General features: G+C 53.2%; 99 protein-coding genes, 3 tRNA genes, 4 pseudogenes and 1 riboswitch (1 of these 107 cut by a window edge). Of the genes and pseudogenes, 56 read left to right on the top strand and 50 right to left on the bottom strand.

Annotation, left to right across the window (positions count from 1 at the left end; genetic code table 11):
• Positions 1–163 precede the first annotated feature (163 nt).
• A complete protein-coding gene (gene ribB, locus EPYR_RS02305; protein WP_012666802.1) occupies positions 164–820 on the bottom strand; it encodes a 3,4-dihydroxy-2-butanone-4-phosphate synthase in 657 nt (218 codons plus the stop codon).
• 107 nt (positions 821–927) lie between these two features.
• Positions 928–1,076: riboswitch (FMN riboswitch) on the bottom strand.
• A gap of 148 nt (positions 1,077–1,224) precedes the next feature.
• On the opposite strand from ribB, the gene ubiK reads away from it, so the two are divergent.
• Positions 1,225–1,509 (top strand): ubiquinone biosynthesis accessory factor UbiK, encoded by a 285-nt coding sequence (gene ubiK, locus EPYR_RS02300; RefSeq protein ID WP_012666801.1) that lies wholly within the window; start codon positions 1,225–1,227, stop codon positions 1,507–1,509.
• Positions 1,510–1,553: 44 nt separating this feature from the next.
• Here the strand turns inward: ubiK and hldE are convergent, their stop codons facing one another.
• From hldE to EPYR_RS02285, 3 genes are all read right to left on the bottom strand, one after another.
• A complete protein-coding gene (hldE, locus tag EPYR_RS02295; protein WP_012666800.1) occupies positions 1,554–2,990 on the bottom strand; it encodes a bifunctional D-glycero-beta-D-manno-heptose-7-phosphate kinase/D-glycero-beta-D-manno-heptose 1-phosphate adenylyltransferase HldE in 1,437 nt (478 codons plus the stop codon).
• Between the two features lie 87 nt (positions 2,991–3,077).
• Positions 3,078–5,912: a bifunctional [glutamate--ammonia ligase]-adenylyl-L-tyrosine phosphorylase/[glutamate--ammonia-ligase] adenylyltransferase gene (glnE, locus tag EPYR_RS02290; protein ID WP_012666799.1), complete on the bottom strand. Its 2,835-nt coding sequence runs from the start codon at positions 5,910–5,912 to the stop codon at positions 3,078–3,080.
• Positions 5,913–5,954: 42 nt separating this feature from the next.
• Positions 5,955–7,259: a CYTH domain-containing protein gene (locus EPYR_RS02285; RefSeq protein WP_012666798.1), complete on the bottom strand. Its 1,305-nt coding sequence runs from the start codon at positions 7,257–7,259 to the stop codon at positions 5,955–5,957.
• Positions 7,260–7,508: 249 nt separating this feature from the next.
• On the opposite strand from EPYR_RS02285, the gene EPYR_RS02280 reads away from it, so the two are divergent.
• Together EPYR_RS02280 and EPYR_RS02275 are read left to right on the top strand one after the other, a co-directional pair.
• Positions 7,509–8,129 (top strand): TIGR04211 family SH3 domain-containing protein, encoded by a 621-nt coding sequence (locus EPYR_RS02280; RefSeq protein WP_012666797.1) that lies wholly within the window; start codon positions 7,509–7,511, stop codon positions 8,127–8,129.
• 137 nt (positions 8,130–8,266) lie between these two features.
• Positions 8,267–9,490 (top strand): multifunctional CCA addition/repair protein, encoded by a 1,224-nt coding sequence (locus EPYR_RS02275; protein WP_012666796.1) that lies wholly within the window; start codon positions 8,267–8,269, stop codon positions 9,488–9,490.
• Between the two features lie 70 nt (positions 9,491–9,560).
• Here the strand turns inward: EPYR_RS02275 and bacA are convergent, their stop codons facing one another.
• Both bacA and folB read right to left on the bottom strand, forming a co-directional pair.
• Positions 9,561–10,382 carry an undecaprenyl-diphosphate phosphatase gene (gene bacA, locus EPYR_RS02270; RefSeq protein ID WP_012666795.1) on the bottom strand — a complete coding sequence of 274 codons (822 nt, stop codon included), beginning with the start codon at positions 10,380–10,382 and terminating at the stop codon, positions 9,561–9,563.
• 137 nt (positions 10,383–10,519) lie between these two features.
• A complete protein-coding gene (gene folB / locus EPYR_RS02265) occupies positions 10,520–10,879 on the bottom strand; it encodes a bifunctional dihydroneopterin aldolase/7,8-dihydroneopterin epimerase (RefSeq protein ID WP_012666794.1) in 360 nt (119 codons plus the stop codon).
• Positions 10,880–10,986: 107 nt separating this feature from the next.
• Between folB and plsY the strand changes: the two genes are divergently transcribed.
• Entirely contained in the window at positions 10,987–11,601 is a 615-nt protein-coding gene (plsY, locus tag EPYR_RS02260) for a glycerol-3-phosphate 1-O-acyltransferase PlsY (protein ID WP_012666793.1), read from the top strand.
• Positions 11,602–11,610: 9 nt separating this feature from the next.
• Here plsY and tsaD read toward each other — a convergent pair whose 3' ends face one another.
• Positions 11,611–12,624, bottom strand: a complete 1,014-nt coding sequence (gene tsaD, locus EPYR_RS02255; RefSeq protein ID WP_012666792.1) for a tRNA (adenosine(37)-N6)-threonylcarbamoyltransferase complex transferase subunit TsaD — start codon at positions 12,622–12,624, stop codon at positions 11,611–11,613.
• A 303-nt stretch (positions 12,625–12,927) separates the two neighbouring features.
• Between tsaD and rpsU the strand changes: the two genes are divergently transcribed.
• The 3 genes from rpsU (at position 12,928) to rpoD (ending at position 17,347) form a co-directional block, all read left to right on the top strand.
• The gene (gene rpsU, locus EPYR_RS02250) at positions 12,928–13,143 is read left to right on the top strand and encodes a 30S ribosomal protein S21 (RefSeq protein WP_001144069.1); all 216 of its coding nucleotides are present in this window, start codon (positions 12,928–12,930) and stop codon (positions 13,141–13,143) included.
• Between the two features lie 293 nt (positions 13,144–13,436).
• Entirely contained in the window at positions 13,437–15,182 is a 1,746-nt protein-coding gene (dnaG, locus tag EPYR_RS02245; protein ID WP_012666791.1) for a DNA primase, read from the top strand.
• A gap of 323 nt (positions 15,183–15,505) precedes the next feature.
• The gene (rpoD, locus tag EPYR_RS02240) at positions 15,506–17,347 is read left to right on the top strand and encodes an RNA polymerase sigma factor RpoD (protein ID WP_012666790.1); all 1,842 of its coding nucleotides are present in this window, start codon (positions 15,506–15,508) and stop codon (positions 17,345–17,347) included.
• A 157-nt stretch (positions 17,348–17,504) separates the two neighbouring features.
• Here rpoD and EPYR_RS02235 read toward each other — a convergent pair whose 3' ends face one another.
• From EPYR_RS02235 to EPYR_RS02225, 3 genes are all read right to left on the bottom strand, one after another.
• Positions 17,505–19,151, bottom strand: a complete 1,647-nt coding sequence (locus EPYR_RS02235) for a methyl-accepting chemotaxis protein (RefSeq protein WP_012666789.1) — start codon at positions 19,149–19,151, stop codon at positions 17,505–17,507.
• Positions 19,152–19,325: 174 nt separating this feature from the next.
• Positions 19,326–19,832: a G/U mismatch-specific DNA glycosylase gene (gene mug, locus EPYR_RS02230; RefSeq protein WP_012666788.1), complete on the bottom strand. Its 507-nt coding sequence runs from the start codon at positions 19,830–19,832 to the stop codon at positions 19,326–19,328.
• A gap of 187 nt (positions 19,833–20,019) precedes the next feature.
• Complete coding sequence (locus EPYR_RS02225; protein WP_012666787.1) at positions 20,020–21,171, bottom strand: porin; 1,152 nt, start codon at positions 21,169–21,171, stop codon at positions 20,020–20,022.
• A gap of 572 nt (positions 21,172–21,743) precedes the next feature.
• Here EPYR_RS02225 and opgB point away from each other — a divergent pair.
• Together opgB and ampH are read left to right on the top strand one after the other, a co-directional pair.
• Positions 21,744–24,038 (top strand): phosphatidylglycerol--membrane-oligosaccharide glycerophosphotransferase, encoded by a 2,295-nt coding sequence (gene opgB, locus EPYR_RS02220; RefSeq protein ID WP_012666786.1) that lies wholly within the window; start codon positions 21,744–21,746, stop codon positions 24,036–24,038.
• A gap of 27 nt (positions 24,039–24,065) precedes the next feature.
• Positions 24,066–25,307 carry a D-alanyl-D-alanine-carboxypeptidase/endopeptidase AmpH gene (ampH, locus tag EPYR_RS02215; protein WP_014538485.1) on the top strand — a complete coding sequence of 414 codons (1,242 nt, stop codon included), beginning with the start codon at positions 24,066–24,068 and terminating at the stop codon, positions 25,305–25,307.
• A gap of 18 nt (positions 25,308–25,325) precedes the next feature.
• Here ampH and EPYR_RS02210 read toward each other — a convergent pair whose 3' ends face one another.
• Entirely contained in the window at positions 25,326–25,655 is a 330-nt protein-coding gene (locus EPYR_RS02210) for a helix-turn-helix domain-containing protein (protein ID WP_012666784.1), read from the bottom strand.
• A 130-nt stretch (positions 25,656–25,785) separates the two neighbouring features.
• Here EPYR_RS02210 and EPYR_RS02205 point away from each other — a divergent pair, with 130 nt between their 5' ends.
• Both EPYR_RS02205 and EPYR_RS02200 read left to right on the top strand, forming a co-directional pair.
• Entirely contained in the window at positions 25,786–26,043 is a 258-nt protein-coding gene (locus EPYR_RS02205) for a helix-turn-helix transcriptional regulator (RefSeq protein ID WP_012666783.1), read from the top strand.
• Positions 26,044–26,173: 130 nt separating this feature from the next.
• Positions 26,174–26,989 carry a MetQ/NlpA family lipoprotein gene (locus EPYR_RS02200; protein WP_012666782.1) on the top strand — a complete coding sequence of 272 codons (816 nt, stop codon included), beginning with the start codon at positions 26,174–26,176 and terminating at the stop codon, positions 26,987–26,989.
• A 49-nt stretch (positions 26,990–27,038) separates the two neighbouring features.
• Here the strand turns inward: EPYR_RS02200 and EPYR_RS02195 are convergent, their stop codons facing one another.
• Positions 27,039–27,596 carry a YecA/YgfB family protein gene (locus EPYR_RS02195; RefSeq protein ID WP_012666781.1) on the bottom strand — a complete coding sequence of 186 codons (558 nt, stop codon included), beginning with the start codon at positions 27,594–27,596 and terminating at the stop codon, positions 27,039–27,041.
• A 579-nt stretch (positions 27,597–28,175) separates the two neighbouring features.
• Between EPYR_RS02195 and EPYR_RS02185 the strand changes: the two genes are divergently transcribed.
• The 18 genes and pseudogenes from EPYR_RS02185 to EPYR_RS02100 all read left to right on the top strand — a co-directional run.
• Positions 28,176–31,514, top strand: coding sequence for a DEAD/DEAH box helicase (locus EPYR_RS02185; protein ID WP_012666779.1), 3,339 nt, complete (start codon positions 28,176–28,178; stop codon positions 31,512–31,514).
• A gap of 1,367 nt (positions 31,515–32,881) precedes the next feature.
• A complete protein-coding gene (locus tag EPYR_RS02180; RefSeq protein ID WP_012666777.1) occupies positions 32,882–34,210 on the top strand; it encodes a lysine N(6)-hydroxylase/L-ornithine N(5)-oxygenase family protein in 1,329 nt (442 codons plus the stop codon).
• On the top strand, positions 34,200–35,261 hold the full coding sequence (locus tag EPYR_RS02175; RefSeq protein ID WP_012666776.1) for an NAD(P)/FAD-dependent oxidoreductase: 1,062 nt from the start codon (positions 34,200–34,202) through the stop codon (positions 35,259–35,261). The genes EPYR_RS02180 and EPYR_RS02175 overlap by 11 nt, the downstream gene beginning before the upstream one ends.
• A 2-nt stretch (positions 35,262–35,263) precedes the next feature.
• On the top strand, positions 35,264–36,172 hold the full coding sequence (locus EPYR_RS02170; RefSeq protein WP_012666775.1) for a dihydrodipicolinate synthase family protein: 909 nt from the start codon (positions 35,264–35,266) through the stop codon (positions 36,170–36,172).
• A gap of 12 nt (positions 36,173–36,184) precedes the next feature.
• The gene (locus EPYR_RS02165) at positions 36,185–36,556 is read left to right on the top strand and encodes an L-rhamnose mutarotase (protein WP_012666774.1); all 372 of its coding nucleotides are present in this window, start codon (positions 36,185–36,187) and stop codon (positions 36,554–36,556) included.
• Positions 36,557–36,639: 83 nt separating this feature from the next.
• On the top strand, positions 36,640–37,644 hold the full coding sequence (locus EPYR_RS02160; protein ID WP_014538482.1) for a beta/alpha barrel domain-containing protein: 1,005 nt from the start codon (positions 36,640–36,642) through the stop codon (positions 37,642–37,644).
• Positions 37,634–38,305 (top strand): HAD family hydrolase, encoded by a 672-nt coding sequence (locus tag EPYR_RS02155; RefSeq protein ID WP_012666772.1) that lies wholly within the window; start codon positions 37,634–37,636, stop codon positions 38,303–38,305. The genes EPYR_RS02160 and EPYR_RS02155 overlap by 11 nt, the downstream gene beginning before the upstream one ends.
• The gene (locus EPYR_RS02150) at positions 38,302–40,278 is read left to right on the top strand and encodes a class I tRNA ligase family protein (RefSeq protein ID WP_012666771.1); all 1,977 of its coding nucleotides are present in this window, start codon (positions 38,302–38,304) and stop codon (positions 40,276–40,278) included. Before EPYR_RS02155 ends, EPYR_RS02150 begins: the two co-directional genes overlap by 4 nt.
• A 52-nt stretch (positions 40,279–40,330) precedes the next feature.
• A complete protein-coding gene (locus EPYR_RS02145; RefSeq protein ID WP_012666770.1) occupies positions 40,331–41,056 on the top strand; it encodes an SDR family oxidoreductase in 726 nt (241 codons plus the stop codon).
• Between the two features lie 57 nt (positions 41,057–41,113).
• Positions 41,114–42,952 carry an asparagine synthase (glutamine-hydrolyzing) gene (gene asnB, locus EPYR_RS02140; protein ID WP_012666769.1) on the top strand — a complete coding sequence of 613 codons (1,839 nt, stop codon included), beginning with the start codon at positions 41,114–41,116 and terminating at the stop codon, positions 42,950–42,952.
• A 36-nt stretch (positions 42,953–42,988) separates the two neighbouring features.
• Positions 42,989–43,570, top strand: coding sequence for a cupin domain-containing protein (locus tag EPYR_RS18645; protein ID WP_012666768.1), 582 nt, complete (start codon positions 42,989–42,991; stop codon positions 43,568–43,570).
• Complete coding sequence (locus EPYR_RS02130; protein WP_311202166.1) at positions 43,531–44,754, top strand: MFS transporter; 1,224 nt, start codon at positions 43,531–43,533, stop codon at positions 44,752–44,754. Before EPYR_RS18645 ends, EPYR_RS02130 begins: the two co-directional genes overlap by 40 nt.
• Positions 44,755–44,794: 40 nt before the next feature.
• A complete protein-coding gene (locus EPYR_RS02125) occupies positions 44,795–46,312 on the top strand; it encodes an FAD-binding oxidoreductase (RefSeq protein WP_014538481.1) in 1,518 nt (505 codons plus the stop codon).
• Between the two features lie 49 nt (positions 46,313–46,361).
• Complete coding sequence (locus EPYR_RS02120; RefSeq protein ID WP_012666765.1) at positions 46,362–47,162, top strand: type 1 periplasmic-binding domain-containing protein; 801 nt, start codon at positions 46,362–46,364, stop codon at positions 47,160–47,162.
• Positions 47,163–47,222: 60 nt separating this feature from the next.
• Positions 47,223–48,470, top strand: a complete 1,248-nt coding sequence (locus EPYR_RS02115; RefSeq protein ID WP_226060695.1) for an ATP-grasp domain-containing protein — start codon at positions 47,223–47,225, stop codon at positions 48,468–48,470.
• Positions 48,471–48,535: 65 nt separating this feature from the next.
• On the top strand, positions 48,536–49,843 hold the full coding sequence (locus tag EPYR_RS02110; protein WP_012666763.1) for an ATP-grasp domain-containing protein: 1,308 nt from the start codon (positions 48,536–48,538) through the stop codon (positions 49,841–49,843).
• Positions 49,844–50,002: 159 nt separating this feature from the next.
• A complete protein-coding gene (locus EPYR_RS02105; protein ID WP_012666762.1) occupies positions 50,003–50,443 on the top strand; it encodes a GNAT family N-acetyltransferase in 441 nt (146 codons plus the stop codon).
• A gap of 347 nt (positions 50,444–50,790) precedes the next feature.
• Positions 50,791–51,415, top strand: a pseudogene (locus EPYR_RS02100) (helix-turn-helix domain-containing protein); the annotation flags it as partial.
• A gap of 120 nt (positions 51,416–51,535) precedes the next feature.
• Here EPYR_RS02100 and EPYR_RS21480 read toward each other — a convergent pair.
• Both EPYR_RS21480 and EPYR_RS02095 read right to left on the bottom strand, forming a co-directional pair.
• A pseudogene (locus EPYR_RS21480) lies at positions 51,536–51,736 on the bottom strand (Arm DNA-binding domain-containing protein); the annotation flags it as partial.
• Between the two features lie 189 nt (positions 51,737–51,925).
• Positions 51,926–52,010: transfer RNA gene (locus EPYR_RS02095), tRNA-Leu, on the bottom strand.
• Between the two features lie 349 nt (positions 52,011–52,359).
• Here EPYR_RS02095 and EPYR_RS02090 point away from each other — a divergent pair.
• From EPYR_RS02090 to EPYR_RS02080, 3 genes are all read left to right on the top strand, one after another.
• Positions 52,360–52,869: a YjjA family protein gene (locus EPYR_RS02090; RefSeq protein ID WP_012666760.1), complete on the top strand. Its 510-nt coding sequence runs from the start codon at positions 52,360–52,362 to the stop codon at positions 52,867–52,869.
• Between the two features lie 172 nt (positions 52,870–53,041).
• Positions 53,042–54,541, top strand: coding sequence for a helicase HerA-like C-terminal domain-containing protein (locus EPYR_RS02085; protein ID WP_012666759.1), 1,500 nt, complete (start codon positions 53,042–53,044; stop codon positions 54,539–54,541).
• Position 54,542: 1 nt separating this feature from the next.
• Positions 54,543–55,820, top strand: a complete 1,278-nt coding sequence (locus tag EPYR_RS02080; RefSeq protein ID WP_012666758.1) for a DUF445 domain-containing protein — start codon at positions 54,543–54,545, stop codon at positions 55,818–55,820.
• Between the two features lie 385 nt (positions 55,821–56,205).
• Here the strand turns inward: EPYR_RS02080 and lptG are convergent, their stop codons facing one another.
• Positions 56,206–57,282, bottom strand: coding sequence for an LPS export ABC transporter permease LptG (gene lptG, locus EPYR_RS02075; RefSeq protein WP_012666757.1), 1,077 nt, complete (start codon positions 57,280–57,282; stop codon positions 56,206–56,208).
• Entirely contained in the window at positions 57,282–58,382 is a 1,101-nt protein-coding gene (gene lptF / locus EPYR_RS02070; protein WP_012666756.1) for an LPS export ABC transporter permease LptF, read from the bottom strand. Before lptF ends, lptG begins: the two co-directional genes overlap by 1 nt.
• Positions 58,383–58,636: 254 nt before the next feature.
• Between lptF and pepA the strand changes: the two genes are divergently transcribed.
• The 4 genes from pepA to EPYR_RS02050 all read left to right on the top strand — a co-directional run bounded on the left by pepA (position 58,637) and on the right by EPYR_RS02050 (position 64,305).
• Positions 58,637–60,148 (top strand): leucyl aminopeptidase, encoded by a 1,512-nt coding sequence (gene pepA / locus EPYR_RS02065; protein ID WP_012666755.1) that lies wholly within the window; start codon positions 58,637–58,639, stop codon positions 60,146–60,148.
• Between the two features lie 122 nt (positions 60,149–60,270).
• Positions 60,271–60,726: a DNA polymerase III subunit chi gene (locus tag EPYR_RS02060; protein WP_012666754.1), complete on the top strand. Its 456-nt coding sequence runs from the start codon at positions 60,271–60,273 to the stop codon at positions 60,724–60,726.
• Positions 60,727–60,731: 5 nt separating this feature from the next.
• Entirely contained in the window at positions 60,732–63,587 is a 2,856-nt protein-coding gene (locus EPYR_RS02055; protein ID WP_012666753.1) for a valine--tRNA ligase, read from the top strand.
• 214 nt (positions 63,588–63,801) lie between these two features.
• Positions 63,802–64,305 (top strand): GNAT family N-acetyltransferase, encoded by a 504-nt coding sequence (locus EPYR_RS02050; RefSeq protein ID WP_012666752.1) that lies wholly within the window; start codon positions 63,802–63,804, stop codon positions 64,303–64,305.
• A gap of 244 nt (positions 64,306–64,549) precedes the next feature.
• On the opposite strand, the gene rraB is transcribed toward EPYR_RS02050, so the two are convergent.
• Positions 64,550–64,972, bottom strand: a complete 423-nt coding sequence (gene rraB / locus EPYR_RS02045; RefSeq protein WP_012666751.1) for a ribonuclease E inhibitor RraB — start codon at positions 64,970–64,972, stop codon at positions 64,550–64,552.
• Positions 64,973–65,128: 156 nt separating this feature from the next.
• Between rraB and argF the strand changes: the two genes are divergently transcribed.
• From argF to ridA, 4 genes are all read left to right on the top strand, one after another.
• Positions 65,129–66,139 (top strand): ornithine carbamoyltransferase, encoded by a 1,011-nt coding sequence (argF, locus tag EPYR_RS02040; RefSeq protein ID WP_012666750.1) that lies wholly within the window; start codon positions 65,129–65,131, stop codon positions 66,137–66,139.
• A 294-nt stretch (positions 66,140–66,433) separates the two neighbouring features.
• Complete coding sequence (gene pyrB, locus EPYR_RS02035) at positions 66,434–67,369, top strand: aspartate carbamoyltransferase (RefSeq protein ID WP_012666749.1); 936 nt, start codon at positions 66,434–66,436, stop codon at positions 67,367–67,369.
• 12 nt (positions 67,370–67,381) lie between these two features.
• Complete coding sequence (gene pyrI, locus EPYR_RS02030) at positions 67,382–67,912, top strand: aspartate carbamoyltransferase regulatory subunit (protein ID WP_012666748.1); 531 nt, start codon at positions 67,382–67,384, stop codon at positions 67,910–67,912.
• Between the two features lie 74 nt (positions 67,913–67,986).
• A complete protein-coding gene (gene ridA / locus EPYR_RS02025; RefSeq protein ID WP_014538474.1) occupies positions 67,987–68,373 on the top strand; it encodes a 2-iminobutanoate/2-iminopropanoate deaminase in 387 nt (128 codons plus the stop codon).
• Between the two features lie 89 nt (positions 68,374–68,462).
• On the opposite strand, the gene EPYR_RS02020 is transcribed toward ridA, so the two are convergent.
• Both EPYR_RS02020 and EPYR_RS02015 read right to left on the bottom strand, forming a co-directional pair.
• On the bottom strand, positions 68,463–70,835 hold the full coding sequence (locus EPYR_RS02020; protein ID WP_012666746.1) for a beta-N-acetylhexosaminidase: 2,373 nt from the start codon (positions 70,833–70,835) through the stop codon (positions 68,463–68,465).
• Positions 70,836–70,928: 93 nt separating this feature from the next.
• Complete coding sequence (locus EPYR_RS02015; RefSeq protein WP_014538473.1) at positions 70,929–73,487, bottom strand: DEAD/DEAH box helicase; 2,559 nt, start codon at positions 73,485–73,487, stop codon at positions 70,929–70,931.
• 292 nt (positions 73,488–73,779) lie between these two features.
• Here EPYR_RS02015 and nrdD point away from each other — a divergent pair, with 292 nt between their 5' ends.
• Together nrdD and nrdG are read left to right on the top strand one after the other, a co-directional pair.
• Positions 73,780–75,918 carry an anaerobic ribonucleoside-triphosphate reductase gene (gene nrdD, locus EPYR_RS02010; RefSeq protein WP_012666744.1) on the top strand — a complete coding sequence of 713 codons (2,139 nt, stop codon included), beginning with the start codon at positions 73,780–73,782 and terminating at the stop codon, positions 75,916–75,918.
• A complete protein-coding gene (gene nrdG / locus EPYR_RS02005) occupies positions 75,915–76,379 on the top strand; it encodes an anaerobic ribonucleoside-triphosphate reductase-activating protein (RefSeq protein WP_012666743.1) in 465 nt (154 codons plus the stop codon). The genes nrdD and nrdG overlap by 4 nt, the downstream gene beginning before the upstream one ends.
• Positions 76,380–76,391: 12 nt before the next feature.
• Here nrdG and EPYR_RS02000 read toward each other — a convergent pair whose 3' ends face one another.
• Complete coding sequence (locus EPYR_RS02000) at positions 76,392–76,790, bottom strand: DUF350 domain-containing protein (RefSeq protein ID WP_012666742.1); 399 nt, start codon at positions 76,788–76,790, stop codon at positions 76,392–76,394.
• A 125-nt stretch (positions 76,791–76,915) separates the two neighbouring features.
• Between EPYR_RS02000 and EPYR_RS18775 the strand changes: the two genes are divergently transcribed.
• Positions 76,916–77,281 (top strand): GIY-YIG nuclease family protein, encoded by a 366-nt coding sequence (locus EPYR_RS18775; protein ID WP_012666741.1) that lies wholly within the window; start codon positions 76,916–76,918, stop codon positions 77,279–77,281.
• Here the strand turns inward: EPYR_RS18775 and EPYR_RS01990 are convergent.
• On the bottom strand, positions 77,206–77,709 hold the full coding sequence (locus EPYR_RS01990; protein ID WP_012666740.1) for a GNAT family N-acetyltransferase: 504 nt from the start codon (positions 77,707–77,709) through the stop codon (positions 77,206–77,208). The two genes, EPYR_RS18775 and EPYR_RS01990, sit on opposite strands and share 76 nt — an antisense overlap.
• A gap of 444 nt (positions 77,710–78,153) precedes the next feature.
• Here EPYR_RS01990 and EPYR_RS01985 point away from each other — a divergent pair, with 444 nt between their 5' ends.
• Positions 78,154–79,161, top strand: a complete 1,008-nt coding sequence (locus EPYR_RS01985; protein WP_012666739.1) for a luciferase-like monooxygenase — start codon at positions 78,154–78,156, stop codon at positions 79,159–79,161.
• Positions 79,162–79,237: 76 nt separating this feature from the next.
• On the opposite strand, the gene EPYR_RS01980 is transcribed toward EPYR_RS01985, so the two are convergent.
• The 17 genes from EPYR_RS01980 to rlmE all read right to left on the bottom strand — a co-directional run bounded on the left by EPYR_RS01980 (position 79,238) and on the right by rlmE (position 97,453).
• The gene (locus EPYR_RS01980) at positions 79,238–81,154 is read right to left on the bottom strand and encodes a DEAD/DEAH family ATP-dependent RNA helicase (RefSeq protein WP_012666738.1); all 1,917 of its coding nucleotides are present in this window, start codon (positions 81,152–81,154) and stop codon (positions 79,238–79,240) included.
• A complete protein-coding gene (gene yrbN, locus EPYR_RS21475) occupies positions 81,147–81,221 on the bottom strand; it encodes a protein YrbN (RefSeq protein ID WP_224750487.1) in 75 nt (24 codons plus the stop codon). Before yrbN ends, EPYR_RS01980 begins: the two co-directional genes overlap by 8 nt.
• 109 nt (positions 81,222–81,330) lie before the next feature.
• Positions 81,331–82,215, bottom strand: coding sequence for a lipoprotein NlpI (nlpI, locus tag EPYR_RS01975; protein ID WP_012666737.1), 885 nt, complete (start codon positions 82,213–82,215; stop codon positions 81,331–81,333).
• 128 nt (positions 82,216–82,343) lie between these two features.
• Complete coding sequence (gene pnp, locus EPYR_RS01970; protein WP_014543110.1) at positions 82,344–84,476, bottom strand: polyribonucleotide nucleotidyltransferase; 2,133 nt, start codon at positions 84,474–84,476, stop codon at positions 82,344–82,346.
• A 302-nt stretch (positions 84,477–84,778) separates the two neighbouring features.
• Entirely contained in the window at positions 84,779–85,048 is a 270-nt protein-coding gene (rpsO, locus tag EPYR_RS01965; RefSeq protein ID WP_004155132.1) for a 30S ribosomal protein S15, read from the bottom strand.
• A gap of 107 nt (positions 85,049–85,155) precedes the next feature.
• The gene (truB, locus tag EPYR_RS01960; protein WP_012666735.1) at positions 85,156–86,100 is read right to left on the bottom strand and encodes a tRNA pseudouridine(55) synthase TruB; all 945 of its coding nucleotides are present in this window, start codon (positions 86,098–86,100) and stop codon (positions 85,156–85,158) included.
• Positions 86,100–86,513, bottom strand: coding sequence for a 30S ribosome-binding factor RbfA (gene rbfA / locus EPYR_RS01955; protein ID WP_012666734.1), 414 nt, complete (start codon positions 86,511–86,513; stop codon positions 86,100–86,102). Before rbfA ends, truB begins: the two co-directional genes overlap by 1 nt.
• Positions 86,514–86,693: 180 nt before the next feature.
• Positions 86,694–89,384: a translation initiation factor IF-2 gene (infB, locus tag EPYR_RS01950; protein WP_012666733.1), complete on the bottom strand. Its 2,691-nt coding sequence runs from the start codon at positions 89,382–89,384 to the stop codon at positions 86,694–86,696.
• A 24-nt stretch (positions 89,385–89,408) separates the two neighbouring features.
• Positions 89,409–90,914, bottom strand: a complete 1,506-nt coding sequence (gene nusA / locus EPYR_RS01945; protein WP_012666732.1) for a transcription termination factor NusA — start codon at positions 90,912–90,914, stop codon at positions 89,409–89,411.
• Positions 90,915–90,938: 24 nt separating this feature from the next.
• A complete protein-coding gene (gene rimP, locus EPYR_RS01940; protein ID WP_004155126.1) occupies positions 90,939–91,391 on the bottom strand; it encodes a ribosome maturation factor RimP in 453 nt (150 codons plus the stop codon).
• Between the two features lie 211 nt (positions 91,392–91,602).
• Positions 91,603–91,679 (bottom strand) — tRNA-Met (locus EPYR_RS01935).
• Positions 91,680–91,727: 48 nt separating this feature from the next.
• Positions 91,728–91,814, bottom strand: a tRNA-Leu gene (locus tag EPYR_RS01930).
• 57 nt (positions 91,815–91,871) lie between these two features.
• On the bottom strand, positions 91,872–92,204 hold the full coding sequence (gene secG, locus EPYR_RS01925) for a preprotein translocase subunit SecG (protein ID WP_012666730.1): 333 nt from the start codon (positions 92,202–92,204) through the stop codon (positions 91,872–91,874).
• Between the two features lie 309 nt (positions 92,205–92,513).
• On the bottom strand, positions 92,514–93,848 hold the full coding sequence (gene glmM / locus EPYR_RS01920) for a phosphoglucosamine mutase (RefSeq protein ID WP_012666729.1): 1,335 nt from the start codon (positions 93,846–93,848) through the stop codon (positions 92,514–92,516).
• A 4-nt stretch (positions 93,849–93,852) separates the two neighbouring features.
• The gene (folP, locus tag EPYR_RS01915; RefSeq protein ID WP_012666728.1) at positions 93,853–94,689 is read right to left on the bottom strand and encodes a dihydropteroate synthase; all 837 of its coding nucleotides are present in this window, start codon (positions 94,687–94,689) and stop codon (positions 93,853–93,855) included.
• Positions 94,690–94,774: 85 nt separating this feature from the next.
• Positions 94,775–96,709 carry an ATP-dependent zinc metalloprotease FtsH gene (ftsH, locus tag EPYR_RS01910; protein WP_012666727.1) on the bottom strand — a complete coding sequence of 645 codons (1,935 nt, stop codon included), beginning with the start codon at positions 96,707–96,709 and terminating at the stop codon, positions 94,775–94,777.
• A gap of 114 nt (positions 96,710–96,823) precedes the next feature.
• Positions 96,824–97,453, bottom strand: a complete 630-nt coding sequence (gene rlmE, locus EPYR_RS01905; protein WP_012666726.1) for a 23S rRNA (uridine(2552)-2'-O)-methyltransferase RlmE — start codon at positions 97,451–97,453, stop codon at positions 96,824–96,826.
• A gap of 127 nt (positions 97,454–97,580) precedes the next feature.
• Between rlmE and yhbY the strand changes: the two genes are divergently transcribed.
• Positions 97,581–97,874: a ribosome assembly RNA-binding protein YhbY gene (gene yhbY / locus EPYR_RS01900; RefSeq protein WP_012666725.1), complete on the top strand. Its 294-nt coding sequence runs from the start codon at positions 97,581–97,583 to the stop codon at positions 97,872–97,874.
• 324 nt (positions 97,875–98,198) lie between these two features.
• Here yhbY and greA read toward each other — a convergent pair whose 3' ends face one another.
• A complete protein-coding gene (greA, locus tag EPYR_RS01895; RefSeq protein WP_012666724.1) occupies positions 98,199–98,681 on the bottom strand; it encodes a transcription elongation factor GreA in 483 nt (160 codons plus the stop codon).
• A gap of 249 nt (positions 98,682–98,930) precedes the next feature.
• Here greA and dacB point away from each other — a divergent pair, with 249 nt between their 5' ends.
• A complete protein-coding gene (gene dacB / locus EPYR_RS01890) occupies positions 98,931–100,364 on the top strand; it encodes a serine-type D-Ala-D-Ala carboxypeptidase (protein WP_012666723.1) in 1,434 nt (477 codons plus the stop codon).
• Between the two features lie 4 nt (positions 100,365–100,368).
• A pseudogene (gene pmrA / locus EPYR_RS01885) lies at positions 100,369–101,003 on the top strand (two-component system response regulator PmrA); the annotation flags it as partial.
• Positions 101,004–101,040: 37 nt separating this feature from the next.
• Here the strand turns inward: pmrA and cgtA are convergent.
• The 4 genes and pseudogenes from cgtA to rplU all read right to left on the bottom strand — a co-directional run bounded on the left by cgtA (position 101,041) and on the right by rplU (position 103,575).
• Positions 101,041–102,219: an Obg family GTPase CgtA gene (gene cgtA, locus EPYR_RS01880; RefSeq protein ID WP_012666720.1), complete on the bottom strand. Its 1,179-nt coding sequence runs from the start codon at positions 102,217–102,219 to the stop codon at positions 101,041–101,043.
• Positions 102,216–102,878 (bottom strand): annotated as a pseudogene (locus EPYR_RS20925) (DMT family transporter). The gene cgtA and the pseudogene EPYR_RS20925 overlap by 4 nt, the downstream one beginning before the upstream one ends.
• 112 nt (positions 102,879–102,990) lie before the next feature.
• Positions 102,991–103,248 carry a 50S ribosomal protein L27 gene (gene rpmA, locus EPYR_RS01875; RefSeq protein ID WP_012666719.1) on the bottom strand — a complete coding sequence of 86 codons (258 nt, stop codon included), beginning with the start codon at positions 103,246–103,248 and terminating at the stop codon, positions 102,991–102,993.
• Between the two features lie 15 nt (positions 103,249–103,263).
• Positions 103,264–103,575 (bottom strand): 50S ribosomal protein L21, encoded by a 312-nt coding sequence (gene rplU, locus EPYR_RS01870; RefSeq protein ID WP_004155106.1) that lies wholly within the window; start codon positions 103,573–103,575, stop codon positions 103,264–103,266.
• 257 nt (positions 103,576–103,832) lie between these two features.
• Here rplU and ispB point away from each other — a divergent pair, with 257 nt between their 5' ends.
• Positions 103,833–104,807: an octaprenyl diphosphate synthase gene (ispB, locus tag EPYR_RS01865; RefSeq protein WP_012666718.1), complete on the top strand. Its 975-nt coding sequence runs from the start codon at positions 103,833–103,835 to the stop codon at positions 104,805–104,807.
• Positions 104,808–105,117: 310 nt separating this feature from the next.
• Positions 105,118–105,378, top strand: coding sequence for a helix-turn-helix domain-containing protein (locus tag EPYR_RS01860; RefSeq protein ID WP_012666717.1), 261 nt, complete (start codon positions 105,118–105,120; stop codon positions 105,376–105,378).
• Between the two features lie 50 nt (positions 105,379–105,428).
• Here EPYR_RS01860 and murA read toward each other — a convergent pair whose 3' ends face one another.
• The 7 genes from murA to mlaF form a co-directional block, all read right to left on the bottom strand.
• Entirely contained in the window at positions 105,429–106,691 is a 1,263-nt protein-coding gene (gene murA / locus EPYR_RS01855) for a UDP-N-acetylglucosamine 1-carboxyvinyltransferase (protein ID WP_012666716.1), read from the bottom strand.
• Positions 106,692–106,767: 76 nt separating this feature from the next.
• Entirely contained in the window at positions 106,768–107,022 is a 255-nt protein-coding gene (gene ibaG / locus EPYR_RS01850; protein WP_012666715.1) for a BolA family iron metabolism protein IbaG, read from the bottom strand.
• Between the two features lie 226 nt (positions 107,023–107,248).
• The gene (gene mlaB, locus EPYR_RS01845) at positions 107,249–107,545 is read right to left on the bottom strand and encodes a lipid asymmetry maintenance protein MlaB (protein ID WP_012666714.1); all 297 of its coding nucleotides are present in this window, start codon (positions 107,543–107,545) and stop codon (positions 107,249–107,251) included.
• Positions 107,545–108,180 (bottom strand): phospholipid-binding protein MlaC, encoded by a 636-nt coding sequence (gene mlaC, locus EPYR_RS01840; RefSeq protein WP_012666713.1) that lies wholly within the window; start codon positions 108,178–108,180, stop codon positions 107,545–107,547. Before mlaC ends, mlaB begins: the two co-directional genes overlap by 1 nt.
• An 11-nt stretch (positions 108,181–108,191) precedes the next feature.
• The gene (gene mlaD, locus EPYR_RS01835) at positions 108,192–108,740 is read right to left on the bottom strand and encodes an outer membrane lipid asymmetry maintenance protein MlaD (RefSeq protein ID WP_012666712.1); all 549 of its coding nucleotides are present in this window, start codon (positions 108,738–108,740) and stop codon (positions 108,192–108,194) included.
• Positions 108,741–108,744: 4 nt separating this feature from the next.
• Positions 108,745–109,527: a lipid asymmetry maintenance ABC transporter permease subunit MlaE gene (gene mlaE, locus EPYR_RS01830; protein ID WP_012666711.1), complete on the bottom strand. Its 783-nt coding sequence runs from the start codon at positions 109,525–109,527 to the stop codon at positions 108,745–108,747.
• Between the two features lie 7 nt (positions 109,528–109,534).
• Positions 109,535–110,347, bottom strand: a complete 813-nt coding sequence (gene mlaF / locus EPYR_RS01825) for a phospholipid ABC transporter ATP-binding protein MlaF (protein ID WP_012666710.1) — start codon at positions 110,345–110,347, stop codon at positions 109,535–109,537.
• Positions 110,348–110,570: 223 nt separating this feature from the next.
• Between mlaF and EPYR_RS01820 the strand changes: the two genes are divergently transcribed.
• The 7 genes in view from EPYR_RS01820 to rpoN are tightly spaced (at most 48 nt apart) and all read left to right on the top strand, a layout consistent with a single transcriptional unit that may run on beyond the window.
• Positions 110,571–111,551: a calcium/sodium antiporter gene (locus EPYR_RS01820; RefSeq protein WP_012666709.1), complete on the top strand. Its 981-nt coding sequence runs from the start codon at positions 110,571–110,573 to the stop codon at positions 111,549–111,551.
• 15 nt (positions 111,552–111,566) lie between these two features.
• A complete protein-coding gene (kdsD, locus tag EPYR_RS01815) occupies positions 111,567–112,553 on the top strand; it encodes an arabinose-5-phosphate isomerase KdsD (RefSeq protein WP_012666708.1) in 987 nt (328 codons plus the stop codon).
• 16 nt (positions 112,554–112,569) lie between these two features.
• Entirely contained in the window at positions 112,570–113,136 is a 567-nt protein-coding gene (gene kdsC / locus EPYR_RS01810; RefSeq protein WP_012666707.1) for a 3-deoxy-manno-octulosonate-8-phosphatase KdsC, read from the top strand.
• The gene (gene lptC / locus EPYR_RS01805) at positions 113,133–113,702 is read left to right on the top strand and encodes an LPS export ABC transporter periplasmic protein LptC (RefSeq protein ID WP_012666706.1); all 570 of its coding nucleotides are present in this window, start codon (positions 113,133–113,135) and stop codon (positions 113,700–113,702) included. Before kdsC ends, lptC begins: the two co-directional genes overlap by 4 nt.
• Positions 113,680–114,231: a lipopolysaccharide ABC transporter substrate-binding protein LptA gene (lptA, locus tag EPYR_RS01800; protein ID WP_014538466.1), complete on the top strand. Its 552-nt coding sequence runs from the start codon at positions 113,680–113,682 to the stop codon at positions 114,229–114,231. The genes lptC and lptA overlap by 23 nt, the downstream gene beginning before the upstream one ends.
• 5 nt (positions 114,232–114,236) lie before the next feature.
• Positions 114,237–114,962, top strand: coding sequence for an LPS export ABC transporter ATP-binding protein (gene lptB, locus EPYR_RS01795; protein ID WP_012666704.1), 726 nt, complete (start codon positions 114,237–114,239; stop codon positions 114,960–114,962).
• Positions 114,963–115,010: 48 nt separating this feature from the next.
• Positions 115,011–115,343: the start of an RNA polymerase factor sigma-54 gene (gene rpoN / locus EPYR_RS01790; protein WP_014538465.1), read on the top strand. It continues 1,101 nt past the right edge of the window; the window shows 333 of its 1,434 coding nt (coding positions 1–333); the start codon lies at positions 115,011–115,013; the stop codon falls past the right edge of the window.

Here is a 115,343-nt window from a genome sequence, read left to right as displayed (position 1 = left end):
ACACCACATTACGCCCTTTCACTGTCGGAAGAACCTGGATAACCCTGAAGAAGACATTCAGTAAATTTGAATGCCAGAGCGGCATGCTGTGAAGTGCATCGGCCTGGTGCTGCCATGCCCCGGGCTGATACCAGCAAGCCGGAGAAACCGGCCCGCAGCAAGATTAACTGGCCTGTAGCGTTTCTTGACTGTGGCGCCAGGACACCAGATCTTCGATAGTGACGACCGGCATATTATGCTGACGTGCAAACACCATCACTTCCGGCGCATGGGCCATTGAACCATCATCGTTAGTCAGTTCACAAAGCACGCCCGCTGGCTTGAAACCGGCCAGGGTGACCAAATCGATAGTGGCTTCAGTATGGCCACCACGGGTCAACACGCCACCGGAACGGGCGCGCAGTGGAAATACGTGGCCAGGACGGTTCAAATCGCTGGGCTTGGCATCATCAGCAATAGCGGTACGGATGGTGGTCAGCCGGTCTGTCGCAGAAACGCCGGTAGTCACGCCCCGTGCCGCTTCGATAGTCACGGTAAAGCCGGTGCCATAAGCGCTGGTGTTGTTCTGCACCATCATGGGCAAATCAAGTTGTTCCAGACGTTCTTCGTTCAGACACAAACAGACAATACCGCTGCCGTGGCGGATGGTCAGCGCCATCTGCTCAACGGTCATGGTTTCGGCGGCGAAGATCATATCACCTTCGTTTTCACGATCTTCATCGTCCAGTACCATCACACCGCGACCGGATCGCAGCGCCTCAACGGCACGAGTGACACGCTGTTCAGGCGTGCCAAATTCGGAAAGTAGCGACTGATTCATGGTAAATAAACCTTAATAAATGTATGGGTTACCAGAACCAGGGCGTGCTTAGGAGTGTTATGCGGTGACAACAAATAACGCGAGGCGAGCATCAGCCCGTCAAGAATCGTTATTCTCTCCCATCCGGACTTTAACCGTCGGCCCCGGAATTACACCGGATCTGCTGACCTTCAGAATGGATCTGAAGCGCTCGCGGGCTTTCAGCGTCAGCTGATTTACCGCCGGTGGGGAATTTCGCCCCGCCCTGAGAATAAGCGAAATTATCATAGCGCTGAAAAAGTAACAGGGCAATGAACAAAAGCTGCTATTAGCTATCCATTTTTTCACTAAGACATTTTAAAGTTTGTTGCTGACAGCGAAGCGATTACACTAGAGCCAAACTCGCTGCTATCAGGAAACCTGCCATGATTGATGCAAAAAAAATCGAACAACTGGCCCGTCAAGTCCATGACGCCATGCCGAAAGGCATTCGTGATTTGGGTGATGATGTGGAAAAGAAAATCCGTCAGACTCTGCAATCACAGCTGACTCGACTGGATCTGGTTAACCGTGAAGAGTTTGACGTCCAGACTCAGGTGTTGCTGCGCACCCGCGAGAAGCTGGCCGCGCTGGAACAGCGTCTGGCCGAGCTGGAGAACCGTGCGGTACCACAACTGCCTGCGGAAGTCGCCGATAAACCGACTGAGTAAGCAATGCGGGATAACGGCTGCCCCGACCGGGTAGCCGTTATCCGTTAGTTTTGACCGGTTCCGCAGATGATCGTTTTGATGATATTACTGGTAGAAATGCCGTCTTCGAAATTGAGTACCCGCACGTCTCCGCCGTTTTCCCAAACCTCTTTGCTCCCGGCAATATCTTCCGGTTTATAGTCACCGCCTTTCACCAGAAGGTCCGGCAGTACTTCAGCGATTACCCGCTGCGGCGTGTCTTCCTCAAAACCGATCACCCAGTCCACTGCCTCAAGCGCCCCCAACACCATCATACGGTTAACCAGCGGATTAACCGGGCGTGTTTTACCTTTCAGACGCCGGGTGGAAGCATCGCTATTCACCGCCACGATCAGTCGGTCACCGAGCTTACGTGCATTGGCAAGATAGGAAACGTGGCCTGCATGCAAAATGTCGAACACGCCGTTAGTCATCACCACTTTTTCGCCGCGCTGGCGGGCTTTGGCCACTTCTGCAATCAGCTGCGCTTCATTCATTACGCCAAATCCCGATTCCGGCCTGGCACGAATGGCATTTTCCAGCTCCACCGGCGAAACGGTGGAGGTGCCGAGCTTGCCGACCACCACGCCTGCCGCTGCATTGGCCAGATAACAACTCTCTTCCAGCGTGTTACCTGCCGCCAGAGCGGTTGCCAGCACGCCGATGACCGTGTCTCCGGCACCGGTCACGTCAAAGACCTCCTGCGCCTGAGTGGGCATATGGAAAGGGGCTTTGCCCGGTTGCAGCAGCGTCATACCGTGTTCGGAACGGGTGACCAGAAGCGCAGAGAGAGCATACTGCTGCATCAGCGCCGTACCACGTTCAACAATATCGGCCTCGCTTTTGCACTTGCCAACCACCGCTTCGAATTCAGACAGGTTTGGCGTCAGAAGGGTTGCGCCATGGTAGCGAGAGAAGTCGGTTCCCTTTGGATCCACCAGCACCGGGACGCCCGCTTTACGCGCCAGAGCGATCATGGTCTCAACGCTGGCCAGCGCCCCTTTGGCATAGTCAGACAGTACCAGCGCCCCGATACCCGGCAGTGACTGCTGAATTCGCTCGTGCATTGGCGCGGGATCGACGCCTTCAAATCCTTCCTCAAAATCCAGCCGGATCAGCTGCTGGTTGCGCGACAGCACCCGCAGCTTGGTGATGGTGGGATGGGTCGCCACAGGGACAAAATCGCACTGCACATTTACCCCGGACAGGGCTGCGCTCAGCGCACGCGCCGCGTCGTCAATCCCGGTCAGGCCGATCAGACGTGATCGGGCGCCAAGTGAGGCGATATTCATTGCAACGTTGGCCGCGCCGCCGGGGCGCTCTTCCACACTATCAACTTTTACCACCGGTACCGGGGCTTCGGGAGAGATGCGGTTGGTTGGGCCGTGCCAGTAGCGATCCAACATCACGTCGCCCACTACCAGCACGCCCGCGCGGGTAAAATCGGGCAGGGTAATTTTCATTCCAGAGACTCCAGACAGCAGTAAAAATGAATGCGCGCGATGATAGCATAATTGTTTGGCTGGCTAACCATCGCATGCGAACGATGATCAGGCACTTAACCATGCCTGCCAGCAGGCTTTCACCTCGGCTTTTTCCTGAGCGAAAGCATCGACTGAGACGTGCCCAGGCAGTTCCTGCAAAGCCAGATGATGAAGCGCGTCGCGCAGAGTCACATAGGCATGGGTCAGTGCCAGCGCCTGAGCAGGCTCCATTTTACCGCTGCGCGCCAGTAGCTCAAGAATACGCACATTGTCAGACCAGCGCGTCAGTTCCGGGTGTTGTGAGGCATAGCGTAAAACCAGATATTGCGTCATAAACTCAATATCGATGATGCCGCCGGCGTCGGATTTAATATCCCACCGCCCCTTATGCTTGTTGCCGTGATGCGCACGCATTTTCTCCCGCATCTCGCGCACTTCCGTTTGCAGTGCCTGAGCCTCACGCGGTAGCCCCAGAACGCTGCGCCGGATGCGCTCGAAACGCTGGCTCAGGGCGCTGTCGCCAAACACGATACGCGCCCGTACCAGCGCCTGATGCTCCCATGTCCAGGCTTCGCTGCGCTGATACTCATCGAAAGCAGCAAACGTGCTGACCAACATGCCCGCCGCCCCGGAGGGACGCAGGCGGGCATCCACCTCGTAAAGGATGCCCGAAGAAGTGCGGGTACTGAACAAGTGCATCACGCGCTGCGCCAGACGCAGATAGAACTGGCGGCCGTCAATACTGCGCTCCCCCAGGGTCACCGCCTCGGCCGGGCAGTCGTGCAGGAACACCAGATCGAGATCGGAACTGTAGCCCAGCTCCCATCCCCCCAACTTGCCGTAACCCACCACGGCAAACCCACGTTCGCTATCACTGACCAGGTGCGAAGGACGGCCATAGCGCTGAACCATCATATTCCACGCCTGCTGAACCACCGATTCGGTTATCGCTTCCGCCAGCCAGGTCAGATGATCGCTGACTTTCATTACCGGTAGCGTTTTGGCGATATCAGCAGCAGCAATACGCAGATGCTGTGCCTGTTTAAACTGCCGCAGCGCCTCCAGCTGCTGTTCCTCATCCTCTTCCGGAATACGCAGCAGGTACTGGCGCAGTTCGTCACGATAGGCATCGGTGGCGGTGGGATGATACAGCGTGGCCGGGTCGAGCAGCTCATCCAGCAGCAGGGGATAGCGTGCCAGCTGGCTGGCAACCATCGGCGATGCGGCACACAGGCGGATCAGGTGCTGCAATGCACCGTGGTATTCGCTCAACAGCTCCAGATAGGTGGAACGGGTCACCACGCCCAGCAGCAGCGGCGTCAGGCGCATCAGCGTTACCGGGGCATCATTACGCGGCACCACTTCGCTCAACAGGCGCGGCATCAGCTGGTCCAGCGCCTGACGCCCGCGCGGGCCGATAGTGCGCTTATCCAGGTCCTGGCGGAAATCGTTGAGGGTACGCAACAGCTGCTGACGAGCATTACTGGCCAGATGCGGCACCAGCAGTTGCAGGTCGGTCTCCTCCAGCCGATCCTGCCACAGTGCGCCATATTCACCGGCCTCGCGGTTATCAGCACTGTCGGCCGTATCGTCACCGATCAGCTCGTTGAAGATAGTGCGCACATCGACCATATGCCGATCGAGCCGCGCGTGTAATGCCGCCCAGTCGGTAAAGCCCATCGCCCAGGCAAGACGTGCGCGGTCCGGTTCGCTGTCCGGCAACGTCTGTGTTTGCTCATCGTTGATGCTTTGCAGCAGATTTTCCAGCCGCCTCAGGAACTGATAGGCAACTTGCAGCTGCCCCACCCGATCTGAGGGTAACAGATGCAGCTCACCGATGGCAGCCAGTGTGGGCAGCAGGGAACGCTGCTGAAGCGAGCGCTCACGCCCCCCACGGATCAGCTGGAATACCTGCACGATAAACTCCGTTTCGCGGATACCGCCAGCCCCAAGTTTAATGTTATCCGTCAGCCCGCGCCGTCGTACTTCACGGGCGATCATGCTTTTCATATTACGCAGCGACTGAATAACGCTGAAATCAATATAGCGGCGGAAGACGAACGGCCGCAGCATCTGGCGCAGCTCCGCACTCCAGCGGTCGTCGCTATCGCCCATCAGCCGCGCTTTGACCATCGCGTAACGCTCCCAGTCGCGCCCCTGCTCCTGGTAGTAGTCTTCCAGCGCGGCGAAGCTCAATACCAGTGGACCGCTGTCGCCAAAGGGGCGCAAGCGCATATCAACACGATAAACGAACCCGTCGACGGTGGTCTGGCCGAGCACTTTGATCAGGCGCTGGCCCAGCCGGGTAAAGAACTGAGCATTATCCAACTCGCGCCGCCCCCCTTGCGTGGTGCCGTTTTCAGGCCAGGTAAAAATCAGGTCGATATCAGAGGAGAAGTTCAGCTCAACGCCGCCCAGTTTCCCCATGCCGAGGATCAGCAGCGGCTGTGGCTCGCCTGCGGCATTCATCGGGGTGCCAAGATCGGCACAGCAGGCGTGCCACAACCAGTCACGCGCGGCAACAATCAGCCTTTCCGCCAGCTCGCTCAGCTGGCGCAGACTCTGTTCCGTGGTGCTTTCTGCCAGGGTCTGCATCCAGGCAATACGCGTCAACATATGGCGGCGGAACTGGCGCAGCTCGCGCATCAGCGCATTTTCGTCCTGCACGGCAGCAAGCTGTGTTTGCAGCCATTGCCGGTAGTGTTGCCATTCATCCGGTCGCGGCGGCTGCTGTTGCAGCTGCTGCCACCAGTCGGGGAAATTAATCAGGCTGGTGCGGATAAAGTCGCTGAAAACCAGCACCGCCTGATGCCGGGAAGATGCGCCGTTAAACAGCGGGTCAAGCCGCATGACCTGGTCAGCCAGCAGCGCCGGCAAGGGCTGCATTAATGATGGCACCATAAGGTGAACACTCCCGTCACAATTAAACCACTGAACAACAGGTTAAAGGCTGCCGTTTTTCCAGAATGCGGGCTGTTTCAGGGCCTGGCGAAGATGCCCCTCAAACCAGGCATCCTGCTGCCCGTCAATCGCCTGCCCCAGCTGCTGCCAGCTCTGAAGCCAGGCGTTGACCGCAGCGGCGTCATAAGACCCCGCCAGCAGGTGCACCGCCAACAGCTGTCGATGGAGACGCATCAGTTTGTCCTGATACTCGCCTGCATGGTTAACCTGCGCAAAGGTCTCTTTCAAGTCGGCAGCAATGCGGCCCAGCATAATATCGCTAAAACGCTTAAAGGAGCCTTGCAGTTTAGCGTCAGCCTTGCTGTCGACGAATTCGCGCCAGCGCGCGGTGGCAAGCCAGTTGGTAAGCGCTAACTGGGGTTGCAGCCAGAGCGCGCTGAAGCACAGGGTTTCCGCCTTAACGTTATCGTCCAGCATCGCCTCTTCCAGCAGGGTCAGTTTCTGGCGCAAATCGCTACTGGCCTTACGCGGCACCAGGACACCGTATAGCGAGAAAGCCTGACGCAAGGTTTCCAGCGCATCTTTCACTTCACGCAGCGCATCCGCATGACCGCGTAACCACAACTCTTCATGATATTGCCACTGGCCGAGCGCCAGCTGAAATGCCGCCTGCATCCCCTCTTCTACCGTCGCTTTCGGCCTGGCTTTAAGTAATGGCAGCGGGCGCAGCGATCGCGGCGGATTACCCTGCGCCAGCGCATAGCCGCGTGCGGCTTTGGTCAGACTGCCGAGGCGCAGCCCGTCAAGCATTGCCAGTTCGGTAGCCAAGGCAAGCAGATCGTCACGATGGCCGTTTTTCAACTCCAGCTCGATCTCCATCAAGGGTTCGCTCAGTGCGCCTGCACTGACTTCTCCACAATCAAACGCGACCTCGATCTCACTTTGCAGATAAGTCACCACCCACTTTTCCCGAACAAAGTGGGTACTGAACAAGACCTTAAGCCGCTGCTGTAAAGCGGCGACATCGGTTCCTGCAGGCCAGATTTCGCCAGGTAACCGTTGGATATCCAGCTCAGGTTGGGTGAGCGGCACGTTATACTCCGGCCGCTGGTGCAGCCCACCGACCGTTTGTCCGGCGGTTTTCAGCGTCATCTCGTAGCCGTCACCAAAACCACGAATGCGCAGCCCCATATCCCAACGCCGCAGCTGGTTGTCATCAGTCTCGAAGTAAATGTTGGTCAACTTCTGGCCCGGCACATGCTGATGAGGCCATGCAGCCAGTTTAGCGGCCACTTTTGTCGCTGCTTCAGGCGCAGCAATGAACTTTAGTTCGATTTCAATGGTCATAATGTCTTATCTACGTCGTTAGGGGCGGGGTCAGATTGTCAGATTACGCCCGCGTTTGTCTTGCGGTAAATCGGGTCTGATATTGCCGCAAAGAGTAATGCACCAGAGGCGGAGCTGTCTCTGCTTAAATTACGCATTCGCGCGCGCGCTCTCAGCAGGATGAGATCAGGACAGTTCTCATTCAGGTTTTTGCGAGGCCGCTCCAGACTGTGCCGTGAATTTTTCCAGTACTGATATAAAAGAGTTCGAATGAAAAAAACTCATCTCATTAGCCTGACTTTATTTGCTTTTAGCGTAACGGCGAACGTCCATGCCGCAGAAAAACGCTATATTTCTGATGACCTTTCCACCTGGGCGCGCAGCGGTCCAGGCAACGATTATCGGCTGGTTGGCACCTTAAACGCCGGTGAAGAAGTTGAATTGTTGCAGAAAAATGACAACACCAAATACGGTCAGATCCGCGATAGCCAGGGAAGAACCACCTGGATCCCTCTGGCCCAGCTCAGTGAGCAACCCAGCCTGCGCATCCGCGTACCGCAGCTGGAACAGCAGGTAAAAGACCTGTCCACAAAACTGGCCAATATCGATGGCAGCTGGAATCAACGCACGGCGGATATGCAGAAAAAAGTCGCCGGCAGTGATAATGCAATTAACAGCCTGAAAGCCGAGAACCAGCAGTTGAAAAACCAGCTGGTGGTGGCGAGGAAAAAGGTCGATGCTGCCAATGTCCAGCTTGACGATAAGCAGCGCACCATCATTATGCAGTGGTTTATGTATGGCGGCGGGGTCGCGGGCATTGGCCTGCTGCTGGGGCTGCTGTTGCCACGGATGATCCCACGCAGGAAACAAAATAACCGCTGGATGAATTAAGCACTGGCGACAATCAGAGGGGATCTGCGGATGCCCCTTTTGTCGTGTCTGCGATTTAACATTTCATCAAGGCGAGTGGTATAGTGCGACGATTCATCATCAGTTCATTTTGATGACACGCCTTCTGGAGATGCTCAGTGAAAACATACCTTGTCGGCGGCGCAGTGCGCGACGGACTGTTAGATTTGCCGCTGAAAGACAAAGACTGGGTGGTGGTGGGAGCCTCTCCCCAGCAGATGCTGGATCTCGGTTATCAGCAGGTCGGTCGCGATTTTCCGGTGTTTCTGCACCCGGACAGCCATGAAGAGTACGCGCTGGCACGCACCGAACGCAAATCAGGCCAGGGCTACACCGGATTTGTCTGCTATTCCGCGCCGGATGTTACCCTTGAACAGGACCTGGCGCGCCGCGACCTGACCATGAATGCCATTGCCCAGGATACTGACGGTAACTACTACGATCCTTACGGCGGGCGCAACGATTTACAGCGGCGCCTGCTGCGCCATGTTTCTGCCGCCTTTAAGGAAGATCCGCTGCGTGTATTACGCGTAGCACGCTTTGCTGCGCGTTTCGCCCATCTTAATTTTCGCATTGCCGATGAAACGCTGGCGCTGATGCAAACCATGACCGACAGCGGTGAATTGCAGCAATTGACTGCGGAGCGGGTCTGGAAAGAGACGGAAAGCGCCCTGCAAACGCCAAGCCCTCAGGTGTTCTTCCAGGTGCTGCGTGACTGTGGCGCACTGGCGGTACTGTTCCCGGAGCTGGATAACCTGTATGGCGTTCCCGCCCCGGCAAAATGGCACCCGGAGATCGACACCGGCGTGCACACCCTGATGACGCTGGAGATGGCTGCCCGACTTAGCCCGGAGATTGATATTCGTTTTGCCACCCTGTTCCATGACGTGGGTAAAGCCTTGACGCCACCGGAAAAATGGCCGAGCCACCCCGGTCATGGCCCGGCAGGCGTACCGTTGGTAGCCGCATTATGCGAACGTCTGCGCGTGCCAAATGCGCTGCGAGACCTGGCGTTGCTGGTGACCGAGTTTCACGATCTGGTGCACACCATTCAGCACCAGTCACCGGCTCAGCTGGTGGCGCTGTTTGACCGTCTGGACGCCTGGCGCAAACCGCACCGCGTGCAGCAGATAGCGTTAACCAGCGAAGCAGATGCCCGTGGACGCACCGGCTTTGAAGATAATCCTTACCCACAGGGTGATTATCTGCGCGAGGCCTGGCTAATCGTGCAAAACGTCTCGACTAAAGAGGTCGTGGATGCAGGATTCAAAGGGATGGAAGTACGCGATGAACTGACGCGCCGGAGGATCGCCGCACTCGATGTCTGGAAAAAGGCGCAGTAACAGAGAGACGTTTGTCAGCCTTTGGGGCGATCGGTAAAGCGATTGCCCCAGAGACCGGATATCACGATGCTTACAGTACGAACAAGACGTAGACCGCCGCCGCCACAATAAAGCGATAGATGGCAAACGGAATAAACGAAATACGTTTAATGATGTGCAGGAAGCTTTTAATCGCAATCAGCGCCACGATAAAGGCCGAGACAAAACCGACGGCAAACATTGGGAAATCGGCCATCGTCAGGAAACCCATGCTTTTGTAGAGATCCAGCCCGGTCGCACCGATCATCATCGGAACCGCGAGCAGGAATGAAAACTCAGAAGCCGCGTAACGGCTGACGCCCATCAGCATCCCGCCCGAAATCGTGGCGCCGGAACGCGAGAAACCAGGCCACAGCGCCAGGCACTGGAAGCAGCCAATTATAAACGCCTGGCGGTAGGTGATATCATCCACGCCTGGCGATTTTGGCTGTTTTGGCTTCAGTAGCTCTGCCGCAATCAGCAGTACGCCACCGACCACCAGCGCATACATCACGTTGACCGGGTTAAACAGCGATTTGATCAGGTCATGCAGCAGCAGGCCAATCACTACCGCTGGCGCCATACCCAGCAGAATATGAATTAACGACAGTCTGCCCTGTCCGATCCCTTCGTGCTTGACCTCACCAAAGTGAATGCCAATCAGACCAAACAGACGACGCCAGAACATCACCACGACGGCCAGAATTGAGCCGAGCTGGATAACCACCTCGAAGGTCTGTGCCTTATCCCCCTCGAACCCCAGCAGATGACCGACAAGGATCATATGCCCGGTGGAAGATACGGGGAGAAATTCAGTCAGCCCCTCCACTAGCCCAAGTATTGCTGCTACCCACAGCTGATGAATGTCTGCCATCAAATCTACCCCTGTTAAATACATGAAAAAGGCGGTCGCTTTACGCTACCGCCAAATTGTGCCCGCTATTCGTCAGGGCAACCTTAAGACAGAGGATAATGTGATTTGGTTTCATTGTGATGGCAATCACATTAAATTTATTTCGGAATAGTCCCGCGTTCGATAATCACGCCCACCTGATGCGCCTGAGCCACCGCGCCCGGTTTACTGAGCTTTATCCGAACCCACGCTGAGGCGAATCGAGCCAGCAGTAGGGTTGCCACCTCTTCTGCAACGCGCTCAACCAGCGCAAATTTACCCTGACCGACATGAGCAATGATCGCTTCGGCCACATCGGCATAGCTCAGGCAATCGTTCACATCGTCGCTGGCAGCGGCTTTACGATTGTCCCATGCCATTTCGACATCGAACACCAGCTTCTGCTGAATGGTCTGTTCCCAGTCATAAACGCCAATGGTGGTGATAACGGACAGTTGATCGATAAATACGATATCCATGATTCGGCTCTCTGTTTTTGTCGTCGCCGGATACCATCCCCGGCAGTTTATGCGTATTATCCACGGATACTGACAACAAAACGACCCCAACAAGACGGAACGGTGTTATGAGTATATTCGCGCCTGGCATGATCCTTTTCGCGTATCTGTGTGGTTCCCTCTCCAGTGCGATCCTGGTTTGTCGGCTGTTCGGGTTACCGGATCCTCGTCACCACGGCTCGGGTAATCCGGGTGCCACTAACGTACTGCGTATCGGTGGCAAAGGTGTGGCAGCCACGGTACTGGTATTTGATGTATTCAAGGGGATGCTGCCAGTCTGGCTGGCTTATCACTTCGGGGCTACGCCTTTTTATCTGGGGCTGACCGCTATTGCCGCCTGCCTCGGTCATATCTACCCGGTGTTTTTCCGCTTCAAAGGCGGTAAAGGCGTTGCTACGGCGTTAGGGGCGATTGCGCCGATTGGCTGGGATTTAACCGGGTTGGTGACCGGCACCTGGTTGCTTACCGTGCTGTTAAGCGGCTACTCATCGCTTGGCGCGATCGTGAGCGCGTTGATTGCCCCCTTTTACGTCTGGTGGTTTAAACCCCAGTTTACCTTTCCGGTGGCGATGCTTTCCTGCCTGATCCTGTTACGTCATCATGACAACATTCAGCGCCTGTGGCGTGGGCAGGAAAACAAGATATGGAAAAAAAAAAACAGGCAAGGGCCAGGAGAAAACTGACCCCCTGATTCAGATAGCCGGCAGTTCAGCTAGTGGCCAGCGAGGACGTACGGTAACACTGAGTTCAGCGTGCGTACCGCCTTTCAGCCGCACCATGCCAGCATAAGCGATCATCGCCCCGTTGTCGGTGCAGAACTCCGGACGGGCATAAAACACCTCTCCGCCGCGTTTTTGCATCATTTCGGCCAGCTTAGCGCGCAGCGTACGGTTAGCGCTAACGCCCCCGGCAATCACCAGCCGTTTAAAACCGCTTTGATCCAACGCCCGACGGCACTTGATCGCCAGCGTATCAACCACTGCGTCTTCAAAAGCACGGGCAATATCCGCACGCGTCTGGCTGCTGTCGTCATTGTCACGAATGGTGTTGGCTGCAAAGGTTTTCAGCCCGGAGAAACTGAAGTCGAGGCCGGGGCGGTCGGTCATAGGACGTGGAAAAATAAAGCGTTTTTCCACTCCTTGCTGTGCCATTTTTGACAGCATCGGGCCGCCGGGATAGTCCAGCCCAAGCAGTTTGGCCGTTTTATCAAACGCTTCACCCGCCGCGTCGTCAATTGACTCACCCATCAGCGTATATGCCCCAATACCGGTCACGCTAATTAACTGCGTATGACCGCCGGAAACCAGTAGCGCAACAAACGGAAATTCCGGTGGGTTATCTTCCAGCATCGGGGCAAGCAGATGCCCTTCCATATGATGCACGGCAATAGCTGGCACACCCCAGGCAAACGCCAGCGACCGACCGATGGTCGCTCCCACCAGTAGAGCGCCGACCAGCCCCGGTCCTGCCGTGTAGGCTACCGCATCAATATCCTGCGCCTGCAGCCCGGCTTCCTCTAGCGCCGCCTGGATAAGCGGCACGGTTTTACGCACATGGTCACGCGAGGCCAGTTCCGGCACCACGCCACCGTAGTCGGCATGGAGTTTGACCTGGCTGTAAAGTTGATTGGCGAGCAAACCGGCAACATCATCATAAATGGCAACGCCGGTTTCATCGCAGGATGTTTCAATTCCGAGAACACGCATGGTTTTTTCACCTCATTCTTGCGGCGCGCAGTGTAGCATGAAGGCACTTTCGCGGGCGGCAAATTTACCCATTGCGTGGTTATGCCTTGTACAATAAGGCGATTTTTTTCCCACCAGAAGCGTCTGATTCGTGTATAATCATTCCCCTGAAAAAAACCGGCAGCCGCACAGGCGCATCTGTTGGTGACATTATGCTATGGTGCTTTACAACGCAGCCTGTGTTGGAGTAAAATTCCGCACCATTTTGAAATGAGCTGGCACCGATGCCAGCAGCAAAACCGATTTTATCGAGGTGAGAGTTACATGCCGGTAATTAAAGTACGTGAAAACGAGCCATTCGACGTTGCACTGCGTCGCTTCAAGCGTTCTTGTGAGAAAGCAGGCGTTCTGGCTGAAGTTCGTCGTCGTGAGTTTTATGAAAAACCGACTACCGAACGCAAGCGCGCTAAAGCGTCTGCAGTTAAACGCCACGCGAAGAAACTGGCTCGCGAAAACGCACGCCGCACTCGTCTGTACTAATATCCTGAAGGTTCGCCTTCACGCTTCACAGACAAGTTAGTAGTTATCAGGCCGTGCTTCCGAAAGGAATGCGCGGCTTGTTGCCGTTTATGAACGATAAACAGTTGGATGCAACAGGATAATGAAGGCAGCCAACACCGCCAGACGCTGAAAGATGAAGGGGTAATCCCCAATAGCTTTCAGTGACTGGCAAGGCGGCAACTGAGCGAATCCCCGGGAGCTTACAAACAGTAAGTGACCGGGGTGAGCGAAGGCAGCCAACACCGCCAGACGCTGAAAGATGAAGGGGATTTATGGCAGGACGCATTCCGCGTGTATTTATCAACGACTTGCTGGCACGCACGGACATCGTGGACCTTATCGATGCTCGTGTTAAGCTGAAAAAGCAGGGCAAGAACTATCACGCGTGCTGTCCTTTTCATAATGAGAAAACCCCTTCTTTCACCGTCAATGGCGAAAAGCAGTTTTATCACTGCTTTGGCTGCGGCGCGCACGGTAACGCCATCGACTTTCTGATGAATTACGATCGTCTGGAGTTTGTCGAAAGTATTGAAGAGTTGGCGACCTTGTATGGACTGGAAATACCGTATGAAAGCGGTAGCGGCCCCAGTCAGCTCGAACGCCACCAGCGTCAAAGTCTCTACCAGCTGATGACTGGCCTACGCGATTTTTATCAGCAGTCGCTGGGCCAGGGCTCATCATCCGGCGCTCGCGGCTACCTTGCGCAGCGCGGGCTGAGCGATGAGGTCATTAAGCATTTTTCTATCGGTTTCGCCCCGGCTGGTTGGGACAACGCGTTAAAACGCTTTGGCAGCAATCCCGACGATCGACAGTCGCTGACCGATGCCGGCATGCTGGTGACAAACGATCAGGGTCGCAGTTATGACCGTTTCCGTGAACGGGTGATGTTTCCCATTCATGATAAGCGCGGCCGCGTGATTGGTTTTGGCGGACGGGTGCTGGGCGACGGCATGCCGAAATACCTTAACTCGCCGGAAACCGACATATTCCATAAGGGCCGCCAGCTGTATGGCCTGTATGAAGCGCTGAAAAATCACCCTGCACCAGGCAAACTGCTGGTGGTAGAAGGCTATATGGATGTGGTGGCGCTGGCCCAGTTCGGCGTGGATTATGCCGTTGCATCTCTTGGCACCTCCACCACTGCTGAGCATATCCAGCTGCTGTTCCGCTCGACCGATACGGTAATTTGCTGTTATGACGGCGACAGAGCGGGTCGTGAAGCGGCCTGGCGCGCGCTGGAAACCGCCTTGCCTTACATGAATGACGGTCGTCAGCTACGCTTTATGTTTCTGCCTGACGGCGAAGACCCGGACACGCTGGTGCGCAAAGAGGGTAAAGAGGCCTTTGAAGCGCGGATGGAGCAGGCGATGCCGCTCTCGACCTTTTTATACGACACCCTATTGCCTCAGGTAGACTTGAGTACTCCCGATGGCCGTGCCCAGCTGGCGACGCTGGCGCTCCCTCTGCTGCGGCAGGTTCCAGGGGAAACACTGCGTATCTACTTGCGCCAGGTACTGGGCGATAAACTGGGGATACCCGATCACATTCAGCTGGAAAAACTGTTTCCAGAGAAAGCGGAAAGTGCGAAACCCGTTGCGCAACCCCAGCTAAAACGCACAACTATGCGTATACTTATTGGGCTGCTGATCCAAAATCCGCAGCTGGCGACGATAGTACCGCCGCTGGATGGATTAGAGCAGTCGGAAACACCGGGTTTTCCCCTGTTTATTGAGTTAGTGAGCACTTGCGTTGCTCATCCTGGCCTGACGACCGGACAGCTACTAGAGTTATATCGCGGCACAGAATTTAGCCAGAGCCTTGAAACACTGGCAACTTGGAACCACATGATCGTAGATGACGAAGTGGAAACCATGTTTCAGGATGCGTTGGCCAGCATGTATAACAATGCGCTGGAGCGCAGGCTGGAAGAGCTTATTGCGCATGATCGCACGCACGGGCTGAATGCCGAAGAGCGTCGCGAGCTATGGACATTAAGTCAGGCTCTGAAAAAACAGTAAACGGGTGAACCCTTTCTGTAAATATCCTACTCACAGACAGAATTAAGAAGCGTTATCGGCGCAGCCAGTTTGATTGCTGCCAGCGCGCAGGGACCGCAGCGTACATGGAGTACGTGAGGATCCCGAGCACTGCCAGCGGTCAAAATGGCAAGTAAGATAGCTTCGACACAGAACACAGCGGCTTAAGTGCCGAATAAGCGTCAGGTCAATCCTGACAGCCGCCACGACGGGCAGCGGCAATAATCTCAACGCCCTCACTGTTATTGTTGGCACGTTAGCCGACCGACACCAATCTAATTTAACAGAAGTGTGGACACCGTCTTATGGAGCAAAACCCGCAGTCACAGCTGAAGCTACTTGTCACCCGTGGTAAGGAGCAAGGCTATCTGACCTATGCCGAGGTCAATGACCATCTGCCGGAAGATATCGTCGACTCCGATCAGATCGAAGACATCATCCAGATGATTAACGACATGGGCATCCAGGTCGTGGAAGAAGCGCCTGATGCCGACGATCTGATGCTGAATGAAAACAGCAGCGATACTGATGAAGACGCTGCCGAAGCGGCTGCTCAGGTGCTATCCAGCGTTGAGTCTGAAATCGGGCGTACAACCGACCCGGTGCGTATGTACATGCGTGAAATGGGTACGGTTGAACTGTTGACGCGTGAGGGCGAGATCGACATCGCAAAACGCATCGAAGACGGTATCAACCAGGTTCAGTGTTCCGTTGCTGAATACCCTGAAGCAATTACTTATCTGCTTGAACAGTATGACCGTGTTGAAGCGGGTGAAGCGCGCCTGTCCGACCTGATCACCGGCTTCGTCGATCCTAACGCTGAAGAAGATATTGCCCCGACCGCCACGCACGTTGGTTCTGAGCTGTCTGCGGAAGAGCGTGAAGACGAAGATGAAGACGAAGAATCTGACGACGACAGCTCCGATGATGACAACAGCATCGATCCTGAGCTGGCGCGTGAGAAGTTCGGCGATTTGCGCATCCAGTACGAAACCACCCGTACGGTGATCAAAGCCAAAAGCCGCAGCCACGCTGATGCCATCGCCGAGATCCAGAATCTGTCCGATGTATTTAAACAGTTCCGCCTGGTGCCGAAGCAGTTCGACTTTCTGGTGAACAGCATGCGTGTCATGATGGATCGCGTTCGTACCCAGGAACGTATCATCATGAAGCTGTGTGTTGAACTGTGCAAAATGCCGAAGAAAAACTTCATTACGCTGTTTACCGGCAATGAGACCAATGAAACCTGGTTCAAAGCCGCGTTGGCCATGAACAAACCGTGGTCAGAGAAGCTGAACGATGTTTCAGACGATGTGAACCGTGGCCTGCAGAAGCTGCAGCAGATTGAAGAAGAAACCGGCCTGACCATTGAACAGGTAAAAGACATCAACCGCCGTATGTCTATCGGTGAAGCGAAAGCGCGCCGGGCGAAGAAAGAGATGGTTGAGGCAAACCTGCGTCTGGTTATCTCTATCGCCAAGAAATACACCAACCGTGGTCTGCAGTTCCTCGATCTGATTCAGGAAGGCAACATTGGCTTGATGAAAGCGGTAGATAAGTTCGAATACCGTCGTGGTTATAAGTTCTCAACTTATGCGACATGGTGGATCCGTCAGGCTATCACCCGCTCCATCGCTGACCAGGCGCGTACCATCCGTATTCCGGTACATATGATTGAGACTATCAATAAGCTCAACCGTATTTCGCGCCAGATGCTGCAGGAGATGGGGCGCGAACCGACGCCGGAAGAGTTAGCCGAACGTATGCTGATGCCGGAAGATAAAATCCGTAAGGTGCTGAAGATCGCTAAAGAGCCGATCTCCATGGAGACGCCGATTGGTGATGATGAAGACTCACATCTGGGCGATTTTATCGAAGACACTACGCTGGAGCTGCCGCTGGATTCTGCGACTTCTGAAAGCCTGCGTTCAGCGACCCATGACGTGCTGGCGGGTCTGACCGCGCGCGAAGCTAAAGTTCTGCGCATGCGTTTTGGTATTGATATGAATACCGATCATACGCTGGAAGAAGTGGGCAAACAGTTTGACGTTACGCGTGAGCGTATCCGTCAAATCGAAGCGAAGGCACTGCGCAAATTGCGTCATCCAAGCCGCTCCGAAGTGCTGCGCAGCTTCCTCGACGATTAACTTTTATTGTCGGAAAAGGTGAAAAGGCTCCTCAGATGTGAGGAGTTTTTTTTTATCAGTAGCCTGAATAATCGTTTACATCGTGTATCGGGCATCCGCTACCCAACCCGGCTCACTCCCGGGCGGGGTGCGGTTTTTGAACTGACTTGTCAGGCTCTCAAAATGACGCCCAGCCTCCCTGCGCATCTGCACAGGCTGGTTTCGTCGGCTTCCCACTTCTTACAGGCAGCTCTTTAAGACCTCCTCTGGCGGCTATTTCTCTGGTGACGAAGATCGCTACTTCAGCACGAAGGTTGCCAACCTGTTTGTTCAGTACGGTAGCTGACTCTCCGGATGCACTCACCAGCGAGCTGTTCTGCTGCGTGACCCGGTCCATTTCATGCACCGCCGCGCCAACCTGACCGATCCCCTGGCTTTGCTCCCTTGAAGCCACGGCGATTTCACCAATCAGATCCCTGACGCTGCCAATTGACTCAATGATATCAGCCGTGGTCTTCGCCACGCGGTCAGTCAGAGCGCCCCCTTCACTGATATTCGCTTCTGATACCTGTATTAGGTTGGCGATATCTTTAGCCGAGCTGGCGCTACGCTGAGCAAGTGTGCGTACTTCACCTGCAACCACGGCGAATCCCTTGCCGTGCTCACCGGCCCGGGCAGCTTCCACTGCAGCATTCAGCGCCAGAATATTGGTCTGGAAAGCAATATCATTGATGACGCCGATAATTTCACCAATTGAAGTAGAACTGCTACGGATGTTCGCCATGTTACTTACCACCTGCTGCATCAGCTCACCGCCGCGCACAGCGGTTTGCGCAGCCTCAGAAGCGAATTTGCTGGCATTCGCCGAATTTTCGGCGTTAAGTTCCACGGTTGCAGAAAGTTCTTCCATGCTGGCAGACGTTTGCTCCAGAGCAGCAGCCTGTTGCCCGGTGCGCGCTGACAGACTTTGCGCCCCTTGGTCAATATCTCCGCTGACTCGCGACACTTCGTCAATGCCGAGAATCACGTTATTCACCACTTTACTGAGTTGATCCTGCATCTCTCCCAGACCACTCATAAGAAGACCAATTTCGTCGCGCCGCTGCGTGCCTACTTGCCGGGTCAGGTCTCCACGGCCTATCGCGCGCGTCAGCTCTCCGGCATAGCCAAGTGGCACGATAACGCGTCTGCGCACCAACAGAGCAATCAGCAGAATGGTGATCAGAAACACCATGACGGACAGAATAATGAGTATATAGGCCAGACGGGAATCGCTCTGCGCTGCCTGGGTTATAGCTGCAGAAGACTTATGATGCATATCTATCACCTGGGCTAGTATGACATCATAGGCTTCATCGTCCCGCTGCACATCCGTGCCAGCCAGACGAAGAAATTCCACGCTATCTTTCTTCTCCAGTGCGCTTAGCAGCGCTTCTACACTCGTCGTGTAACGTTTGAAACGCGTCTGCAGCTCTTCGGCCAGCGCCGTTTCGCCGGGCAATTTGGCTTCACTCTGGTATTCCGGCATAAATGCCATGGCAAGGTTGACATCTCTCCTTGAAACCTGAGTAAAAGCTTGATACATAGTCTGGTCTGCATCGTTCATATGGTGCAGTGCCATCATCATCCGCGCACGCGCACGGCGAATAAAGTTGGTCGTGTTAGCGACCGAAAGCGTTGCAGAAACCTCGTTATTCAGGCCGCTCACCGCACGGCTGCTTTTATCGAGAAAGGAGCTGGTCATAAATGAAACGGCGGTGAATAAAGCCAGCAGAAAACCTGCTGCTCCAGTCAGTAAAACGGTAATGCGCGTATGATTAAACATGATTGTCGATGGCCTGCTGCAAGGGTGTAGAGAGGTTATCGACAACCTTCAGGATTACTTCATTTACTCTCTGCGACTGATTACGCAGATATCCGCATATGATTGAGCCACGCCCGCCAGACTGGTCACAACCGCACGCCGTCTCTGGCCCACCAGATGTATTCATTTCCTCTGCTAAGCGAGCGCCAGATGCAGCTGTGCATAGGCCTCCGTCATTTCCTGCTGGGAAGCGCGGTTCAGTCCACTGGGGTTGGGCAGTACCCAGATTTCCGTCGCGCCCACGGCCAGAGGCTGCCTGCCCCACGCCACCTGACTACGGCGAAACGCCTGCTGATAAGCCTGCTTACCCAGCACCGCCAGCGCAGCAGGCTGAAAACGTTCAATCTTATCCACCAGCGCCTTTCCACCGCTGCGTAGTTCGCTGCTGGCCAGCTCACTGGCCAGCACCGTTGGCCGCTCGACCAGCATGGTGATGCCACAACCGGTTGCCAATAGCTGCTGTTCCTGTTCAGGCTTGAGCTGGGTTCGGGTGAACCCCGCCTGGAAAATGGTTTTCCAGAAGCGGTTACCGGGGTGGGCAAAATGAAAGCCGGTATGGGCAGAGGACTTGCCGGGATTGATACCGCAGAACAGCACCCGCAGACCGGGCTGAATGATATCGGTAATACCCTGTGCTTCCATATATTCGTCTCGCTAATATTACAGCCCCAGGATGATGTAAGAGCCAGCAAATTCAGATGGCGGCAATCCGCTGAGAATGACCAACAGGTGGTTCGCCTGCACAGCAATGTTATGAAATCAGGCCGAAAAACACCAGCAGGGAAGGGGAAGAAGTTCCCCGGCGCGACGCCGGGAAACGGGGGGAAGCTTAGAAGTCGTAACGAAGTCGTACCAGATTCATATCGCCCAGGTTGTCGGTACTGGAGGTAAAGACGTGTTCGTAGTCGATACGGAAACCGTAATTCATTTTGAAGGTCATCCCCACGCCGTTATCAATACGCTGGTAGTCACGGCCGGTTACGTATTGCATACGGTCACCCATCACGTACGGCATCACCGACTTCAGGCCGTATTGATTGACCGCCACGGTATATCCGGCAAGGTACTCAATCCCCCATGCGTCACCAGCAAAGTAATGATTCACATCCGCCTTTTTGCTGGGGAGGAAGTTGTCGTACCAGCCGCCGCCAACGGTAAAGGTCCAGTTGTCCGGCGTCCAGCTCAGAGAGCTACCGAAGATATTCTGATCCCAGGTTTTATCATTACCTTTAACGGGATCGCGCATTTCCGCCCGGGTGTAATTCCACGCGGTGCCCCAGGTCAGGTCTTTAGCAATGTGGTAGTCCACGCCCAGCGACCCGCCCCCTTTGCGCTCATAGCGCGGGCCTTTACCCGTCAGATATTCGTTATCCGCGAACAGATAAGAGGCGTAAACATCGGCATCACCGAAGGTATTTTTATATTTCAGCATCTTGCGCGAACGATATGAGCCATCGTAGTCGCCTTTGATGCCATTACCCGATGCCTGCCCCAGCATATCGTAATCCCAGAGATCGGTTTTTGCTCCAACCACATCGTAATACACGCTGTTTTGCTGACCGAAGGTGAGTTGCCCCCAGGTTTTGCTTTTCAGGCCGGTGTACAGCATGCGGCGCGAGGTGTCATTAGCGCCTTCAGCATAGTGATGATCCCAGTCGAACAGAGCCGGGATATCTACCCCCAGCTCGTAGTAACTGATCCAGCTGATGTCATCAAACAGATAGTAATCAGCAGCAAAGCGTAAACGACTGCCGCCATCAAAGCCGTTACGCTTGTAGGACCCTTTATCACCGTCGCCGGTAAAATTATTGAACTGGGGACGGATGCTGCCGCCAACGGTGAAATTCAGACGACTTAACGGGTCGCCTGCCTGTGGGTTCTGCTTCAGAACGGTCATTTCGGCATTCGCAGCGAAGGAAGCGCAGCCAACAGCCAGCCCGAGGCCAATGACCTGGGTTAAAACAGGTTTTTTGATTAACATCTTGTAGCCCTGTGTAGTAGAAAAAAAAGAACAGCCGGCGAATACTATCCCCAGGACCGCTCTTCAATAGCGCTAACAGAGCCGTTTTCGCTGCATTTATAACTGAATAGATTAAGAAAATGCGCCAACGAATGAATTATTCAACATAAACAAACAGTGAGTTTATAAATTTTTCGATGAGATTGGGTGCGGGTTCAGCATCACCCGTACGGCGGCTAACGCTTTATTTTTTGTGAACAATCTCGTATTTATCAATCAATTTTCCACCAGCCGACATATCAGGTTTGTTTATCCTGTTTAGCGAGCGATTTCAGGTTAAGTGCCTGTGTGTATGGCTTCATGCATGATGAAAACTGTCCAGGTGAAATTATTTGCCGCCAGGTGCTTATCATTGATCGGCAACATCTTAAACCAGAGTTAAACAAGCCGTCCTGAAAGGACAATACGCAACGTTTACTGCCTCCGCGAAATGTTGCCTGGGGTGGTCTGGTGCGTTAAATTCCCCGTCAGCCTCAATCACAACCTTTGCAGCTACCCTGACGGATTGCGTTAAAACAGGATAAATCGACCGAATGGTTTCAGAATGGTTCTCGTTGCTATTATTTCTTGCTTCAGCCTTACTCTACAGCTGTAAGGCAGGGCGCCATAAGCTATGGTTTATGGCGATATTATCGCTGCTGGCCATTTATATCGTGCTCAACGCTACGCTGCTGGCCAGTAACTACTTCACTGGCGAAGGCATCAACGACGCGGTGATATACACCATCACCAGCAGCCTGAGCGGAGCCGGACTGCAAAAATATATTCTGCCCGCCGCCGGGTTAGTCGCCGCTTTGTTACTACTGTTTACCTTTTTATCGTGGGTGCTACGCCTGCGAAAAAGCCACAATTACAGTCCGCTTTACAGCGTACTGGCATTAATACTGGCGCTGGCCTCGATTAAAACCACACCGGCTTATCAGCAGGTGACCGCGTTGATTCAGTCGCAGGCGGACAAAGGCGATTCTGATTTTTACAGCCATTACCGGGCGCCCGCTAAGCGCCTGGACGGTAAGCAGCCTAACCTGGTATATATCTATGCTGAAAGCCTGGAACGCACTTATTTTGACGACGGTGCCTTCCCCGGCCTGGCCGTGGAACTGAACAAGATAAAGAAACAGTCGCTTGATTTCAGTTATACCGAGCAGTTACCCGGCACCGAATACACCATTGCCGGCATGGTCGCTTCACAATGCGGGATTCCTTTGTTCGCTCCGTTTGATGGCAACGCGTCCAGCTCGCTTTCCAGCTTTTACCCGCAAAATATCTGTTTGGGCGATATTCTTAAAACCTCCGGCTACCAGAACTATTTTTATCAGGGCTCCAGCCTGAGCTTTGCGGGCAAAGACCTGTTTCTCTCCTCGCACGGTTTCGACCATATCTATGGTTTCACGGAACTAAAAAGCGTGGTGAAAGACGATAAGTACCGCAATGACTGGGGATGGTATGACGATACGGTGCTCGATGTGGTGTTTGATAAATACCTTGAGCTGGCGCAGAAGGATCGGCCCTTCTCGCTGTTTGCTTTGACGGTTGATACCCATCATCCGGACGGATTTATCTCTCGTAGCTGTCAGCGCAAGTCTTACCCGTTCGCGGGTAAAGAGAACAAATCCTTCGCGGCGGTGGCCTGTAGCCAGGAGCATATTGCCAGGCTGATTGAGAAAATCCGCGCCACGCCCTGGTCTAAAAACACCCTGATCGTGGTCAGTTCCGATCATCTGGCCATGAACAACACCGCCTGGAAATACCTCAACCAGCACGATCGTCGCGACCTGTTCTTTATGCTACGCGGCGATGACGCCAGCGGCCAGGTGCTCAACGTAAAACGTAATACCATGGATAACGGCGCAACGGTGCTGGATGCAATGGGCGGTGACAACTTTATTGGCCTGGGGCGTAGCAGCCTCTCATCCACTTCGCTTTCAACCAGTTATGTCAATATCAAAGAGAAAATAACTCAGTGGAAACCGGACGTCATTAAACTGTGGAACTTCCCGAAAACCATTTCAGACTACAAAATTGATACGGCGAAAAATACCTTCAGCTTCTCCGGTGCGCATTTCAAACTGCCGCTGCTGCTGTCCGTTAAGCCAGATAAGATCGAGCCGAAGCTGGACGCCTGGCTGGCAACCCCGCTCAGGCAGCAGCTGGCAAGGTTCTCGGCCGATGAAAAGTTTGTCTGGATTGACCGCTGCTTCAAAATCGGCAGCGTTTGGGATGATACGCTGGCGATGGACGGCAGCCTGTGTGTCGCAAGCGGCACGCTAAACGCGCAGCCCACCATTTTGCGCGTGCAGCCGGGTAGCCTCTCGGGGAAAGTCACCTTCCCGGCGCAATACGAACAGAGTGACGACCGCTACCAGCGCAGCCTGGCGCGCCTGAAAATTGCCGACAGCGACCTGAAATATCGCTCCGAAACCATCTGGTTCAACCTGCCCGGCATGCCGCAGCAGGTGCAAAAAATCGCTGGCCTGTCTCACCTTGAACCTTGGGGACGCTGGTCGGATGCTAATCTGCAGCCGGATGTGACCATACAATACCTGGATCCACTACCTGCGGCCTTTACGCTGACGCTGAACGCACGCGCTTGGGGCGATAACAGCCTGCACCCGGTGACGGTGAAAATTGGCAACTGGCAGCAGCAGGTCACCTTTGCGAATCATGACACCACCTTAACGTTGCAGGTAAGCAACCCCACTCAGGCGCGCAGCATTACCCTTACGCCACCGCAGCCGGTTGAAACCAGTGAGGGGACGATGGACGGTTTTGCCGCCCGTAAACTGGGGATTGGCCTTGTCAGCCTGCGGGTCACCCCGTCCCCCTGACAGGCTCTATTTACCTTCAGGAAAGGCTTGCAGTTAAAACCAAAAAAACTACTATGGAGCGCCCAATCATTCACTGACAGGAACGGCCGCCCGTTGAAACCCTCGCTCTGTGCTTTTTTGCTGCTTCCCGTGCTGGCACTGCCGTTGGCAGGCCAGGCGCGAACCGCTCCCGACCCGCTGCTGGCAGCAAAGACGGTTGAACGCTACGCTGATAACATCTTTTACAACACCAAAGCCAGCGCAATGGCGATAGTCGCTATTGATGCCAATCAGCGGGTGTTTGCCAGCCGTGGTTCGGTACGCCCTGGTAGTCAGCAGCCACCAGAAAAAGATTCACTGATACGCGTGGCATCACTGAGCAAGCTGATGACCAGCCAGCTCATGGTCAGGCTGGCCGAAGAGGGTCGTTTGCAGCTGGACGACCCACTCAGCAAATATGCCCCTCCCGGCAGCAGGGTGCCCAGCTTTAACGGGCAACCGATCCGCCTGATCAACCTCGCTACCCATACCAGCGCCCTGCCACGGGAGCAGCCCGGCGGTAAGGCGGTGCGTGCCGTGTTTACCTGGCCCACCTACAGTCAACGCTGGAACTGGCTCGGCACCGCGAAGCTGAAGTGGACGCCCGGCGAACGAGCCGCTTACTCTAACCTCGCCTTTGACCTGCTGGGTGATGCGCTGGCAAAGGCTGGCGGCAAGCCTTATTCTGCACTGTTTCGCGAGAAGATCACCCGTCCATTGGGGATGAAGGACACCACCTTTACCCCCTCACCCGATCAGTGTGGCCGTCTGATCGTCCCGGCCAAAAATCCCAGCCCCTGTGATAATTCTCTGGCGGCCATCGGCAGCGGCGGCGTTTACTCCACCCCGGAGGATATGGGGCGCTGGATGCAGCAATTCCTTTCATCTGGCATGCATACCCGCAGCCCACAGGCCGATAGCTTGCAAACGATGATTTATCGACGCGGTCAGTTGAGTAAAGTGGAAGGTATGGATGTACCTGGCCGGGCAGATGCGCTGGGGATGGGTTGGGTATATATGGCTCCGCGCGAAGGGCGTCCGGGCATTATTGAAAAAACCGGCGGCGGCGGCGGGTTTATTACCTATATGGCGATGGTGCCGCAGTACAGCGTGGGCGTGTTTGTTGTGGTAGCCCGGACGGCAGAAACCCGCTTTACGCCAATGAGCGATGGGGCAAATAATCTGCTGACCGAGCTGATCGGTAATACCTCCGGCAGCGCTCAGTTAGCCGCCAGCATTATGGCTAACTAAGCGACACCGCCAGCGAGGTTAAGCGATGCTGTCAGGCAGTATGAAGATATTCTCCTCTGTTTCTGGCGCGTCAGCCGCTAGCGGGATGGCGCGTGAACGGCGCAATCGCCGTTCACGCGCCAGCAGCAGCCCCCGGCTATCGTAATAGCGGCTGGGCCAGATCGCTGACGGATGTACCCCCAGCGCGGCGGCAATAATAAACTCCCCTTTTGGCCACGGTCTTTTCAATGCATTGGCCAGCGTACCTGAATTCAGACCGGCCTGGCGCGATAATGCCGCCAGTGAAGTCTGGCGTTTTTTGAACGCAGCCAGGATATCGGCCGGGTGCATATCTCTTCTTTTCTTCATGCCTTCCTCTGCTCCTGATTTATGTCCAGTTACTCCTGCTACCCTTAAACGTTATCACTAAGTATTACTTAGTACAATTTACATGAGCAGCTAAGAGAATCCTGTTAATTGTTCAGAAGTCAGGATCGACATGCTGCCACATCGTTTGAAAGAAGCCCGCCTGAAAAAGGGCTTATCCCAGCAAAAGCTCGGGGTTTTAGCGGGAATTGATGAAGCCACCGCCAGCGCACGGATGAATCAATACGAGCGCGGTATACACGTTCCTGATTTTGAACTGGTATGCCGGCTGGCGGCAGTGCTGGATGTTCCTTCCTGCTACCTTTACACGCTTGAAGATGAGCTGGCCGCGCTGGTGCTGCTGTGGCATGCGCAACGCCAAAATAATTAAGCCCCGCTTTGCTTCTTAATTTTTCTGCTTATAAATCATGCCTTTTTATCATAAGCCGCCTCATTGACTCAGCGGCGAAATTACGGTTATTTATTATCCAGCTATCTGGTTGAAGCTAAGGATAAATAACGTGAAGACCGCCCTGAATTGTGCCTTAATCGTTACGCTGCTGATGCTGGGTTCCCTGCCAGGCGGCTGCGATAACAAAAGCAAGGATGCCCATCATATTAAGGTCGGTGTGATTAACGGTGCCGAACAGGATGTGGCGGAAGTAGCCAAAAAAGTCGCCAAAGAGAAATACGGGCTGGATGTGGAACTGGTCGGTTTCAGCGGTTCATTGCTGCCCAATGAACCTACCGCTCACGGCGATCTTGATGCCAACGTCTTCCAGCATCGTCCGTTCCTCGAACAGGATAATAAAGCCAGGGGCACGTCGCTGGTCGCCGTCGGCAACACCTTTATTTTCCCGATAGCCGGTTACTCTAAAAAGATTAAACGGATCGCCGAACTTAAAGACGGCGACACCCTTGCCATTCCTAACGATCCAACCAACCTCGGGCGCGCGCTGCTGCTGCTACAGAAAGAGAAGCTGGTTACCCTGAAGCCGAACAGCGGGCTGCTGCCAACGGCGCTGGATATTACTGCTAATCCACGGCATTTGAAAATTATCGAAACAGAAGCGGCACAGTTGCCGCGCGCGCTCGACGATGCCCAGGTGACCGTGGCGATTATCAATACCACCTATATCCAGCAGACTGGCCTGAACCCGGTACGCGATAGTGTGTTTATTGAGGATAAGCAATCGCCCTACGTCAATATCATCGTGACGCGCGCAAACAACAAAGACGCGGCGAAGGTGCACGATTTCATTCGGGCGTACCAGTCGCCAGAGGTAGCGGCAGCAGCTGATAACATCTTCAACGGCGGTGCTGTGGTTGGCTGGTAGTCAGCAACATGCCATCGCAACGTAGCAGGGAGCGTGGCGACGATCTGGCTTAATGCAGCTGTCTTTTCTGATGCAGGCTCAACGCCGCCGGGCGTATTGCCGCAATGCTCTGCTCATATTCATCCGGTGAGAATGTGTCCAGCTCGGCGAAGTGCTCTTCCTTACCATGCAGCGCGATCGCCTGCAGCGCCGGATGCAGCGATTCATGTAGCCGTGACCAGTCGCCCAGCGCTACGCCTTTCATATAACCGAAGCACCACTCTTCCACTACGGTAAATTCCTGTCCTTCCACTTCGCGAGTACCAAACAGCGGTTCGAACTGATCGGGATATTCATTCAGACGATCGGCAATATCATTCATATGCTGCGCGATCAGATCCATAAACTGTTCGAACTCTTCCTCGGATTCCCAGTCAGGATCGTGCTCTTCACCGCCCCAGATCAGCGGCAGCCACTCCTGCGGCCCAACCAGCACCGGCCCGGAGAGAATGGCGGTAAACAGCCCGTCCAGCTCAGAGACATCGAGCACTGACTCATCATTACCGTATTTGACTAAGATCTCGTCGAGCCATTCCAGCTCCACTTCCGTTAATGGTCCTTGCTGCATACTGTTGCCCTCGCTGCGCATATCGATTTTCATCCGGCGTATGCCGGTCTGAGGCTATTCTGGGTGGCGGAAAGGGAAAAATCCACCGTGGGAAATTTAATTTTTGTTGCTGGCTTGTAGAGTGAGGCTGGCTGGATGGGTGAATTTCAATGTATTTACCCATAATACAGACAGTTGAATGACCATCAGCGCCGACATAGCCTGTCCCTTCGTGCCGCCCGCGATGCTCTTTATGTCCAAAGATCGTGCTCAGGGTTTCTCAGATGGGAAGCGAGCGACCATCAATGATTATTGCTTTGCCGGGCTTGCAGAAATGCAGGTCTGGGCATGGCTCTGTCGGTATCACTGTCAATATCAGAAGCCACGAAGGATGGCAGAAGAAGCTGGCGCGCGAAGGCGATAACTATCGCATAATGCATCTAACCCCTGCTTCGTTACCATTGTGGCGGCGCAAGGGTAAATGATGAGTGCAGAAATGAAAGCGTAACAGGGTGGGAATAATCTCAGGGACAGATTATATTGATTGGAGTAATCTGTATTTGATATCAATATATTCGCGAAAATAAATAAAGAGCTAAGATGGCCGCTTTCCCTTTACCGCACGACATTCTCAGAGCCTGGCAACGCGTTGAGTTTTTCCAGCCCTATACGCTTGAACAAAAAGATAAAAGCTTGTTGATCCCCTTCACAAAGCTACAGCAGTCAGGTGATAAGGCGCTGCCCTGGCTATCGGCTGAACTACGCCAACAACATCAGATCCCACCAAAATCATCATACAATTTACACCTCGGGCTATTTGAGAAAAGTATTGCCAGCACGATGAGCCAGTCTATTTTTGGCCAGAACAGTGGGCACGATGTGGATGAATGTGAACAACGCCTGAATCAGGAAGGAACAACATGCTTTACTAAAGTTCAACTGAATGCAGAAGGCGTACCCGCACTGGATAAATTGTCGGTTAGCTCGCTTCCCTGGGCATTAGGCCATCTGCATAAGCGACAACTTCAGCAACTTGAATCGAATGTTTTCCTGGCGGCGTGCAATCACCTTGCCAATACTCTCCGTCATTTCCGCACGACTTTAAAACCCGCAAAGGAAAATGGTCACGGTATATTGCGAACTGACGATATTTTAACGCTGTTAACAACCCATTTAGTCGAATGGGCTGAATTTGAACCTTCCTGGCAATACGCAATACAAATTGACTGGTTCACAGGTAACAGTGGCGGTACTGAAACAGCCTGCAAAGATGAGAGTGAAAGTGAAGGTGTTCTGAACGAAAGTGATAAAGCCTTTTCGCTCCCCATCTTGAATAGCTTTTTCTTCGAAGATATCGAAAGAGCCATCCTTTCTCTGAAACAAAAAAATCGGTGTACAACGCTCAAGGCTTATCTCTCTGAAAGCGCGCCCAGGAATACAAGCCTCTATTCTCAAGGCGGGCTTGCAGCTATCATTAGTCAATTGCACCCCAAAAAAATGCCTCAAGGCCGCTGGCCTGCCGAGCCAGGGCATGCAATGTCGTTAATGCAGCAGTTTGCAATCAATACGGCCGTAGATGAACTTGCGGATGGCGGCATACTATCCGTCAACGGGCCGCCGGGAACGGGGAAAACCACCCTGCTGCGGGACCTGGTCGCTCACAATATAGTTGAGCGGGCAAAAGTACTTTCTCGTTTTGCAGAGGTGACTGACACCCTGGATAGCGACGGCTTTATCGTGCAGGCACTCACCGGGTATGAAATGGTGATGGCGTCATCTAATAATGCGGCGGTGGAAAATATTTCAAAAGAGCTGCCACAGATAAAATCGCTTGCCGATGAATTTCGTTCACTTGACTATTTAGCACCAACGGCCAATCAGATAGCCGCAGAATCTCGCCCAAAACGTGAACATAAAAGGGATAAAAACGGCGAGGGGAAGGAACGTGATTATCACCTCTTTCGCCCGTTGAAAGAAAAGAATCATTGCTGGGGATTAATTTCGGTAGCGCTGGGCAAAAAAGCAAACCGCACCAGGTTTGCACAGAGATTACTGATTGATGAGCATCATTTACGTAAAACCGGGGCTGAAATATCTCGACCTGCCGATGAAAACTTTCTTAGCCTGTGGCGCTGGAAGAATCATCACAACGCAACCTCTTTCGCTAACGCAAAAAAGCACTTTATCGAATGTCAGAAAAAGACAGCTGAATTGCAACAACAGTTAGAGACATTGGCAAATCTACTGGCAAAACAGCCTGATGGCTCACTCAATGCTTTATCATCTGCGCTGGAGCAGACAGAACAGTCATATGAGATGTATCGCCACAGACTGCAAAAAATCACCGAAGAACAAGACTTACTTGAAAATCAAATCCAACATGCAGCACTGCAGCAGAAAAAGATCGAAAAAAAGTCACCCGGGTGGCTGGCACGTCTTATAAACCGCAAACAGGTCAAGACGTATCAGGAAGAACGATTAAAAGCGCAGCATCACCTACTAACACTGACCGAATTACTGGTGCAGAAAACGCAACGCGCTACCGAGCTACGTAAACAAGTTAACGATATCAAGGCAAAAAAACGCGCTATACAACAGGATATTAAAAAAACCACCCGACAGCAGGCTGATGACCGGGCCGAGATGATGAGGTTGAAAGAAAGGTTCCCGAATATCACATTACCAGATCCTGCTAAGCGGATAGATGACGAGGAGTTACAACGCACAGCATTTTGGCAGAACGCTGAAATAAATCGGCAGCGCTCCAGGTTATTCATTGCCGCGATGGAACTGCATCAGGCCTGGCTTTATGAGGCTCTGAGCATCAGTTCTTTTGGAAAAAATATCAGGGATCTTAGTCATTTTCTTTCCACCCCTCATACTGAATCCACGCCTTTGCGCTGGTGGCAAACTCTGTTTATATTTGTACCCGTCATTTCTACCACCTTTGCTTCAGTCGGTCGTATGTTCCATGGAGTAAAGGGTGAAGAACTCGGCTGGCTGATGATCGATGAAGCCGGGCAGGCCTCGCCACAGCAGGCTGTTGGCGCTATATGGCGTGCCAGGCGGGTACTGGTCGTTGGAGATCCCTTACAGATCGAACCTGTGTTTACAACTTCGCCTGTGCTTGTTAAACATTTGTGCCAAAACACCTTGTACGAGCATGCAGAAGACTGGAATCCGGGCCGGACTTCGGTTCAACAGGTTACCGATCGTGTCAATCCCTGGGGATGTGAATTGAAGGTGATGAACCTCGATGTTTGGATCGGCATTCCCCTGTGGGTTCACCGTCGTTGCATTGACCCCATGTTTACCCTGGCAAACAAGATGGCCTACGACAATCGGATGATTCATGGGTTTACCACTGACAAAATAAGCAGTCAGCAGGTAAATGGCGTCGTTGAGAATCACTGGCTGGCTTCAACTGGTGGGCTGGGTGAAAAGCAGTATCGCGATAGCCACGGCAAAAGTTTGCTCCATTTATTAAATTGCCTGTTATCAGAAAATGTGGCGCTGCATTCAATTTACGTTATCACGCCGTTTAAAGCGGTTAAAACAGCACTTTCAGCGTTGCTGGAACAACGTGATCTAAAAGCCTGGAGACAATACTCTCCGCTGATAAAACATAAAGAAATCACTGAATGGCTAAAGAATTGTGTCGGTACTGTTCATACTTTTCAGGGGAAAGAAAACGAAATCGTCATTCTTGTGCTGGGATGTGATGAGCATGAAGATGGCGGCGCTAAATGGGCCTCCAGCAAACCTAATCTGCTCAACGTGGCGCTCACCCGAGCAAAGAAACACATCTTTGTCATTGGCGATCCAAGTGTATGGCAGGGGCTGCCTGGTTTCAGGGACGTAGCAAGAACATTACCAATAAGAGCAACGGGATCAATGGGTGAAAATATAATCAAAGACGTTGAGGATTTTTCGCATTGAAATATGGAAAAGTGACATCATTGATTAAGTACTCAATGAATATGGGACAATATTAACTCATTCGAGTTAGCGCAGAAGCGATTGTATTAGCCCGCCCCGATATATCCACTGACATTCAGTTATGCTGCGATCGGCCAGGGCGTTCTCATCATCCTGGCCGCACACGTTTGCAAGCCGTGAGGTGCGCCTCTGCCAACGCTCCTGATATCTCAGCAGAGACGTTATCTCACGGGCTTCTGCCAGCGAAATCCGAAAGATCATCAGCTTCATTCATAACTAATGGGAGCAGCTCAAAGGGATGGTAGTTTCGACATAAAACCGGGCCTGCATCCCGGCGACAATCGCCCCAAGATCAGGAAGCAGGTTACAAAAAAGTTGAATACTTCCTTACCTCCGATCGTGCCATGATGCAAAGGCAGTGACAAAGAGATTGATCCTTTTTCAAAATCGGTGCCAGGATAAACCAGAGAGTTCGACCATTATGCGGACTTAGAGCAAACTCCTGCGCAGTCCGGTTATTTAATGATGAATACGTCTTTTGCTGGTGATATTCCAGTCGCCAGGGTTCGACCATATTCTGAGCCTCTTCCAGCGAATTGTTCCCGTATAACCCCTGACCAGCGTCGATAGCCGGGCATTGCCAACTAAAATTACCCACCACAGTCAGGGGCCTTACCGACTCCCGTTGAACAGATTTTCAGCAATAAAGCTTGTGCTTCATCAAGGTTCCGTTGCCGTCACTTCCGGTCGCGCCCGCCTGTGCGTGGTGTTAACACTACTGGCGGGGACATTTTGTCCGCAGATTCAAGCCACTGCGCAGGCGGTGAGAAGATGAGTGCTGCCTCACCCTTCTGACCGGCCTCAGACATCCCCATCGTTCTGCAGACCGCCTCAAACCGAGAGCCTTTCTCTGAACGTATAAGAGCAAAAACGTTCGGTTCATAGGTATAGCGCGTTTTTTTATGCCTGATGACCTCTTTTTAAAGAAAAGATTTTCCGGACACTCTACTTTTTAACGGAACTATTAATGGGGAGATATTTTGACAAAAACCGGAATCACTGAACAGATAAGATTTATCTATCGAAATACATTAGGAAACATTAGAAATGTTTCATGATTCATTATCAAGCTGGATTTTTTAACTAAAAAAAATTAATAATAAAGTTTTAAATCAGTTTCTTTTTATGAAAAAAAATAACCTGTTTACATCAAATATCTTCTGTGTTTTTATTCTTAGCGACATAACCATATCCCGCAATCAGGGAATTATTAACTCTGTCGGCTAATTCTGATTTTTAAATAATTATTCCAAAAACTCCTGAATAAAGAACAGATCGGATATTATCAACGAAATAAAGGGTTTGTTATGGTAGCTGAAATTTATGATATTATCGGTGTTGGATTTGGGCCATCGAATCTCGCACTTTCCATATGTATTGATGAGCACAATGATAAATTAAAATCTCCTACCCCACCAATGAAAAGCTTGTTTTTCGAGAAAAACCAGGTCTTTTCCTGGCATAGTGGCATGTTAATTGATGACGCTACCATGCAAATATCTTATTTAAAGGATTTAGTGACCCTACGTAATCCTAACAGCCCCTTTAGTTTCCTGAATTACCTGCACCAAAAAAACAGGCTTGAAGACTTTATTAATCTGAAAAACTTCTACCCGACACGGGTTGAGTATTTTGATTACCTTAACTGGGCGGCCCAGCAACAGCAGGCAAGCGTCAGATATTGGCACCGGGTTGATGATATTAAACCCTGGACGTTGCATGATGGCAGCACAATTTTCGAAGTTCTGGTCACTGATTTGTCAGTGGGTCACCAGAGTAGCTATCTGACCAGGAACCTGGCAGTCGCAACGGGGATAATCCCCCGCATGCCCGACAGCGAACATGCATCAGAATTTATCATACACAGTTCGCGCTTCCTCCCCACCATTGAAAGTATTCCTTCATCAGAGAAAAAGCAATTTTTAGTCGTTGGCGGCGGGCAAAGTGCGGCTGAAATTGTTAATCATCTGTACGAGCGATTTAACAACGCAACGGTAACGTCTGCTTTCACCACTTTTGGATTTAAGCCGGCAGATGATAGCCACTTTGTAAACAGAATATTTGATGCGCAAAGTGTGGATATGTTTTTCAACGCCTCTGATTCGTTAAAAAACAGAATTATGGACATCCATGCTGATACTAACTATTCCGTAGTTGATGGTGATCTCATCGCCGAATTATACAAAAAAATCTATCAAGAAAAAGTGAATGACCATGCCAGACTTCAACTACGACAACTAACCCGACTGGTCAGCGCTAAGAAAGTTAAAAACCAGACCGTTGCCATTTTGCATAATCTAAAAACCAATGAAATCTACACGGAGGTTTTTGATTATATCATTTTGGCAACCGGATACCGGGTTCCTGATATAACCGAGCTATTTCCTTCCGCGCGTGAACTGATGGCACTGGCTGAAGATAACAGTATTAAACTGGATCGCTCTTACGGGGCAAACCTGAATTGCCAGGTAGTTGGAAAAATCTATTTACCCGGAATGTCGGAAGCTCAACACGGCCTGTCGGCAACGCTGTTGTCTTTACTACCGATAAGAGCCAATGAAATTGTCCGCGATGTTGCGAATTCAGTGCGATTGAAAACCTCTTCTGTTGTCACCGAGGTTATGAATGTCAATTAAGCAGAATTACGATGTGGTGGTGTTAGGAGCAGGTATTCTGGGGGCAGCCACAGCGCATCAGTTAACCTGCAGCGGCTTAAAAACTGCCTTGCTGGAGCGAGGTGCCCCGGCCCAGGGATGCACTGCTTATTCGGGGGGTATAGTTCGGATTTATCACAGTAATGATTACCTGACAGAACTTGCCGCCAGCTCATTTAAATATTACCTGGATTTTGAGGCAAATACCGGCGTTCCTGCCTCTTTCACTCGCACAGGGTATCTCTATTTTCCACCGGTACAGGATAACACCCGGGTACAAGAAAAAGTTCAGCAGCTTCGCGCAACGGTGGATATTGAATGGCTGGATCGCCAACAAATGGCTGAACAATTTCCCACCATAAATTGCGATGAAGGAGCCGTTTATGAGCCAGGGGCAGGCTATATGGCCCCGGCGGAGGTAACCCGGGCCTTTATCAGGGCGGCAACGGCGAAAGGGGCGACTCTCTATCCTGGAACCGAGGTCTACAGGCTGATCCGTCGCGGTAACAAGGTTGTTGGGGTGTCAACTTCGCAAGGCACATTTACCGCCAGCCATGTGGTGGTGGCTTTAGGACCTAACACACCTGCATTTCTTGACAAAAACAACATTCCCCATAGCTTATGGTCACAGCGCATCCAGGTTGATATTAAAAATCCCCGACAGGCGGTCGCTGGCCATCCGGCCTGGATTGATGACGTAAACGACCTCAATGGTCGCCCTTATGAAAATGGGCAATTTTTGCTGGGCTACCCAACCCACGATCGCTTATTTATTGACAGCGTGACCCCGGGCAGCCCGGTATATAGCGAGGTCACCAGTATGATGGGCCAAAAAAGATTTTCCTGGGTCAACGAAGCTGAACAATGTGGTTCCTGGTCGAGTTTTGACTGTTATTCGCCTGCGGGCATCGGTGCTGCGGAAAAAATTGAAGGTTTCATTTCACTATCTGTATTAACGGGTTATTCAGGCGGAGGGTTTAAATTGGCGCCTGAGTTAGCAAGACGCATTACTGACAACATAATTAAGGAATAAAAATGACTTACACTGACGTTAAAGGTGTTCTCCCAGTCATATTAACGCCATGGGATGAGAACTTTGATATTCATGAAGATGACTTCGCCAGGCAAGTTGATTATTGTTATGAAGTCGGCGCCGATGGTATCGTTATTGGCCAGGTATCTGAACTAATGCGAATGAATAGCCGCGAACGCCAGAAAATTACAGATCTGGCCGTCAAATACGGAAAACCTCAAGGGCATGTGGTTGTTAGTACCGGAGCGGAAAGTACTAAAAACGCCATTGAGTACTCATTATCTGCTCAGGATTCGGGGGTTGATGCTGTATTGCTCATGCATCCATCCACTTCACCATTAACAGAGCAGAGGATGCTTAAATATTACCGCGATGTCATACAGCAATTGCGTATTCCTGTCATCATTCACCATGCCAAGAGTTATGCCAAAACGCCCATGACCATCAGAATGCAGGCCGATCTTCTACATGAGTTTGGCGCTGACAGAATAATGTTTAAACCTGAATCGTCGCCGCTACCGCCAAAACATACTGAATTACAAATTGCCACCGATAATCAGGCCCGCATCTTCGAAGGTGATGGTGGCATGATGATTATCGACAGCTATTTTCGCGGGCTTTATGGCGCAATTCCCGCTACCGACTGCGTTAAATACGTGGTGAAAATATGGAACTATTTACAGGCTGGCGATAGACAATCTGCGGAAAAATTGGCTTACCCACTTTCTTATATGATGTGCCAGATGATGAATAGCATCGACTGCTACCAGCATCTCTCGAAACATATTTTACACCGCAAAGGTCTTATTACTCATCCGCGCGTTCGCGAGCCGGTCGATCATATACCCGACTCTGTGACCTATAAAGAAATTGACCGCATCATTTCTGTTCTGGATAACATCTGTGAATAACAAGAGGAAAATATGAAAAGTTGGGCGCTTACTATTGAATTACGTAACCGTAAAGCCGTGGAAATCTATCGCGAAATGCATCTGAATCAAATCCCGGAAATTCATGCCGGAGACGGTGCACTGGCGGCGATTGGCATTAAGACTATGCAAATTTTCTTTATGCAACCCAATATGCTGTTTATGTATATGGAAACGAACGATGATTTTATTCCGTCCCGTGAGTTCACCCATGCGCTAACATTAGATCCAAAAGTTAAAGCCTTTGATGACTATGTGCATGGAGAGCTATTACAGCGCGTATTCATGAATGATGGCCCCACTGAATGGGCGGTAATGGATAAATTTTACCAGTTTGATTCCCGACCAGACCCGGTTCAGTATTAATTATAAAGGCATGCTGCTCGCCTGTTAATGTCACATCCAGCAACATGCGTGACGCGCATGTTGCTATATAAAAGTGATTAACAATGATGACTAATTCTAATGTAATTTTGTTGGATTGCACTTTCCGTGATGGTGGCTATTATACCAACTGGAATTTTGATGAAGATCTCGTCAATATTTATTATTCTGCTATTATTGAAACGGATGTTGATATTATGGAGGCAGGCTATATCTCCGTGGATGCCTCAGACTGCGGCCGCTTTAAGGTTGAAAATATATCCGGATTTAACTTCCTGTCGGTTATTCCGGGTAAGTCATGGGCCGCGATGATAGACAGTAAATCCATTCTCTGCCTGGAAAACTGGCATGATATTGTCATTCATATTCTGAAGAAACCTGCCCGGCCTGTTATAGACATTATTCGGGTGGCCACTAAATTCAACCAGCTTGATAATATTGACCAGTTATGCAATATCATTTCTGCCTCAGGTTACCGTGTAGCATTAAATTTAATGCAAATCGATCTTGCCTGCGAGGAAGAGGTGACAGCCGTTTTCGAAAAAATTTCCAGCATAAAATCAATTGAAACCGTCTATCTGGCCGATTCCTTTGGCTCAATGCCACCCCAGCGGGTAGCGGAACTTATTACTCGTTTAAAAGAAATAACATCTGCCAATATAGGATTTCACGCTCACAATAATATGGGGATGGCGCTTATCAATAGCATGACGGCCATTCAGGCTGGTGCCAACTGGATTGATACAACCTTCGCCGGAATGGGGCGCGGTGCAGGCAATGCGGCAACGGAAGAGCTTTCTGAATTGATCAAAAAACCGGGTACCGAAACGCCCGCTGTAGATGTATTACTAAAACGCCACATGGATAAGTTAAAAACCACCTATAACTGGGGCGGCGGCGTTTTATATCGACGGGCGGGTAAAAAGAAAATACATCCTACTTATGTTCAGTTTCTCATAGACGCCGATCTTCCTGTCGATAAAGTGTATACACTATTAGAAAAAATACCGGCAGCCTCAAGATCAATATTCAACACCACACTGATTAAGGCGCTGATCAATGAATATTGAGCGTTTCTCCCATATTGTATTTGATATGGATGGGGTGCTGATTGACAGCAACCACATGAAGATTGACGCTGCCAGACAGGTTATACATTTCATATTCCCGGAAGCGGCCGACGCCTTTGCCGATCATTTTCGGCGGAACTTCGGCCAGACACGGCAAGCCCACTTCAGCTGGGCCTATGAAAACTTGCTGGCAAAAGAGGGTTTTTCAGCGTCTATTATCAATAGATTAGTTGAAAAATATGGCAAAATAGTGGCCGAAAATTATCCCGGCTGCGCGGTAACCGACGGCACCTCCGCCCTGCTGGCCCAGGTTAGCCGCCCTTGCTATGTTCTGACAGGTTCCGATCAGTCCGAAGCCAGAGAGCTTCTGTGCAGTCATCATCTGGATACCCGCTTCAATGATATCCTAGGCGGGCCGATAAATAAGTCTGAAAACCTCGACTTTATTATTAATACCTATGGCATAAATCCGGCTGAGTCGGTGCTTATCGGTGACGCATTTCATGATTTTGAAGTGGCAAGTCATTTTGGGTTTTCTTTTATTCTGGTCACCCAATATATGCCGTTCGATAATGACCCGTTGATTGCCAAAGTGAAATCTTCCGGTGGGTATATCGTTAACAGGTTATCTGATTTACTGACTGACAGGTTTAAAAAATGAAAATAACTAAAAATGCGTCTAAATTTAGCTATGGATTAAATTCAAGCAGCCTTCAATTTCCTGTCAACACAACGGGCGGCATGTCATGTTCACTACCGCCAGGGGCGCAGTCAACATTTCACCGCCATCATGAAACCGAGCTTTTTTTGATCACCTCTGGTAAAGGACGCGTTCATATTGAAGGGCGCGAATCCGAAGATGTGGTGCCGGAAGATATTATTTATATCGATCCGCTACACGGTCACACTATTGAAAATACCTGCGAGAATGAAGATTTAAAATTTACCGCGCTTTATTGGGATAACCCCAACCAAACACAGCGTAATGATGTGCCAAAAGATACGCTGATCATTTCAACGCCGCCGACGCCAAACGGTGATTTACACCTTGGGCATTTGTCCGGACCATATCTGGGCGCAGATATTTACCGCCGTTACCTGACGCTTAAAGGCGTCTCTGCTCGTCATTTAACAGGGCGGGATGATAACCAGACCTATGTCAAATGCATTGCCACCAAAGAGCAGCGTCCTCCTGAAGAGGTCGCCAATGATTATGCGGATAAAATCTATCAGACTTGGGCCAAAGCAGACATTGCTCTGGACTTTTTCTCAAGTCCGCAAACGACGAAAAATTATTACAGTCGGGTGAACAGCATCATTGGTCGCCTCTATGATCGGGGCTTTATCTTCGCTAAAGAGGTGGACGAACTCTACGATCTGAATACGGGGTTTAGCCTTCATGAGGGCTACATTAAAGGCGTCTGCCCCCACTGTCATAGCGCTTCAGATGGAAATGCCTGTGAGCAGTGCGGCAGACCGAATGACTGTGCCGATCTCATTAACCCAGTGGCCAGCCTCCCTGAAACCCGGGTCGGTACCCGGACGACTACAAAGTTGTATTTCCGCCTGTCCGCCCTTGCCCCCCAACTCACCGAGCTGACTTTCCGCAGTAATATGTCCGCCCGCGCCCGCGAACTGACGCAGGGAATGTTGTCTGACGGTTTACCGGATATTTGTATCTCTCATCGCTCAGACTGGGGCATTTCCGTTGACATCCCCGGATTTGAAGATCAGGTTCTCTATGTCTGGTTCGAAATGGCGGCAGGCTATCTGGCGGCTGATGAAGATTTACATCCTCAGGATCCGTTTTTCAAAAATAAGAACTGCGACATCATTCATTTCTATGGTTTTGATAACACCTACTATCACACATTATTATTCCCGGCCATCTACTATGCGTTGGATGAAGAATATAATGTCCCAGTTAATCATGTTATTAATGAACTGCTTTATTTGCGTGGCGAAAAGTTTTCTACCAGCCGCCGTCACTTGATCTGGGCCTCAAAACTGCTGAGTAAAATACCGGTTGACTATGTCCGATGGGGGCTAGCCCGCTCGCGCCCCGAAATGACCAACGAAAACTTCAGCCTCGAACCTTTTGTTGACGCCATTAACGACTTTTTTGTCAGCACGCTGCAGCAACATTTGACGACCAGTTGCCGTGAACTGAGCCTGCAATTTCAGGGAAAGGTGCCTGAGCCGGGTGCATGGACATCGCAACACGCCGCCTTCTATCAGCGGATCAGAAATTTAGCCCGTGACGTGGAACATGCCTATCACATTGATGCTTTCTCGCCGCAAACGGCAACGGCCAAGCTTGAGGAAATGGGGATTTTAACGCGGAAATTTTTTAATGCGCAGTCAAAACATGAAACCCAACCGATGCTGCGGGATTATCAGCGCACCACTTTCGCCCTTAATTTTTGGGCCATAAAGCAATTTTCCCTACTTTCCCAACCCATTATGCTGGAGGGAAGTGAGTATATCCTCAAGCTGCTTGGCCTGAATTTTGAAGGTTGGGATAGCGATCGGGAAGATTTTATTGCAAATTCTCACACCATATCAGCGTGCGATGAAAACCATTTCAGAATCATCTCAAAAGATATTATTGAACATGTTTGCCAGGTTAATTAACTAAAATTATATCGGCATAATAAATTTAATTTTAATAACAGGAATATATTCTATGTCCAATGCTAATTTGCGTGTCGTTATCACCGGTGCAGGACGTGAAATGGGGCGTTCTCTGGCTATTCGCTATGCGAAATCCGGGGCTGAGGTGCTGCTTTCAGCGCGCAATATTGAAGCGGCCGAAAAAGTACGTTATGAGCTTCAGGCTCGTGGTTTCGATCGCGTTTACGCTTTCGCCTGTGATTTATCGGATCCAGCCAGCATCCGGTCATTTGCGCAGTCCGTTGAAAATAAGTTTGGTCATGTGGATGTGCTCATTAATAACGGCAGCCCGTGGGCGGAAGGTAAGGAACTCGATGCCGCCAGCGATGAGGAGATTACCCACGTTATCATGTCCTGCACGGCTGGCACGATATTGGCGATCAAACATTTCCTGCCGCTGTTGCGCCAATCCGCGCGGCCGGACATTGTGAACATTATTTCTTCTTCCGCTCACTCACTCACCCACGACTGTGAAGGTCATACCGCCTTTTATGCCGCCAAAGCCGGACAGGGGCGCATGGCAGAAACGCTGTCACAGCGTTTGCGTGAAGAAGGGATCCGTGTGATTTCGCTCTACCCGCCCAAATTTAACAATAGCGATCCGCTCGTCGGCGACGGGCAGGTTTCACGCACCTCAAAGGATCAGCTGACTTCAGAATCCCTCATCGATTGCATCCAGTTTGCGGTGAATATGCCCAGAGACTGTTTCATACGCCGCTTTGATTTTGAATCGATATAAAAAAGGCACTGTTGCGGGTTTCCTGGAACATCTGATTTCTTTTTAGGAGAAGTATATATGTGCGGAATTGCAGGATGGGCAACGTTTAGCCGTGATTTTCACGCCAGTCGGCGCGAACTGGAAGCGATGGCAGCAACGATGGCGTTACGGGGGCCGGATGCCTCAGGTTTTTGGATGGATCGACATGCAGGTTTGAGCCACCGCCGTTTAGCCATAGTTGATCTCGAAGGCGGTGTTCAGCCAATGACGGCAAATTTACCGACGGGCAGCATTTCGCTTTCTTACAGCGGTGAAGTGTATAACTTTAAAGAATTACGCCAGGAACTGACGCAAGCAGGGCACTCGTTTTCAACCCAAAGCGACACGGAAGTGGTGTTGAAAGGGTATTTACAATGGGGAAATGGCGTCTGCGAGAAGTTAAATGGCATGTTTGGCTTCGCCATCTGGGATGCGCGGCGTGAGGTGCTGTTGCTGGCGCGCGACAGATTTGGCGTAAAACCGCTTTATTACTATCCTGACGGGCAGTCGGTGCTGTTTGGCTCCGAGCCTAAAGCCATTCTCGCCCATTCACAAATATCTGGCGTTCTGACCACCGACAGCTTGCGTGAAGCGCTGGGGTGGACCAAAACCCCAGGACATGGGACATGGGAAGGGCTTAAAGAAGTCAAACCCGGAACCTTTGTGCAGTTTGGCCGGGATGGGGTGCGAGAAGATGTTTATTGGCAGCTCCAGTCCAGGCCGCACCATGACTCGTTAAAAGACACTATCGAAAATGTGCATATCCTGCTTTCTGACACGGTAAGAAGGCAAATGGTTTCCGATGTACCGCTCTGCAGCCTGCTTTCTGGCGGTCTGGACTCCAGCGCCATTGCGGCTCTCGCCAGCCAGCAGCTAAATGGAGAGCGCCAACTTAAAACCTTTGCTGTCGATTTTGAGACCCATACGGAGCAATTTGTACCGGACGTATTCCGCAACGAATCCGATGCGCCCTATGCCCGTAAAGTCGCGGAAAAAATTGGCTCCTTGCACACCAATCTGGTGCTGGGTTACCAGCAGATTGGCAGCGAAGAAACCCGGCGGGCAGTTATTGCTGCGCGGGACTTGCCCACCGGTTTTGGCGATGCGGACAATTCAATTTACCTGCTTTTTAACGCCATCAGGAACGAGGCAACAGTCGCCCTTTCCGGTGAGTCGGCAGATGAGGTTTTCGGCGGCTATCGCTGGTTTCATCAGCCGGGCATATTGCAGGGGAACACCTTCCCCTGGGCAGATCACACCTTTGTAACCAGTTTCAAAACCGGACTGGATGCCTTCGCACCAGATTTGTTGGCGAGCCTGGAATTGCCGGATTACGTGCGTTCTCGCTATCAGGAAGCCTTAGCAGAAGTCCCGCGCCTGGCCGGCGAAGAGAGTCATGAAGCCAAAATGCGCGAAGTGCTCTACCTGCACCTGACACGCTATATGCGCATCTTACTGGACAGAAAAGATCGCCTGAGTATGGCGGCAGGTCTGGAAGTTCGTGTGCCGTTTTGCGATCACCGGCTTGTTGAATATGTTTTTAATACCCCGTGGAAAATGAAAACCTTTGACGGCCGGGAAAAAAGCCTGCTGCGTGCGGCGATGGGTGATTTACTGCCGCAAGAGGTACTGCAACGCAAGAAAGCGCCGTATCCCGCCATTCAAAATGCACACTACAGTGCTGTATTGCAGCGCCAGGCGGCCGACCTTGTGGCGAACACTAACCACCCTGCCCGGGATTTGCTCAATATTCGCTGGCTTAACAGTATATTACACATCGATCCTGCGGCGATGAGCCGGGAAATTCGTCATGGGTTAGAGCGTGCGCTGGATTTCGCTACCTGGATCGAACTTCGTAAGCCAATACTGAAGCTTTAATTTAGCCCCTAATTCGATTGCGAAGGATTATTGTATATGGCCTGTTTGCTTAAGATGAGTGCTGAAAATAGCGCAAAAATATATTTGCGCACCGCAGACAATAAAATGATAGCCGATGAGCTTCGCTCCTGTAATGTCAGTTTTCTTCATGACAAGCCCGATTCGGCTTTCAACGAGGGGATGTTTCAATCTGGTGCGTTGGCCGAAAAAATCAAACGGCGCAACCCCAAGATAAAGGACTATTTTGTTGAATCGCAACAGGTAAAAATTAATCCAGCCGATACAGCTGCATTATCTGCTGCCGCTCAGGATCGGGCCAATTATTATCAGGAACATACGCACGATGAGAATGAAGCCTGGTATATACATCACGGGCAGACGGCCTTTTATTTGCACCTTCAGAATTATGTATACGCCATAATATGTACTGCGGGGGACTTTATATGTATACCCGGGCAGACCCGACATTGGTTTGATGCCGGTGCGGCACCGTCATTTTCTGGATTGCGCTTTTATTTAACCCTGAATGCCCCGGTCACTACCGGAGACAAAATTGCACTGAGATATCCGCAATTAGAATGCTTATCTTCTCTGATTACTCTGGGATCCGCCTTATGAAATGGGGAACATACGCAGAACTATTAAAAAACGCCCAGGCAAGAAATATTATTCTGCTGGGGCTTTTTGCCAAAATACCGATTGTGGCTATCCCGGCAACCTTAACGTTGCTGGTTGTCGTAGGGCTGAATGCTGGATTTACCTGGGCGGGCATCATCAATGCGGCCTGGATGGCGGGAGCAGCCGTCGGTTCACCCTGGCAGGGGCGCTACATGGGCCGACACGGCGTAAGAAAGCTATTGCGCTTTATTTTAATTATTCAGCTGATGTTCTGGTCTTCAGCGGCCTTTCTGCCACTTCCGCTTCTGGCCATTGCTGCTTTTTTCGGTGGGGTATTCTGTTTTGCGGCCTTCACCATTGGGCGTATGGCTATTGCGGAATTATCAGTGACAGAAAACCGGCACAGCGCCTTTGCCCTTGATGCGATCACGACAGAATTAGCCTATATGAGCGGCCCACCACTGGCCGTGGTGGTTAGCGCCAGCCTGTCGCCACAGGCGGCAGTCGTCATTAGCGGGGCGATTATTATGGCGCTGATTATTTATTATTTTATTGCCAATCCCAGGGTTGTCAGTAAGGCGACAAACAATACGCCCGACCAACGCATTGCCTGGGGCGCATTTTTTAAAAGCCGGTTAAGCACGTCCTTATTATTAACCATTATGGCAACCTTTGTTATTGCCAGTTATGAAGTGCTGGGCCTTGCTGCGCTAAAACATTTCGGGCATATCACTTGGGCAGCCTGGTTTTATATTGCTTGTGGCGTGGCCTCTTTGATCGGGGGAGTGGTGTATGGCGGTTTTAATAAGCCCCCGGCGACGGTGTTAATTTGCGGCTTGTTAGCCATTTCAACGGGAATGATTGGATTTTCGCAAAATGCGCTTGCCGTCTGCTTATTAATTATCCCGGCAGCCTTGCTATGCTCACCGGTATTTTCAGCGACGGCCAATGACATCAGCCGCTATGCTGCGCCGGAGATGAGCGGCCTGGCAATGGGCACTTACGGCTCTGCGCTGACAGCGGGAAATGCCATTGGTTTCCCGCTGGCTGGGTTAATGGTCGACAACTTCGGATTTAACATTGCTTTTTTCTCGGTAGGAGGGCTGGCCTTCGCTGTGGTGGTCATCGCTTTTGGGATCAATACGCTGTTCATATCTGAACGGTCCGAAGTGGCGGCGGAATAATGGCGTCAGCCGCGTCTGAGAGTGAACCAAGGGAAGTAACGTGACAATCATCGAACCTCATGACAGCCGATACCTCAGCTACATTACCGGTATGAATCAGCGCTGGCGCGCATCGCCGGCAAAAATCCTTTTACCTGGCAATACCCCGGAGGCTGTGCAGTGTATTCAGGAGGCGGTACAGCAGGGTCAGCGTATCAGCGTGCGAGCCGGGGGGAATTGTTATCAGGATTTCACCTGTCACGCTGGCGTCGAGGTCCTGATTGATGTATCCGATATGGATGACATCGCTTTCGACCCGGACATGCAGGCAATTGCCGTTGGGGCCGGTGCCACGCTGTCAAGAACCTACGAGGTGCTCTACCGCCGCTGGAATGTGACTTTACCCGGTGGCCCAGCCAGCGGGGTGGGCATGGGGGGGCACATTTGTGGTGGGGGTTTTGGCTTACTTTCCCGCCGCTACGGCTTGACGGTTGATCACCTTCATGCCATTGAAATCATTACGGTGGATGAAAGCGGAAAAGCCCTCGCCATTATTGCGCGGCGCGACCCGGATTGTCCGAATCACGACTTGTGGTGGGCCCACGCCGGCGGCGGCGGCGGGCAACTGGGCATAGTGACCAAATTCTGGTTCCGCTCTCCGCAGGCCCTGGGTAATGAGCCTGTACAAATATTACCTACCCCACCCTCAGAAGTTTATCTGTGTGTGAAAGTCATTCCGTGGGAAAAATTAGGAAAAGACGATTTTATACGCCTGATGCGTAATTACGGCAGGTGGTATGAAACGCACCAGCACGCCGACAGACCGGAGTCCTCTCTGGCCGGGTATCTGGTGATGTATCAGCAGGCTCAGGGCTTTGTCGCGCTATTGACTCAGATGGATGCTTCAGTGAGCAATGCGACGGCTATTTTAGGCCAATATCATCGTGATATTTTTGAAGGAATAGACGGTGTAGCGGGCTTCCAGGGGCTTTCACATATGGAGACTCCCCGCAAATTGCCTTGGCTGAAATCGGTACGGCTACTGGGAACCAATAGCCCATCGCTGGCCGATCCTATGCTGCGCGGAGCGTACAAGTCAGCATACATGCGGCAAAATTTCCCGGTGGAGCAGGCCGAAACGCTGTACCAGCATCTGTCGGCAGACGGCTTCAGTAATAAAAATGCGATGGTAATGGTATTGCCCTACGGTGGAGCCGTGAATAAGGTCAATGCGGACGAAACTGCCGTATCGCATCGCGACTCAATAATGAAAATCCTGTACCAGAGCCTCTGGGCTGATGAACAAGACGACCAGAAAAACCTTAGCTGGATCCGCCAAATCTATCACAGCACTTATGCAAAAACTGGCGGTGTGCCGGTGAGCAACGAAATAACGGATGGCTGCTTTATCAATTATCCTGACAGCGATCTGAACAACCCGGAATTAAATACCTCCGGAGTGACGTGGGCGCAGCTCTATTTCAAGCATCACTATCCGCGACTACAGAAAATAAAATCTCAATGGGATCCACTGAATATTTTCAGGCACAGCCAGTCTGTTAAGTTACCCGCTACCTGAGGGGATTAACGGCGGCAAAACCAAACAAAGATTGCAGGCAGGAGACAAAATGCCAGTAAGAGTGTGTATTGCCGGCCCGCTAACAGGGCCACGGGCCTGCTACGGGGATCTTATACGCGAGGCTATTTCTGACTCTCCGCAAAGGGAGGGGCTTTCAATTCACTTTTTTGACGATAAAGCCAATCCGCAAGTGGTTAAGCTTCATCTTGCTGAAATCATCAAGAAAAGTGATGTGGTTATCGGTCATTTTAATAGCGACTGCGCACAGGCCGCCATTCCTGCCTACAGGATGGCGGGAATACCGCTCTTGTTACCCGCGTCCACCGCCGCGCACCTGGGAGAGGGTGAGTCGGTATTTCAGCTTTGCTCTACGGAGGCAGAGCAGGTTAAGGAAATGATAGCCGTTGCCGACAGCCAGTACCCTGACTCAATGCGTTATTACTGGGCCGATGGATCAGCTTACAGCCACAGATTACTTAAATGGCTACAGGCGCATCATGGGTACCCGATACCGGAGATTGGCACCAGCAGCAAAGGCGGCCACGGCGCTGGCGGGGTGACTTTTTATCTGGGCGCGCATTTTTCTATTCTGGCACGTATGCATCAGGAAGGCGCGTTGTGGCTCGGCGCGGCGATCTGCTGTGATGATTGTGATATTACGGAATTTACGCAACGCGCCCGCCCCGAAACCTGGGTATGTTCATCAACCCCCGGATATAGTGAGTTACTGCAACGCGCCGTGGATATTGTTTGGCGGGTGATGTACCGGAAAAGCAATAACTGGGCCGATTATTTTGATGAAAGGGGCATGTACCTGCCAACTAGCTGGCAAAGTTACTGCATAAAATAAATACAGCGATTAATCATTCGCACGCTTATGCCAAACGTAATTAACAGTGAGACCATTAACATGGAAAATAAAGGTATTGTGATTATTGTTGATGCCTATTCGCCCACGCGACGTTTAGCACCTGAATTTATTCGTCAGGGATACCGGTGCGCGCGCGTGCAGAGCACCCCGGAAATCCCGGACATTTATAAAGGCTCCTTCAGCCTTGACGATTATTGTGAAAATATTATTCACCAAGGCGACCTGGCGGTCACGCTACAAAAAGTGGCCAGTCTTAACCCGGTGGCCATCATTGCCGGCGGGGAAATTGGCGTGGAACTGGCCGATATTTTAAGCGAGAATCTTGGTCTTGCATCAAATGGCACCGCACTCAGCGCCGCCCGACGCCACAAATACACCATGATAGAACGCCTGCGCAGCGTCGGGCTTCCTGCAACGCGGCAATGTCTTCCTGCAAATGGAGATGCGCTGCGTCTCTGGCACCAAAAGACAGGTGGGCGGATTGTGGTAAAACCGGCGCGCAGCGCTGCCGGCGAAGGCGTTCATTTTTGCGACACGCCGGAAGCGTCTAACGCCGCATTGCAGGCGATTATCGGGAAAAAAAATATCTTCTCAGAAATCAACCAAGAAGTGGTGGCGCAGGAATATCTGTGCGGCACGGAATATGTGGTGAATACCGTGTCCTGTCAAGGTAAACACCGGGTAACCGATATCTGGAGAACCACCCGAGTCAGCGTAAATGGCTTTCTTGATATGGGTGATTCCATACATATTATGCCGCGCCATGGGGAAATTCAGGAGACTCTGGTTTCTTATGCATTACAGGTGCTTAATGCCATGAATATTCAGTACGGGCCAGGACATATGGAAATAAAAATGTGTGATGATGGCCCTTGCCTGGTAGAAATAGGCGCTCGCATCGCCGGTGGCGATATGCCTTATTATGCCGAACTTGCCACTGGACAATCACAACTTAACTGGACTCAGTTGGCCTACACCGACCCTGAGAAATTCCATGCGCTGTACGATATTCCTTATACGCTGAATTATTATTTTTCATCTGTGGCAATGCTCAGTCCCTGTGAAGGAATACTTGAAGCTTACCCTTATAAAAAACAGATAAGCCAGCTGGAAAGTCTGTTGGAAATTCGTGAATATGTGAAGCCTGGCGATCGAATTTATCATACGATTGATGATACAACTTACCCCATGCTGGTGCTATTAAAACATAAAACAGAAGAAGTGGTATTACGCGACTGGGGAACATTACGTTATCTGGACGGTCATGCCTTTTACAAGGTTCATTAAAAATAAATGGGATCAGGCTGTTTTTATAGTCTGGTGTTGAATAGCTATATTTGGTGCAAAATTAAATGCAGAATGAAACCTTTTTTATATGGCACAAAGTACCGTTCTATTGTGTTCGTTACGATGAAATTCTAAACCATACCAATAACACTATCATTTATATTGGCACTCAGGCTGCGCTCGCGGATATTCCCGCCGAACTTAACTGTGAGAAATTGATTTGGCAAGAGCAAGACGGGGTTCATGTACTGATTGAAAAAATGAGTTTGAAGACACCGGCACCACGCAATTTTATTGCTTTATCGGAATACCAGGTTGATGTTGCAGCCCGCATCCGGGCGCATTTTGGTATTCCCGGGCCGTCCATTGCCGAAGCCGAACTTTCTAGGAATAAACTGATGATGAAAGCGGCGGTGGCGTCATCGGGGCTGGCGACGCCGACATGCTATTCTCTGAATGACACGCTACAAAACCCCAGAATCCTTGAAGCAATAAGTTCAGCGAAACTTGTACTCAAGCCGCTGGATGGAGCATCAAGTGAGAATGTCCAAATCTACTCTTCTCATCGCGCGTTACTGATGGCCCTCAATAATAATAATACCCATATTGATGATATCGACTTACGAAAAAATACTGCCCGTTACCAGATTGAAGAATTCATCGAAGGCGATATCTGGCATGTGGATGGCTTTGTTCGCTCCGGTGAAATCGCCCTTTGCGTCAGCAGCCGCTATATTGGCAATTGCCTTGATTTTGCAAAAGGGCTGCCTCTTGGGTCTTTACAGTGCGAACTACCCGCTACACTGCTGGCATTTTCACGTCAGGTTGTTGCTGCTGTAGACATCCAACATGGCTGTTTTCATCTGGAAGTGTTCCAAAATGCCTCTGGCTGGGTTTTTCTGGAGATAGGGCATCGGGCGGGTGGTGCCAGCGTGGTGCGCGCTTTTGAACTGCATACGGGCGTTAACCTTCATCATGTGCACCTGAGCGCGCAATTAGGGTGGATGCCAGATTTTGCAACAAAAACATCGGCAAATGAAGACTATTATGGTTGGTTTGTCTTCCCGGGGCACCACCTGCCCGAAGGCTATGCCTGTATAGATAATGCAGGTGATTTTAGCTCATCTGCCTGCATCCATGAATGGCATCAACTACCGCCTGACAAAAAACTGTGCCCCGCCCTAACTTATCTGGAAACAATTGCCCCAGTGGCGGGAATGCTGCGCACAACATCCTTCCGGGAAGGCCAGCAATTTGTTCTTGATATGTTTGAAAATATCACAGTTACCAGCACAACGGAGGCAGAACGTTCGGCCAGCTGTGATGATGACCCAAGAGGCCTGAGCAGGCTAGTAAATGACTTCCCTGCATAAGTTGGCACTTTTATGCTTTTAACACGCCCGCGGTTATCCATCGGGCATTTAGTGTTTTAATGACGCATGTCGTGGTAAATAGCACGTATGGACAAGGTTAAAACGCGAAAGCTTTCCTTGTTATCATCACGATCTGCCTGAAAAATGAAGGAATATGAAATGTTAGTTAAAGTTCGAAAAGCGGAAGCTGAAGACTATGAGGCATGGTTAAAGCTCTGGAAGGGTTATCTGAATTTTTACGAAAGCGACCTGGATGAATCCGTTACTTTATCGACATGGCACAGGGCGCTGTCATCAGAATCGTGCCTTGTATGCAGGATCGCAGAAATAGATTACAAAATTGTTGGTTTCGCGTTATGCGTGCTGCATGAAGGTACGTGGGTAACACAGCCGATTTGCTATCTTGAAGATCTTTTTGTTACGGATGATATGCGCGGAATGGGTGTGGGAACAGCGCTGATAGAGGCTATCTATGATGAGTCGCGGGAAAAATCGTGGTCAAAGGTTTACTGGGTCACAAGAACAGATAACCCGGCACGGAAGTTGTATGACAAGCTGGCCGTACTGGATGATTTTGTACGGTATAGCATCAAAATTTAGGCGCGGGGGCTGAAGCAACCATGCATAATGGCAATACAATCGGCATCGAAAATGAGGTATGCCGCTCCATAACTGGCGGCTGACAATGAGTCGTTTTATTACTGAGTGCGGTGACCGCCTGAGCGAACACCTTTAATACGGTGGCTGCTCAGCAGAATGATTCACAGGGTCGTTGGTTTTTTATTGTTCGATGTGAAGGCCGGAATCGCACATATAACTCGACCTTATAATTTTATACGATTAATTGTATTAGTCGCGACTTGATCTGACACATNACCTTGAAAGGTTGAGAGTTACCGGTTTTGATATGGGTGTCGAATCCTTATACAAAACACGAGGTAACTCTCATGCTTCATACTAACAATCCTGTCATCAAACACAAAACAGGTTTGCTCAATCTGGCCGAANAACTCAGCAACGTGTCAAAAGCCTGTAAAATCATGNGCGCCTCACGCGATACGTTTTACCGTTATCGGGAGTTGGNTGATGAAGGTGGCGTGGATGCACTGATTAACCGCAGCCGACGTGCTCCCAACATCAAAAACCGTACTGATGATGCCACTGAGCAGGCCGTTGTTGATTACGCTATCGCGTTCCCGGCGCATGGCCAGCACCGGAGCAATAATGAACTGCGTAAACAGGGCGTTTTTATCTCAGGAAGCGGCGTCCGTTCTGTCTGGCTGCGTCACTCACTTGAGAACTTCAAAAAGCGGCTGAAAGCACTGCAAGAAAAAGTGGCCCATGACGGTATCGAACTGACTGAAGCACAGATAGTGGCACTGGAGCGTAAAGCCAGTGATGACCAGGCATGTGGTGAAATCGAAACCGCCCATCCCGGCTATCTGGGTTCACAGGATACGTTCTACGTCGGCAATCTGAAAGGCGTCGGGCGTATCTATCAGCAGACTTTTGTTGATACATACTCGAAGGTTGCTCACTGCAAGCTGTATGTCACCATCTCCGATTACATGCGGTATGCCAGTCTCTCGCTATAGCTTCAAAGGTAAATGCTTCACTTTGTTCAATCTTGTCGGTTTTTTTCTTTGCGGAAGGGTCGATACCAACAGATACCAACTTTTTGGCTTCATCTCTTTTTCTGCGAGCTTCGCCAAGTGTGACCGTTGGATAAACACCTAATGCCAGAATCTTTTGCTTACCATCAAAGCGATACTGTAAACGCCAGTATTTTGAGCCATTGGGGTTGATTAGCAGGTGCATACCCTGACCATCAGTCAGTTTAAAGGGTTTATCTAAGGGTTTGGTTGTTCGAACTTTGATATCAGTGAGCGCCATCAGTTGATACCTCCATTGTTGGTATCAAAATCAATCGAACCGAAGATACCACCAGTTATACCATCATTTGTTGGTATATGTGGACAGATGCGAGTGGACGTCAAGAGACAAAAACACGGGGATAAACAGCGTAACTGCTGGATTTTAGAGACAAAAAAAGACCTCAGTTGAGGTCTATTTACATACTGTTGGTGCCGAAGGCCGGAATCGAACCGGCACGCCTTGCGGCGGTTGATTTTGAATCAACTGCGTCTACCGATTTCGCCACTTCGGCACTGAAGGGTATGCGGAAAACGTTGGGGATTATACCTTTACCCCCTGTTTACGCAACCCTATTCGCTATCAGCGACGGCTGAATGATGAAAAAACACCCACGCTGCCCCAAATACCCGCCGCAACCTGCATGACCAGGATGCACCATCCACGGCACTGCCTGCCTCCCCGGCGGTACAGCACAACAATTTCACCCGCTATTTTTGCGGAATTTTCTTAAATCTTGCACCATAATTAACAACGGACTGTGGTACAGGGAACTCACCAGTCATCCGGTAGTCCGAACAGGTATTCGACGGCGCGGTGCCAGAGTGGAAGCCGCGCGTAACCACACACTCAAGGATATAACGATGAAAGCAGCAACCAAGATGATTCTGGCATTGTCCATTTCCGGTACGCTTTTTAGCGGTGTCGCGAACGCCGTCAGCTGGCAGGATCAGCTCAGCTCCGCCGCTAACGCGCTGGGTCAGAATGCGAACAGCAACGCCACCCCGGCCAGCGGCAGCCAGGGCGGTACTTCACTTGGTGCTCTGACCGGGCTGCTGAACGGCGGCAACAAATCACTTAGCGCCAACAGCATGAGCAATGCGGCGGGCGTGCTGCAATACTGCATGAAGAACAATATAGTCGACAACAATGTATCGTCGGTAAAAGAGCAGCTGCTCGGCAAGCTGGGGCTGGCGGATACGCAAAAACAGCAGCAAAGCACCGATTATAAACAGGGGCTGATGGGACTGCTGAATACCGGCAATAATCAGCAGGTGAACCTGAAGTCTCTGGGCGATACCGAAATGGGCAAGAAGGTTAAAACCAAAGCCTGTGACCTGGTACTGAAGCAGGGTAAGCAGTTTATCTCGTGATCTCTCTGCAAGGTGGTGAGGCTGTCCCCTCCCTGCAGTTCTTCCCTGGCCACCTTTGCGTGGCCTTTTTTATCGCTCAATCAGGAATGCCAGCCTGAATGATTGGCGAAAACGTTGCCTGCGATGCTTACACCAGGCTTCACCCGACCTGCAACCAAATGGATATTTGAAAATGACCGAGCCACTGCCGATCGCACAAACTCCCGAACATTCACTGCATCTGCTGCCAGCGATGGCTAACCGCCATGGGCTGATTACCGGGGCAACCGGCACCGGCAAAACCGTGACGTTACAAAAGCTGGCAGAGAGCTTTTCCAATATCGGCGTGCCGGTGTTTATGGCCGATGTGAAGGGCGACCTGACCGGCATTGCCAAAGAGGGCGTGGCCTCTGAGCAGCTGCTCGCCAGGCTGGCACAGAATGGCATTAAAGACTGGGAAGCGCAGGCTAACCCGGTGGTGCTGTGGGATATTTTCGGCGAACGCGGCCACCCGGTGCGTGCCACGGTTTCCGATCTCGGGCCGCTGTTGCTGGCGCGTTTGTTAAACCTTAACGAAGTACAGAGCGGCGTGCTGCAAATCATCTTCCGCGTGGCGGACGATCAGGGGCTACTGCTGCTCGACTTCAAGGATCTGCGCGCCACCACGCAGTACATTGGCGAAAATGGCAAATCCTTCCAGAACCAGTATGGCAATATCAGCAGCGCCTCGGTCGGCGCTATTCAGCGCGGTCTGCTGGCGCTGGAACAGCAGGGAGCCGAATACTTCTTCGGTGAGCCGATGCTGGATATCAATGACTGGATGCGTACCGACGCCAACGGCAAAGGGATAATCAATATCCTCGCCGCCGAAAAGCTCTATCAGATGCCAAAATTGTACGCCACCAGCCTACTGTGGCTGTTGTCCGAGCTATACGAACAGCTGCCGGAAGCGGGCGATCTGGATAAGCCAAAGCTGGTGTTCTTCTTTGATGAGGCGCACCTGCTGTTTGCGGATGCCCCGGCGGTGCTGCTGGACAAGACAGAACAGGTGATCCGTCTGATCCGCTCAAAAGGCGTTGGCGTCTATTTTGTGTCGCAGAATCCGGCCGATATTCCGGACGCGGTGCTCGGCCAGCTGGGTAACCGCGTGCAACACGCGCTACGCGCCTTCACGCCGAAGGATCAGAAGGCGGTAAAAGTAGCAGCACAAACCATGCGCGCCAATCCGGCGTTCGATACCGTCAGCGCCATTCAGCAGCTGGGAACTGGCGAAGCGCTGGTGTCGTTCCTTGATGAAAAAGGCAGTCCGTCGGTGGTACAGCGCGCCTCGGTTATCGCCCCCGGTTCGCGTATGGGGCCGGTGAGTGACGATGAACGCAACGGACTAATTAACCACTCGCCGCTGTCGGGCAAATATGAAGAGGCGGTTGACCGCGAGTCGGCTTACGAACGGCTGCAGCATGGCGTGCAGGCCGCCAGTGAACGAGCAGGTGCTCCGGCGACGAAGGGTGATGCAGCGCTGGATAGCGGCATCCTCGGCGGCCTGAAGGAGATCCTTTTTGGCAGCACCGGGCCGCGCGGCGGCAAGCGCGATGGCGTGGTGCAAAACGTGGCAAAAAGCGCCGCCAGACAGATTGGCCAGCAAATTGTGCGTGGCGTGCTGGGCAGTATTATGGGCGGCCGTAAAAAGTAATATGGATAAAGAAACTGAACTTCGGCAGGCTAAACGTCTGCCGCTGCTGTTGCTGGGAATGGCGGCGCTACTGTTTATTTTCACCGTTCTCTGGCCGCGCTATGCGCCGCTGAATCTCTGGATATCCGCGCTGAAAGCGGTGGCAGAGGCCTCAATGGTCGGGGCGCTGGCAGACTGGTTCGCCGTCAGCGCGCTGTTCCGCCATGTCCCGATTCCGCTGGCGGCGCGTCATACGGCAATTATCCCGCGTAATAAACATCGTATTGCCGATAATCTCGCTATTTTCGTACAGGATAAGTTCCTTAATAGCGAGGCGCTGCTGGCACTGATCCGCCGTCACGATCCGGCGCAGCTTATCGCCCGCTGGCTGAGCGCACGGGAAAATGCCACCCGCCTTAGCGGCTATCTGCTGAAAATGATGCGCGGCTTCCTCGACCTTGCCGATGACCAGCGTATCCAGGCGCTGATGCGGCGCGCCATTCACCGGGCGATCGATAAAGTCGATCTCAGTCAATCGATGGCGGTTATTCTCGAAAGCCTGACGAAAAATAACCGTCATCAGCAGCTGCTGGACGATGCGCTGGCGCAGCTGCTACAGCTGGTGAATAAACCCGCTACCCACGAGTTTATCGCGCAACAGGTGGTGCGCTGGCTGAAGCGGGAACATCCGCTGAAAGAGAAAATGCTGCCAACCGAATGGCTCGGTGAAAAAAGCGCCGCGCTGGCGGCCGATGCGGTGCAGTCAATCCTGAACGATATTGAAAATGATGACCGCCACCAGCTGCGCCAGGGATTTAACCGTGCGGTGCAGCGGCAGATCGATCGCCTGCGCAATGACCCGGAAATGCTGGCGAAAGCTGAAGAGGTCAAAACGTATCTGAAGCAGGATGAGGCGCTGAATGGCTATATCAGTCAGCTTTGGGGCGATCTGCGCGGCTGGCTGAAGGAGGATCTCAACCGCGAAGACTCGCTGCTACACGCGAAGGTGAGCGCTGCCGGGCAATGGTTCGGCGATACGCTGATGCAGGATGAGTCGCTGCGCGCTTCGCTGAATCAGCATATGGAAGAGGCCGCGAGCAGCGTGGCACCTGAATTCTCGATATTTCTTAGCGACCATATCAGCCATACGGTGAAAAGCTGGGATGCCAAAGAGATGTCACGTCAGATCGAGCTGAATATCGGCAAGGAATTGCAGTATATCCGTATCAGCGGCACGCTGGTGGGGGCAACAATCGGGTTGATTCTCTATCTGCTGTCACTGCTACCATTAGTGCTGTAAGCGGCTGGCAGCCTGTTTCTCTGCGCGCTCTATAGCGCTAAAACCGATCTCCTAACGTATGATCTTGTAAGCTAATCGACGTTTTGCTTTGGCCTTATCAGAATTTACACCTGAACTTGCCCTTGACCTGGCCTTTGACCTTCAGGCGGCGTTAAGCAGCGCCGAAGCCCGGCTGATTTCCAGCATGAGCCGACAGGACGTCGGCGAAAGGGCGTGCTGAAACAGGATGTCGATTCACGGCCGGTGCGGCCGGAAAGCAGGCGGCCTGAGGGCGCCCACGCAGTGGGCGCTGCGCCAGCCGTAAGCCCGGGGTGAAGGCGACTGCACACCCCTTCCCGCCCCCCTGCAAGGCGGCCGGAATGCCCTTGACTTGAAGCCAGAAGAGCTACCGCCGCTTAACCAGCATTGCCAGGCTAATGGCAAAAAACGCCGCGCTGGGCAGCAACGCCCCGAGGATCGGCGGGATGTTATACACCAGGCTCAGCGGGCCGAAAATCTGATCCAGCACGTAAAACAGGAAGCCAAAACTGATACCGGTAACCACACGCATCCCCATCGATACGCTGCGCAGTGGACCAAAAATAAACGACAGCGCCATCAGCATCATCACCGCCACCGACAGCGGCTGGAAGATTTTGCTCCACATATTCAGCTGATAGCGCCCTGCCATCTGACCGCTCTGCTTCAGGTATTTTGAATAGCTGTACAGGCCGCTGATCGACAGCGCCCCCGGATCCAGCGCCACCACGCCCAGTTTGTCCGGTGTCAGCGTGGTATTCCACTCGCCGCTCAACGTCTGGCTGCCTTTAATCTGCTGCGCATCGCTCAGGTCAGATTGATCGACCTGCGCCAGCTCCCACAGCTTTTTATCCGCGTTGTACTTTGCTGAAGCCGCATAGCGCACCGTTTTCAGGCGGCGCTCGTGGTCAAAGTTGTAGATGCTGATGCCGGAAAGCTGGTTACCATCGCGTATGCGTTCAATAAAGATAAAGTTATCGCCGTCTTTTGCCCACAACCCGCTTTGGGTGGAGAGCAGCGAACCGCCCATCAGCTGCTGCGCCCGGTAATTGCGCGCCATCTGCTCGCCCTGAGGAGCGACAAACTCACCGATAGCCATCGTCAACAGTACCAGCGGAATAGCGGTTTTCATCACTGATGCCGCAATCTGCATACGGGTAAAGCCGGAAGCCTGCATCACCACCAGCTCGCTGCGCTGCGCCAGCGCTCCCAGCCCCAGCAGCGCGCCCAATAGCGCCGCCATCGGGAAGAAGATCTCAATGTCTTTAGGCACGCTGAGCAGCGTATACAGTCCGGCGCCCAGTACGGTGTATTCACCCTGCCCGGTTTTGCGTAGCTGGTCGACAAACTTAATGATGCCGGAGAGCGATACCAGCATAAACAGCGTTGCCATGATGGTGTTGAAAATCGTTTTACCGATATATCTGTCAAGAACGCCAAACATCAGACCGATCCTCCGCGAATAAAGCGCGCACGCAAACGGCGCATTGGCACCGTGTCCCACGCATTCAGCAGCACGGCCAGCGCCAGATAAGCGAGGTTAACGGCCCACATCGCAATAGCCGGGTCGATACGGCCTTTGCTGCCGCTGGAGCGCATCGAGCTTTGCAGCAGGAAGAACACCAGATACAGCAGCATCGCCGGCAGCATCGACAGCACGCGCCCCTGACGAGGGTTCACCACGCTAAGCGGCACCACCATCAGCGCCATAATTAGTACCGAGAACACCAGCGTGAGACGCCAGTGCAGCTCGCTACGGAAGTCTGGCTTGTCGGAATGCCACAGGGTGTCCAGGCTCATTTGCTCGGAGTCGTTCGGGTCAAGCGTCACCGCCTGATGGCCGATAATCGCCTGATAGTTTTTGAAATCGGTAATGCGGAAGTCGCGCAGTAGCGCAGTGCCTTCAAAGCGGGTGCCGCTGTCCAACGTCACGATCTGCGAACCGTCGACGCGCTGCTCCATATGGCCCTGTTGGGCCACCACCACGGAAGGGCGGGCATTGCCTTTTGGCCGCAGCTGCGCGAGGAAAACGTTGCTGAAGGTGTTACCTTTCACGTTTTCAATAAACAGCACCGACTGCCCGTCGCCCGACTGCTGAAACTGCCCGGCCGCCAGCGCGGCCGCGCCGGGGTTCGCCTTGGCGTTTTGCATCACTTCATTCTGATAGCGGGACGACCATGGCCCCAGCCAGCCGACATTGACCGCCGCCAGCAGCGCGGTAAACAGCATCAGAATCATCGCGGCTTTCACCAGCACGCTTTTGCCCAAACCACAGGCGTGCATCACCGTGATTTCGCTCTCGGTATATAACCGGCCAAGCGTCATCAGAATGGCTAAAAACAGGCTTAATGGCAGGATCAGCTGCGCCATTTCCGGCACGCCAAGACCCAATAATGTCAGTACTAAATTTGTAGGGATCTCACCATCCACCGCTGCTCCCAGTATCCTGACTAACTTCTGACAAAAGAAGATCAGCAGCAGGATAAACAGGATAGCCAGTTGGCTTTTGAGCGTTTCCCGAACCAGATATCTAATGATAATCACACTGAGTACGCCTGTGAAAACTTGTCTTTTTGCAGGAAAATCGCTAGTTTCATCGCTTATACGCCATTTTTATCATCAATGGCTCACGTCATAGCTAAAATAGTATGACAATAATCGCGTTTTGGTGAAGCAAAAAACAAAGGTTCTCGCCAAAACTCAATCTGACAACGACGTATTGCGCCAGCCCGTAGGTTACACAAGCGAACCATTCTAGCCGCAGCAGGCGCCGTTGTCTTTAAGATTCAGGAGAGTACATGGAGTTCAGTGTAAAAAGCGGTAGCCCGGAAAAACAGCGCAGTGCCTGCATCGTTGTGGGCGTGTTTGAACCGCGCCGGCTGTCACCCATTGCTGAACAGCTGGATAAAATCAGCGATGGATATATCAGCGCCCTGCTACGTCGTGGCGAACTGGAAGGTAAAGTCGGCCAGACCCTGCTGTTACATCATGTGCCAAATATTTTTTCTGAACGCATCCTGCTGATTGGCTGCGGTAAGGAGCGCGAGCTGGACGAGCGCCAGTACAAGCAGGTTGTCCAGAAAACCATCAATACGCTGAATGATACCGGTTCAATGGAAGCGGTGTGCTTCCTGACCGAGCTGCACGTTAAAGGCCGCAACACCTACTGGAAAGTGCGCCAGGCGGTGGAAACCTCGAAAGAGGCGCTGTACAGCTTCGATCAGCTCAAAAGCAATAAGGTCGAACCCCGCCGCCCGCTGCGTAAACTGGTGTTCAACGTGCCTACGCGCCGTGAACTGCCCAGCGGCGAGCGCGCCATCCAGCACGGCCTGGCCGTGGCTGCAGGCGTTAAGGCAGCGAAAGACCTTGGCAATATGCCCCCTAATATCTGTAACGCCGCTTACCTTGCCTCACAGGCACGCCAGCTGGCAGATGCCTACAGCAAAAATATCACCACGCGCGTGATCGGCGAACAGCAGATGAAAGAGCTGGGTATGAACGCCTATCTCGCCGTGGGCCAGGGTTCGCAGAATGAATCCCTGATGTCGGTGATTGAGTACAAAGGCAACCCGGATGCGGATGCGCGACCCATCGTACTGGTCGGTAAGGGCGTCACCTTTGATACCGGCGGTATTTCGCTTAAACCGGGCGAAGCGATGGACGAAATGAAGTACGATATGTGCGGTGCAGCCTCGGTGTACGGCGTGATGCGCATGGTCGCCGAGCTGAACCTGCCGCTGAACGTGGTAGGCGTGCTGGCCGGCTGCGAAAACATGCCGGGCGGGCGCGCTTATCGTCCGGGGGATGTGCTGACTACCATGTCCGGCCAGACGGTGGAAGTGCTGAATACCGATGCGGAAGGTCGCCTGGTGCTGTGCGATGCGCTGACCTACGTTGAGCGTTTCGATCCGGAAGTGGTGATTGACGTCGCCACGCTGACCGGTGCCTGCGTGATTGCGCTCGGCCACCATATCAGCGGTCTGCTGTCGAACCACAACCCGCTGGCGCACGAACTGATCGGCGCTTCCGAGCAGGCCGGTGACCGCGCATGGCGTTTGCCGATGGCCGACGAATATCAGGAACAGCTGGACTCCAACTTTGCCGATATGGCCAACATTGGTGGCCGTCCGGGCGGTGCCATCACCGCCGCCTGCTTCCTGGCGCGTTTTACCCGTAAGTACAACTGGGCGCATCTGGACGTGGCCGGCACCGCATGGCGTTCCGGCAAGGCCAAAGGCGCGACCGGGCGCCCGGTGGCGCTGCTGTCGCAGTTCCTGCTGAACAGAGCCGGGCTGAACGGCGACGATTAACCCCTCCGGGCGCGGAGGGTGCGTGTATCAAGCCGCCAGCGATTAGCTGGCGGCTTGTTTTCCCGCATTGCCGCCCCGGTAACCTGTAATCCACCCGTTTTATTAAGTAACAGGCATCATTAATGAAAAACGCAACTTTCTATCTGCTGGAAACCGACATCCCGGTTGACGGACTGAGCGCTCACGAAGCGCTGGTCTGTTCCCTGGCCGAGGCCCGCTGGCGAGAAGGAAAGCGCGTGCTGATCGCCTGTGAAGACGAAGCCCAGGCTATCCGTCTGGATGAGGCTTTGTGGCAGCGCCCGGCCAGCGCCTTTGTACCGCATAATCTGGCGGGTGAAGGACCGAAATACGGTGCGCCGGTCGAACTGGCCTGGCCACAGCGTCGCGGCAATGCGCCGCGCGACCTGCTGATCAGCCTGCTGCCGCAGTTTGCAGATTTTGCCACCGCTTTCTATGAAGTGATAGACTTCGTACCCTATGAAGCATCTTTGAAACAGCTGGCGCGTGACCGCTACAAAGCGTATCGCAGCGTTGGCTTCCACTTGAATACGGCAACGCCCCCATTGCCTAAGACATAGCAGAAATGGAAAAGACATATAACCCGCAAGATATCGAGCAGCCGCTTTACGAGCACTGGGAACAACAGGGCTATTTTAAACCGCATGGCGATACGTCCCAGGAAAGCTTCTGCATCATGATCCCGCCGCCGAACGTGACCGGTAGCTTGCATATGGGCCACGCTTTCCAGCAGACCATCATGGACACCCTGATCCGTTACCAGCGCATGCAGGGAAAAAACACCCTGTGGCAGGCAGGGACTGATCATGCAGGCATTGCCACGCAGATGGTGGTTGAACGCAAGATCGCGGCCGAAGAAGGTAAAACCCGCCAGGATTACGGCCGTGATGCCTTTATAGAAAAAATCTGGCAGTGGAAAGCCGAATCTGGCGGCACCATTACCCGTCAGATGCGCCGCCTGGGCAACTCCGTCGACTGGGAGCGCGAGCGCTTCACCATGGACGACGGCCTGTCGAACGCGGTGAAAGAGGTGTTTGTTCGCCTGCACAAAGAAAACCTGATCTACCGTGGCAAACGCCTGGTGAACTGGGACCCGAAACTGCGCACCGCCATTTCCGATCTGGAAGTGGAGAACCGCGAATCCAAAGGTTCCATGTGGCACATCCGTTATCCGCTGGCCGACGGGGTCAAAACCGCTGACGGTAAAGATTACCTGGTGGTTGCTACCACTCGTCCGGAAACCGTACTCGGCGATACCGGCGTGGCGGTCAATCCGGAAGATCCGCGTTATAAAGACCTGATCGGCAAATTCCTCGTGCTGCCGCTGGTGAATCGTCGTATTCCCATTGTCGGCGACGAACACGCGGATATGGAAAAAGGCACCGGCTGCGTAAAAATCACCCCGGCGCACGACTTCAATGACTACGAAGTCGGCCGACGTCATCGCTTACCGATGATCAATATCCTGACCTTTGACGGTGATATTCGTGATTCCCCCCAGGTGTACGACACCAACGGCGAAGAGTCTGACGCCTGCGATCCCACCATTCCGGCAGAGTTCCGTGGGCTGGAGCGCTTTGCGGCACGTAAAGCCGTCGTCGCGGCGATTGACGCGTTCGGCCTGCTGGATGAGATCAAACCGCACGACCTGACCATTCCCTACGGCGATCGCGGCGGCGTGGTGATCGAACCAATGCTCACCGATCAGTGGTACGTGCGCACGGCTCCGCTGGCGAAAGTGGCGGTGGAAGCGGTGGAACAGGGCGATATCCAGTTCGTGCCGAAGCAGTACGAAAACATGTATTTCTCCTGGATGCGTGATATCCAGGACTGGTGTATTTCACGCCAGCTGTGGTGGGGCCACCGCATTCCAGCCTGGTACGATGCCGCAGGCAACGTTTATGTCGCCCGTAGCGAAGAAGAAGCGCGAGCCGAAAATAATCTGGGCGCGGATGTGGTGCTGACCCAGGACGAAGACGTGCTGGATACCTGGTTCTCTTCCGGCCTGTGGACTTTTTCCACCCTCGGCTGGCCGGAGAATACCGCAGCGCTGCGCACCTTCCACCCGACCAGCGTGCTGGTGAGCGGCTTCGATATTATCTTCTTCTGGATTGCGCGCATGATCATGCTGACCATGCACTTCATCAAAGATGAAGACGGCAAGCCACAGGTGCCGTTCAAAACCGTCTATATGACCGGCCTGATCCGCGACGATGAAGGACAGAAAATGTCCAAGTCGAAAGGCAACGTCATCGATCCGCTGGATATGGTTGATGGCATCTCGCTGCAAGACCTGCTGGAGAAGCGCACCGGCAATATGATGCAGCCCCAGCTGGCGGAGAAAATCCGCAAGCGTACCGAGAAGCAGTTCCCGAACGGCATCGAGCCGCACGGCACCGATGCGCTGCGCTTTACCCTGGCGGCGCTGGCATCAACCGGTCGTGATATCAACTGGGATATGAAACGCCTGGAAGGTTATCGCAACTTCTGTAACAAACTGTGGAACGCCAGCCGCTTTGTGCTGATGAATACCGAAGAGCACGACTGTGGCTTCAACGGCGGCGAACTGGCGCTGTCGCTGGCGGATCGCTGGATCCTCGCCGAGTTTAACCGCACGGTGAAAGCCTACCGCGAAGCGCTGGACTGCTACCGTTTCGATATCGCCGCCAATATCCTGTATGAGTTCACCTGGAATCAGTTCTGCGACTGGTATCTGGAGCTGGCCAAGCCGGTAATGAACGGCGGTAACGAGGCCCAGCTGCGCGGCACGCGCAATACGCTGGTGAACGTGCTGGAAGCCCTGCTGCGCCTGGCGCATCCGATTATTCCCTTTATCACCGAAACCATCTGGCAGCGGGTGAAAGTGCTGAAAAATATCAGCGACGACACCATCATGCTGCAGCCAATGCCGGAATTCTCAGCCAGCAAGGTAGACGATGTGGCGATGAGCGATACCGAGTGGCTGAAGCAGGCTATCGTGGCGGTGCGTAACATCCGTAATGAGATGAACATCTCCCCGGCTAAGCCACTGGATGTGCTGTTGCGTGGAGCCAGTGATGAAGTGATTCGTCGCGTTAATGACAACCACAACTTCCTGAAAACCCTGGCGCGCCTGACTACGCTTGAGCTGCTGCCTGCGGGTGAGAGAGGCCCGGTTGCCGTTACCAAACTGGTGGACGGTGCCGAACTGCTGATCCCGATGGCCGACCTGGTAGATAAAACCGCCGAGCTGGAGCGTCTGGCAAAAGAGGTGGTTAAGCTGGAGGTTGAGATGGAAAAAATCAACGCCAAGCTGGGTAACGAAGGGTTTGTGGCGCGCGCACCTGAAGCGGTGGTGGCAAAAGAGCGTGAACGTCTGAACGATTTTGCGCTGGCCAAAGCCAAGCTGATCGAGCAGCAGGCGGTAATCGCCGCGCTGTAAGGCTAACGGGCGGATCGGAATAAAGGATCCGCCTGCTTACGCACTAAACCTGTAGTGACAGAGTTAATTTGACCACCTCAACAGAGGTGATATCATCATCTCACCATGGCAGTGGTCAGTAAAAAAATGGCTACGCAGCGCGACCAAACGACCATTGCATCCCCGCCATGGCAGTGTTATTACACCTATTCTACAAACGCCATGAGCAAAACCTATGACATCCCCGATACAGACCACCCTGCGCGTGCGTCCCATCGCCCGCGCTGACAACCCGCATATAGCCGCCGTTATTCGCGCGGTGTCGGCAGAATTCGGCCTGACGGCGGACAAAGGTTACACGGTTTCTGACCCCAATCTTGACCACCTTTATGAACTCTACAGCGAGGACAACAGCGCCTACTGGGTGGTCGAAATGGCGGGCAAGGTGGTAGGCGGCGGTGGCGTTGCCCCGCTGACGGGCAGCGATGACGATGTTTGTGAGCTGCAAAAGATGTACTTTCTGCCCGATGTGCGCGGCCTTGGCCTGGCACATCGTCTGGCGACCCAAGCCATGAATTATGGCCGCCAGTGCGGTTTTAAGCGCTGCTATCTCGAAACCACCGCCTCACTGACGCGCGCCATTCGCCTGTATGAACAGCTTGGCTTTAGCCATATCGACGAGCCGATGGGAGCCACCGGCCACGTCGACTGCGAAGTGATCATGCTGAAAACGCTGTGATCCGCAGCATCAGTTCAAAGACGGCACGCCGCTGTGAAAATGCCATTCGCTGGCCGGTTTCGCAATCAGCTTCGGATCGCAGCAGCGACCGATAAAAGGCCGCCAGTGACGTATCCAGCCTGGGAGCAAGGCTGGCGGGGTGCGGCTTTGCAGAAAACGGTGAATGGGGCAAGAAGGGGTTCAGGATTTCATTGCTTAAAGCAGAAAAGTCGATCCTGGCCGGGCAAGCCCGGCCAGCGCGAAATCAGTGGCGTACGCCGTTATCTTCGCCGTCTGGATGCTCATCGTTTTCGTCGTCTTCGTCCTGCGCGTCCGGATCTTCGAAATAGGTGCCCCAGCCATCGTAGTCAACGTTGAATTTGCCCGCGATATCCACCAGCTGCTCAACCTGAGCATCTATCAGCTCGGCATTTAGCGCTCCTTCGCTGAGAATATCGCAGCACATCACTTTTGTGCCGTCTTCCAGATCCAGCTCTTCCGGCTCGGTCACTTCGTAGCCCAGCTTGAAGGCTTCCACCGCCGCTTTTTCCAGCGCATCAAAGCTGTCACAGGAAAAATGGTGCTCAATGGTATAGAGCGCGTCCGGGTCACTGCCATCGTCCAGCAGTTCTTCAATAATCAGACGCGTCTCTTCGCGCTGCTCTTGCAGTAATGTTTCATTGGCCATGATCCGTTCCTCGTAGTGGCGTTATTTCACGTATTTTCCCACAGTGCTGATTGCGCCACTACCTTTAAACGAAAGTTTCTGCATGCAGGGGTTGAATGTGCATATTAATCCCGTTAAATTGAATTTTAATTCACTAAAAGTTATCCGGAGTGCTTTATGAGTCAGTTATATCAACGTCATTTTCTCAGGCTGCTCGATTTCAGTCCCTCCGAAATCAACGGCTTACTGGCGCTGGCATCTCGCCTGAAGTTCGCTAAGAAAAAGGGCGAAGAGATTCAGTATCTGACAGGCAAAAACATTGCGCTCATCTTCGAAAAAGACTCGACCCGTACCCGATGCTCTTTCGAAGTTGCCGCATTCGACCAGGGTGCTAACGTCACCTGGCTTGGCCCAAGCGGCAGTCAGATCGGCCATAAAGAGTCGATAAAAGACACCGCGCGCGTGCTTGGTCGCATTTATCACGCCATTCAGTATCGCGGACATGGCCAGCAGCTGGTTGAATCGCTGGCTGAACACGCTGGCGTGCCGGTGTGGAACGGGCTGACCAATGAGTTCCACCCTACCCAGCTGCTGGCCGACCTGCTGACGATGCAGGAGCATCTGCCGGAGAAAGCCTTTAACCAGATGACGCTGACCTATGTGGGCGATACGCAAAACAATATGGGTAACACCCTGCTGGAAGCGGCGGCGCTGGTCGGTCTGGATCTGCGTCTGGTGGCACCCAAAAGCTGCTGGCCGGATGCTGCGCTGGTGGCCGAATGCCGCGACGTGGCGCAGCAGAACGGCGGGAAAATCACCCTGACGGATGACATTGCCACCGGGGTACAAGGGGCTGATTTTATTTATACCGACGTCTGGGTTTCGATGGGCGAACCGAAAGAAGTGTGGCACGAACGCATTGCCCTGCTGCGCCCGTATCAGGTGAATATGGCGCTGTTGCAAGCAACGGGAAACCCACAGGTGAAGTTCCTGCACTGCCTGCCCGCCTTCCACGACGATCAGACCCTGCTCGGCCAGCAGATGGCGCAGCAGTACGATCTGCACGGCGGCATGGAAGTAACCGATGACGTGTTTGAATCCGCGCACAGCGTGGTGTTCGATCAGGCGGAAAACCGTTTGCATACCATTAAGGCGGTGATGGTCGCCACGCTGTCGAAGCAGGGGTAATTCAGGTAAAGCAAACGATTATCTCGCTCTCTTTTTCGCTTGCCGGGGGCGAATGAATGCGTATAATGCACCCCGTTTGCCGGGAGGATGCATGAAACTGAATCGCGTAACTATCACCTCACCAACGCGCCATTTCGCCGGTGGGCTGCGCCGTTTTTCTGCATCCGGCATCACCGATCGTTAAGAAATGCCCCTCGCACAGAGGGGCTTTTTTTTGCCCATAATTCAGTGCAAAAGAGACTCGCCCCGTCGTGCTGCCAAACCCATGATGACGGGCAACAGAGGAGAGTGAAGATGGCTAATCCGCTATATCGCAAGCATATTATTTCCATTAACGATCTCAACCGTACCGAGCTGGAACGGGTGCTGCACACCGCTGCCAGCCTGAAAGCGAACCCGCAGCCGGAATTGTTGAAACATAATGTGATTGCCAGCTGCTTCTTTGAAGCCTCAACCCGGACTCGCCTGTCGTTTGAAACCGCCATGCACCGCCTTGGGGCTTCGGTGGTGGGCTTTGCCGACGGCGGCAATACCTCTCTGGGTAAGAAAGGTGAAACCCTTGCCGATACTATTTCGGTGATTAGCACCTATGTGGATGCCATCGTGATGCGCCATCCGCAAGAAGGGGCCGCCCGACTGGCGACCGAATTTTCCGGCGGCGTGCCGGTGCTGAATGCGGGAGACGGAGCCAACCAGCATCCGACCCAGACGCTGCTCGACCTGTTCACCATCCAGGAAACCCAGGGGCGTTTGAACAATTTGCAGGTAGCGATGGTTGGCGACCTGAAATATGGCCGTACCGTGCACTCGCTGGCGCAGGCGCTGGCGAAATTTGACGACAACCGCTTCTGGTTTATCGCCCCGGACGCGTTGGCAATGCCGACTTATATCACCGATATGCTGGACGAAAAAGGCATTACCTGGTCGCGCCACGACAGCATTGAGGAGGTGGTACCACAGGTGGATATTCTGTATATGACCCGCGTGCAGAAAGAGCGGCTGGACCCATCGGAATATGCCAATGTAAAAGCGCAGTTTGTGCTGCGCGCTGCCGATTTGAACGGTGCGCGTGACAATATGAAGGTACTGCATCCGCTACCGCGTGTTGATGAAATCGACAACGACGTCGACAGCACGCCGCACGCCTGGTATTTCCAGCAGGCAGGCAACGGCATTTACGCACGCCAGGCGCTGCTGGCGCTGGTACTCAACAGTGACCCGGCTCTGTAAGAGGAGATCATCATGAAACAAGACAATAAATTGCAGGTTGAGGCGATTAAACGCGGCACGGTGATTGACCATATTCCGGCGCATGTTGGCTTTAAGCTACTGGCGCTGTTCCGCCTGACGGAGACCGATCAGCGCATCACTATCGGCCTCAATCTGCCCTCCGGCGAGGGCGGACGCAAAGACCTGATTAAAATTGAGAACACCTTTCTGACTGACGATCAGGTCAATCAGCTGGCGGTGTACGCTCCGCACGCCACGGTGAACCGCATCGATGATTACAATGTGGTGGCGAAAATGTCCCCCACGCTGCCGGAGCGCATCGACCGCGTGCTGACCTGCCCGAACAGCAACTGCATCAGCCGCACCGAGCCGGTTGATTCCAGCTTCGCGGTCAAACAGCGCCAGGATGAACTGCATCTGAAGTGCAAATATTGCGAAAAAGAGTTCACGCATCAGGTGGTGATGGCAAACGACCGATCGCTGCCGTTTGCAATTCATGCCAACGGCGGGCAGGATGTGGGTGCCCCGCGCCAGCCTGCATAATGGCAGTGGACTCAATATCGCCGCGCCAGCTTCAGGCTTGCAGGGGATCATCCCAGACACATTCAGGAGAAAAAATGTCTCGCGAAATCAATACCGAAAAAGCCCCAGCCGCCATCGGCCCTTACGTTCAGGGCGTTGATCTCGGCAGCATGATTATGACCTCTGGCCAGATCCCGGTCGATGCCAGAACCGGGACGATTGCGGACGATATTGCCGCCCAGACGCGCCAGTCGCTGGAAAACGTACAGGCGATCGTTGAAGCGGCCGGTTTACGGGTTGGCGATATCGTGAAAACAACGGTATTCGTGAAAGATCTGAATGACTTTGCTACGGTTAATGCGACCTACGAAGCGTTTTTCAGCGAGCGCCAGGCCAGCTTCCCGGCGCGTTCGTGCGTTGAAGTGGCGCGTTTGCCAAAAGATGTGAAAATCGAAATCGAAGCGATCGCCGTTCGGCGTTAAGCGCGACATGGGGGCGGAGGATTAACTCGCCCCCCTGATGTCGCAACGCGCGTAGCCGTTGTGAGCTATTCCCTGTCGTTGCCCGACGATTATTTGTCCGCCCACAGCAATTTCTCAATCGGGTAAAGTAGCGCGATCACCAACTCATCCTGCCTGAGCGCCTCACTATCGAGTAACTGCTGCATCTTCGCGACTTCACGCGCGCCGAAAATGCGCTCATTTTCCATCGCATCCACCAGTGACAGCCCCACCTTGCTGATAGCCCCTACCTGTTCTGCTACCGTTAACAGCGGTCGCAGCTGCGGATTGCTCGCCAGCAAGGGTTCAACCTGTAGAATATTGAACTGCCATAGCTCCAGCTGGCGACGTATCGCCAGCGCCGCCTGGCGGTCTCCACGGTTGGCAATCAGCGCATCCACCTGACGGTCAAGTTCCCGTACCTTGCTGCTCTCGGTGGGTAAAATATCCGCCAGCTGGTTAAGAGGCTCTGCCAGCGTTGAATGCCCGGCGCGGTGCTTGAGATGCTGACGCGTGTAGTACTGCGCCGGTTCCAGCGCCTCGGCAAAAATGTGTAGCGGTGCGATATCGTTGCCGTTGGCAAGGCGCATCATTTGTAGCTGCATTTGTGTGTGCTGTTGCAGGCCCACAGATAGCGCCGACCAGTTGTCGACCGCCGCCAGCCGCTGATACATATTTTTTTCGTCAGTGACATCCGCTGCCGACCACAGTCGCTCGGCAACGGCAAACGCCCGTGGCCACAAACGGATATCAATGATGTTTTCATCAACGATTTCACTCCACAGCACCGCTTCCCCTCCCAGCAGATTCTCCCTGAGCTGCGCCTCATCGGGTAAGGCAGGTTTTATGCCTTGCGGTATCTGCGCCAGCATGCTGCCCGTGGTCGAATATCGCACGTTGCCAATACGCCAGTAGCCGTTCAGGCTGTCGCCCGCCAACGTCAGTACCGGCTGTAGATTTCCCATCCAGCTGTCAACGCTGAAGGTTAGCTGGGTCGGCGAAAGCCAGCGCATGTTTTGCACCATGCGCCGCGACCGTCCGGCAAAATCAATAAAACCTCGCCATCCGCCCGCGCTGTCAATCAGGGTAAAACTGCCGTTTAGCGGGTCGCCCTTCAGCCGGGGCAAACTAAACTGCCAGCTTTGCGCCGTTTCACCTGCTCTCACCCGGTCGGCGCCGTTCAACGCCTGCGGCCATACTTCATTGCGGTAATGAAAAGCGGCTGGCTGTGCCTGATCGAGATAGAAACCAGCAGACAGGATGCCGCGATAGTTGTTTTTCGCTATTTCTCCCAGCGCATTGGCTCCCCGCGATGACTGGATCAGAATGCTGCGCGGCAGGTCGGGATGATAAATTTCGTCCCAGCCGATGGTGCGGCGCTGGTGTTTTGCCAGGATCTTCTCCACCCGCTGATTAAAGTAAGCCTGTAGGGCGTGGCCATCCTTCAGTCCTTGCCGCTGCATAAACTGGCTGATGCGCTCGGATTTCCGCCATTGCGTATCGTCCACCTCATCGCCACCAATGTGTAAATACGGGTCGGGGAAGATCGCCGCCACCTCGCCGACCAGCAGGTCAATAAACCGATAAACCTGTTCGTTAGTCGGATCAAGTAAGGGTTTGAACACGCCCCAGCCGCGCTCCGGTTGATAGCGCCCCGGAATGGCCAGCAGCTGCGGCATGGCGACCGCCAGCGCGGGTACATGGCCGGGTAAGTCTATCTCCGGCACCACCCGCACGCCGCGATCGGTGGCATAGCTGACAATCTCGCGCATCTGCTGCTCGCTGTACCACAGGCCATCGCTGGCTTTTGCCTGCAGCTGCGGAAAGCGGCTGGAGGCAAAGCGCCAGCCCTGGTCATCGGTCAGATGCCAGTGAAACACGTTCATGCGTGCGGCGGCGATGCCATCAATCTGCCGCTTCAGGGTCTCCAGCGGCATAAAGTGCCGGACAGAATCAATCATCATGCCGCGCCACGGAAAACGTGGGCGGTCATCGATGGTCACCAGCGGCAGCGCCCCATTTTGAACCAGCTGCAACAGCGTTTCCATACCGCGCATGGCGCCAAAGCGCGTGGCACTGTCCAGATGCACGCCGTCACGGCTGACCACCAGACGATAGCTTTCATCGCTGTCAGGCTGGGGAACAGGGGCGACCCGGTTTGCGATATGGATTTGCAGCGGCGTGGCGCTGGCTGGAAGGGGGTAATACGCTTTACCCGTCTGACGCGCCAGACGCCGCTGCCAGCGCGGCACGGCTTCCTGCAGATCGTCGCCTTTTACCTGAATATCCAGCGGGATGATCAGCGTCAGGCTGGCTGCATCGGCGGCCAGTTCCACCTTCTGTGGCCACGGCATCAGCGGCAGATCCCCGGCCGGCACGGCAGCCGCGCAGAGCGGCAAGATAACACTAAAAGCAAGCAGTATGCGGCACGGTGACCATAGCATAGTAAAAATCCTTTTTGATGGTACTTCCTTAGAACACAGTTAGCATGACGCATTACGTCAGGCATGGTGCAGCCAGAGGCCGGATCTGGCTGGCTACGGGGCGAACAGATCGCTGAGATCTTGCTGGCTGAAGCTGGCAGGCTCGCTTAGCTCATCATCAAGGATTTCTCCGGCAAGTTCAGCTTTTTGCTGCTGTAAAGCGACGATCTTCTCCTCGATAGTACCCGCAGCGATCAGCTTGTAAACAAATACCGGCTTATCCTGGCCAAGACGCCAGGCGCGATCGGTCGCCTGATTTTCCGCCGCCGGATTCCACCAGGGATCGTAATGGATAACCGTGTCTGCCGCCGTCAGGTTCAGCCCCACGCCACCTGCTTTCAGGCTAATCAGGAAAACCGGAACTTCGCCCTGCTGGAAACTTCGGACCGGCTCGTTGCGGTCTCGGGTCGCGCCGGTCAGCGTCACAAACGGAATACGCGCCTTTTGCAATTCCCCGGCGATGATCGTCAGCATGGTGGTGAACTGCGAGAAAATCAGGATACGACGATCTTCCGCCAGCAGGTCGTGCAACATTTCGCGCAGCAGCGCCAGCTTGGCGGAATGACGCACTTTCTCCGCGCGCGCATCGGCCAGCAAACGCGGATCGCAACAGATCTGGCGCAGCTTTAGCAGGGCGTCCAGTACCAGCAGGTGACTGCGCCCCGCTCCCTGCTGCTGTACCGCCAGCTGCACGCGATCCTGCATGGCTTTACGAACCTGGTCATACAGTTCACGCTGTGCGCCGTCCAGCGCCACGCTGCGCACGATGGTATTTTTAGGCGGCAGTTCTTTAGCCACTTCCTGCTTACGCCGACGCAGCATAAACGGCCGCACGCGTTTCGCCAGCAGATCGCGCCGCACTTTATCCCCCTGCCGCTCCACCGGAATGCGCCAGCGCTGGGTAAAATCGCGTTCGCTGCCGAGGAAACCCGGCAACAGAAAATCAAACTGCGACCACAGCTCGCCAAGGTGATTTTCCAGCGGGGTGCCGGTCAGGCACAGGCGATGGCGCGTTTTCAGGGTACGGATAACCAACGCCGCGCGCGAGGAGCTGTTCTTCACATATTGCGCTTCATCGAGGATCAGCAGATGGTAGTGGTGTGCCACCAGCTGCGGCTGGTCGCGCCATAGCAGCGAGTAGGTGGTGATCACCACGTCATACTGCTCAAGTCGCTGGTAGAAGTCCTTGCGCTGCGGGCCTGTCAGCGCCAGCACCCTCAATCCGGGTGCAAAGCGTGCGGCTTCGCAGCACCAGTTATGAACCAGCGTAGTCGGCACCACGATCAGCGCCGGGCGATCCAGCCGTCCCGCCTCTTTTTCCAGCAGCAGATGCGCCAGCGTTTGAATCGTTTTGCCCAGGCCCATATCGTCAGCCAGCACGCCAGCCAGCTGGTGCTGACGCAGAAACTGCATCCAGTTTACGCCCTGTTGCTGATAGTCGCGCAGCGTCGCCTGCAGGCCGACCGGTGGCGCGACCGCCTGTACGCCAGCCTGGCCGCTTAGCCGTTGCGCCAGTTGATAAACCGCATCTTCACCGTCAAATACCCAGCGGCGGTCGTCTGCCTGACTGAGACGGCCAATATCCCAGGCGGCGAGGCGCAGCGGCTGTGCTTCGTCGCGGTCAAACAGGTCAGCGAGGTCGCCTACCAGCGGCTTGAGCTGTGAGGCGCGAAACACCAGGCGTTGCTGACGTTCATCACGCAGTTCAATCTGCTCGTCGTCATCGATCTGCAGCAGGTTTCCGGACATCCAGCGGCGATCGCGTGCAAATAAACGCGCCAGCAGCGGTTCCAGCCGCACGCGGCGGCGGCCAATTTTCATCGCCAGTTCAAGGTCGAACCAGCCCTCTTCCCCCTTTACGACACGCCCTTCGATCTTTTCTACTTCGGTGATATTCCATGTGAAGTCATCGTCCATGTTGATATACCAGCCGCGTTTACGCAGAGCCGGCAACCCTGTTTTGATAAATTCACGCCATTGGGAGGGCGATGACGGCGCAAATATCGCAGCAGGAAGCGGGGCTGGCGTGTAAATATGCCCGGAGGGGATGGTGTGCAGTCCGGCGCCGCCTATCTGTGCCAGCCAGGAGTGCTCATCGTCCATGTGACGCTGAACGTGATAACGCTGCCCGCTGCGGTCGGCAAAGCTCTCGGCCTGACTACCGGCATCCACCTTTACCCCGGCATAGTCAAAACTGACCGTGGCAAAATCCAGGCGTTTCTGACGATGGCCATAATGACCGTAGCCGCTGATAAATTTCGCCCATGACTGTAATTGCAGTACCGGCACCGGCACCGCACGAATCGTGTCAATGGCGACGGCCGACTGCGGCTGACGCGGTTGCAGATTCGCTAACATCAGCGCAGCCACATGTTTGCAGTTGTTTTTTACCGCACAGCTGCACTCGCCGCTGGCGTGCAGCTTGCCCTGCGGACGGCTGAAATGAACCATCACGCTGTAAGGCTCTGCTTTTCGTCCCGGCACTTCCCCGGTTAGCAGGGTATTCTGCCACTGGATATGCTGTACGCTGGCAATCAGATCCCGCGCCCGGGCCACGGCGCGCGCACCGAGCCAGCGAATGACCTGTTTTTCGTTATAAGCAACGGACGACATCGGGCAGTATCCCTGAGTAACAAGAACAAAATGGTTTAGCGACACGGCAACCGGCAATAGTAGTGACTCCCTATGGTCGAATGCAACCGCCACCGCACGCCAGGGGGCAAAAAATATCGCACGGCAGCTGTATGCCGGTGGCTGATTCACCCTCGCTGATTTTTCCCACCCCACTGCCCTGGCTTTGCTTCAGGTCAATAAAACCTCCGCTGAAGTGCCGCAAAATACCCTATATAGATATTAATTCGGCCGCAAGGCGCTATATATAGTATCACCAGCGGGAGAGTCGCAAATGGCTAATCAGGTAATTAAGCGCGATGGCTGTCAAGTAGCGTTCGATCAAGCACGTATCGAGGCCGCCATTCGCGCTGCGGCAAAAGCCGCAAAAATTGATGATGATGATTACTGCGCCCGCACCGCCAGCCGGGTAAGTGCCTTGCTGGGCGGCCGTCAGCAGGTCGAGGTTGCCGAAGTACAGCAGGTGGTAGAGAACCTGCTGATGTCCGGGCGTTATCCACCACTGGCGCACCGTTATATCGAATATCGCCACGACCGCGATGTGGCACGAGAGCGCCAGAGACGGTTAAACCGTGAGATCCGTGGTCTGATTGAACAGAGTCAGCCCGCGCTGCTTAATGAAAATGCAAACAAAGACAGCAAGGTCATTCCCACCCAGCGCGATCTGTTAGCCGGCATTGTCGCCAGACACTATGCATGTCAGCATTTGCTGCCGCGCGATGTGGTTGAGGCCCATGAGCGCGGCGAGATCCACTATCACGATCTTGACTACGCGCCGTTCTTCCCGATGTTCAACTGCATGTTGATCGACCTGCACGGCATGCTGACACGGGGTTTTAATATGGGCAATGCCGGGATCGAAACGCCGAAATCGATCGCCACCGCCACCGCCGTTACCGCACAGATTATTGCCCAGGTCGCCAGCCATATTTACGGCGGCACCACCATTAATCGCATTGATGAAGTGCTGGCACCGTTCGTTGACGCCAGCCTGGCGAGGCATCGCGCCATCGCCCATCAATGGCAGATTGCCGAAAGCGAAGCCTACGCCCGCTCACGCACCGAGAAAGAGTGCTTTGATGCCTTTCAATCGCTGGAGTATGAGGTTAATACGCTGCATACCGCCAACGGTCAGACACCGTTTGTCACCTTCGGTTTCGGCCTCGGCACCAGCTGGGCGGCACGACTTATTCAGCAGTCGATTCTGCGTAACCGCCTTGCCGGGCTGGGCAAGAATCATAAAACGGCGGTTTTCCCCAAGCTGGTATTTGCCATTAAAACCGGGCTTAACCGCCATACTGGCGAGCCAAACTACGATATCAAGCAGCTGGCGCTGGAATGCGCCAGCAAACGGATGTATCCCGACATCCTTAACTATGAACAGGTCGTCGCCGTGACCGGGTCGTTTAAAACGCCGATGGGTTGCCGCAGTTTCCTCGGCGTTTATGAACAGGACGGCAAGCCCATTCACGACGGCCGCTGTAATATCGGCGTTATCACCCTCAACCTGCCGCGTATCGCGCTGGAAGCGCACGGGGATGAAGGCCGTTTCTGGGCGCTGCTCGACCAGCGCCTGCTGCTGGCCAAAACGGCGCTGATGACGCGTATCACCCGGTTGGAAAAGGTCAAGGCCCGCGTCGCGCCGATTTTGTATATGGAGGGTGCCTGTGGCGTGCGCCTGCAGGCCGATGAGCCTGTCGCCGCTATCTTTAAATACGGGCGCGCGTCAATCTCGCTGGGCTATATTGGCATTCACGAAACGCTGAATGCCCTGAGCGGCGGCCGCGTGCATCCTTACGATGATGCGCAGCTGCGCGCCAAAGGTCTGGAGATCGTTGCCCGCCTGCGCGCCGCCGTCGACCAGTGGAAACGGGAAACCGGTTACGGCTTCAGCCTGTACAGCACGCCAAGTGAAAACCTGTGCGATCGCTTTTGCCGCCTTGATGCCGCCGGGTTCGGCGTGGTGCCGGGGGTGACCGATAAAGGTTACTACACCAACAGCTTCCATCTCGACGTAGAGAAAAAGGTTAATCCCTACGACAAAATCGATTTTGAGGCCGCCTATCCCCCACTGGCTAACGGCGGCTTTATTTGCTACGGCGAATATCCCAACATGCAGCATAACCTGAAAGCGCTGGAGGACGTGTGGGATTACAGCTACAGCCGGGTGCCTTATTACGGCACCAATACTCCGATAGACCAATGCTACCAGTGCGGTTTCCACGGTGAGTTCACCTGCACCAGTAAAGGCTTCACCTGCCCGACCTGCGCTAACCATGACAGTAGCCGCCTTTCGGTTACCCGTCGGGTATGTGGTTATCTCGGCAGCCCCGACGCACGGCCGTTTAATGCCGGCAAACAGGAAGAGGTTAAACGCCGGGTGAAACATCTGCGCGGAGGCCAGGCTGGATGAATATTCATCAGTACTATGCGGTGGATGTGATGAACGGCCCCGGCACACGCTGTACGCTGTTTGTTGCGGGCTGCGCCCATCACTGCCGTGGCTGCTACAACCAAAGTACCTGGCGAGTGGACTCCGGAACTCCATTCACCCCGCAGATGGAGGAGCAGCTGATTGCAGACCTCAACGAGACGCGCATTATCCGCCAGGGACTGTCGTTATCGGGCGGCGACCCACTGCATCCGGCCAATCTGGCCGATGTTCAACGCCTGCTGCACCGGGTAAGGCGCGAATGCCAGGATAAGGATATCTGGATGTGGACCGGCTACCGTCTGCAGGAACTGAGCATCAGCCAGCTGCGCGTTATCGACCTGGTCAACGTGCTGATAGACGGAAAATTTATTCAGGCGCTTAAAGACCCGGCGCTGCCGTGGCGCGGCAGCAGCAACCAGGTTATCCACCAGCTGCGCTAAGTCAGCTCCCGGTCAGTAAGTCATACAGGCTGCATTCAGGATGCCGACCCCGAGCGAGACTGCACCGAGGAATAACCCCACGGCGCGCTGGTTTTGCTCAATGCGTGAACTGATATCGTGAATAAACAGACGAACGGCAGTGAAAACCAGCAGCTGTACGGCCAGCGCTATTGCGCCCCACAGCAGATAATCAAGCAGATTGACGGAGTTAACCGCTACGCTTGCCAGGGGAATAATATAACCCAGCAATGCACCGATAAAACCGTACGTCGCAGCCAGATTATTTTCCTTAATCAAACACCATTCGTTATGCGGTGTTATGCGCATATAGATCAACAAAAACACCAGCACCATTGCGCAGCTGGTAAAAAAATAGCTGGCAAAAGCGAGTACAAGTGGCAGAGTGGCCATATTTCATCCTGAATGAGTCTGTTGCGGTCAGGCAGTTTAGCATAAAAGCCGGATACGCGGGTTTGTAGCCTGTATACCTGATTTTGCGTTACTGTAACAGGATGATCATTTAGCGGAGTAAACCGATGAGTCCTGCTGCCCCTGCCGAATGGCATTTGTACATTGTGCGCACCGCTGGCGGCATGCTTTACACCGGGATAGCCCTTGACGTGGCGCGCCGCTTCGCCCAGCACCAGAGTGGTAAAGGTGCCAAAGCGCTGCGCGGTAAAGGGCCGCTGGAGCTGGTTTTTCATTGCGCAGCGGGCGACCGCTCGCTGGCATCAAAGTTGGAATACCGCGTCAAACAGCTTAAAAGGCAGCATAAGCTGCGGCTGGCTGAACAGCAGCCTGTATCGCTCATGCAGTGGCTTAGCGATCACAACCGATTAAACGGCGCGGAGTATTCGATATTGCCCGCTATGCCATTGCAAACATCGTCCGCCAGTTTATAAACCTGGAAAGCCTGTTCCGTCCCTTCCCGGCGGCAGTGCAGCTGGCAATGCGCTGCCGTTTTAAAACCACACCGCCCGTAGTAAGCCGAATCGCCCAGCACAACCACTGCGGCATAGCCGAACTCATTTAACGTATCCAGCCCCTCGTAGATCAGCCGCGATCCCAGCCCCTGCTTACGTACGCTTTCATCGACAGCCAGCGGCGCTAATCCAACCCATTGCCGATCCTCACCGTTAAGCGTAACCGGGCTGAACGCCGCATAGCCAAGAACCTGGCCTTCGTCGTCGGTGGCCACCACGCCAAGGGTTAATAAACCGCCCTCACGCAGCTGCCGGACAAGTTCAGCCTCGGCAGAGGTCGGGAAGCTGCGGCGCAGCAGGGCGTCAATGCTGGCAGCATCAATGCCAATCTCGGTACGAATTAACATGCTATACCTGCGCGATCCACCGGGAATTCGCGTCCTTTTCATTCAGGCTTCATTAATATCAGCCGGTTGTATAAGCCCGATGCGCAACTGCATCGGCACCGATTCAAATTCTGTTGTCGCGGTCGGCAAGATGACGCTGCCGATGGCCACACCGGGTGGGCGAACGTTGATCGCTTTTAACCTGCAATCGATCGCTTATCAATAGCCGATCGAAGCGTCAGTGGCATTTATGGCACATCGCCAACCCGGCGATATCCTTAAAAGTAGTTCCTTACTGCAGGAATGTAATTTTTGTTGACCTGGGTGTCTTGTCATTTAACCGCTTTTAGTGAGGATTATTTATTTTTTGAAGAGTGCTCGAAACGGACAATCATTGCGCGAAAAGATGTCGTAGCCTTTAATAACACGCACCTCAGTGATGCCCTTTAGAATAAGTGAGCCTTTATGTCTGAGAAACAAACAGTACCGCTGTCGCTACTTGACCTTGCCCCCATTCCGCTGGGCGCGACGGCGAGTGACGCATTCCGTACTTCGCTGGCGCTGGCGCAGCAGGCTGAAAAACTCGGTTACCATCGCTACTGGCTGGCCGAGCATCACAATATGACGGGCATTGCCAGCGCAGCGACCTCCGTGCTAATCGGCTATCTGGCAGCCAATACGCAACGCCTGCGCCTCGGTTCGGGTGGGGTTATGCTGCCTAATCATGCCCCGCTGGTGATTGCCGAACAGTTTGGTACCCTCGAATCGCTCTATCCCGGTCGTATCGATCTGGGGCTTGGCCGCGCGCCAGGCTCCGATCAGCAGACAATGATGGCGTTGCGACGCCATAACAACGTGCGGGAAGATAACTTTCCTGCAGACGTGGCTCAGTTGATTAACTGGTTTGATGCAGCAGGAGAGGTCAGCCCGCCAGTGCAACCCGTGCCGGGCAAGGGATTATCTATTCCGGTCTGGCTACTTGGCTCCAGTTTATACAGCGCGCAGCTGGCAGCGCAGCTGGGGCTGCCATTTGCTTTCGCCTCACACTTTGCCCCAGAGATGCTGTTACAGGCGCTACGTGTCTATCGCGAGAAATTTAAGCCTTCCGTCCGGCTGGAGAAGCCTTATGCCGTGGTGTGCGTCAACGTGGTGGCTGCCGACAGCGAAAGCGAAGCGCGCTTCCTGTTTACCTCAATGCAGCAACAGTTTATCAACCTGCGTCGCGGCAGGCCTGGCCCCTTACCCGCACCGGTGGCCAGCATGGATCATTTGTGGTCATCAGCAGAGCAATATGGTGTGCAGCAGGCATTAAGTATGTCGATAGTCGGCGACAAAGAAAAAGTACGTCACGGACTGGCGGCGCTGATCCGGGAGACGGCGGCGGATGAGATCATGGTTAACGGCCAAATTTTTGACAGAACTGCGCGCCTCTCTTCCTTTGAGCTGGCGATGCAGGCACGCAACATGCTTTGACTTTAGCCGGTTTATCAGCGGATTACGCCCATAAAAAAACCAGCCCGAAGGCTGGTTTTTTCACGGCTGTCAGTGATTATGCATCACGACGACGCGCGGGTGCGCTACCGCCTTCTTCACGACGTGGACCACGGTTGCCCGCTGGACGACGCTCACCGCCGCGTTCGCTGCTGAAACGACGACCGCCAGCTTCACCACCGCGACCGCCTTCACGACCGGCACCGGCGCCGAAACCACCGCGCGCAGGACCGCCAGGGCGGCGCTCACCACCACCGACGTTGCTACGTGGCTGTGCATCACCAATCAGCTGCATATTCATCGGCTTGTTGAGAATACGCGTGCGGGTAAAGTGTTGCAGCACATCGCCCGGCATGCCTTTTGGCAGTTCGATGGTTGAGTGAGTACCAAACAGCTTGATATTACCGATGTAACGGCTGCTGATATCGCCTTCGTTAGCGATAGCGCCAACGATGTGACGAACTTCAACACCATCATCACGGCCCACTTCAATGCGGTACACTTCCATATCGCCAACGTCACGACGTTCACGACGTGGACGGTCGCCATCGCGCGCTTCGCCACGCGCTTCGCGTGGGCCACGATCCGGACGGTCACCGCGACGATCGTCACGACGGTCATCACGATCGCGGAATTCGCGACGCGGACGCTGCGGCGCATCAGCAGGAACGATCAGTGGACGTTCGCCCTGAGCCATTTTCAGCAGAGCGGCGGCCAGAGTTTCGATATCCAGTTCGTCTTCCGGCTGCATCTTAGACAGCAGCGCACGGTACTGTTCCAGATCGCTGCTTTCCAGCTGCTGCTGAACTTTCGCGGCGAACTTAGCCAGACGACGCTGACCCAGCAGTTCTGCGTTTGGCAGCTCCACTTCAGGAATGGTCAGCTTCATGGTGCGTTCAATGTTACGCAGCAGGCGACGCTCACGGTTCTCAACGAACAGCAGTGCGCGGCCAGCACGACCAGCACGGCCGGTACGACCGATACGGTGCACGTAAGATTCTGCATCCATCGGGATGTCGTAGTTAACCACCAGGCTGATACGTTCAACGTCCAGACCACGGGCAGCAACGTCGGTGGCGATCAAAATATCCAGACGGCCATCTTTCAGACGCTCCAGCGTCTGCTCACGCAGAGCCTGGTTCATGTCACCGTTAAGCGCGGCGCTGTTATAACCGTTACGCTCAAGCGCTTCGGCAACTTCCAGCGTGGCATTTTTGGTACGCACAAAGATGATCGCTGCATCAAAGTCTTCTGCTTCCAGGAAGCGGGTCAGCGCATCCGTTTTACGGCCGTAAGCCGTCCAGTAACTCTGGCTGATGTCCGGGCGCGTGGTAAGGCTTGACTGGATACGCACTTCCTGCGGATCCTTCATAAAGCGTTTAGTAATACGGCGAATCGCCTCTGGCATTGTGGCAGAGAACAGCGCGGTCTGGTGACCGTCTGGGATCTGCGCCATAATCGTTTCAACGTCTTCGATAAAGCCCATACGCAGCATTTCATCGGCTTCATCCAGCACCAGACCGCGCAGGTTAGACAGGTCTAACGTGCCGCGTTTCAGGTGGTCAAGCAGGCGACCCGGGGTGCCGACAACAACCTGTGGCCCCTGGCGCAGAGCGCGCAGCTGAACGTCATAACGCTGGCCGCCGTAAAGGGCAACAACGTTCAGACCACGCATATGTTTAGAAAAGTCCGTAACGGCTTCAGCAACCTGAACCGCCAGTTCGCGGGTTGGTGCCAGCACCAGAATTTGCGGCGCTTTAACAGTAGGGTCAATGTTATGTAACAGTGGCAGCGAGAAGGCTGCAGTTTTGCCACTTCCGGTCTGCGCCATACCTAACACGTCACGGCCTGCCAGCAGGTGAGGAATACACTCAGCCTGGATTGGGGATGGCTTGACGTAGCCCATGCCGTTCAGTGATTCAAGGAGGTCGGCGTTCAGGCCAAGTTCAGCGAAAGTAGTTTGGATATCAGTCATGTAGTACACGTGCCTCGTAGATTGCGGCGGCCAGTCTACATAACTCGTCGTGAAAATTTTCAGTCATTTTCATCAAAAAGTGTGAACCGGCTCAAATTAGTGGTTTCGACGAACAAAAAGACCCTCATCCGCCAAGATGATGACTTTTCGAAATTCAGGCAATAAAAGTTCGTCAGCTATTGCTGGTCAGATTCTGATAAATCGTCTTGTGTCTGGCCGAGTAGCGCCAGCTCCAACAATGCATATCGATGCTCAACAAAGTTGTGAACGTTGTTGGCGACCGTCAGCTTGAACAACGCTTCTGCGTTGTCCTTCTCCCCCAGACTTAGGTAGTACTTACCTAAATAGAAGTTGGTTTCACTGAGATGTTCAGCGAGCGAGGTGTTATCCGTTGCGTCCGCCTGGAGCCGTTCCGTCAGCGTTTTTTCGCTGATGTTGCCCAGGTAGAACTCGACAATATTCCATCCCCATTGCTCCTTAACCGCTTTATTGTATCGCTGCTTCAGCGATACTTTAGCCTGCTCTGCATTCATCTCACGCTGGGTGAGATACAGCCACAAGCTGCGGAACGGATCGTTGGGATCGTCTTGATAAAACGCCAGCAGATCATCTTGCGCCAGTTTAAATCTTCCACCGTAGTAGAGGGCGATGCCGCGATTTAAACGCGCATAATTGTAAGTTGGATCAAGCTCAAGTACAGAATCAAACGCTTCATAGGCAGCATCAAAATTGCCTGCCTGCGTTAAATATATGCCTAGGTAATTGAATACTTCAGGCATATCCGGTCTGATGGACAGCGCTTGTGAAAAATCATTTCGCGCCAGCGCCCTCAAACCGAGACTATCATACAACACTCCGCGCTCATATAACAGCTGTGCGCGTTCATCATCGGTTAATGACCGACTGGCAAGTATTTGTTCCATGCGAGCAAGAATGACCTCCTGTTGCAGCGTGGGCTGCAAAGGAACTGCCAAAACTTCGTTCTTACGCCAATCGGTGTTGCTACATCCAGCCAACGATAAAGCCGTCGCAAGGAAACACCAGCGCAAAAATGGCTTCATGTACCACTCCCGAAAACAAACATTGGGAATAACATCCTGTTACCCGCTTGCCATCGACAAGGCCATCCCGCCCTTGCGTTCAAAAAATTCTCCGCACCCACAAGGTACGGAGAATTCATCAGTACTGCTTATTCGGCTTCTGGTGTGGCAGGAGCGGCTTCTGCTTCAGGCTGAGCCTGTTCGCCAGCTTCTTTGATGCTCAGGCGTACGCGACCCTGGCGGTCAACTTCCAGTACTTTCACCGGAACTTCCTGGCCCATTTGCAGATAGTCTGTCACTTTTTCTACACGCTTGTCGGCGATCTGAGAAATATGTACCAGACCTTCTTTACCACCACCGATAGCCACAAAGGCACCAAAATCAACGATGCGCGTCACTTTACCGTTGTAGATACGACCCACTTCGATCTCTGCGGTGATCTCTTCGATACGACGGATAGCAAATTTAGCTTTTTCACCGTCGGTAGCCGCGATTTTCACCGTGCCATCATCTTCGATTTCGATAGTGGTGCCGGTTTCTTCCGTCAGCGCACGAATGACCGAGCCACCTTTACCGATCACGTCTTTGATTTTATCAACGCTGATCTTGATGGTGTGGATACGCGGTGCAAACTGAGAAATATCGCCACGCGGACCGCTGATAGCCTGCTCCATGACGCTCAGAATGTGCAAACGCGCACCCTTAGCTTGGTTCAGAGCCACCTGCATGATTTCGCGGGTGATACCTTCAATTTTGATGTCCATCTGCAGCGCGGTGATGCCTTCACGGCTACCGGCTACTTTGAAGTCCATGTCGCCCAGGTGATCTTCGTCGCCCAGAATATCGGACAGCACAACAAAGTTGTTGTCGTCTTTAACCAGACCCATCGCGATGCCGGCTACAGCGGCCTTGATTGGCACGCCTGCATCCATCAGCGCCAGAGACGCACCACAAACGGACGCCATCGAAGACGAGCCGTTTGATTCAGTGATTTCAGACACCACACGCACGGTATACGGGAAAGCATCGCCTTTTGGCATCACGGCCAGCACGCCACGCTTCGCCAGACGACCGTGACCAATTTCACGACGCTTAGGCGAACCCACCATGCCAGTTTCGCCGACAGAGTACGGAGGGAAGTTGTAGTGGAACAGGAAGTTGTCAGTACGCTCGCCCATCAGCTCGTCGAGGTTCTGCGCATCACGGGCAGTACCCAGCGTGGCGGTGACCAGCGCCTGAGTTTCACCACGGGTGAACAGTGCGGAGCCATGAGTACGCGGCAGCACGCCGGTGCGCACGTCCAGACCACGGATCATGTCTTTTTCACGGCCGTCGATACGCGGTTCGCCACGCAGAATGCGGCTGCGTACCACGTCTTTTTCCAGCGCGTGCAGCAGATCGCTGATTTCACCAGCGTCCAGCGCTTCGTCTTCCGCCAGCAGCGCAGCCGTGGTTTCAGATTTGATGACATCAACCTGAGCGTAGCGCTCCTGCTTTTCAGTAATGCGATAAGCATCGCTCAGGCGAGACTCGGCCAGTGCAGCAATGCGTGAACGCAACGCCTCGTTAACCGCTTCTGGCTGCCAGTCCCAACGTGGTTTGCCCGCTTCAGCAACCAGCGCATTGATGTTATCGATGACGATCTGCTGCTGGTCGTGGCCAAATACCACCGCCCCCAGCATCTGCTCTTCGCTCAGCAGCTCGGCTTCAGACTCAACCATCAGCACCGCACCTTTAGTACCGGCAACAACCAGATCCAGCTTGCTCTCTTTCAGCTCATCGCTGGTTGGGTTAAGCACGTACTGATCGTTCAGGTAACCGACGCGTGCCGCACCGATAGGTCCGTTAAACGGCAGGCCAGACAGCGCCAGCGCAGCAGAAGCACCGATCATGGCGACGATATCCGGGTTAACCTGAGGGTTAACGGAGACCACGGTGGCAATCACCTGCACTTCATTGACAAACCCTTCCGGAAACAGCGGACGGATTGGACGGTCAATCAGGCGCGAGGTGAGCGTTTCGCCTTCGCTTGGGCGGCCTTCACGACGGAAAAAGCTGCCTGGAATACGGCCAGCAGCGTAGGTACGCTCCTGGTAGTTTACGGTCAAAGGGAAGAAATCCTGACCAGGTTTTGATTTTTTCTGACCAACCACGGTGACGAAAACAGCAGTGTCATCCATGCTCACCATAACGGCTGCCGTTGCCTGGCGAGCCATCATTCCGGTTTCAAGAGTGACGGTGTGCTGGCCATACTGGAATTTTTTTACGATCGGGTTCAGCAAAGTTAGTTCCTTAACATCCGGGCGGGTATTTTTACCGGCCGTGGGTTTCAAATCTTCATTTTGCATCCTCGCGACTAATGACAACCTTAATCCCTGATGAGATAAAGCCTCTCATTAGCCGCGCGAACCTCTGCAACTGAAGATCACACTAAGCAACAATACAATAAATTGCGTGTAATTGCTGCCGCCTGCTTGAAAAAAGGGGCCATTAAGGCCCCTTTCCAGCAAACTTGCACCAGACTGTCCGCATGCCCACAGCGTTGCCAGAAAAACTGAAAACGGGGCGGGACAGTCTGTACGACTTAGCGACGCAGACCCAGACGCTCGATCAGGCTGGTGTAGCGTGCAACGTCTTTACGCTTGAGGTAATCCAGCAGCTTACGACGCTGAGATACCATGCGCAGCAGGCCACGACGGCTGTGGTGGTCTTTTTTGTGCTCAGAGAAGTGACCCTGTAGATGGTTAATCTGTGCGGTCAGCAGTGCAACCTGAACTTCTGTAGAACCACTGTCGTTAGCATCGCGACCGAAATCAGCAACGATTTTTGCTTTAGTTTCATTACTTAGAGACATGAGACAACTCCAAATTTTAAGATAAATGTACAGGCGCCGATCTCTAATTCAGCCACCCAATGTAAAGCCGCGCCATTCTACTCTTAGCCATGCCAGAGCGCAAATAGCTAGTCGGAATATTCTACAACCAGCCTGCGCGGAGCTACGCGTCCATCGTCAGCAATTTCTGCCATACCGATAAACTTCTGTTGTTCACCTTCCGTGACGCGCACCAGTCCACTTTCTGGTGCACCTGCCACCTGTACCGGCATGCCTTGCTTAAAGTATGCAGCCACGCTGCTCAGCAAATTCACCACGGGATATTCGGATACCGGGCTATCCATCGGCATTAGCAGCGGGTCGAGCAGATCCGCAGGCGATATGCCGGTTCGGTGCGCCTCTTCAGACAGCGCATTAAGCTGCTCCAGCGTGACCATCCTTTCAATCGGATATCGGGCAACCTGAAGGCGGCGCAAGTTAGTCACATGCGCACCACAGCCCAGTTTTTCACCGAGATCGTCAATAATGGTACGGATGTAAGTCCCTTTCGAGACGTGAATTTCCAGTTCCAGCTCGTTACCTTGATGGCGAATAAACAGCAGTTCATACACCACGATGCTGCGCGATTCACGCGGCACCTCTATGCCTTCACGGGCATACTCGTAAAGCTTACGTCCCTGGTATTTGAGCGCCGAATACATTGACGGGATCTGCTGCGTTTCGCCACGGAAACTGTCCAGCGCCTGATCCAGGGCTTCAGCGCTGAATGTTACCGGCCGCTCACTGACCACCACGCCTTCTGCATCCGAGGTGTCGGTACGCAGCCCGAGGCGAGCAATCACCCGATAACGTTTATCCGAGTCCAGCAGATACTGAGAAAACTTGGTCGCTTCCCCCAGACAAATGGGTAGCATGCCGGTCGCCAACGGATCCAGCGCGCCGGTATGACCGGCACGATTGGCGTTATACAGGCGTTTTACTTTCTGTAGCGCATCGTTGGAGGACAGCCCCTGAGGTTTATCCAGCAACAGCACACCGTGAATATCGCGACCGCGACGACGAGGACGACTCATTACTCAGCCTTGCCTTCTTCGGGGTTTTCTTCTGCCGGACCACGGCGCTCTTCGTCGTTCCTCACCACGTTAGTGACCAGGTTTGACATGCGCATCCCTTCGACCAGCGAGTTATCGTAGAAGAAGGTCAGCTCAGGCACGATGCGCAAGCGCATTGCCTTACCGAGCAGGGTGCGGATATAGCCAGATGCATCGCCCAGCGCACGTAAGCCGGCTTTAATTGCCGCTTCGTCTTTGTCGTTAAGGAAGGTGACAAACACTTTGGCATAGGCCAGGTCACGGGACACATCCACACCGGAAACGGTCACCATCATGCCCAGACGCGGATCTTTGATCTCACGTTGCAGAATGATAGCGATCTCTTTTTGCAGTTCCTGAGAAACACGCTGCGGGCGACCAAATTCTTTCGCCATAATTTTTTATCTCCAAATAATTTGGGAGGCCAGAAGCCTCCCAAATAATATCCTACCTCTTTTGCGGCTCGGCTGCGTCACAACCCTTTTTCACGCCGGTAACCTGATTAGGTAAGCGCCTGGGCTGATTCGGCGGTCATCATGCAGTCACGCAAAATTTGCCGGATATCTGTCAGATTATTAATCGATTGTACGCTGGATTTCGATAATTTCGAACACTTCGATCATATCGCCAACACGCACATCGTTGTAGTTCTTCACGCCGATACCACATTCCATACCGTTACGGACTTCGTTAACGTCATCTTTGAAGCGGCGCAAGGATTCCAGCTCGCCTTCGTAGATAACCACGTTGTCACGCAGTACGCGGATTGGGTTATGGCGTTTAATGTTACCTTCGGTCACCATACAACCGGCAATAGCACCAAATTTCGGTGATTTGAACACGTCACGTACCGCAGCCAGACCAATGATCTGCTGTTTGTACTCAGGTGCCAGCATGCCGCTCATCGCCGCTTTCACTTCGTCAATCAGATTATAGATGACGGAGTAGTAGCGCAGATCCAGGCTTTCAGTATCAATCACGCGGCGTGCGGATGCATCGGCGCGCACGTTGAAGCCAACCAGGATTGCGTTAGACGCTGCGGCCAGGGTGGCGTCAGTTTCGGTGATACCACCCACGCCAGAACCAACGATTTTCACTTTCACTTCATCGGTAGAAAGTTTCATCAGTGAGTCGGAAATGGCTTCGACAGAACCCTGTACGTCAGCTTTCAGCACGATGTTCAGTTCAGAAACTTCGCCTTCGGTCATGTTAGCAAACATGTTCTCCAGCTTAGATTTCTGCTGACGCGCCAGCTTAACTTCACGGAATTTACCCTGACGATACAGCGCCACTTCACGCGCTTTCTTCTCGTCACGCACCACGGTGGCTTCATCACCCGCAGCCGGTACACCAGACATACCGAGGATCTCAACCGGGATCGATGGGCCCGCAGTCAGCACTTCGCGACCCAGCTCGTCACGCATCGCACGCACGCGGCCGTATTCAAAACCACACAGCACGATATCGCCTTTGTTCAGCGTACCTTCACGTACCAGTACGGTAGCAACCGGACCACGGCCTTTATCCAGGAAGGATTCGATCACCACACCGCTCGCCATACCCTGACGTACAGCGCTAAGTTCCAGAACCTCCGCCTGCAACAGGATAGCATTAAGCAGGTCGTCAATACCGGTACCGGCTTTCGCAGAGACGTTGACGAACATGTTCTCGCCGCCCCACTCTTCCGGAATAATGCCGTACTGGGTAAGTTCGTTTTTAACACGGTCCGGATCGGCTTCGGGCTTATCGCATTTGTTGACCGCAACGACAACCGGCACTTTCGCCGCTTTGGCATGCTGGATCGCTTCGATAGTCTGTGGCATCACGCCATCGTCAGCAGCAACAACCAGAATAACGATATCTGTCGCCTGAGCACCACGGGCGCGCATTGCGGTAAACGCGGCGTGTCCGGGGGTATCCAGGAAGGTCACCATACCGTTGTCAGTTTCAACGTGGTAGGCACCGATGTGCTGAGTAATACCGCCCGCTTCGCCAGAAGCGACTTTAGTCGAACGGATATAGTCCAGCAGCGATGTTTTACCGTGGTCAACGTGGCCCATGATGGTCACGACCGGCGCACGGGATTCCAGCACCGCGTCGGTATCACGATCGCTCATTACCGCTTCTTCCAGCTCGTTTTCGCGGCGTAGTGTCACTTTGTGACCCATTTCTTCCGCGACCAGCTGGGCAGTTTCCTGATCGATAACCTGATTGATGGTCGCCATAGCGCCCAGTTTCATCATGGCTTTGATGACCTGAGAACCTTTAACAGCCATTTTGTTAGCCAGTTCCGCTACGGTGATGGTTTCACCGATAATGACGTCGCGGTTAACCGCCTGCGCTGGCTTGTTAAAGCTCTGCTGCAGGGTGCTCGGCTTACGCTTGCCGCCTTTACCACCGCGAACCTGCGCACGCGCTTCTTCACGGTCGGTTTTGGCTTCGGAATGTTTGTTGCCTTTCTTACGCACCGGGGCTTTAGCCGGACGCACAGCACGAGTGCGACGGTCGCCTTCAACCTGAGCGTCGTTTTCGTCTTCCGCTGCACGAGCGTGGGTTGAAGTCGTTACATGGTAATCAGAGGTGTCTTCTACCTCTTTCACTACCGCCCACTCTTCGCCTTTTTCTTCCGCCATTTTACGCGCCTCTTCCGCTACACGCTTCGCTTCTTCTTCGATCTTGCGATGCGCTTCTTCTTCAGCTTTACGCTTCAGTTCAGCCGCTTCCGCTTCACGGCGGGCTTTATCGGACTGAGTGGCCCGGGTTGTTTCGTCGGTATATTGATTGCTCACTTTATCTCTTTCCGCCGCTTCACGTTTGGCTTTTTCAGCTGCCTCACGCTTGGCCTGCTCCTCGGCTTCACGCTTCGCTTTGTCTTGAGCTTCGCGCTGGGCTATTTCTTCAGCCTCGCGACGAGCCAGTTCTTCCGCTTCACGCTCTGCCTGCGCTTCTGCTTCTGCCTGTTCAGCATTAGCCGGATCGCCTTTTACATAAGTGCGTTTTTTGCGGACTTCGATTTGCACCGCTTTACTTTTGCCCCCGGTGCCGGGAACATTCAAGGTGCTGCGCGTCTTGCGCTGCAGAGTCAGTTTGCCCGATCCACTGCCATGGTCACGGTTCAGATGGGCAAGTAGAGTCTCTTTTTCATGCTGGGTTACAGAGTCGGTCTCAGACTTTTGGATCCCTGCATCAGCAAACTGCTGTACCAGGCGTTCTACCGGCGTCTGAATCTCTGCAGCCAGCGTTTTTACGTTTACATCTGTCGTCATGCTGTTCCTTCCTGCTACAGTTTATTACGCGTCGTCGCCGAACCAACAGATATTGCGTGCAGCCATAATCAGCTCACCAGCCCGCTCATCGCTCAGGCCATCAATATCTGACAGGTCGTCAACACCCTGCTCGGCAAGATCTTCCAACGTACACACACCTTTCGCTGCCAGCTTAAAGGCCAGCTCACGTTCAAGGCCTTCCAGACTGAGTAAATCTTCAGCCGGTTGGGTGTCGCCGAGGCTCTCTTCCTTGGCCAGTGCCAGGGTGGTTAACGCGTTTTTAGCCCGGTCGCGCAACGCTTCTACTGTCTCTTCATCCAGACCGTCGATTTCCAACAGCTCTTTGATCGGCACGTAAGCCAGCTCTTCCAGAGAAGAGAAGCCCTCTTCTACCAACAAGGTAGCGAAGTCTTCATCAATATCGAGATGTTTGGTAAAGACGTCGATGGCAGCATGAGCTTCAGCCTGATGCTTCGCCTGCAGGTCGTCGACCGTCATCACGTTTAGATCCCAGCCACTGAGCTGCGAAGCCAGACGCACGTTTTGGCCATTGCGGCCGATCGCCTGGGCCAGATTTCCGGCTTCCACAGCGATATCCATGGTGTGATTGTCTTCATCCACCACGATAGAGGCGACATCCGCCGGGGCCATAGCGTTGATGACGAACTGCGCGGGATTGTCATCCCACAGTACGATATCAATACGCTCGCCACCCAGCTCACTGGATACCGCCTGAACACGCGCACCACGCATACCCACACAGGCGCCGACCGGATCGATACGCTTATCGTTGGTTTTCACAGCGATCTTGGCTCGGGAGCCTGGATCGCGCGCGGCGGCTTTAATTTCAAGAACTTCTTCAGCAATTTCCGGCACTTCAATGCGGAACAATTCGATCAGCATTTCCGGTTTGGAACGGCTAACGAACAGCTGCGCGCCACGCGCTTCAGGGCGCACGGCATACAGTACGCCACGGATGCGATCGCCCGGGCGGAAGTTTTCACGCGGCAGCATGTCTTCACGAATGATCACAGCTTCTGCGTTAGTATTAGAACCATCGTTTGGCCGCACTTCGAGCGAGATATTGTCACGGTTTACTTTCTTCACCACGCCGGTGATGATTTCACCTTCCTGCTCGCGGAACTGATCGACAACCATCGCACGCTCGGCTTCGCGCACTTTCTGCACGATAACCTGCTTGGCAGTCTGGGTAGTAATGCGGTCGAAGGTAACAGATTCAATCTGGTCTTCAACAAAGCCGCCCAGAGACAGCGACTCGTCTTCATAGATTGCAGCTTCCAGCGTGATTTCGCGGGTAGGCTGAGTTACTTCGTCAACAATCAGCCAACGGCGGAAGGTATCAAAATCGCCACTTTTGCGATCGATACTGACGCGCACGTCTATTTCCTGCTCGTATTTTTTCTTGGTGGCTGTGGCCAGCGCGCTCTCCAGCGCTTCGAAAATCTTCTCGCGTGGGAGGGACTTCTCATTAGAGACCGCTTCTACAACAGCTAAGATTTCTTTGTTCATCCTGGTATGCCTCAATCCGGACTTTTAAAAGTGGGGAACCAGGTTCGCCTTCTGGATGTTGCTCAGCGCGAACACTTCGTCGTTACCCTCAACGGCAACAGTAATCATCTCACCCTCAACAGACTTAATGATACCCTGCCATTTGCGACGGTTCTGAACCGCCATACGCAGCACCAGGCTCACTTCTTCGCCAGTGAAACGGTCATAATGTTCTGCGGTAAACATTGGCCGATCAAGGCCCGGCGAGGAGACTTCGAGATTGTAGGCCACGGTGATCGGGTCTTCGACGTCCATTACCGCACTGACCTGGTGGCTCACATCAGCACAATCATCAACATTGATGCCATCTTCACTATCAATATAGATGCGCAAGGTGGATGTGCGACCGCGTACAAACTCAATACCAACCAGTTCGTAGCCTAGCGCTTCTACCGGTGCTGAGATCAGCTCTGTTAATTTTTGCTCTAATGTGGACAATCCCACCCCCAAGACGTAAAAAAAGGGCCTATAGCCCAGTGATGCTGCTTCCTGATAACAAAAAACCCCGAAATATTCGGGGCTTATTGTGACTGGACCCTGTAAACCGCGAACGGCGGCTCGGCACAGTCCAAAAGAATTTTTTCCGAAATAAGCTGCAATGCGCAATGCCAGGCATACAGAATATTTGAAAAAGAACTCTAAGGGAAAGTGGTTGCGGGNGCCGGATTTGAACCGACGACCTTCGGGTTATGAGCCCGACGAGCTACCAGGCTGCTCCANCCCGCGTCCGAATAATACGCATAACTTGCATAATTCGCAAGCAAAACTTTGATTTGGTACCGAGGACGGGACTTGAACCCGTAAGCCCATGCGGGCACTACCACCTCAAGGTAGCGTGTCTACCAATTCCACCACCACGGCACTAAAGGGGCGACTTTTTTATTTCTGTCGCGTCGAAAAGGTGACTGCACTGACTGCTTACTGTGGAATGTCGCTGCCCGGTGCGGCCGGTTTAGCAGGCTGAGTCTGTTGCGACTGCGCCGGCTGAGTCAGGTTTTCCCACTCGCTTCCTTTCTGGGTTTTGTTACTGTTGATGTTGCCCAGGATCAGACTGATAATGAAGAACAGGGTCGCCAGCACTGCAGTCATACGGGTCATGAAATTACCTGAACCGTTAGAACCGAACAGCGTACCGGAAGCGCCTGCACCAAATGATGCTCCCATATCAGCGCCTTTACCTTGCTGAAGCATGATCAGACCGACAAGGCCGATTGCCACAATAAGGAAAACTACTAAAAGAGCTTCGTACATAATCAACCTTGTTCCTTGCGCGTTAACCGCACATCAAAAGCTTCAAACCAGTTAGAAAGATAGTTTATCACTACCCATCAGAAGCGGGTGTGAATACTAACCAAAGGGACCCGCCCACGCAAGAGCAATTTCGCTCACCACTCCCGATTGCGGAAAAAAACGACAAAGCGCGGATTTTATCCGTAAAAATGCGCATTTAATCAGCGATGATCGGTGCACCAGGCAAATTTTGTGCAGGACAACCCGTATAAACGGATTGTCCTTGCCATACACATTAAGCGCTTTTTGAGTTCTCTTCGGCAGTCTTCCTCAAACCGCCTTCACCGCATCAGCAATACGGTGGGCCAACGCGCTGACCTGTGCTTCATTTTCGCCTTCTACCATCACGCGAATTAACGGTTCGGTACCTGATTTACGTAACAGTACGCGACCGCGCCCTTTCAGCTCAGTTTCGGCTTCAGCCGTCACCGATTTGACCTGAGCATCTTCCAGCGGGTCATTCACCCCGTTGAAGCGGACGTTCACCAGTATTTGCGGCAACAGTTTCATACCGCTGCATAAATCGTGCAAACTCATGTGATTGCGAACCATCGCAGTAAGTACCTGCAAACCTGCTACGATGCCGTCACCGGTGGTTGTTTTGTCCAACAGGATCACATGCCCGGAGTTCTCCGCACCCAGACGCCATCCTTTCTCTTTCAGTTTCTCAAGCACGTAGCGGTCGCCTACTTTGGCACGGGCAAAAGGAATACCCAGCTGTTTTAGCGCCAGCTCCAGCCCTATATTGCTCATTAACGTGCCGACCACGCCGCCACGCAGCTCCCCCTGGCGCAACCCTTCGCGAGCGATCAGATACAGGATTTGGTCACCGTCAACTTTATGACCCATATGGTCAACCATCATTATGCGGTCGCCATCACCATCATAGGCCAGTCCGACATCGGCTTTCTCTGCCAGCACACGCGTTTGCAGCAGTTGCAGATCGGTGGCACCACATCCCTTATTGATGTTCATGCCATCGGGCTGATCGCCAATCGCAATCACCGTGGCTCCCAGCTCGCGCAGCACATTAGGTGCAATGTGATAGGTTGCACCGTTGGCACAGTCCACCACAATTTTCAACCCGTTAAGGCTCAACTGGCTGGGAAATGTGCCTTTGCAGAACTCAATGTAACGTCCGGCGGCATCAACGATGCGGCTGGCGCGGCCCAGGGCGGCAGATTCGACACAGGTAATCGGTTTTTCCATTTCAGCTTCAATCGCTGCTTCCACTTCATCAGGCAGCTTGGTGCCCTCGGTCGAGAAAAACTTGATTCCATTGTCATCAAACGGGTTATGTGAAGCAGAGATCACAATTCCGGCTTCGGCACGGAACGTCCGGGTCAGGTACGCCACCGCAGGTGTGGGCATTGGCCCGGTAAATGCCGCAGACAGCCCAGCTGCCGCCAGCCCCGCTTCGAGCGCTGATTCGAGCATATAGCCGGAAATGCGCGTGTCTTTGCCAATGATGACCTGCTTTGAACCATGGCGCGCCAGGACTTTACCCGCAGCAAAGCCCAGCTTGAGCACGAAATCCGGAGTGATGGGAGATTCACCCACTTTGCCACGGATACCGTCTGTACCAAAATATTTACGCTCGCTCATACTATTATTTTTCCCTTGCGGACTGTGTGGCTTCGACAACGCGCATCGCCTCTACGGTTTCTTTGACGTCATGCACGCGCAGAATATGGACGCCCTGCATCGCGGCAATCACCGCGCAGGCGAGGCTGCCGGTCAATCGTTGCGATGGCCCGACGTTCAGTAGCTGGCCAATCATACTTTTACGCGACATGCCGACTAGCAGCGGCAGGCCAAAATGATGCAAATCGGCCAAATGCGCCAGCAGTTGATAATTGTGGGAGAGATTCTTACCGAAACCAAAACCCGGGTCGAGCAGCAACTGCGATTTTTTGATCCCGGCCGCTTCGCAGCGGGCGATATTCTCGACAAAAAAAGTCTTCACATCGTGCAGAACGTCCTGATACCGGGGCGACTGCTGCATGGTTTTTGGTTCGCCCTGCATATGCATCAGGCAGACTGGCAAACCGGTTTGCGCAGCAGCAGCCAGCGCGCCAGGTGCTTGCAGTGAGCGGATATCGTTGATGATATGTGCCCCGGCGCAGGCCGCTTCGCGGATCACCTCTGGCTTGGAAGTATCGACCGAGATCCAGACTTCAAAACGTTGAGCAATAGCTTCTACCACGGGGATAACGCGATCCAGCTCCTGCTCCGTGCTGACCTCTGCGGCACCAGGACGGGTGGACTCACCGCCAACATCGATAATCGTTGCTCCGGCGTTAATCATCTCATTTGCGTGGGTCAGCGCCTGGATTAACTCGTTATGCTTGCCGCCATCAGAAAAAGAGTCAGGAGTGACATTCAATATTCCCATCACATGGGGATGAGAAAGATCGAGCACGGCATCTCTGGCGAACAGCTTCATAACAAATCGTCTCCGTTTATTGAGGTATAAAAAAACCCCGGACATGGCCGGGGTTCATAACGACAGCAGTTCACAGCGTGCCCAATTACTTGTCGCCTGACTGCTCTGACAGGGTATTACCCGGGTTTGGCGTATTCGGTTCATCGACCGGACGCGGTGCCTGTGGCGTACCATTGCCGTCAGAATTGTTAGTGCTGCCCGGATCTTCCCAGCCAGCTGGCGGACGCACTTCACGGCGCGCCATCAGGTCATCGATCTGCGGTGCATCAATGGTTTCATACTTCATCAAGGCGTCTTTCATCGCATGAAGGATGTCCATATTTTTGCCCAGGATCTCGCGAGCCCGCTTGTAGTTGATCTCCACCAGGGATTTGACTTCCTGATCGATGATGCGTGCCGTTTCATCAGACATATGCTTGGCTTTTGCCACCGAACGGCCGAGGAACACCTCACCCTCTTCATCTGCATACAGGAGCGGACCGAGTTTCTCCGAGAAGCCCCACTGCGTCACCATGTTACGGGCTATCGACGTCGCGACCTTAATGTCGTTCGACGCGCCGGTAGAAACATGTTCAACGCCGTAGATAATCTCTTCCGCCAGGCGACCACCGTACAGAGTGGAGATCTGACTTTCCAGTTTCCGACGGCTGGCGCTGATAGCGTCGCCTTCAGGCAGGAAGAAAGTCACACCCAAAGCGCGTCCGCGCGGAATAATGGTCACTTTGTGTACCGGGTCATGTTCTGGCACCAGACGGCCGATAATCGCATGGCCGGCTTCGTGATACGCAGTAGACTCTTTTTGCGCTTCGGTCATCACCATGGAGCGGCGTTCCGCGCCCATCATGATTTTGTCTTTGGCTTTTTCAAACTCCACCATCGACACCACACGCTTATTACCACGGGCGGCGAAGAGCGCAGCTTCATTGACAAGGTTAGCCAGATCGGCACCGGAGAAGCCAGGCGTACCGCGCGCAATGATTGCCGCATCGACATCCGGAGACAACGGCACACGGCGCATATGCACTTTAAGGATCTGCTCACGACCACGGACATCTGGCAGGCCCACAACAACCTGGCGGTCAAAGCGTCCCGGACGCAGTAACGCCGGGTCAAGGACATCAGGACGGTTCGTCGCGGCAATAACGATGATACCTTCGTTGCCTTCAAAGCCGTCCATTTCTACCAGCATTTGGTTCAGGGTTTGCTCACGTTCATCGTGGCCGCCGCCTAAACCGGCCCCGCGCTGACGGCCCACCGCATCGATCTCATCGATGAAGATGATACATGGCGCAGCTTTTTTGGCCTGTTCAAACATGTCACGAACGCGGGAGGCACCTACACCAACAAACATTTCGACAAAGTCAGAACCTGAGATGGTAAAGAAAGGGACTTTAGCTTCACCGGCAATGGCTTTTGCCAGCAGCGTTTTACCGGTACCCGGAGGGCCGACCATCAGTACGCCTTTCGGAATTTTACCACCAAGCTTCTGGAAACGGCTAGGCTCACGCAGATATTCCACCAGCTCGCTAACTTCTTCCTTTGCTTCATCGCACCCGGCAACATCGGCAAAAGTGGTCTTAATTTGGTCTTCTGTCAGCATACGAGCCTTGCTCTTGCCGAAGGACATCGCGCCCTTTCCGCCGCCGCCCTGCATCTGACGCATAAAGAAGATCCATACACCGATAAGTAACAGCATTGGGAACCATGAGATGAAGATCGATGCCAACAGGCTCGGCTCTTCTGGCGGTTCACCTACAACTTTCACATTTTTAGTCAACAGGTTATCGAGCAACTTGGGATCGTTAACAGGAATGTAGGTGGTGTATCGGTTACTGTCTTTTTTGGTTACGTTAATCTCACGCCCGTTAATACGTGCCTCGCGGACCTGATCCTGGTTCACTTCCGACAAGAAGGTTGAATAATCAACCCTACGGCCATTCGACTCGCTGGGCCCAAAGCTCTGGAAAACAGACATCAGCACGACTGCGATGACTAACCAGAGAATCAGGTTTTTCGCCATGTCACTCAAGGGATTAACCTCATATTACAACGGTGTTAACAGACAGCGTAGGGTACTATATATCCTTCACACTTGGAATCGCTGCGATGTTGACAGCCATTACAGTCATTCAGGTTATAGTTTGCGCCCTGTCGCTACAATATACACTTCGCGTGAACGAGAGCGCGAAGCGTCCGGCTTACGAATTTTCACTTTGGTAAACAGGGAGCGAATTTCCCGCAGGTATTCTTCAAAGCCATCTCCCTGAAATACTTTCACTAAAAAGCTGCCGCCAGGTGCCAGAACGTCACGGCACATCTCTAACGCCAGTTCACACAAATACATCGATCGGGGAATATCCACCGCAGGTGTACCGGTCATGTTGGGTGCCATGTCAGACATGACCACCTGAACTTGGGTATCCCCTACGCGCTCCAACAGTGCTTTCAGCACCAGTTCCTCACGGAAATCGCCCTGTAGAAAATCGACGCCAACGATAGGATCCATCGGCAGAATATCACAAGCGATGACGCGACCTTTTGACCCAATCTGCGTAACCACGTATTGCGACCAGCCGCCGGGAGCAGCGCCAAGGTCGACCACGGTCATCCCATGTTTGAACAGCTTGTCGCCTTGCTGTATTTCATCCAGTTTAAACCAGGCGCGCGAGCGCAGCCCCTTTTTCTGTGCCTGAAGCACATATTTATCGCTAAAGTGTTCCTGTAGCCAGCGGCTGGAACTGGCCGAACGCTTTTTACCAGTCATACAATTTCCAACTATGATTCAACGTAGCGATAAATAAACCGCGCAAATCAGCGCTGCCGATTTGGTGATACACCAGAGATGGCGGTAGAATGACCCGTTTTCAATCCCAATGTAAGTAAAATATACGATGAATCTGAGTACCAAACAAAAACAGCACCTGAAAGGTCTGGCCCATCCGCTGAAGCCTGTTGTTATGCTGGGCAACAATGGTTTGACCGAAGGGGTGCTGGCCGAAATCGAACAAGCACTGGAGCACCATGAACTTATCAAGGTGAAGATCGCCACAGAAGACCGTGAGACGAAAGCCCTGATCGTTGAAGCTATCGTGCGCGAAACGCGTGCAGTGAACGTGCAGGTTATCGGCAAAACGCTGGTGCTGTACCGTCCGACGAAGGAACGCAAGATCTCCATTCCGCGCTGAGGTAAAAGTGCGGCGGTTGCCGCCCACTTCCTGCCATGCTCAGAATCTGGAGAAAGTGCCATGCTCTTGACTCTGATAAAAGGCCGCGCAGCGGCCTTTTCTTATCTTTACAAAAAATCTTACCGTTCCGCGAGCAATCTGAATCGCGGAAGAGCGGCAATCGCCCGAATAGCGCAAAGCTGGTACACGCTAATAATCCGGTTGAACGACAAATCGGCCCGCAGCAGATCCGTACGCCGTGTGCTTCAGCCCTGATGCGCCGGGTAACGCCGCCAGCGCAAGTGCCACTCAAAGTATAACGGGCAATGTGCAGAGTAGCTGAAATCAGAGATATTCCACTTTTATGATGTCGTATTCCACATCACCGCCGGGGGTTTTAATCACGGTAACATCGTCTGCCACTTTGCCCACCAGACCACGCGCCATCGGCGAATTTACCGAAATCAAATTTTGCTTAAAGTCCGCTTCATCGTCGCCCACAATGCGGTAGGTTGACTCTTCGTCAGTTTCAACGTTCAGTACGGTAACGGTCGCACCGAAAATCACCCGGCCATTAGCGTTACCGGCCATTTTGGTGACATCAATAACCTGAGCGTTTGACAGCTTCGCTTCAATTTCCTGAATACGCCCTTCGCAGAAACCCTGTTCTTCGCGCGCAGCATGATATTCCGCGTTTTCTTTCAGGTCGCCGTGCTCACGCGCGTCAGCAATTGAGGCAATAATTCTGGGCCGTTTGACGGTTTTCAGCTCTTCCAGCTCTTCGCGCAGTTTGTCCGCGCCCCTTAACGTCATCGGAATCTGATTCATCTCAATACCTCGTAAAATCTGTCCTGTTCATCGTGCCGTCGTCCTGACGACTGGTTTGCAGAAAAGGCGTTCTGCGGCGTCTGTTACTGATTTAAAACGAAAGAAACCTGACCCGGAGCAAGCTCCGGGTCAGGATCAATTTTGCAATTTGATACGTATTTTACCCCAGAGTTCCGTAGGGGTCATCGTTTACTTTTCACCACGATGCACCGTAGTATGGCCGTATCACCTGTCAGTTAACGCGAGATTATGCGATTTTCACGAATTGTTACCGGTATTACCTGCGCATTTATGCTGCAAGCGCAGGCTGCGCCCGTCGAAGAGTACAGCGAATATTTACCCGACGGCGCAAATCTGGCGCTGATGGTACAGAAAATAGGTGCGGCAGCGCCATCGATTGACTATCACAGTCAGCAGATGGCGCTGCCGGCAAGCACCATGAAGGTTATCACCGCCCTGGCTGCCCTGTTGCAACTCGGTCCGGATTATCGTTTCCATACTCAGCTGGAAAGCAAAGGCAGCCTGAGTGGCAATACGCTGCGCGGCGACCTGGTGGCACGCTTCGGCGGCGACCCGACTTTGACGCGCCAGGATCTGCGCAATATGGTCAACGCCCTGAAGAAGCAAGGAGTACAGCATATTGAGGGCAACCTGGTGATTGATACATCGGTCTTCGCCAGCCATGACAAAGCCCCAGGCTGGCCGTGGAATGATATGACCCAGTGTTTCAGCGCGCCGCCGGGTGCCGCCATCGTCGACCGTAACTGCTTCTCGGTATCGTTATACAGCGCGCCAAATCCGGGCGATAAAGCCTTTATCCGCGTGGCGTCTTACTATCCGGTAAATATGTTCAGTGAAGTGCGCACGCTGGCAAAAGGCTCGCCCGATGCCCAGTATTGCGAGCTGGACGTGGTGCCCGGTGAGTTGAACCGTTTCACGCTGACCGGCTGCCTGACACAGCGTGCCGAGCCGCTGCCGCTGGCGTTTGCCATTCAGGATGGTGCCAGCTATGCAGGCGCGCTGCTGAAGGCCGAGCTACAAAATGCCGGCATCGATTATAACGGCCATCTTGTGCGCCAGACGTTGCTGACCCAGCCTGCCACGATACTGGCTGAAACCCGGTCGGCTCCGCTGCACGACCTGTTGAGGATCATGTTAAAGAAGTCCGATAACATGATCGCCGATACCATATTCCGCACCATTGGCCGCGAGCGTTTTGGCGTGCCGGGTACCTGGCGGGCGGGTTCGGATGCCGTGCGTCAGATCCTACGACAGAAGGCAAATATTGACTTGGGTAACAGTATTCAGGTGGATGGATCGGGGCTGTCACGCCACGATTTAATCTCCCCGGCTACGATGATGCAGGTGCTACAGTACATTGCGCAAAATGACAGCCAGCTCGACTACATTTCAATGCTGCCGCTGGCCGGTCATGACGGCACGTTACTCTATCGCGGCGGCCTGCATGAAGCGGGCGTCGACGGCAAAGTTTCCGCTAAAACTGGTTCGCTGCAGGGCGTTTATAATCTGGCTGGCTTCATGACCACCGCCAGCGGTCAGCGTGTTGCTTTCGTGCAGTTCCTTTCAGGCTACGCCGTTCCGCCGCAGGATCAGCGTCAACGACGCATCCCCCTGGTACGCTTCGAGAGCCGTCTGTATAAAGATGTTTACCGGAATAACTGAGCCGATGAAAATACGGATTGTAGAGGATGATGCGCTGCTGCCAGAGGGCTTACCTTGTTCTGACGGGGGGGNAGGGGAAAGTTACGCCGTTGACTGCGCGGTTAATGCGGCTCAGGGAGCGGCATTTCTGCACAGCGCTCGGTACAGTCTGGTGGTGCTGGATCTTGGCTTACCGGATCGTGACGGAGCCGATCTGCTGCGCCAATGGCGTAAGGAAAACAGGATCTGCCCGTGCTGATCCTCACCGCGCGTGATGACCTGTCCGACCGGGTTAAGGGGCTGGATGCCGGTGCCGACCACTATCTGGTCAAACCGTTTGCGCTGGCGGAGCTGAAAGCACGCGTCCGTGCACTGATCCGCCGCTATCAGGTCAGAAGCGATAACCTGTTGCAGCATGGCGATATCACCCTCAACCTCTCCTCGCAGCAGGTGGCTGTCGATCTTCAGCCAGCTGAAATGACGCCGAAAGAGTTTGCCCTGTTAACCCGCCTGCTGATGCGCATCGGCCAGACGGTGCACCGTGAAACATGACAGCAGGATCTCTACAGCTGGCAGGATGATACCGCCTTAAATACGCTTGAGGTGCATATTTATAATCTGCGGCGCAAACTGGGTAAAGAGCGCATCAAAACAAAACGGGACGCTATCAGATGCGTCCCGTTGGTTTTAGCGTGGCTTAACGCTGATAGATGGTTTCGACGCCTTCTTCGTCATCTTCATCCCAGTCATCGTCCCAGTCATCGTCTTCTTCCACTTCTGGCTGCGCTTCTTCCAGCTGCTGACGATGGTAGTCATCCCACATGAATTCCACTTTCTCTGGCTGTTTGGCGGCCAGTTCTGCCTCTTTCGGATTGGCTTTGATAAAGGCCATCACGTCCCAGCACAGCGCATTCACGCCGGTACGGTTCGCCGCAGAGATCAGATAGTATTTGTCAGTCCAACCCAGCGCTTGCGCGATAGTTTTGGCACGAGACTCCGCCTCTTCTTCATCCAGCAGATCAACCTTGTTGAACACCAGCCAGCGCGGCTTCTGGAACAGCTTATCGCTGTATTTTTCCAGTTCGCCGAGGATGATGCGCGCATTTTCCACCGGATCGCTTTCATCTATCGGTGCCAGGTCGATGGTGTGCAACAGCACGCGGCAGCGCTCAAGGTGTTTGAGAAAGCGGATGCCCAGACCGGCTCCGTCAGATGCACCTTCGATCAGGCCCGGGATATCGGCAACAACAAAACTTTGCTCGCTGTCCATACGCACTACGCCCAGGCTTGGCACCAGCGTAGTAAACGGATAATCAGCAACTTTCGGCTTGGCAGCGGAAACGGCACGGATAAAGGTCGATTTACCGGCGTTAGGCAGGCCCAGCATGCCAACATCCGCCAGCAGCATAAGCTCCAGCTGCAGATCGCGTTTCTCACCCGGCGTACCCATGGTTTTCTGACGCGGAGTACGATTCACCGATGATTTGAAGCGCGTGTTGCCCAGTCCGTGCCAGCCGCCTTTGGCCACCATCATTTTTTGCTGATGATGCGTCATATCGCCCAGCGTTTCACCGGTTCCCTGATCGATAATGCGCGTTCCGACCGGTACTTTGATCAGAATGTCATTACCTCGTTTACCGGTACAGTCGCGACTCTGACCGTTCTGACCACGTTCTGCGCGGAAGGATTTCTCAAAACGGTAGTCAATCAGGGTATTGAGGTTCTCATCGGCCTGCATATACACGTCACCGCCGTCACCGCCATCGCCGCCATCAGGACCGCCACGCGGAATATATTTCTCACGACGGAAGCTCACGCAGCCGTTACCGCCATCGCCAGCTACTACCAGGATCGTCGCTTCATCAACAAACTTCATTTTACTTCTCCGTCACTCATACGCCCGGTGTCCAATGCGCATGGCATCGGAACGGGATTGCTCCGCCGTGGCCATAAGCGATGACCAATTGCGGGAAACAGGGTGCCTGACATCACGACTATTGCTCCAACAAACCCTGGAGTATTGAGCTGCGGAATGGCAAAAAAGTCGGGCCAGCCAGGCGATAACAATTCTGAAAAAACAGGGTAAACAGCGGCGTTAGCGTCACAATTACGCTGACCTGTGCCGCCTGCCAACAGGTCCATGCTTACGCCAGCGCGCCATAACCCACCAGGGTTTCCAGCGCACAAAAAATCAGCCAGTCAACGGCTATACCCGTTCCTGGTCAGCCAAAGGCAGTAAAGCCACTGCACACAAAGTGTACAACAAAAACAGAATCTGTTGTGAGACCAGGCTGGTATTAAAAAACATCACCAGCCAGCGGGGATGCCGAAAAAAGTCCCGGGGCGGCAGCCGGCGTTTTAACGCCAGAATCGTCCCCAGCCAAGGACTGCGAGGAAAAAGCGGTAAAATACCACCATGAAGGGTCCATCACCTGCAAGTGCCCGCTTCATAGCGTTCGGGAGCAAGCCCCGGCTCATGGTGGCGATCGGCGCCAGCGCCATACCCATTCCTGCCTGTTGCCTGGTCTCTGACATTCAGTTCTCTGACAGCTCGGGCAGAATGTAAAAAGCCCCGCAGTCTAATGCGGGGCTTTTCTTTTCGTCGCAGTGAGCGCCTTAACGGCTGCTCTGCGGCACGAATACCGGATTACTCAGCAACGATGCTGATGTATTTACGGTTGTTCGGGCCTTTAACTTCGAACAGGACCTTACCATTTGCCGTAGCAAACAGGGTGTGGTCACGACCGCAGCCTACGTTGGTGCCCGCGTGGAATTTGGTGCCACGCTGACGAACGATGATGCTACCAGCCAGTACAGATTCGCCGCCGAAACGTTTCACGCCCAGACGTTTTGCATTGGAGTCACGACCGTTACGAGTCGAGCCGCCAGCTTTCTTATGTGCCATTTGTCAGATCTCCTCTTAGGCGCTGATGCCAGTGATCTTCACATCAGTGAACCACTGACGGTGACCCTGCTGCTTACGGTAATGCTTACGACGACGGAACTTAACAATCTTGATTTTGTCGCCACGACCGTGAGCAACGATTTCCGCTTTAATCACGCCACCAGAAACTAAAGGTGCGCCGATTTTAACGTCTTCGCCATTGGCAATCATCAGAACCTGGTCGAACTCAATCGTTTCGCCGGTTGCGATGTCCAGCTTTTCCAAGCGAACGGTCTGACCTTCGCTTACTCGGTGTTGTTTACCACCACTTTGGAAAACCGCGTACATATAGAACTCCGCTTCCGCGCTTGCCTTTTTTGTATTTCAGGCTGCGCTATAAATATTCACAATAGGGCGCGAATTCTACGCAACTTCCCCGCCAAAGACAAGTGCCTGTTACACTGTATTGCAGAAAAAAAACGCAAGGTGAATGGGGGCGTTTCACCGCCGCGTTTTTCAAGTACAATCTGTCATACATTTCATGCCACAGGCACGGATAAAGGCGCTTATCATAGTTGCGAACTGAGCGATAGCTGAACAGACTAATGAACTTAGAACAGATAAACGAACTCACCGCGCAAGATATGGCGGACGTCAATGCGACAATACTCGACCAGCTGAACTCAGATGTGTCCCTTATCAACCAGTTGGGTTACTACATTATCAATGGCGGAGGTAAACGCATCCGGCCTATGATTGCCGTGTTGGCTGCGCGGGCAATCAATGATTATGCGGGTAAACAACATATTACCGTGGCAGCGCTGATTGAGTTCATTCACACCGCAACGCTGCTGCACGATGACGTGGTAGATGAATCCGATATGCGCCGTGGCAAAGCCACCGCCAACGCCGCATTTGGCAACGCGGCCAGCGTACTGGTGGGTGATTTCATCTACACCCGCGCCTTCCAGATGATGACCAGCCTTGGGTCGTTGAAGGTGCTGGCTTTGATGTCAGAAGCGGTGAACGTGATTGCCGAAGGTGAAGTGTTACAGCTGATGAATTGTAATGACCCGGATATCACCGAAGAGAGCTACATGCGGGTTATCTACAGCAAAACTGCCCGTCTGTTCGAAGCCGCAGCGCAGTCTTCCGCCATTCTGGCAGGTGCCAGTGAGGCAGAAGAGCAGGCTTTACAGGATTATGGCCGTTATATCGGTACCGCATTCCAGTTAATTGACGATCTGCTGGACTACAGTGCTGATGGCGAAACGCTGGGCAAAAACGTTGGCGATGACCTGAGTGAAGGAAAACCTACCTTGCCGTTGCTACACGCGATGCGCAACGGAACGCCCGAACAGGCCAGCATGATCCGTTCAGCCATTGAAGAAGGAAATGGGCGTCACTTATTGGAATCCGTTCTGGAAACAATGAATCAGTGCGGTTCGCTGGGGTGGACGCGCAATGCCGCTGAAAAAGAGGCTGATAAGGCCATTGCTGCGCTGGAAGTTTTGCCAAAATCACCGTGGCGTACCGCACTGGAAGCACTGGCTCATATGTCAGTTCAGCGCACGTTCTGATACGCGCCACAAGGGAGGCCCGGCACAGCGCCTTGCTTCCCGTTATTTACCGCTTTCCTCGCTCCACCACCTGACCGCTGTCAAAACATTCTGAAACAACAACACGCAATTACCTGAACTTTGTGTAGCCTTACGCAAAAAATCGGTTACATCAGAAATTAACTGGAATTTAACGGAAATTAAATGCTATAAAATCCGTCTTACATCCAGATATCACTGGTTTTTTAGCAACGGAGTTCGGTAAAAGGCTGGCGTACACCCTGGTATTCTACCGCTGTAATTTTAAAAAGTGCTCAAGGAGGATAAGCACATGACACACAATCCGCAAGACTGGCACCCCGCCGACATTATTGCCGCCTTACGTAAAAAAGGCACCACGCTGGCTGCACAGTCGCGACTGGCCGGCTTGAGCTCATCAACCCTGGCCAACGCATTATGCCGCCCATGGCCAAAAGGAGAGTGGATCATCGCAACAGCATTGAACATACATCCATCAAAGATTTGGCCCAGCCGTTACTTTGATGTGAAAACACGTTGTCTTATCGATCGCCAACAGCGCATTCGCCGATAAAAAAAAGGGCCGGTATTCGCTACCGACCCTGCTTTTATTGAGCGGAGAGATTAATCTTCGCCGCTAACCCGCTGGATATTCGCTCCAAGGGCAATCAGCTTATCTTCAATATGCTCGTATCCGCGATCGATATGGTAAATGCGATCCACCAGCGTGGTGCCTTCAGCAATACATCCAGCCAGCACCAAACTGGCAGAAGCACGCAGATCGGTCGCCATGACCTGGGCGCTGGAAAGCTTTTCCACGCCATGACATATCAGCGTATGGCTTTCAATTTCAGCGTGCGCGCCCATGCGAACCAGCTCTGGCACATGCATAAAGCGGTTTTCAAAGATGGTCTCAGTAATCACCCCCGTGCCTTCAGCCACCAGGTTCAGTAAACTGAACTGCGCCTGCATATCGGTTGGGAAGCCAGGATGCGGGGCGGTACGAAGATTGACTGCTTTAGGCCGCTTGCCGTGCATGTCCAGGCTTATCCAGTCTTCTCCCACCTCGATGTCCGCACCGGCTTCGCGTAGCTTCGCCAGCACGGCATCCAGCGTATCAGGCTGCGCGGCACGGCAGATAACCTTACCGCCGGAGATCGCCCCTGCGACCAGGAAAGTACCGGTTTCGATGCGGTCAGGAAGCACGCGATAAACACCGCCACCCAGACGATCAACGCCTTCAATGGTAATACGATCGCTGCCAGCACCGGTAATTTTCGCCCCAAGCGTGTTAAGGAAATGAGCGGTGTCGACAATTTCCGGCTCACGCGCGGCATTTTCAATAACGGTAGTGCCCGTTGCCAGCGTAGCCGCGCTCATGATAGTAACGGTTGCACCCACGCTGACCTTATCCATAACGATATGCGCCCCTTTCAGGCGACCAGCGACAGAGGCCTTAACGTAACCTTCTTCCAGTTTAATCTCGGCGCCAAGCTGCTCAAGGCCGGTGATATGCAGATCAACCGGACGTGCGCCGATAGCACAACCACCGGGCAGTGATACTTGCCCCTGCCCGAAACGTGCCACCAGCGGGCCTAATGCCCAAATCGAGGCACGCATGGTTTTCACCAGTTCGTAAGGCGCGCAGTAGATATCCACATTGCTGGCATCCAGATATACAGATCCATTACGTTCAGCCTTCACACCGAGCTGGCCGAGCAGCTTCATGGTGGTATCGATGTCTTTCAGTTTCGGGACATTCTGGATCTCGACCGGCTCTTCAGCCAGCAGAGCAGCGAACAGGATCGGTAATGCGGCATTTTTAGCCCCGGAAATTGTGACTTCACCACTTAGCCGGGTCGGACCCTGTACACGAAATTTATCCATTGCAACTACTCTCTGTTGTCAGACAAAACTGCTGTGCAGCTCCTCACCACAAAGCGTGTGGTGGAATTTGCGTAGCTTAAAAACCGTTTAGCTTACGGTCACGCGCCCATTCTTCAGGGGTATAGGTCTTAATGGAAACCGCATGAATGCGATTATCGGCAATATAAGCCATCAGGGGGGCATAGACCGTCTGCTGCTTCTTCACGCGGCTCAGCTCGCCGAACAGTTCACCAACGGCGATGACCTGAAAATGGCTACCTTCACCAGTTACGTGGACTTCCTGCAACGGTAACGCGCTCATGAGCACGGACTGAATTTCACTATTTTCCATGATGCTTTAAATTTCACTTGATAATAAACAAGCATACATCTTAGTGGAATCCGCCCAACTCTTAAACAAACAAAAAATGCCTGGGGCATAAGAGCAAGCCTGAATGGGAACTCACAGCACGACAAATGCAGCAAAAAACAGGGGCCGGGACAGCCCCTGATGAATGGAAAGTCATCAACTCAACAGGTTCTCTGCATTGAGAGAACAGGCAGTACACAACAACGTTTTAGTCGCAGCAGATGATAATTTTCTGCAGATTATAAAGGGTGATTAGCGAATTCAGCTTGTCAGTAACGCCGCTAAAACGCGGTTTCCTGCCGTTATCAATGGCAATCTGTCGCAGATGGACCAGCAACGCCAGTCCTCCCGAATCGACTCGCTCCAGAGCGGAAACGTCAATAGTCTCTACGCGCTCCATCACCGCCTCACGCTGTTGCCATAACGGCAGCAGCGTTTCACGCTCCAGTTCACCGATGAGGCGAAGCTGGCCCGCCTCAATTTCCCAGCGCAGTTGCTCGTTCATTATGACGACTTGTTCAGCGTGACAGGCTGCTGAGCATAGGATTTCAGGCGCTCTGTTAACCCATCGATGCCTTTCTGGCGCAGAACATCACTCCATTCATTCTGCTTGGTGGTGATCATACTGACCCCTTCAGCGATCATGTCAAAGGCTTGCCAGTGACCGTTGACGCTATTTTTGCGCCACTGGAAGTCCAGGCGCACCGGTGGGCGGCCATTAGGATCAACGATGGTGACGCGAATGGCGATGATGTTCGCTCCGCCAGTGGGTTGTTCCGGGGCAATTTGATAGGTCTGGCCATTGTACATCGCCAGCGCCTGACCGTAAGCCTGAGCCAGATAATCACCGAAAGCTTTAAAGTAGGCGTCACGCTGTGCCGGGGTGGCATCTTTGTAGTAACGCCCCAGCACTAAAGCTCCTGCATACTTGACCTGAACATATGGCAACAGCTCTTCGCGAACGATCTGGCGCAGATAATCAGGGTCTTTCTTGATTGCAGGCTGTTCATTTTTCAGACGACTGAAGGTTTTCGCTGCGGCTTCGTCCATCAGCTTGTAGGGATTGGTCTGGTCAGCTTCAGCATGAGCTGCTAAGGGTGCAATGGCCAGCATCGCCACCATGAGTAAACGTTTCAACATTATTTGCCCTCCTATGGATTATTCGCTGCTGCCGGGGCAACTTGCCCCTGAGCGCCCTTGCCACCTGCAGCAGGTGAACTCTTTTCATCAGCGTTGCCGCTCTTGTAAAGGAACTGCCCAATGAGATCTTCCAGCACCATTGCAGATTTGGTGTCCTGAACAGTCCCGCCATTTTTGAGTATAGCGGTTCCCATTTCAGGGTCATCAAAACCGATATTCAATGCCAGATACTGCTCCCCCAACAGACCGGAGGTGCGCACCGCCAGCGAACTGGTATCCGGAATATTGTTATATTGATCTTCAATGTCCATGCTGACCTTAGGCGAATATGTTTTAGGATCAAGCACAATATCCGATACACGACCTATCACTACCCCGCCGATTTTCACCGGCGAACCGGGCTTCAACCCACCCACGTTGTCGAAAGTGGCATGCAGTTTCCAGGTCGACACATTGCCGAGTGATTTGAGATCGGTCACGCGCAGACAGAGAAAAATAATTGCGCAAAGCGCTAACAGTAAGAATGCACCTACCCAAATTTCACTTTTTTTCGTTTGCATTACATCAGTTCCCAAACATCAGTGCTGTAAGCACAAAATCCAGACCAAGTACTGCCAGCGAAGCATGTACTACAGTACGCGTTGTTGCCCGACTGATACCTTCAGACGTCGGAATGGCATCGTAGCCGTTAAACAGCGCTATCCATGTCACGGTCACCGCAAATACGGCGCTTTTGATTGTGCAGTTGATAATATCAGTTTGCAGGTCAACCGCATTTTGCATCGCCGACCAGAAAAAGCCGGAATCGATGCCCTTCCAGCTCACGCCCACCAGCGCGCCGCCGAGAATGCCTACCGCAACGAAGATCAGCGTCAATAGCGGCATGCTGATAAAACCGGCCCAGAAGCGCGGCGAAATGATGCGCCGTAGCGGGTCAACCGCCATCATCTCCATGCTGGAAAGCTGTTCAGTGGCCTTCATTAAACCGATTTCAGCCGTCAATGCCGAGCCGGCGCGCCCGGCGAACAGCAGTGCCGAAACCACCGGACCCAGTTCACGCAGTAACGACAACGCCACCATCATGCCCAGACTGGCTTCAGCGCCGTAAGTTTTCAGAATCAGGTAACCTTGCAGGCCCAATACCATGCCGATAAACAGCCCGGAAACCACCACGATCAACAGTGACAGCACGCCAATGTTGTACAGCTGTTTAACCAACAGCGGAGCGTGCTTGCGAAAGCGTGGAATGCCAAACAACGCATGGAACAGCATTAATCCGGCGCGTCCAAGAGAAGCGCAGAAATTAATTCCCTGACGCCCTAATGACGCCAGTGCTTGTAGAAACATCAGTGTGTTAACTCCCTGAGCCGACTAAATCTTGCAGATAATCCCCGGCGGGGAAACGGAATGGTACCGGCCCGTCGGCAATACCATCGATAAACTGACGCACGCGGGCGTCATCATTTTTACGCAGATCGGGGGCAGTTCCCTGAGCGATCACCTTCTGGCCAGCAACAATATACGCGTAATCGGCAATGCTCAGCACTTCGGGCACATCGTGGGAAACCACGATACAGGTCACGCCTAAAGAGTGATTGAGTTCGTCGATAAGCTTTACCAATACGCCCATGGTGATAGGATCCTGGCCTACAAACGGCTCGTCGAACATAATCAGATCCGGCTCCAGCGCAATCGCTCGCGCCAGCGCTACGCGGCGAGCCATGCCGCCAGACAGTTCAGAAGGTTTAAGATTTGCCGCTCCGCGCAGCCCGACGGCTTCCAGTTTCATCATTACCGTGCTGCGCAGTAATGGGGCTGGTAAATGAGAGTGTTCTCGCAGCGGCCAGGCCACATTATCGAATACGCTCAGATCGGTAAACAGCGCGCCCGACTGAAACAGCATGCTCATCTTTTTGCGCGCTTCGTACAATCGGGAGCGGGAAAGTGCAGGAATATTTTCGCCATTGAACCATATTTCCCCGCTGTCCGGCGGCAGTTGCCCGCCAATCAAGCGTAGTAGTGTGGTCTTACCAATACCGGAAGGCCCCATGATAGCCGTGACTTTTCCCTTGGGCACCGTAAGCGAGATGTTATCGAAAATCGGCCGATTGCCACGGGAAAAGCTCACGCCCCGGACATCCACCAGATTCGTTTCCGTCTGGCTCATAGCTACCTCGATTCTTATTATCAGACAATTAATGTAATCCCGATGGTAACGTATTACCTGCGGGGCTGGACACTTTTACAGAAACTTACCTCATAAGATGTAGCTTAAGTTGCCATAGGTTTTACTTTTTGCTTAGACACCGTCAAAATCACTGCCTTAAAACAGCCGTAACCTACTGTCATGTACGGCAACCGACGATTATAACCGATTAAAAGGACACTTCATGCTCGTTGCTACAGCACTACTGATTATCGGTTTAGTCTTATTGGTCTACGGTGCCGATCGTCTGGTGTTTAGCGCAGCTATTTTATGTCGTTCTTTGGGGATACCCCCGCTAATTATTGGTATGACCGTGGTGGGTATTGGCACCTCGCTGCCAGAAATGATCGTCTCATTTTCTGCCGCCGCGCGCGGGCAAATGGATATCGCCATAGGGACGGCAATGGGTTCAAACATCGCCAATATTTTGTTGATCCTCGGCGCAGCGGCGCTGCTGCACCCGCTAACGGTACATTCTAATCTGATTCGCCGCGAACTGCCGCTGATGCTGCTAGTGACTCTGCTATGTAGCGTCATGCTGTTTGATAATCAACTGAGCCGTGTCGATGGTCTGACCTTAATGGCAATAGCGGCGGTCTACCTGCTGTTTATCATTAGAATCGCCCGCCGGGCCGAGCGCGAAAATAATGATTCGTTACCCCGTGAACAGTTGGCCGAACTACCGCGTGACGACACAGGCAATACCGTTGCTTTCCTGTGGCTGGCAGTGGCGCTGATCGTGCTGCCGATGTCAACCAACATGGTCATCGATAACGCCACGGTGATTGCCGACTACTTCGGCGTTAGCGAACTGGTCATCGGACTGACTATTATCTCCGTCGGCACCAGCCTGCCGGAACTGGCTACCGTCATTGCCGGTGCCCTGAAAGGCGAAGATGATATCGCCATCGGTAACCTGATAGGTTCTAATATTTATAATTTGGCTATCGTGTTGGGCATTCCGGCGTTACTGCATCCTGGCGCGTTCGATGCAGCAGCCTTTGCCCGTGACTACTGGGTTATGCTCGGCGTTAGCGCGCTATTTACACTGGTCTGTTTGCAGCGCAGTCGCCGCATTGGCCGGCTGGCCGGGGCGCTGTTGCTGTGCGGGTTTATCTGCTGGGTGGGCATGCTATACCAGTTCCCCTCAGTGGCCTTCTGGTAAAAGGATTCGAGAATAATGGCGCATATCACTGCCGAAAACGACTTTGATTTTCAACAGGCCGGGAAAGAGGTCTTGCAGATTGAACGCGAAGGTCTGGAACAACTCGACCGCTACATTAATGATGACTTTACCCATACCTGCGATCTGATTTATCGCTGTCGCGGCAAAGTAGTGGTCATGGGGATGGGCAAATCAGGGCACATTGGCAAAAAAATTGCCGCCACTTTTGCCAGTACCGGTACGCCCGCGTTCTTTGTTCATCCTGCTGAAGCCAGCCACGGCGATCTGGGCATGGTGACGTCTGACGATGTGGTGATTGCCATTTCCAATTCCGGCGAATCTTCAGAGATTTTGGCCCTGATCCCGGTACTGAAGCGCCTGCACGTCACATTAATCTGCATCACCAGCCGCCCGGAGAGTGCAATGGGGCGTGCGGCAGATATCCATCTGTGTGTTAAAGTCCCCCAAGAGGCCTGCCCACTTGGCCTGGCGCCGACCACCAGTACCACCGCCACGCTGGTGATGGGCGATGCACTGGCCGTTGCACTATTAAAAGCCCGTGGTTTTACCCAGGAAGATTTTGCCCTCTCTCACCCCGGTGGCGCGCTGGGGCGCAAGCTGCTACTGCGTGTTGATGATATCATGCACTGTGGTAATGCTATGCCACACGTCAGCCGTGACGCCTCACTGCGCGACGCCCTGTTGGAGATTACGCAGAAAAACATGGGGATGACGGTGATTTGTGACGCTTCGATGCAAATCGAGGGTATTTTCACCGACGGTGATTTACGCCGCGTCTTCGATATGGGCATTGATATCCAGCACGCCAGTATTGAAAGTGTGATGACGCCGGGCGGCATTCGCGTGCGGCCTGGTACGCTGGCAGTGGATGCACTAAATCTGATGCAAACCAGGAATATCACCTGCGTCATGGTTGCCGACAACGATCGGCTAATTGGCGTGATCCATATGCATGACATGCTGCGCGCTGGCGTAGTTTAACCCAGGAAGCGAAAAAATGAGTCACCCAGCAACCACCGTTGAAACCTGCTACGGGCCGGTAAGCCAGCAGGTAATCACTAAAGCACAGCACATCAAACTCCTGATCTGTGATGTGGATGGCGTGATGTCGGACGGCGTGGTCTATCAAGGCAATAACGGTGAAGAGCTGAAAGGCTTTAACGTGCGTGATGGCTACGGTATCCGCTGCCTGCTGACATCCGCAATAGAAGTGGCGATTATTACCGGCCGTAAAGCAAAACTGTTAGAGGATCGCTGCACCACACTCGGTATTCATCATCTTTACCAGGGGCAGTCGGATAAGGTTTTGGCCTTCCGCGAACTTCTGGATAAACTGGCACTCGGCGCTCACCAGGTGGCTTACATTGGCGATGACCTGATTGACTGGCCGGTCATGGCACAAGTTGGTCTGAGCGTGACGGTCGCCGATGCGCATCCCATACTGCTGCCCCGTGCTGACTACGTGACGCGCCTCGCTGGCGGGCGCGGTGCAGTGCGCGAAATCTGTGACCTGATATTAATTGCACAGGGTAAGTTTGCAACGGCTATAGGGCAGTCTGTATGAGTAAAACAAGACGCTGGATAACACTGATACTGGCAACTATCGCGATAGTGTTGATCGGTTGGAATCTGACGGACAGCGATAACAGTGAAGGTGCTGTCACCAGCAATGATACTGAACCGACTTATATGAGCGATAATTCACGTACGCTGGTATATAGCCCTACAGGCGCAATGAGTTATAAGCTGGTTTCAGACAAAGCGACCTATTACGCTACCGATGCGGTGAGCTGGTTTGACAATCCGGTGATGACGACATATGACGACAATAAGACGCCGTCCTGGACAGTACGTGCAGATAAAGCGAGGCTCACCAACGATCGGATGTTGTATCTCTATGGGCATGTGCAGGTAGACAGCCTGACTCAGGATGCACAGCTTGAGCGGATCAAAACGGACAACGCACAGGTTAACCTGACCACCCAGGACGTCACTTCGGAGGATCGGGTCAACCTTTACGGCCGTAGCTTTAACTCTACCGGCATGAAGATGCGTGGGAATTTGCGGAACAAAACTGCCGAGTTGATTGAAAAGGTCAAAACATCTTATGAAATTCAAAATGAACAATAAAAGCTTAAAGTTACTGACAGCCAGCCTGCTGCTGGCCATTAGCGTTCCGGCCTTCGCACTGACTGGCGACTCCAATAAACCCGTTAATATTGATTCAGAAAACCAGGCGCTGGATATGCAGGGGAATGTGGCCACATTCACCGGCAACGTGGTGGTGACTCAAGGCAGCATCAAAATCACGGCGGATAAAGTGGTGGTGACCCGCCCAGGCGGCGATAGCAAAAAAACCATTGTCGACGCCTATGGCAATCTTGCAACGTTCTACCAAATGCAGGATAACGGTAAACCGGTTCAGGGCCACGCTCAGAAAATGCATTACGAGCTGGCGAGCGATCTGGTCGAGTTAACCGGTAACGCTTATCTCGAACAGCTCGACAGCAATGTCAAAGGCGATCGCATTACCTATCTGGTGAAAGAACAGAAAATGCAGGCCTTCGGCAACACCGGCAGACGCGTTACTACCGTGCTGGTGCCATCACAGCTGCAAGATAAAGACCCTTCATCAAACGGTCAAAAGAAGAGTAACTAACGAATATGGCAACCTTAATTGCAGAAAACCTGGCGAAGGCCTACAAAGGTCGTCGCGTGGTTGAAGATGTCAGCCTGCAGGTTAAGTCTGGCGAAATCGTTGGTCTGCTTGGCCCCAACGGGGCGGGTAAAACAACGACATTTTATATGGTTGTAGGGATCGTGCCGCGCGATGCGGGGCGCATCGTGATCGATGAAGAAGACATCAGTATATTGCCGCTACACGCGCGCGCGCGCCGGGGGATTGGCTACCTCCCACAGGAAGCCTCTATTTTCCGTCGCCTCAGCGTTTATGACAATCTGATGGCGGTATTGCAGATCCGTGACGATCTCACCAGCGAACAGCGCGAAGACCGTGCCAATGAGTTACTGGCAGAGTTTCATATCGCTCATCTGCGTGACAGCCTGGGTCAGGCGCTTTCCGGGGGCGAACGCCGCCGTGTGGAAATTGCCCGCGCGCTGGCGGCCAATCCAAAATTTATCCTGCTGGATGAGCCTTTCGCCGGGGTTGACCCGATATCCGTAATTGATATAAAAAAAATCATCGAACATCTGCGTGACAGCGGCCTTGGCGTATTGATCACCGATCACAACGTCCGTGAAACGCTGGCAGTCTGCGAACGCGCCTATATTGTCAGCCAGGGGCACTTAATCGCCCACGGTACCCCGGAAGCAATCCTGGCCGATGAACAAGTGAAGCGTGTCTATTTAGGTGAAGAGTTCAGACTCTGATAAGGTGTTCACCTTAGGTATGATTTCTGGGGAATTAACATCCTGAATATGAAGCAAGGTTTACAACTCAGGCTGAGCCAACAGCTTGCCATGACGCCACAGTTGCAACAGGCCATTCGCCTGTTACAGCTATCTACGCTTGAACTACAACAAGAAATTCAGCTGGCGCTGGAAAGTAACCCGCTGCTTGAACAGACCGATATTCATGAAGAAGTCGACAGTCGCGAATATCAGGAAACCGAGGCGCTGGATACCCGGGAAGCACTGGAACAGAAGGACATGCCGGAAGAGCTGCCGCTGGATGCCACCTGGGATGAGATTTATACCGCCGGCACGCCCTCAGGGACCGGCACCGACTACCATGACGATGAATTGCCCGTC

The sequence above is a fragment of the Erwinia pyrifoliae DSM 12163 genome, assembly GCF_000026985.1.
Classification (GTDB): domain Bacteria; phylum Pseudomonadota; class Gammaproteobacteria; order Enterobacterales; family Enterobacteriaceae; genus Erwinia; species Erwinia pyrifoliae.
This window is presented reverse-complemented; position numbering and strand designations above follow the sequence as displayed.

Bases quoted from the DNA above. Each gene is read 5' to 3' on its own strand.
- mlaE (WP_012666711.1), bottom strand. From the start codon at position 109,527: ATGTTTCTACAAGCACTGGCGTCATTAGGGCGTCAGGGAATTAATTTC.
- glnE (WP_012666799.1), bottom strand. From the start codon at position 5,912: ATGGTGCCATCATTAATGCAGCCCTTGCCGGCGCTGCTGGCTGACCAG.
- tsaD (WP_012666792.1), bottom strand. From the start codon at position 12,624: ATGCGTGTTCTCGGAATTGAAACATCCTGCGATGAAACCGGCGTTGCC.
- EPYR_RS02020 (WP_012666746.1), bottom strand. From the start codon at position 70,835: ATGCTATGGTCACCGTGCCGCATACTGCTTGCTTTTAGTGTTATCTTG.
- EPYR_RS01860 (WP_012666717.1), top strand. From the start codon at position 105,118: ATGACACACAATCCGCAAGACTGGCACCCCGCCGACATTATTGCCGCC.
- argF (WP_012666750.1), top strand. From the start codon at position 65,129: ATGAGTCAGTTATATCAACGTCATTTTCTCAGGCTGCTCGATTTCAGT.
- pyrB (WP_012666749.1), top strand. From the start codon at position 66,434: ATGGCTAATCCGCTATATCGCAAGCATATTATTTCCATTAACGATCTC.
- EPYR_RS02195 (WP_012666781.1), bottom strand. From the start codon at position 27,596: ATGCAGCAAGGACCATTAACGGAAGTGGAGCTGGAATGGCTCGACGAG.
- pyrI (WP_012666748.1), top strand. From the start codon at position 67,382: ATGAAACAAGACAATAAATTGCAGGTTGAGGCGATTAAACGCGGCACG.
- EPYR_RS02080 (WP_012666758.1), top strand. From the start codon at position 54,543: ATGGATAAAGAAACTGAACTTCGGCAGGCTAAACGTCTGCCGCTGCTG.
- kdsC (WP_012666707.1), top strand. From the start codon at position 112,570: ATGAGTCACCCAGCAACCACCGTTGAAACCTGCTACGGGCCGGTAAGC.
- nusA (WP_012666732.1), bottom strand. From the start codon at position 90,914: ATGAACAAAGAAATCTTAGCTGTTGTAGAAGCGGTCTCTAATGAGAAG.
- EPYR_RS02150 (WP_012666771.1), top strand. From the start codon at position 38,302: ATGAAAATAACTAAAAATGCGTCTAAATTTAGCTATGGATTAAATTCA.
- EPYR_RS02155 (WP_012666772.1), top strand. From the start codon at position 37,634: ATGAATATTGAGCGTTTCTCCCATATTGTATTTGATATGGATGGGGTG.
- EPYR_RS02000 (WP_012666742.1), bottom strand. From the start codon at position 76,790: ATGGCCACTCTGCCACTTGTACTCGCTTTTGCCAGCTATTTTTTTACC.
- asnB (WP_012666769.1), top strand. From the start codon at position 41,114: ATGTGCGGAATTGCAGGATGGGCAACGTTTAGCCGTGATTTTCACGCC.
- lptG (WP_012666757.1), bottom strand. From the start codon at position 57,282: ATGTTTGGCGTTCTTGACAGATATATCGGTAAAACGATTTTCAACACC.
- EPYR_RS02205 (WP_012666783.1), top strand. From the start codon at position 25,786: ATGCTGCCACATCGTTTGAAAGAAGCCCGCCTGAAAAAGGGCTTATCC.
- EPYR_RS02060 (WP_012666754.1), top strand. From the start codon at position 60,271: ATGAAAAACGCAACTTTCTATCTGCTGGAAACCGACATCCCGGTTGAC.
- EPYR_RS02175 (WP_012666776.1), top strand. From the start codon at position 34,200: ATGTCAATTAAGCAGAATTACGATGTGGTGGTGTTAGGAGCAGGTATT.
- ispB (WP_012666718.1), top strand. From the start codon at position 103,833: ATGAACTTAGAACAGATAAACGAACTCACCGCGCAAGATATGGCGGAC.
- ftsH (WP_012666727.1), bottom strand. From the start codon at position 96,709: ATGGCGAAAAACCTGATTCTCTGGTTAGTCATCGCAGTCGTGCTGATG.
- greA (WP_012666724.1), bottom strand. From the start codon at position 98,681: ATGAATCAGATTCCGATGACGTTAAGGGGCGCGGACAAACTGCGCGAA.
- rpoD (WP_012666790.1), top strand. From the start codon at position 15,506: ATGGAGCAAAACCCGCAGTCACAGCTGAAGCTACTTGTCACCCGTGGT.
- EPYR_RS02280 (WP_012666797.1), top strand. From the start codon at position 7,509: ATGAAAAAAACTCATCTCATTAGCCTGACTTTATTTGCTTTTAGCGTA.
- rpmA (WP_012666719.1), bottom strand. From the start codon at position 103,248: ATGGCACATAAGAAAGCTGGCGGCTCGACTCGTAACGGTCGTGACTCC.
- secG (WP_012666730.1), bottom strand. From the start codon at position 92,204: ATGTACGAAGCTCTTTTAGTAGTTTTCCTTATTGTGGCAATCGGCCTT.
- dnaG (WP_012666791.1), top strand. From the start codon at position 13,437: ATGGCAGGACGCATTCCGCGTGTATTTATCAACGACTTGCTGGCACGC.
- EPYR_RS02110 (WP_012666763.1), top strand. From the start codon at position 48,536: ATGCAGAATGAAACCTTTTTTATATGGCACAAAGTACCGTTCTATTGT.
- folP (WP_012666728.1), bottom strand. From the start codon at position 94,689: ATGAAGCTGTTCGCCAGAGATGCCGTGCTCGATCTTTCTCATCCCCAT.
- EPYR_RS02170 (WP_012666775.1), top strand. From the start codon at position 35,264: ATGACTTACACTGACGTTAAAGGTGTTCTCCCAGTCATATTAACGCCA.
- ribB (WP_012666802.1), bottom strand. From the start codon at position 820: ATGAATCAGTCGCTACTTTCCGAATTTGGCACGCCTGAACAGCGTGTC.
- mlaD (WP_012666712.1), bottom strand. From the start codon at position 108,740: ATGCAAACGAAAAAAAGTGAAATTTGGGTAGGTGCATTCTTACTGTTA.
- yhbY (WP_012666725.1), top strand. From the start codon at position 97,581: ATGAATCTGAGTACCAAACAAAAACAGCACCTGAAAGGTCTGGCCCAT.
- EPYR_RS02105 (WP_012666762.1), top strand. From the start codon at position 50,003: ATGTTAGTTAAAGTTCGAAAAGCGGAAGCTGAAGACTATGAGGCATGG.
- dacB (WP_012666723.1), top strand. From the start codon at position 98,931: ATGCGATTTTCACGAATTGTTACCGGTATTACCTGCGCATTTATGCTG.
- ibaG (WP_012666715.1), bottom strand. From the start codon at position 107,022: ATGGAAAATAGTGAAATTCAGTCCGTGCTCATGAGCGCGTTACCGTTG.
- lptC (WP_012666706.1), top strand. From the start codon at position 113,133: ATGAGTAAAACAAGACGCTGGATAACACTGATACTGGCAACTATCGCG.
- lptA (WP_014538466.1), top strand. From the start codon at position 113,680: ATGAAATTCAAAATGAACAATAAAAGCTTAAAGTTACTGACAGCCAGC.
- bacA (WP_012666795.1), bottom strand. From the start codon at position 10,382: ATGGCAGACATTCATCAGCTGTGGGTAGCAGCAATACTTGGGCTAGTG.
- EPYR_RS02235 (WP_012666789.1), bottom strand. From the start codon at position 19,151: ATGTTTAATCATACGCGCATTACCGTTTTACTGACTGGAGCAGCAGGT.
- EPYR_RS01820 (WP_012666709.1), top strand. From the start codon at position 110,571: ATGCTCGTTGCTACAGCACTACTGATTATCGGTTTAGTCTTATTGGTC.
- EPYR_RS02130 (WP_311202166.1), top strand. From the start codon at position 43,531: ATGCTTATCTTCTCTGATTACTCTGGGATCCGCCTTATGAAATGGGGA.
- rpsU (WP_001144069.1), top strand. From the start codon at position 12,928: ATGCCGGTAATTAAAGTACGTGAAAACGAGCCATTCGACGTTGCACTG.
- mlaB (WP_012666714.1), bottom strand. From the start codon at position 107,545: ATGAACGAGCAACTGCGCTGGGAAATTGAGGCGGGCCAGCTTCGCCTC.
- EPYR_RS02285 (WP_012666798.1), bottom strand. From the start codon at position 7,259: ATGACCATTGAAATCGAACTAAAGTTCATTGCTGCGCCTGAAGCAGCG.
- cgtA (WP_012666720.1), bottom strand. From the start codon at position 102,219: ATGAAGTTTGTTGATGAAGCGACGATCCTGGTAGTAGCTGGCGATGGC.
- EPYR_RS18645 (WP_012666768.1), top strand. From the start codon at position 42,989: ATGGCCTGTTTGCTTAAGATGAGTGCTGAAAATAGCGCAAAAATATAT.
- murA (WP_012666716.1), bottom strand. From the start codon at position 106,691: ATGGATAAATTTCGTGTACAGGGTCCGACCCGGCTAAGTGGTGAAGTC.
- EPYR_RS02085 (WP_012666759.1), top strand. From the start codon at position 53,042: ATGACCGAGCCACTGCCGATCGCACAAACTCCCGAACATTCACTGCAT.
- EPYR_RS02120 (WP_012666765.1), top strand. From the start codon at position 46,362: ATGCCAGTAAGAGTGTGTATTGCCGGCCCGCTAACAGGGCCACGGGCC.
- kdsD (WP_012666708.1), top strand. From the start codon at position 111,567: ATGGCGCATATCACTGCCGAAAACGACTTTGATTTTCAACAGGCCGGG.
- rpsO (WP_004155132.1), bottom strand. From the start codon at position 85,048: ATGTCTCTAAGTAATGAAACTAAAGCAAAAATCGTTGCTGATTTCGGT.
- rbfA (WP_012666734.1), bottom strand. From the start codon at position 86,513: ATGGCGAAAGAATTTGGTCGCCCGCAGCGTGTTTCTCAGGAACTGCAA.
- EPYR_RS02050 (WP_012666752.1), top strand. From the start codon at position 63,802: ATGACATCCCCGATACAGACCACCCTGCGCGTGCGTCCCATCGCCCGC.
- EPYR_RS02160 (WP_014538482.1), top strand. From the start codon at position 36,640: ATGATGACTAATTCTAATGTAATTTTGTTGGATTGCACTTTCCGTGAT.
- EPYR_RS02115 (WP_226060695.1), top strand. From the start codon at position 47,223: ATGGAAAATAAAGGTATTGTGATTATTGTTGATGCCTATTCGCCCACG.
- EPYR_RS01980 (WP_012666738.1), bottom strand. From the start codon at position 81,154: ATGACTGATATCCAAACTACTTTCGCTGAACTTGGCCTGAACGCCGAC.
- nrdD (WP_012666744.1), top strand. From the start codon at position 73,780: ATGGCTAATCAGGTAATTAAGCGCGATGGCTGTCAAGTAGCGTTCGAT.
- mug (WP_012666788.1), bottom strand. From the start codon at position 19,832: ATGGAAGCACAGGGTATTACCGATATCATTCAGCCCGGTCTGCGGGTG.
- pepA (WP_012666755.1), top strand. From the start codon at position 58,637: ATGGAGTTCAGTGTAAAAAGCGGTAGCCCGGAAAAACAGCGCAGTGCC.
- nlpI (WP_012666737.1), bottom strand. From the start codon at position 82,215: ATGAAGCCATTTTTGCGCTGGTGTTTCCTTGCGACGGCTTTATCGTTG.
- EPYR_RS02090 (WP_012666760.1), top strand. From the start codon at position 52,360: ATGAAAGCAGCAACCAAGATGATTCTGGCATTGTCCATTTCCGGTACG.
- mlaC (WP_012666713.1), bottom strand. From the start codon at position 108,180: ATGTTGAAACGTTTACTCATGGTGGCGATGCTGGCCATTGCACCCTTA.
- EPYR_RS02165 (WP_012666774.1), top strand. From the start codon at position 36,185: ATGAAAAGTTGGGCGCTTACTATTGAATTACGTAACCGTAAAGCCGTG.
- nrdG (WP_012666743.1), top strand. From the start codon at position 75,915: ATGAATATTCATCAGTACTATGCGGTGGATGTGATGAACGGCCCCGGC.
- EPYR_RS01985 (WP_012666739.1), top strand. From the start codon at position 78,154: ATGTCTGAGAAACAAACAGTACCGCTGTCGCTACTTGACCTTGCCCCC.
- EPYR_RS02145 (WP_012666770.1), top strand. From the start codon at position 40,331: ATGTCCAATGCTAATTTGCGTGTCGTTATCACCGGTGCAGGACGTGAA.
- EPYR_RS02225 (WP_012666787.1), bottom strand. From the start codon at position 21,171: ATGTTAATCAAAAAACCTGTTTTAACCCAGGTCATTGGCCTCGGGCTG.
- EPYR_RS18775 (WP_012666741.1), top strand. From the start codon at position 76,916: ATGAGTCCTGCTGCCCCTGCCGAATGGCATTTGTACATTGTGCGCACC.
- EPYR_RS02180 (WP_012666777.1), top strand. From the start codon at position 32,882: ATGGTAGCTGAAATTTATGATATTATCGGTGTTGGATTTGGGCCATCG.
- ridA (WP_014538474.1), top strand. From the start codon at position 67,987: ATGTCTCGCGAAATCAATACCGAAAAAGCCCCAGCCGCCATCGGCCCT.
- lptB (WP_012666704.1), top strand. From the start codon at position 114,237: ATGGCAACCTTAATTGCAGAAAACCTGGCGAAGGCCTACAAAGGTCGT.
- truB (WP_012666735.1), bottom strand. From the start codon at position 86,100: ATGAGTCGTCCTCGTCGTCGCGGTCGCGATATTCACGGTGTGCTGTTG.
- EPYR_RS02185 (WP_012666779.1), top strand. From the start codon at position 28,176: ATGGCCGCTTTCCCTTTACCGCACGACATTCTCAGAGCCTGGCAACGC.
- ubiK (WP_012666801.1), top strand. From the start codon at position 1,225: ATGATTGATGCAAAAAAAATCGAACAACTGGCCCGTCAAGTCCATGAC.
- glmM (WP_012666729.1), bottom strand. From the start codon at position 93,848: ATGAGCGAGCGTAAATATTTTGGTACAGACGGTATCCGTGGCAAAGTG.
- opgB (WP_012666786.1), top strand. From the start codon at position 21,744: ATGGTTTCAGAATGGTTCTCGTTGCTATTATTTCTTGCTTCAGCCTTA.
- EPYR_RS02015 (WP_014538473.1), bottom strand. From the start codon at position 73,487: ATGTCGTCCGTTGCTTATAACGAAAAACAGGTCATTCGCTGGCTCGGT.
- rlmE (WP_012666726.1), bottom strand. From the start codon at position 97,453: ATGACTGGTAAAAAGCGTTCGGCCAGTTCCAGCCGCTGGCTACAGGAA.
- infB (WP_012666733.1), bottom strand. From the start codon at position 89,384: ATGACGACAGATGTAAACGTAAAAACGCTGGCTGCAGAGATTCAGACG.
- plsY (WP_012666793.1), top strand. From the start codon at position 10,987: ATGAGTATATTCGCGCCTGGCATGATCCTTTTCGCGTATCTGTGTGGT.
- EPYR_RS02055 (WP_012666753.1), top strand. From the start codon at position 60,732: ATGGAAAAGACATATAACCCGCAAGATATCGAGCAGCCGCTTTACGAG.
- hldE (WP_012666800.1), bottom strand. From the start codon at position 2,990: ATGAAAATTACCCTGCCCGATTTTACCCGCGCGGGCGTGCTGGTAGTG.
- folB (WP_012666794.1), bottom strand. From the start codon at position 10,879: ATGGATATCGTATTTATCGATCAACTGTCCGTTATCACCACCATTGGC.
- mlaF (WP_012666710.1), bottom strand. From the start codon at position 110,347: ATGAGCCAGACGGAAACGAATCTGGTGGATGTCCGGGGCGTGAGCTTT.
- rplU (WP_004155106.1), bottom strand. From the start codon at position 103,575: ATGTACGCGGTTTTCCAAAGTGGTGGTAAACAACACCGAGTAAGCGAA.
- EPYR_RS01990 (WP_012666740.1), bottom strand. From the start codon at position 77,709: ATGTTAATTCGTACCGAGATTGGCATTGATGCTGCCAGCATTGACGCC.
- rraB (WP_012666751.1), bottom strand. From the start codon at position 64,972: ATGGCCAATGAAACATTACTGCAAGAGCAGCGCGAAGAGACGCGTCTG.
- EPYR_RS02210 (WP_012666784.1), bottom strand. From the start codon at position 25,655: ATGAAGAAAAGAAGAGATATGCACCCGGCCGATATCCTGGCTGCGTTC.